This window comes from Bradyrhizobium sp. LA6.1 (genome assembly GCF_040547805.1).
Classification (GTDB): Bacteria; Pseudomonadota; Alphaproteobacteria; order Rhizobiales; family Xanthobacteraceae; genus Bradyrhizobium; species Bradyrhizobium barranii.
The window spans coordinates 1-112,526 of sequence record NZ_JBEPQK010000019.1 but is presented as its reverse complement, the minus strand read 5'-3'; the positions used below and the strand labels follow the sequence as shown (position 1 = coordinate 112,526).

The window sequence follows — 112,526 nt, the reverse complement described above, 5'->3', positions numbered from 1 at the left end:
TTCGACATCCGTGATCAGCCAGCCTTCGGGTCCGTTGACCAGGACGAAGTTCAGCGTGACCTTTCGCCCGCGATTGTCGAAATTCGCCGCGACATAGGTCTTGTCGTATTGCCTGCGAACGACCGCGATCGCGACCGGGCCGAGCTTCCAGCTCGGGCTCTGCACCAGGAAGTCGTAGGGCTCGACCCTCGGCGCGCTCCAGGCCTTGCGCAGGCTGGGGTCAAAGAATTGCCGGGCGGAGGCGGCATCGCGCGGCAGGCCATTTGACAGTTCCGGCGCGCCATCGCCGTAATGCGCGTAGACATTGCGGACCAGCGATTCCGGGGTGCGGAAACCGGCGTCCGCCGCGGCCGGCCAGAGCCCGGCGAGAAGGGCCGCAATGCCCGCAAGTTCCCTCATGCCTTGCCGCTCGCTTTATCAGCCGCCGGTCTTGGCTTACAAGCCTAGCATTCAGAGACCGAAGGCCGAAACGAGATGCGCGAATTGTTCGATGAGGTTGCGGGGCGATCCCCGCTCGATCCGCAGGAGGCGGTGCGTCAGGCCGCGCGTACGCCGCAGCGCAAGCGCTTCTACAAGGAGGCGGGCGTGGCCGAGGCCGAGGGCGGTCTCGCCATCACGCTGGACGGCAGGCCGATCCGGACGCCATCGGCCCGGCAGGTGGTGATCCCGTCGCGCGCGCTGGCCGATGCCGTGGCCGCGGAATGGGCGGCCCAGGGCGAGACGATTAATCCCGTGACCATGCCGCTGACGCGGATCGCCAACAGCGTCGTCGAGGGTGTCATCGATCGCGTCGAGCTCGTCAGCGCCGACCTTGCAAAATACTTCGAGACCGACCTGCTGTTCTATCGCGCCGGCCACCCCGAAGGGCTGGTCGCCCGCGAGGCCACGCATTGGGATCCCGTGCTGTTCTGGGCCGCGGAGACGCTTGGCGCGCATTTCATCCTGTCCGAGGGCATCATGCACGTGAAGCAGCCGGACGAGGCCGTTCAGGCCGCCCGCGCCGCGCTCCCCGGTGATCCCTGGTCGATCGCGGCGCTCCATGTGGTCACGACCCTGACCGGTTCGGCGCTGCTGGCGCTGGCGCTCGCCCATGGCGTGCGCGATGCCGGCCAGGTCTGGGCCGCCGCCCATGTCGACGAGGACTGGAACGCCGAGAAATGGGGCGTGGACGAGGAGGCGGCTGCCCGCCGCGCCGCCCGCCTGAAGGATTTTCAGGCCGCAGTGGCGGTTTTGGCGGCCGTGAAGCCGCAAGCGGACAAAGGTCCTTAACGAGAGGTTTACGACGGGGCCTTAGGGTGGGGCCAGCGTTCCCAGGGCCCCTTCAGATGCCGACGCCGATAAGCTCGATCGTTCCGGTCAGTGCCGCCAGCCCCGTGGCTGATGCGGCGACGCCCGATCTTGTGCTCCAGGCCGGCAGCGTCGTGGACGCAAGGGTCGTCAGCGTGATGGCCGACAATCTGGTGCGGATCGCAATCGCCAATCTGTCGATGGATGTGATGTCCGAGGTGTCGCTGACACCGGGGCAAAATCTCCAGCTCGCAGTGTCGCAGAACGACGGCACCATCAGGCTCGCCATCATGAACGGGGCAGGCGAGGCGACTGCCGACCAGATCACGCTGACGCCGCGGGCGGCGTCGCTCCTGGACAGCCCGCCGCTCGCGCCATCTGCGACCACCGCACGCAACACGCTGACGTCGTTGGAGCAGGTCGCCGTCACCGTGGCTTCGGCCGAGGCGGTCACAAAACAGGGCAGCCAGGCCCCGTTGTTCGCCAATCTCGCCTCCGTCGTCACCGGTAGCGATCTGCCGGCGGGACTGAAGCAGGCGGTGCTGGCCGTGCTGGCGCAGCAGACGCCGCTCAACACCGGTCTCGATGGCGGCGATATCGAATCCGCCTTCCAGAAGTCCGGTCTGTTTCTCGAGGCGTCATTGGCCGCAGGCGCAACGCCGTCCTCCGGCGCGATGCCGGACCTGAAGGCCGCGCTGCTGGTGCTGCGCCAGACATTGGCCACGCTCGAGACCGCCGCGCCACAGGCGCAAGGCGCCGCGATCGCTACGGCGGGGACATCGCAGGTCGCCGCCGTGCCGGGTCAGGCTGCATCGCCGTCGACCGAGCTCGATATGGCCCAACAGCCGCAGATGCCGCGCAGCGCCAATCTCGCAGCCGCTGTGCTCGCCGACATCGCCGGCGGCGCTCCGCAGGCCGCGATGCCAAGAACCATGTCCGCCGGCCTTGCCGCGACCCTCCTGCAGGAGGTCACGCAAAACCTGCCGCGCCTGATCGGCAATGTGCCCGGCTCGAACAAGGCCGTGCCCGACGGCCATCTCTTCGAGGCCGCCGCGCGCGCGACACCGCCGCCGTTCCGCGGCGCGCTGCCGGCGCCGCAGGCGATCGCTTTGCCATCGCTCGCGCTGGATACGCCGCTCTCCGCAACGGTGCACCGCCTGCTCGACGACACCGATGCCGCGATCGCGCGTCAAACGCTGCTCCAGGTCGCCTCGCTGCCCGATCGCACTGATGCCTCCGGCCATCGCATCGACCCGGCTGTGCCGCAATGGAATTTCGAGATTCCCTTTGCGACCCCGCAGGGCACCGCGATGGCACAATTCGAGATCTCGCGCGACGGCGGCAATGAGTCCTCTGATCCCGCCAAGCGCGCCTGGCGCGCGCGCTTCACGCTCAATGTCGAGCCGGCCGGCCCCGTGCATGCGCTGATCACGCTCAACGGCGACAAGACTTTTGTGCGGATGTGGGCGGAGCGGCCCGCGACCGCGCAGCAGCTCCGCGCCGGCATCGGCGAGCTGAATCAAGCCCTGACGCGCGCCGAGCTCAAGCCCGGCGACATCTTGGTCCGCGACGGCGCGCCGCCGCAGCCGGCACCGGCCCGCGCCGGCCACTTCCTGGATCGCGCCACATGAGCGATCCATCCAAGCTCGCAATTGCGCTGCACTACGAGAAGGGCAGCAACGCGCCCGTCGTCGTCGCCAAGGGCAAGGGCACGATCGGCGAAAAGATCGTCGAGATCGCCAAGGCCAACGATATCCCGATCGAAGAGAACGAGATCTTGGCCGGCGCGCTGTCCAAGGTTGAGCTCGGCGAGGAGATCCCGCCCGACCTCTACAAGGCCGTCGCCGAAGTGCTGGTGTTCGTGCTGCGGCTGTCGGGCCGGGGGCGGTAGAGCATGATCCGGAAAAGTGTGCAGCGGTTTTCCGACAGGATCGTGCTCAAGAAATAACCTGTCATCGTTTCACCACGATAGCGGCCGCATGGTCGCGGCCATCTTCATTGCTCAACGGATACCGCTCTTGCCGACCCGCCGTTCCACTCTGGGCCTTCTTGCCGCAGCTGCCACCATGCCGTCACGTGCGTTCGCCCACGTCGCGCCGCCGCGCAACGAGATCCGCGACAGCCTGGCAAAGCGCTTCGCCGATCTCGGTACCGCCGGCACCTTCGTCGGCTACAAGGTCGAGGACTATCTGATCGTCGCCAGCGACAAGGACCGTTCCGGCGAAGCAAAGCTGCCGGCCTCGACCTTCAAGATCCCGAACTCGCTGATTGCGCTGGAGACCGGCGTGGTCACCGATCCCGACAAGGACGTGTTCCCCTGGGACGGCGTGAAGCGGCCGATCGAGGCCTGGAACAAGGACCACACGATGCGCAGCGCCATCGCGGTCAGCGCCGTGCCGGTCTATCAGGAGATCGCGCGCCGGATCGGGCAAGAGCGGATGCAAAAGTACGTCGATCTGTTCGACTACGGCAATCGCGATATCGGCGGCGGCATCGACCAGTTCTGGCTCACCGGCAATTTGCGCATCGACCCGGTCGAGCAGATCGATTTCGTCGATCGGCTGCGCCGCCGCGCGCTGCCGATCAGCAAGCGCAGCCAGGACCTCGTCGCCGACATCCTGCCGGTGACCAAGGTCGGCGACAGCGTCATCCGCGCCAAATCCGGCTTGCTCGGCGCCGAGCGCGGCGAGCCGTCGCTCGGCTGGATGGTCGGCTGGGCCGAGAAGGGCGAGGCGCATACCGTGTTCGCGCTCAACATGGACTGCAAGGAGCCGCGTCTCGTCGGCGAGCGCATGCCGTTGACGCAAGCCTGCCTTGCCGAGATCGGCGCGATCTAGCTGGCGCGTACGAACCTGCTAGCATCCTTCCGACCAAACAAAAGAAAAGGTCGGGAGGATAAAATGAATTCAACGCCACTCTGGCTGTCGTCGATCACGTTGGCCGCCGCCGGCGGCTGGCTCGCAGCCACGATGTTTGCCGCACCCGCCACCAGCAAGGAGCCGCGCTTTCCGCAGCTCACCATGGACCAGCTCGACGCCAAGCAGAAGCCGCTCGGCGAGCAGATCATGAAGGTGTCGAGCGTCGGCATCGGCGGGCCCTACAATCCGATGATCCGCAGCCCGGTGCTCGGCCAGCGACTGTTCGACCTGTTCTACTATCTGCGCTGGGAGACCTCGGTCCCGACCAGGCTGAATGAGTTCGCGATCCTGATCATCGGGCGGCAGTGGCGCTCGCAGGTGGAATGGTTCGCGCATGCGCCGCTGGCGGCCAAGGCCGGCCTGTCGGCGGATATCATCGCGGAGCTGAAGGCCAACAAGCGGCCGTCGAAAATGGCCGATGACGAGGCCGTGGTCTACGACTTCGTCACCGAGATCACCACGACCAAGAAAGTTTCCGACGAGACCTACGCGCGGGCGAAGAAGGTGTTTAGCGATCAGCAGATCGTCGATCTCACCGCGGTTGCCGGCAATTACGTGATGGTCGCGATGCTGCTGGCGATGGCCGAAGAGACGGTGCCGCCGGAGAAGCAGGAGCCGTTTAGGCCCGGTGAGCCGTAGGAGGCGCGAGGAACCCGCGACAAAATTGCGATGCCGTAGGGTGGGCAAAGGCGCATAGCGCCGTGCCCACCATCATCTAGTTGGTGGGCACGCTTTCGCTTTGCCCACCCTACGGCAGCGCGTGCGGGGCGGACAGTCTCACCCCAGCTTGAACAGCGCCTGCAAAAATTCCTCCACCGCCTTCCGCGACTCCACAGCGGTCGCGGGGTTGCCGCCGACATGCGGGTTGAGCTCGACGCAGGAATCCTTGTAGGTGAACGGCGCGTTGGTATCGCCGTTCATCAGCACGCCGCCGTCGCCCTCCTTGATATGGCAGTTGCGCACGGTCTGCGCGTTGGCCGACACCGCAACGGCGCTGACGCCGAGCAGGCCACTATCGAAGCCGTGCGCGCTGTCGGGGTATTCGGTCAGCACCACATCGCGCCCGGCCGTCTTGAGCCGTCCGACGAACGCCTTGCAGCTCGTCACGGGATTGTAGTCGTCGGGCGTGCCATGGAAGATGCGGATCGGGCGTGCGGCGACGTCGCCGTCGCTTTGATACGTCGTCGAGCAATCCGGATAGAAGGGAATGTAAGCCGCGAACTGCACGCCGGACTTGTTCCAGAGCTTGTTGAAGCGATCGAGGCTCGCATAGAGCGTCGCCTGTCCGCCGCGCGAGAAGCCCATCAGCACGATACGGTCGGGGTCGACGCGGGGATGCTTCGCAAGAATCTCCAGTGAGCGGTAGATGTCGACGATCAGGTTGAGCCGGCCGAGCAGGGCCTGGTTCGGCCCCACCACCGTCAGCCCGCGGCCGGTAAAACCGTCGATCACGAAGGTCGAGATGCCCATGGCGTTGAAAGCGTGCACCCAGGCCTCGGTCGTGGCGCCGACGCCGCTCGAGCCGTGCATCAGCACCACGACGGGAAGCTTGCCGGTGCCCTGGGCGACGCGGAATTCGCCAGCGACCGTCACCGGCTTGCCGGCCGCCGCATCGCCGCTGAGGAATTGCTGGTCGGAGAGGGTGAGCGAGGGGATCGGATAGATCTCGGCGCGGGTGGCGACTTCCTTCGGCAGGGATTGCGCGTTGGCGCCAATGCCGGCGAGCAGTGTTGAAATGCAGAGCGCCATAGCGACGCGGAATGCCGTCGGCATCGTGATCGTCCCCCATGATTTTCATGGAGTAGAACAACGGACCTGCGCACTGTCAATTTGATGCGCGACGACCTCAGGCCTTATCCGCCTTCTTCGCCATCAGCGCCTGGTCGATCGCAAAGCCGCCGATCTCGCTCATCGCTTCCGAGATCACGTCGCCCTTGCGGGCAAAACCCGCGGAGAGGACATCGAACTGCGTCCGTGCCAGACGCAGCACCTCGAGCGGCACCGAGACCACGGTCTCGTTGAAGCTGTCGACGGAGGCGCGCAAGCCGTCGAGCTCGGTGGTGAGCTTGCCGATATGGCTTTCCGCATCCTGCATCAGGCCGAGCAGCTTGCCGCGCTCGGCGTCGAACGCCGCGCGCTCGGCCGCCGCGGCCGCGGTCACCTCGGCGAGCTGGGTCCCCAGCGCCGCGATCTGGCTGACCATGGCTTCGGAGGCGAGCGCGGTCGCCTCGCGCAGGTCTACAAGGCGCTTGTTCTCTTCCTGTTGCTCGTGAAACAGCCGTTCGGCCGACATCGCCCGTTGCTTCAGCGATTCGATCAGCGCGGCCGCGCGCAGCAGCATCTCGCCGTTGCGCCCCGACACCATGCTGGCCATCCGCCGCAGGAAGTCGGTGGTTTCGGACGGGCTGTTCGGCGGCAGGGGGACGACCGTGGCGGACATGGGTGATGCTTGCAGCCAGACGTGGTGACCGCCGCCGTACCGACTGAGCTCACGCAACATTCGGCGCTTGATCGTGAAGGGAGCAAGCCTGAATCGGCCGGCCCGGTCAACCGGTGGGGGCCGACAAAACGACGGCAATCCCCTCAGGCGTCTTTCTGGCGGCCGATCCGCCCGAGATGGGTGAAGCCGAACCCGGCCGAATATTTCAGGCCGTAGCCGAGCGCCCGGTCGATGCCGATATGGGCGAGCCAGATCATGGCGATGGACAGCGTGAGCGGCGAGGCGAAGCCGAAGCCCAGCGTCAGCAGCGCCACCGGCGCCATGTAGCTGTGGGCGGCATTGTAGACCAGCGCCCCGAATCTGGCGTCGGCGAGGTACGCCAGGAAGCTCAGATCGGGGACGAAGAAGAGCAGGGCGAACACCAGCCACGAGCCGCCCCAGGAGGCGTAGAGCATCACCATCCCCGTGAACAGGGTCAGGCCTTCCAGCCGCAGCAGGATCTTGACGCCGCCGGTCGCCGCGCCCCTCTCGGCCGTTACCTCATCCATTGTCGTCTCCCAGGCAAAACTCTGTAATTCCTTGCGCTTTCCCGCTGCGGCAAGGCAGCCCTGCGGCGCCGAAAGCGGCTTCCCGGCCCGCAAAATGCCGTGTTAGAACCCCCGGCAATCGCATTTAGGCTAAGAACTGGCGGGAGCAAATGAAGAATATCCTGGACGCCCTTGAAGATCGTCGCGCCGGCGCAAAGCTCGGTGGCGGGGAGAAGCGCATCGAGGCGCAGCACGCCCGCGGCAAGCTGACCGCGCGTGAGCGCATCGAGCTCCTGCTCGACAAGGGATCGTTCGAGGAGTTCGACATGTTCGTCGAGCACCGCTCCACCGAGTTCGGCATGGAGAAGAACAAGGTGCCCGGCGACGGCGTCGTCACCGGCTGGGGCACCGTCAACGGCCGCAAGACGTTTGTGTTCGCCAAGGATTTTACGGTGTTCGGCGGCTCGCTGTCGGAGACCCACGCGCTGAAGATCACCAAGTTGCAGGACATGGCGATGAAGGCGCGGGCGCCCATCATCGGCCTCTATGATGCGGGCGGCGCCCGCATCCAGGAGGGCGTCGCGGCGCTCGCCGGCTATTCCTACGTGTTCCGCCGCAACGTGCTCGCCTCGGGCGTGATCCCGCAGATCTCCGTCATCATGGGCCCCTGCGCCGGCGGCGACGTCTATTCGCCGGCGATGACCGACTTCATCTTCATGGTGAAGAACACCAGCTACATGTTCGTCACCGGCCCCGACGTGGTGAAGACCGTGACCAACGAGGTCGTCACCGCCGAAGAGCTCGGCGGTGCCTCGGTGCACGCCACGCGCTCCTCGATCGCGGACGGCGCTTTCGAGAACGACGTCGAGACGCTCTTGCAGATGCGGCGCCTGATCGACTTCCTGCCGTCCAACAACACCGATGGCGTGCCGGAATGGCCGAGCTTTGACGACATCGGCCGGGTCGACATGTCTTTGGACACGCTGATCCCCGACAATCCGAACAAGCCCTACGACATGAAGGAGTTGATCCTGAAGGTCGTGGACGAGGGCGATTTCTTCGAGATCGCGGACGCCTTCGCCAAGAACATCGTCACCGGTTTTGGCCGCATCGCCGGCCGCACCGTCGGTTTCGTCGCCAACCAGCCGATGGTGCTGGCCGGCGTGCTCGACAGCGACGCCTCGCGCAAGGCCGCGCGCTTCGTCCGTTTTTGCGATGCCTTCAACATCCCGATCGTCACCTTCGTCGACGTGCCGGGCTTCCTGCCGGGCACCGCGCAGGAATATGGCGGCCTGATCAAGCACGGCGCGAAACTGCTGTTCGCCTATTCGCAGTGCACCGTGCCGCTGGTCACGATCATCACCCGCAAGGCCTATGGCGGTGCCTTCGACGTCATGGCCTCCAAGGAAATCGGCGCCGATATGAACTACGCCTGGCCGACCGCCCAGATCGCGGTGATGGGCGCCAAGGGCGCGGTCGAGATCATCTTCCGCAGCGACATCGGCGACCCCGACAAGATCACCGCGCGCACCAAGGAATACGAGGACCGCTTCCTGTCCCCCTTCATCGCGGCCGAGCGCGGCTACATCGACGACGTCATCATGCCGCACTCGACGCGCAAGCGGATCGCAAGGGCGCTGGCGATGCTGAAGGACAAGAAGGTGGAAACGCCGGCGAAGAAGCACGACAATTTGCCGTTGTGACGACAAGTAGCCCGGATGGAGCGTAGCGAAATCCGGGTTTTTAACCCAAGTGCCGCATGTCGCTGATGACCGAAGACGATCCGACCGACGAGATTTCAGACATTGAGGCGCGGATCGAGCGGCTGGCCGAGATCGCCGAACGATGCCGGAAGTACATTCTGGCATCCAAAATCGCGATTGGCGGCGGCGGCGCGCTGTTGTTGATCACGATCCTTGGGTTGTTCGGGACAGGTCTGACCGCGGCGCTCGGATCGATCGCCCTGGTGCTGGGCGGGATCGTGTCGCTCGGTTCGAACATCAGCACGTTGCAGCAAACCGAGAGCGCCATCGGTGCTGCCGAGGCGCTTCGCGCGCAACTGATCGGCAGGATCGATCTTCGCGTGGTTAAGGACACGCCGCTGAAGTTGGTGTGAGGCGAAATTCGTAGGGTGGGTTAGCCCCGCGACTGCGCACAGCGCAGTTCGCGCGGCGTAACCCATCATCTTTGTTGAGGCATGCGTTGGTGGATTACGCTTGCGCTAATCCGCCCTACGTTTGGCATCCGCCGCAGCGAAATGCGTCATCTGATCGGCGTGGGCTTTTGCGAACGCCGGACGGCCCGTGGCGCGCGCAACGTAGTCGCGGCAGGCGGGGCTGTCCGCCAACCCATCGAAGCGATCGACGACGCGCAGCACGTCCGACATCAGGATGTCGGCGACGGAAAAGGAGCTTGCCAGCCATTCGCGCACCGCAAGCACCGTCTCCATGTGCTTGAGCCGGAGTTTTAGGAAATCGTCGACGAATTTTACGGCGGGTGAGCCATCGTCGCTGCCGGTGAACTTGAACATCGTCCAGGGCAGGGCCGGCATCTCCACCGAATTGAGCGCCGCGAACACCCATTCGACCGTGTCGCTGCGGCCGCGCGGATCGGTGGGCATCAACTTGGCGCTGAGCTCACCCAGATGCAGCAGAATCGCGCCGCTCTCGAAGATCGAGAGGTCGCCGTCGGTCAGCCACGGCACCTGGCCGAACGGCTGGTGCGCGAAATGCGTAGCGTCCCGCGGGCCGAACGGCACGCTCGCGACGCGATAGGGCAATGCGGCCTCTTCGAGCGCCCAGCGCACGCGAAGGTCGCGCACGAAACCGCGCGGCATCTCGGGAACCCAGTCGAAGGTGGTGAGGGTGAGGTTGGCCATGCGGTGTCTCCGTGCTGTCTGGGCATAGGACGGATGAGGGGCGGGCGTTCCGACAGCGTGAGACTTTTTTTCTCCGCGGGCAGCGACCGTAGGGTGGGCAAAGGCGCGCTTGCGCCGTGCCCACCATCTTTTGGCCGAGAAGTGGTGGGCATGCTCCGCTTTGCCCACCCTACGGGGCCACTGGGCTTCGCTCACTGCCCAAGCTTCGCCAACTTGCCTTGCTTCGCGGCGTCGACCGCGCGCTCTGCATCTTCCGGCAGCAGGGTCCGCTCCGCCACCTGCCGCGCCGCCTCACGGCGGACCGCCGCCACATACGCCCCGTCATCCGCATATCGCTCCGCAATCGACAGCCGGGGATCATGCACTTCCTTCCGCGCGGCCTCGGTCGGTGCGAACGGCACCACTGCGCCTTGCAGCGGATAGAGCGCCGTCGGGCCAAATCCTTGCGCGCGCGGATTCCATGCGGTGTAGGTCGCGCGTGGCACCGCGAGCGCAAGCTGGCGGATGCCTGCGATGGCCATGCCGTCATTGTCCGCCTTCGGCACGAACACGGGATAGCGGCCGATCTCCTTGGGCGGCAGCACGCTCTGGTCGGAGAAGGCGGCGAGCGTGTGGATGCCGGCATAGGGCAGGCCGGGAATATCCATCGGCACCGCGCCTTGCGCCGCTACCAGCGTGCCGTGGGCACGCATGGGGACGCGGCTTGCGGGCGGCTTGATGCCGTCGCTGATCCAGGCGTTGAGGTCGGTGAGCAGCGCGCGCATAGGCCCGCCCGCATGCATCGGGTTCTGCGGCAGCGACATCGCCGGCACGCCCTTCCGCATCACGTCGGAAGCTTCGGCGAAATGCGGCGTGCCTGCGATCATATAGGTGCGGACGTTGTCGGGGAGGTCGAGGTGGTTGCCGGCGAGGTCGGTGACCAGCAACGAGGCGTGCGAGGCCCACCATTCGTGCTCGCTGTCGGTCTGCATCACCTTCGGGCACGTCGCCGAGAGCGCGCAGCGGCGGAGCAGGCCGTCGGTCTTGCCGGAATAGGGATCGCTGAGGCTCGCATAGGTGAAGGGGAAGAGATCGGCTTGCCACGCCGGATCCTGCGGATGCCGCGGGTTGCGGCCGGGCTGGCCGAAGCGGACGTTCGTCGCCATCCGCCGCGTGCCCGCGACATGCGGCATCAATCCGTCGAACACGGTGCGGCCCTGGAGATCCTCGTTGAAGCCGAGATAGAGGAAGTCGCGCAGGAAGCGGCCGGATTGCGACACGCCGAAGCCGATGGCGCGGCTGACGGAGGGATGCGGGCCGTTCAGCAGCGGGTTCGCCTGGGTCTCATCGTGGCGGAGAAAGCTGACGACGTCGCGCACGGCGGCATAGCCCATGCCGAGTGGCACAGGATCGCGCGCGGTGTAGGTGATCTCGTAGAGCGCGCCGGCATCAAAACCATCGGGCCGGGTGATCTCCACCGTCACGGGATCGACGAGCTTTGCGAGGAGGCCGGAAGGCGACTGCCGCGGATCGGCCCAGGCGGCGCGCACGGAGACCTTGAGGTCGGCGGCATCAGTCGCCGGCCAGGTCAGCGTCGCACGCGCGGGATTGGTCGTGTTGTCGAAGACGATCTCTTCGCGCGCGGGCCCGGTGACGGTCTTCAGCACCGGTGCCGTCATCGCCATCTGGCCGGGCTTGGAGGGGATGTCGCCCTGCCAGCCGACCCAGACCATCGTAAAGCCCTGGCGATGCAGGAAGCCGATGCCAGCGTCTTCGGCCTTGTCGGCATTGTTGGCGCCGGGCTGGGCGGCATCGTCGAACAATTGCGGCGCCAGCTTGCGGCCGCGATTGGGCACCTCGAGCAGCAGCGTGCCGTTGCCGTGGGTGGGATCGGTGGGCCGCAGGATGACGACGTCGGCGGTGGCTGCCACCTTGCCGTCGGAGCTACGCGGCGCGAGCGCGAGGTCGGTGATGACGGCGTTGCGATCGTCGGACGGGTTGAGCGCGAAGGTCGCGCGCGCGGTGATGCGCTCATAGGTGCCGACATCGCCAAAGCTGCGCCCGGCAAAGGCGGGCTCGCGCGCGAGGATGTCGAAGCGGACGATTTCGGCGAGCGAGGCCGTGGGCCACAGGCAGCTGATCGCAACGAGGCCCGTGATGATCCTGCGCATGGCCATTCCTTCCCCCATCGGCGCGATCCGAATGTTCCGTCGCGCGGGCTTTTTGTTGCCGCGACTATAACCGTCTATGCTGCGGCCAAACAACGGGAGGAAACACATGCCTGCTGCCTACTTCGTCGTTCGCGCGACCGTCACCGACGCCAGCAAGCGCGCCGCCTTCGACACATGGTACGAGACCGCGCATGTGCCCGACGCGGTGAAGGCGTTCGGCGTAGCTAAGGCCTGGCGGTTCTGGAGCCTGGACGATCCCTCGCTGCATCAGGCCATGTATCAGTTCGATGACGAGGCCAAGCTGGCTGCGATGCTGAGGGGCGATACGTTGAAGCAGCTCGTCGCCGATTTCAATCGCGACTGGCCCGACGTGAAGCGCACGCGCGAGACGCTGGTGCTGGCGCAGGAGTTTGCGAAGCAGGACGCTGGAGCGTAGCTCGCGCCGAGTCCCGTAGCTCGCTTGTCCCTGACACCCATGTCATGAACCTGAAGATGCGATTCAGCTTTCGTTCATGTCGTGACCGCGACACTCCCTCTGCATCACTTGCTCGATAGCCTAGAGGACATGTCATGGAGCGTCGGAACTTTTTGAAACTTGCATTCGGCGTCGCGGCTGGAGCCGCGACGTTGACCGCGAGCGCACAAGCTGCGCCGTTGGCGCCGCAGCCGCTCGGCGATCCCGCGCGCGCGCCGCAAGGCAATCCCGACGCTCGTCCCGCCGTCACCACCAGTGAGGAAGCCGCCAAGCTGGCGCCCGAACAGGTGCATTGGCATGGCCGCCACCACGGCTGGGGGCACCGTCATTGGGGCTGGCACCGTCGGCGCTGGCACCGCCGCCATCACTGGTAAGCTCGCATCGGCCGAGTCTCGACGGGGACCGCAATTGCGGTCCCCGTTTTGATTCGGCGCGGTTCCTTCACCATGAGACCTCAGGCGTTCAAACGAAAATGGCCGCGCAGGCTTTCGCCGCGCGGCCACTTCGTAACGCGAAGAGACGAGATCAGATCGGGCGGCAGCGGCCACCCCACCAACGGAAGCCGTACGGGCAGACGCGGGCGCGGGGCACGACGACGACCGGCGGTGCAACCACCACCGGGCCGGGCCGCACAACGACCGCACCGCGCATCGGGCGGCAGCCGCCATAGGCGCCGCGGTACCAGCCGGGGCCGCAGCCACCGGCGGCGCTGGCCGCTTCGCTGAAACCGACGACCGCGCTGGCGAGCATGACGGCGGCAAACAGGTATTTCATGTGATCTTCCTCTTGTCCTTGGGCAGGTTTTTGGGGCGCTTGCGGCGCACAATGAATCAAAAGACACGATTCGACACGTTAAATTTGGGCACGTGCCGACACGTCGCGATCCAAACCTGCCAATCATGACCTGAATGCGGCATGAACATTCTCTGCATGCGGCTTCCGGCGACAGCAATGGCGCTGGAGCGCCGTCCCGATGGAATCGGAACGGGGCTCCATGTTTTTTGTTTTGTCGCGTTTTCTTGACGCGAACCGGTATCCACTTCGCTCGAAAACGCTCTAGCGACCGAGAAAGCCCAGCACCAATTCCTTGTACTTCTCCGGCGCCTCCAGGAAGACGAGGTGGCCTGTGTCCGGGATCACTTCGGCCCGCGCGTTCGGCATTTTGGCCGCAAGCGCTTTCGCGAGCTCCGCGTTCTGGCCCATTTTCGCGCGCAATGCCTCCGGCGCGTTCGGACGGCCCGGCGCGTTGTGATCGTCGGCGCCCATGATGAACAGCGTCGGCTCTGTGATCAACGCGACCTCGTGCGCGACCGGCTCGCGATAGATCATCTGGCCGGAGCTGACGTAGGCGCGCAGCCAGCGCGGATAATCGGGGCTGCCCTTGATGTTGAAGCGGGCGTCGACGAACGGCGTGATCGCGTCCGGCGGCAGCTTGATCGCGTAATTGGTCTGGAGCTGCTTGCGGTAGCCGTCGGGTGTGAGCTTGTCCTCGCTCTCGATGATCTTCTCGGTCGGCGTCGGCGGCACATAGAGACGGTAGTCTTCCAGCCCGATCGGCGCGGTCAGCACGAGATGGGCGACGCGATCCGGATAGGCGCGGGCGATGCGCACGCCCAGCATGCCGCCGAGCGAATGCGCGACGACCTCAGCTTTGTCGATCTTGAGATGATCGAGCAGCGCAATGGTGTTGCGCGCCAGCGTGTCGAAGTGCAGTTCGCCTTGCGGCTTCGAAGATTTGCCGAAGCCGATCTGGTCCGGCACGATCACGCGAAAACCGGCGTCACTGAGCATCTTGATGACAGGCGCCCAGTAGCTCGACGGAAAATTGCGCCCGTGCAGCAGCACGACGGTGCGGCCGTTCGGCCGCTCGGGCGCGACGTCCATATAGGCCATGCTGAGCTGCTCGCCGTCATTGATGACAGGCAGCAGATGCACGGGATACGGATAGGCAAAGCCTTCGAGCGCGATGCCATAGGGCTCACGCGGGGCGGTGTCGGCGGCGTGGGCGGACGTGAACGGGGAAGCGAGGAGGGCTGCGGCAAGCGCGACCGGGAGGAGGCGGTTCATGAAGATCTCGTAATTGGAGCCGTCATTCCGGGGGCACGTCGAACACGCGAACCCGGAATCTTGAAGTTCCAGGTTCGATGCTTCGCATCGCCTCAGAACGATACTGCGCTTAAAGCGATGGATGGCCCGGTCAAGCCCGGCCATGACGGAAGCCGTGGTTCACACGCAAACGTGCGATCTCACGCACCTGGCGTGATCAATCCTTCCCGGTCCCGAACAGCGTCGCAAACTGCTTCTCGCCGGTGCGGGTGAAGTTCACCACGCGGCTGCCGGGCGTGGCGTCGCGCGCGGCCCATTTCAGCTCGGCGAACCGCTGCATCATGGCGGCGCCCAGCGTGCCGGCGAGATGATGGCGCCGCTCGCTCCAGTCCAGGCACGCCTTGCACACCGGACGGCGCGGATGGGTGAGCATGTCGGGCGAGATCTGCAAATGCTTTGCGAGAAAGCGCTCGCCCTCGGCCGTCAGCTCGATGTCCTGCTTCTTCTGCCTGACCAGGTTTCGCGTGCGTAGACTGTCGAGCATCTGCACGCCGAGATCGCCGGCGAGGTGGTCGTAGCAGATCCGCGCGCGCCGCAGCGCCGGATCCTTCGGCCCGGTGCGCACGCGCATGTGGCCGGTGCGCGCGGCAAGTCCCGCAAGGCCTTCGAGCACGCCGGCGACGTCATCGTCGGTGAGGCGGTAGTAGCGGTGGCGGCCTTGCTTCTCCGGCTCGATCAGCCCGCCGGCCTCGAGCTTGGCCAGATGCGAGCTTGCGGTCTGTGGCGTGATGCCGGCCTCCTGCGCGAGCTCGCTCGCCGTCAGCGCGCGGCCGTTCATCAGCGCGGTGAGCATGTTGGCGCGGGCGGGGTCGCCGACCAGCGAGGCAATCATGGCGATGTCAGGACCTGATTTCATGCTTCGATGGTAGCCGAAGCATTGCGGTGGGGCAAGGACGTAGTCTGTTTCTGCGAACACGTCATTGCGAGCGAAGCGAAGCAATCCAGTTGCTTCAGCGGCGACGGTGTTGCTCGCGCTTGCCGCAATGAAAAATCAGGGAGCCAACCATGTCCGTCACCGTCTTCATCCGCTACCAGCTCGATCCCTTCAAGCGCGCGCAGTTCGAGGAATATTCGAAGCGCTGGCTCACCATCATCCCGAAATGCGGCGGCGACCTGATCGGCTATTTCGTGCCGCATGAGGGCACCAACAACATCGCGTTTGCGCTGATCACCTTCGAGAGTCTGGCCGCCTATGAGGCCTATCGCGCCCGGCTGCGGCAGGACGCAGACGGCATGGCCAATTTCCATTTCGCCGAGGAGAACAAATTCATCCTCGCGGAAGAGCGCACCTTCCTGCGCAAGGTGGTATTGTAGACCGCCAACGCAAAGGAGACGCCCATGATTGCCGTGATTTTCGAAGTCTGGCCCAAGCCGGAACATCGCCAGGACTACTTCGACCTCGCGGCCGACCTGAAGCCGATCCTGCAAACCATCGATGGCTTCATCTCGGTCGAGCGCTTTGAAAGCCTGACCGAGAAGGGCAAGATCCTGTCGGTGTCGTTCTGGCGCGACGAGGCGGCGGTTCAGGCCTGGCGCAATACGATGGAACACCGGCGCACGCAGGCGAAGGGCAGGGCGAAGATCTTTGCCGATTATCACCTGCGCATCGCCAGCGTCATCCGCGACTACGGCATGAATGATCGCGAGCAGGCGCCGAAGGACAGCCGCGCCGTGCACGACGCGCACTAGCTTTTGCGGGCGCGCACTGGCGCTGCCCAGTGCGCGCGCTTATCTCTGCGCGGCCAACAAGGGAGAGAAACATGCATGTGACAACCGCTGACAAGCGCGCGACGTTCAAGACGATGCACGAGAGCGGCTGCTTCATCCTGCCCAATCCGGTCGACGTCGGCAGCGCCAAGGCGTTGCAGCATCTCGGGTTCAAGGCACTGGCCTCATCGAGCGCGGGCTTTGCCTGGACCATCGGCAAGGCCGACAACCACGTCACGGTCGACGACGTCTGTCAGCATCTGGCAGCATTGTGCTCGGCCGTCGACATCCCCGTGAATGCGGATTTCGAGGGCGGCTTTGCCGTCGAGCCGGACAAAGTCGCTGACAATGTCGAGCGCGGTGTGCGCACCGGCGTCGCCGGCCTCTCGATCGAGGATTCCACCGGCGACAAGGACAAGCCGCTCTACGAGCGCGCGCTCGCGGTCGAGCGCATCAGGGCCTCGCGCAAGGCGATCGGCGACAGCGGCACGCTGCTGGTCGGTCGCTGCGAGGCGTATTTGTGGGGCGTGACCGACCTCAAGCTCGTCATTGACCGGCTCACGGCCTATGCGGACGCAGGCGCCGATTGCCTCTATGCGCCGGGCCTGAAGACGCGCGAGGACATCGCCGCCGTGGTGAAGGCTGTCGCCCCAAAGCCGTTCAACCTGCTGATCGGCGCGTCCGGCCTGTCCTTGCAGGAGGCCGCCGACCTCGGCGTGCGCCGCATCAGCGTCGGCGGCTCGCTCGCCCGCGCCGCCTGGGGCGGCTTCATGCGCGCCGCGAAGGAGATGGCGGAGAAGGGGACCTTTACGGAGCTCGGCACCGGCTATTCCGGCGGCGAACTCAACAAGATGTTCAGCTAAACGAAAAGCGGCGGGATGTGAGGTCCCGCCGCTCTCTCATCCTCTCGCTGTCATGCCCCGCGAAAGCGGGGCATCCAGTACGCCGCGGCCTCTCGATTTAATCTCGGCCGCTGGTGGAATACTGGGTCGCCCGGTCAAGCCGGGCGACGACAGCTGTTGTCGTTACTTCGCGCCCTCGGACGGGGCGGCCGGATCAGGCGCCGCCGGCTTGCTCGGGGCAGCACCCGTGGTCACGCCGGGTCCCGCGTTGTTGCGCGGCGTCACGTCACGCATGCCGGGAGGCGCGGCGGGATTCGCAGGCGGAGCCTGCTGGGCGGTCTGCGTTGCCGGCGTGTTGCTGGCCTGGTTGCCGGTGCTGGTGTTGTTCAGTCCGTAGAACACGGCACCCAGTACCAGGGCGATCGCCACTGCGAACAAGGCTACCTTGCCGCTGGAGGCGGGGCCTTCGCCAAGCTCGGGATCGACCTGAAGCTCGGCATCCCGTCGCGCCGCACGGACATACTCATCATCGGCGAGATTCGGGCGATACGGATCGTTGGGAAAACGGTCGTCAGCCATCGATTTTGTCTCCTCGATTATTGCGGCTGGACAACCCCTAGATGCGAGATTCTGTTCCGCCCTCCTTAGTGCTTTCGTCGCATGTTGCCCTTGCGCGAGGAATCGGGAACCTGTTCATTTTGGAACAGTTGCGCGTCGGTTCCATCGATGGGGAAGGGAACAAGGCGATGTGGAGCTTGCCGCCGAGCGATAGCGTGCTGCATCTGTTGTCGCTGGTCGCGGTCGCAGCGCAAGGCATGACCGCCGCGCTCGCGGCCGGCCGCCGGAGCATGGACTGGCTCGGCGTCTGCTTCCTCGGCTGTATCACCGCGCTCGGCGGCGGCACCTTGCGCGATCTCTTCCTCGGGCATTATCCGCTGGCCTGGGTCGCTCATCCCATCTACCTCGCGCTGGCCGGCGGCGCCGCCTTCCTCACCATCCTGATCGCGCGACTCGTGCACCGGCTGAAGGTGGCCTTCATCGTGCTCGATGCCATCGGTCTCGTCGTCTTCACCATGGCCGGCTGCGACATCGCCTGGCAGACGAATGCCGCGCTACCGATCGTCATCGTCTCCGGCATGGTGACCGGCTGCGCGGGCGGGGTGCTGCGCGATGTGCTCTGCAACGACGTGCCGCTGCTGTTCCGCTCCGAGCTCTACGCGACCGTTTCGGTGGCGACCGGCCTGTTCTACGCCACCGCCTTCGGCCTCAATCTCAACGCCGAGCTCTGGACCATTTTGACGTTTGTCCTCGGCATCAGCTTCCGCCTGCTCGCGGTGCGCTACAAATGGGAGATGCCGAAATTCGTGTTCACGGAAGGTGAGGAGCGGTAGGGCTCTTTCTTACCTCGCCTCGCTTGCGGGGAGAGGGGACTAATCACCCTTCCGCGCCTTCGCCACCTGCGCCGTGGTCACCAGCGGCGCGGCGTTGCCCCAGGAATTGCGGATGTAGTTCGTCACGGCGGCGATCTCTTCGTCGGACAATTGCTTGGCGTAGCCCGGCATCTCGCCGCTGTTGGGCGCGCGTGGCGTCGTCACGGTGTGGGCGCCGTCGAGGATGATGCGCAAGCTGGAGGACGGATTGACCGATTGCAGAAGCGCGTTGCCGGGCAGCGGCGGATAGATGCGCGGCGCGCCGGAGCCGTCGGCTTCATGGCAGGCGATGCAGAGTTTTGCGTAGACGGCCTGGCCGGCCTTCATCTCGGCCTCGTCGGGCGGCGTCACGATCGTCTCGCGCCGCGACGGCGGCAGACTCTTCAGATATTCCGCGATGGCGCGCACATCGGCATCGCTCATCTTCGAGGTCGAGCCGACGACCACCTCGGCCATCAGCCCGCCGGCATGGCTTTTGACGTTTCGCCCGCTTTGCAGATATTCGGTGATGTCTTCGACGCTCCATGACTTCAGCCCGGTGCGCGCGGCGCCATCGAGCCTTGGTGCGTACCAGCCGCCGACCTCGTTGCCCGACAGCGCCTGCGCAGTTTTGTCCGCGCCGAAATAGTTCTTCGGCGTGTGGCAGGCGCCGCAATGGCCGAGCCCGGTGACGAGATAGCCGCCTCTGTTCCACGCCGCGCTCTGGCTCTGGGCCGGCTCGAACAGGCCGGGCTTGAAATACATGGCGTTCCAGACCCGCATCAGGCCGCGATAACCGAACGGCCAGCGCAGCTCTGGCGGCTTGTTGCGGCTCGCCACGGGCGCCAGCGTTCCGAGATAGGCCCGGATCGCCAACGTGTCGTCCTTCGTCACCTTCGTGAAATAGGGATAGGGGAAGGCCGGGTAATAGTTCGAGCCGTCGGGCGCGATGCCGGTGCGCACCGCGCGGGTGAAATCGGCGTCGGTCCAGGCGCCGATCCCGGTGTCACGATCCGGCGTCAGGTTCGGCGCGTAGATCGCGCCGAAGGGCGTATCGATGCGCTTTCCGCCCGCGAATGGCTTTGCCGGATCGGTGGTGTGGCAGCCCGCGCAGTCGCCGGCCTCGACCAGGGCCTTGCCGTAGGCGATCAGCTCCGGCGATGGCTCGGCGGCGCGGGCCGCGCTCGCAACTGCACTGCACAATGCGACAACAGCCAGAATCATTCGCATCGAAAGCTTCCCCTGCGACCAATCGCCCGGATAGGAGCCTCACGTCGTTTCGCGTCGGTGGGGGTATGGTGACACAAATTGAAAATGCTTGATGCCTTTGCAGCCACGAAATTGCGATTATTACCCGGCGCTTCCTTTGGTCCAGATTTGTGATGCGGAGCGTTAAATATCCGACATAGAGTGGCGGAGTTGGTCGGCGCGCCCTAGCTAAAAACAACGGGCAGGCAACGGCTTAAGTGGCCAAACGCTCAAACGGGCGGAAGAGGACAAGAATGGGTATCAACCAGGGTCCGATCAGTCTCGACCAGAAATACACCCAGGAAACCGGACACGTCTTCACCACGGGCATCCAGGCCCTGGTCCGGTTGCCGATGGCCCAGATCCGGCGCGACCGCGCCAACGGCCTCAACACCGCGGGCTTCATCTCCGGCTATCGCGGCTCGCCGCTCGGCGGCTACGATCAGCAGCTCTTTGCAGCGCGAAAACATCTCGAGCAGTACAACATCAAGTTCCAGCCCGGCGTGAACGAGGATTTGGCGGCGACCGCGGTGTGGGGCTCGCAGCAGCTCAACCTCTCGCCCGGCGCCAAATATGATGGCGTCGTCGGCATCTGGTACGGCAAGGGCCCCGGCGTCGATCGCTGCGGCGACGTGTTCCGCCACGGCAATGCCGCCGGTTCGGCCAAGAACGGCGGCGTGCTGTGTCTGGCCGGCGACGACCACGGTGCAAAATCCTCCACCGTTCCGCATCAGTCCGACCACGCATTCATGTCGGCACTGATGCCGTATCTCTATCCGTCCAGCATCCACGAGATGATCGAGATGGGCCTGCTCGGCATTGCGATGTCGCGCTATTCGGGCTGCTGGGTGGGCATGAAGGTGATCACGGAGACGGTGGAGACCACCGCCGAGATCGACCTCACCGACGAGATGAAGCCGTTCATCATCCCGCCCGATTTCGAGCTGCCGCCCGGTGGCCTCAATCTGCGCTGGCCCGACGACCGCTTCGAGCAGGACCGCCGCCTCCAGGACTACAAGGGCTTTGCCGCGATCGCCTTTGCGCGCGCCAACAAGGTCAACCGCGTCACCATGGATTCACCGAACGCCCGTTTCGGCATCATGGCGTCGGGCAAGAGCTACGAGGACGTCCGCCAGGCGTTGCGCGAGCTCGGGATCACCGAGGAGGTCGCCGCCAAGATCGGGCTTCGCCTCTACAAGATCGGCATGCCCTGGCCGCTGGAGCCGGAAGGCGTACGCCAGTTCGCGGTCGGCCTCGAAGAGATCTTCATCATCGAGGAGCGGCGCGAAATCGTCGAGAACCAGGTCAAGCAGGAGCTGTTCAACTGGCGCGACGACGTCCGTCCGCGCATCGTCGGCAAGATGGACGAGCACGACAAGCGCTTCCTGACCTTCGCCGCCGAGCTCAGCGTCGCCTCGCTTGCGACCTCGCTCACCGAGCGGCTTCTCCGCCTCAATCTCAACCCCGAGATCGCGGAGATGCTCCGCGCCAAGGCCGACTGGTTCAACGGCCGCCAGGCCACGCAAATGCAGGCGACGGCGCCTGTCTCTCGCGTACCGTATTTCTGCTCCGGCTGTCCCCACAACACGTCCACCAAGGTCCCCGAAGGCAGCCGCGCGCTCGCCGGCATCGGCTGCCACTTCATGGCGCTGTGGATGGATCGCTCGACCGAGACGTTCACTCATATGGGCGGCGAGGGCGTGCCGTGGGTCGGCATCGCGCCCTTCACCAACGAGAACCACATCTTCGCCAATCTCGGCGACGGCACCTACTTCCACTCCGGCCTTCTCGCCATCCGGCAGGCGGTCGCCTCCAAGACCAACATCACCTACAAGATCCTTTATAACGACGCGGTGGCCATGACGGGCGGCCAGCGCCATGACGGCGATCTCTCGCCGCAGCAGATCACGTTCCAGCTCCACGCCGAAGGCATCCGCGAGATCTACCTGGTCTCGGAGGCGCCCGATACCTATCCGGCCGACACCATCGCGCCCGGCGTGAAGCTGTATCACCGCGACGAACTCGACAACGTCATGAAGATGTGCCGCGAGTACAAGGGCACCTCGGCGATCGTCTTCGTGCAGACCTGCGCGGCCGAAAAGCGGCGCCGCCGCAAGCGCGGCCTGATGGAGGATCCGGCGCGCCGCGTCATGATCAACCCGGCGGTCTGCGAAGGCTGCGGCGACTGCTCGGTGCAGTCGAACTGCATCTCTGTCGAGCCCTTGGAGACCGAGTTCGGCCGCAAGCGCGCCATCAACCAGTCGTCCTGCAACAAGGACTATTCCTGCGTGAAGGGCTTCTGCCCGTCCTTCGTCACCGTCGACGGCGGCAAGCCGCGCCATCGTGCGCCGGCCGATCTCGGTGACATCGGCGAGCTGCCGGAGCCCACGTCTCGGCCGACGGTGGACAAGCCCTATAACATCGCAGTCGGCGGTGTCGGCGGCACCGGTGTCCTCACGATCGGTGCGCTGCTCGGCATGGCCGCTCATATCGAGGGCAAGGCCTCGATGATCCTCGACATGTCGGGCCTGGCGCAGAAGGGCGGGGCGGTGCTCAGCCACGTCCGCCTGTCCGATCATCCGGCCGAGGTGACCTGCTCGCGCATCGTCACTGGTACGGCAGATCTCGTGCTCGCCGCCGACGAGGTGGTCGCGGTCGCCAAGGACACGATCTCGCTCTGCGACACCAGCCGCACGCGCGGCATCATCAACAGCCACGTCATTCCCACCGCCGACTTCGTCCTCAACCGCGACTTCAACTTCCAGACCCGCAAGTTGAACGGGCTGCTGGAAACGGCCCTGCACAAGGACTCGGTGTTCTTCGATTTCACCAAGCCGGCCGAGCAGCTGCTCGGCGACAGCATCGCCACCAACATGATGATGATGGGCTACGCCTATCAGAAAGGCCTGTTCCCGCTGTCGGCTGAATCGATCGAGCAGGCGATCGAGGTCAACGGCGTCGCGATCAAGATGAACAAGGAGGCCTTCCGCCTCGGCCGCCTCGCGGTCGCCGATCCCCAGCGCCTCGCCGACATGCTGAAGGGGACGGACGAGGTGGTTGCGCCGAAGACGCTGGATGCAATGACGCTGGATGAGGTCGTCGCGCATCGCGCCAAGCACCTGACCGCCTACCAGAGCGGCCGCCTCGCAAAACGCTATCGCAAGCTGGTCGATCAGGTTCGCGAAGCCGCCAAGCAGGGCGGTTATGACGATGCGCTGCCGCGCGCGGTCGCGGTGAACTATGCCAAGCTTCTGGCCTACAAGGACGAATACGAAGTTGCGCGCCTCTACACCGACGGCGCCTTCGAGCAGCAGCTCCGCGACCAGTTCGAGGGCGACTTCAAGTTCAACTTCAACCTTGCCCCGCCGATCCTCAGCAGTGGTGTCGACGCGCTGGGACGCCCGAAGAAGCGCGCCTTCGGCCCGTGGATGCTGAAGGTCTTCCGCGTGCTGGCGAAATTCAAGTTCCTGCGCGGCACGCCGCTCGACATCTTCGGCCACAGCGCCGACCGCAAGCTCGAGCGCGATCTGATCGTGGGCTACGAGAAGGACGTCGCCACCGTGCTCGGCCTGCTCTCGCCGGTCACCGTCGACACCGCCGTCGAGCTCTTGTCACTGCCCGATCGCATCCGCGGCTACGGCCCGGTCAAGGAGAAGGCCGTCGCGGACGCGAAAGCCCGCTACGCCCAGCTCGCGGCCGACCTCGCGAGCCCGCCGCCGGCGCCGAGGCAGATCGCGGCGGAGTAGGGGCGAGCCACGATCTCGTAGGGTGGGCAAAGGCGCAAAGCGCCGTGCCCACCATCTCACCACGATTGAGCCGCAAGAGGTGGGCACGCTTCCGCCTTCGCTCTTCGAGCTACGGCGGACAAGTCGCTTTGCCCACCCTACGATTTCGTCTTTGAAATCAACCACCGTCCTACTGTGCATGGGGTTGTTTTCGCAAAAAAGAAAATCGCTTGTGCCGTCGGGCAAAACACCTTTAGGACTCTGGCCGTCATTGCGAGCGCAGCGAAGCAATCCAGAAATGCCTCCGCGGATAGACTCTGGATTGCTTCGCTGCGCTCGCAATGACGACGCGGTGGCAGAGTGGCCTTCCCGCCGCACTTCGAGATTGCGGTAGCCGGGAGTTGCGCCAACGCGCTGCCCTCTCGCCCGACGGAATATTTCCGCGCTTGCCAAGCTGGCCCCCGCGGTTCAGAAAAACGGAGCAAGAAGAAACGCGAGCGCGGAGACCTGACGTTTTGACCATCAAGGGCAAGGCCTACATTGCCGGGATCTACGAACACCCGACCCGGCATGCGCCGGACAAATCCACCGCCCAGCTCCATGCCGAGGTCGCCAAGGGCGCGATCGAGGATGCCGGGATCAGCAAGGACGACGTCGACGGCTATTTCTGCGCGGGCGACGCCCCCGGCGGCGCATGGCCGATGGTCGATTATCTCGGCCTGAACACCAAAAAACTCCGCCACGTCGATTCCACCGAGACCGGCGGCTGTTCCTACATCATCCATCTCGGCCATGCCGCTGAAGCCATCGCGGCCGGCAAGTGCTCGATCGCGCTGATCACGCTCGCCGGCAAGCCGCGCACCGGCGTGATGCCGCCGCGCGCAGCCGGCGCGGAGGCCGATTTCGAGACGGCCTATGGCGCGACCACGCACAATGCCTATGGCATGTGTGCCATGCGCCACATGCACGACTATGGCACCACCAGCGAGCAGCTCGCCTGGATCAAGGTCGCGGCATCGCATCACGCGCAATACAATCCGCATGCGATGCTCAAGGACGTCGTCACCGTCGAGGACGTGCTGAACTCGCCGATGATCTCCGATCCGCTGCACCGCATGGATTGCTGCGTCGTCACCGATGGCGGCGGTGCGCTGATCGTGACCACCCCCGAGATCGCCAAGAGTCTGAAGAAGCCGCTGGTGCGGCTGATCGGCCACGGCGAGGCAATGAAGGGCCCGCGCGGCGGCAAGGATCTCGATCTCACTTACTCCGCCGGCATCTGGTCCGGCCCGCGCGCGTTCGAGGAAGCCGGCATCACGCCGAAGGACATCAAATACGCCTCGATCTACGACAGCTTCACCATCACGGTGCTGATGCAGCTCGAAGACCTCGGCTTCTGCAAGAAGGGCGAGGGCGGCAAGTTCGTCGCCGACGGCAATCTGATCTCGGGCGTCGGCAAGCTGCCGTTCAACACCGACGGCGGCGGTCTCTGCAGCAACCATCCCGTCAACCGCGGCGGCATGACCAAGATCATTGAGGCTGTGCGGCAGCTGCGCGGCGAGGCGCATCCGAAGGTGCAGGTCAAGAATTGCGATCTCGCCATCGCCCACGGCACCGGCGGCCTTCTGGGCGTTCGCCACGCCGCTTCGACTGCCATTCTGGAGCGCGTGTGATGAGCGAAGCGAAAAAGTATCCGGCACCGGTCACGAACCCCGAGACCGCGGCGTTCTGGGACGCGGCCAAGCAGGGCAAGTTCATGATCAAGCGCTGCACGGCGTGCGGCGAGGCGCATTACTTCCCGCGCTCGATCTGCCCGTTCTGCTACTCCGACAAGACGGTGTGGGAGGAGGCTTCGGGCGAGGGCACGATCTACACCTGGAGCCTGATGCGCAAATCGCCGACCGGTCCCTACGCCATCGGCTACGTCAGGCTGAAGGAAGGTCCGTCGGTGCAGACCAACATCGTCGACTGCGATCTCGAGAAGCTCAAGATCGGCCAAAAGGTGAAGGTGGTGTTCAAGCCGACCGATGGCGCGCCGCTGCCGTTCTTCACGCCGGCGTAATTTCTTCCTTCCCCCCTTGTGGGGGAAGGTGGCATAGGCCGCCTCCGGCGGCCGTTCTAAAAATGGACGCCGAAGCGAAGCTTCGGCTACGGCGCCGGATGAGGGGTATCGCTCCGCAGAGGGACTCTCTGTGCGGAAGCAACCCCTCACCCAAACGAGTTTGCCGCACGGCTCTCGCGGCCCTCTCCCACAAGGGGAGAGGGCACATTAGCGAGCGCCGTTGCTCGCTGAGACGAATGCCGGGAGGAAACCAGAAAAATGTCCGCCAGATACGAAGAACTCAAAGGCCTGAAAAACATCGGCCAGAAATACGCCTATGGCGATCGCGAGGTCATGCTCTACGCCTATGGCATTGGCCTCGGCGCCGATCCGATGGATGAGAAGGAGCTCGCCTTCGTCAATGAGGGCACGCTGACGCCGCGGCCGCTGAAGGTGGTGCCGACCTTTGCGTCCGTCGCCGCATGGGGCTCGGGGCCCGGCGAGATGAACCTCAACCGCGTCATGGTGGTCGACGGCGAGCGCGACATCACCTTCCACCAGCCGCTGCCGGTGGCAGCCCACATCACCGCCGACTCCTCCGTGGTCGAGGTCTACGACAAGGGCAAGGACAAGGGCGTGGTGATCAGCCACCAGACCGTGCTGAAAAACGAGAAGGGCGAGAAGCTTGCAACACTGGTCGCCTCGCGCTTCGCCCGCGGTGACGGTGGCTTCGGCGGGCCGAGCCTGACCCAGCCCGATCCGCACCAGATCCCGTCGCGCTCGCCCGACAAGACCATCGACATTGTCACGCGCCCCGACCAGGCGCTGGTCTATCGCCTCTGCGGCGACCGCAACCCGCTGCACAGCGATCCCGAGTTCGCCAAGAAGGCCGGCTTCCCTCGTCCGATCCTGCACGGCATGTGCACTTACGGCATCACCTGCCGCGGCGTGCTCCAGACCTATGCCGACTACGACGCCTCCGCCTTCCGCCAGCACGTCGCGCGGTTCTCATCACCCGTCTATCCCGGCGAGACCGTGACCATGGACCTCTGGAAGGACGGCAACACGATCTCGTTCGAAGCCAAGGTGAAGTCGCGCGGCGTCACCGTGATCAAGAACGGCAAGACGGTGCTGGGTTAGGGCGGTCTCGTGCCCCGGACGCAGCGCAGCGCTCCTTAGCGGTGCGCTGCAGAGCCGAGGCCCAGAGAATGTCGAACGAAGAATGGGTCCCGGCTCTGCGACGCAGCGTTTCACGCTGCATCGCGTCCGGGACACGAAAAACAAAAACAGGGAGAGGCCACCATGGGACTACTCGACGGCAAGGTTGCGCTGATCACCGGCGCGGGTGGAGGGCTCGGTGAGGCCTACGCAAAGCTGTTCGCGCGGGAAGGGGCGTCCGTCGTCGTCAACGATCTCGGCGGGCCCCGTGACGGCTCCGGCGCCGACAAGTCTATGGCGCAGCTCGTGGTGGACGCGATCAAGGCCGAGGGCGGCAAGGCGGTCGCCAACGGCGCCGACATCTCCACCATGGAGGGCGGCCAGTCGGTGTTCGACGATGCCATCAAGCATTTCGGCCGCGCCGATATCCTCGTCAACAATGCCGGCATCCTCCGTGACCAGACCTTTTCCAAGGCGTCCGAGTCCGACTGGGACAAGGTGATCAAGGTGCATCTGAAGGGCACCTTTTGTTGCACCATGCCGGTGTTTCGCTGGATGCGGGAAAACGGCGGCGGCGTCATCGTCAACACGTCCTCGACCTCCGGCCTGATCGGCAATTTCGGTCAGACCAATTACGGCGCGGCCAAGGGCGGCATCTGGGGCCTGTCCAACGTGCTGGCGATCGAGGGCCGTAAATACAACATCCGGATCTGGACGCTCGCCCCCGGCGCGCTGACCCGCATGACCGCAGACCTGCCCCGCTATAAGGAGAACCCCGGTGCGGCGCTGGGGCCGGACGGCATCGCGCCGGCCGTGCTATACATGGTCAGCGACTTGTCGGGCGACCAGACCGGCAAAGTGCTGGGCGTATCCGGGCCCCGCGGCGTGCGCGAAATGCGGATGATGGAAATGGACGGCTGGAAGCCGCCGCACACGGGCTGGAAGGCCCAGGACATCGCCGATCACGCCAAGGAGATCTTCTTCTCCGAGGAGCAGATCAAGATGGGTGCGCGGCGGTTTTAGCCACACAGTCATTCCGGGCGCGACGAGGTCGCGATCCCGGAATGACGACAGACGATAGGACAAGAGACCCGATGAAACTCACCGCCGACGCCAAGGGCACCTTCGCAATCGCGCCGACACCGTTCCACGATGACGGCCGGATCGACGAGCGCTCGATCGACCGCCTGACCGATTTCTACGAGGAGGTCGGCTGCGACGGCGTCACGGTGCTGGGCATCCTCGGCGAGGCGCCGAAGCTCGATGCCGCGGAGGCCGAGCAGGTGGCGGTGCGCTTCGTCAAGCGCGCCAAGAAGATGCAGGTGATCGTCGGCGTCTCCGCGCCGGGCTTTGCCACCATGCGCTCGCTGGCGAAGGCCTCGATGGATGCCGGCGCGGCCGGCGTGATGATCGCGCCGCCGCCGTCGCTCCGTACCGACGACCAGATCGTCGGCTACTATAAGCAGGCGGCGGAGGCGATCGGGCCCGATGTGCCCTGGGTATTGCAGGACTATCCGCTGACGCTCTCGGTGATCTTCACGCCTGCGGTGATCCGCAAGATCGTCACCGACAATCCGAATTGCGTGATGCTCAAGCACGAGGACTGGCCGGGTCTGGAAAAGATCTCGACGCTGCGCAACTTCCAGAAGGACGGCTCGCTCCGTCCGCTCTCGATCCTCTGCGGCAATGGCGGACTCTTTTTGGACTTCGAGATGGAGCGCGGCGCCGACGGCGCCATGACCGGCTATGCTTTCCCGGAGCTCCTGATCGACGTCGTGCGCCTCTCGAAGGAGGGCAAGCGCGACGCTGCGCATGATCTGTTCGACGCGCATCTGCCGCTGATCCGCTACGAGCAGCAGCCGGGCGCAGGTCTGGCGGTGCGCAAGCACGTGCTGCAGAAGCGCGGCATCATCTCGTCCAGCGCCCAGCGCAAGCCGGGCGCGACCATCACGCCGGCGGCCAAGGCGGAGGTCGATTACCTCCTGTCGCGCGTCGCCCGCGTCGACAAGCGCGCCAATCTTGGCCCGCAATCCAGCGCCGCAGGTTAGTTGAATGCCAGAGACATCAGCATCACGCCCGGCTTCGACCATCCTTCTGCTCCGTGACGGCGCAAAGGTCGACGGCAAGAGCCGCGACGAAATCGAAGTGTTCATGATGGTTCGCCATCATCAGATCGAGTTCAACTCGGGCGCGCTGGTGTTTCCCGGCGGCAGCGTCGATGCCGGCGACAACGAGATCGTCGCCCGTGCTGACCTCTATTCAGGCGGCGAGGGCCTGAGTGAATCGGATCGCGGTTTTCGGATCGCCGCGATCCGCGAGACCTTTGAGGAGAGCGGCATCCTGCTGGCGCGGGCGAAGGGCGCGGGTACGCCGATCGATGCCAGGCGCGCCGGCGAGATCGCCGACAAGCATCGCGTCGCCCTCAACGAACACAAGATCAGCTTCCTGAGCATCTTGGCCGACAACGGCCTCCAGCTCGCGCTCGACACGCTCGTGCCCTACGCGCATTGGATCACGCCGGAGGGCATGCCGAAGCGGTTCGACACCTGGTTCTTCCTCGCGGCCGCACCGCCCGATCAGCTCGGCGCCCATGACGGCCGGGAGTCGACCGACTCGATCTGGGTGTCGCCGCGCGAGGCGGTGGAGGGCGGCGAGAGCGGCCGCTTCAAGCTGCCGTTCCCGACCACGCGCAACCTGATCCGGCTCGCCAAGCAGGGCAGCGTGGGCGCCGCGCTGGAGCACGCCCGCGGCATGTCGATCGTCACGGTGATGCCTGTCATGACCAAGACCGAAGGCGGCCGCCAGCTCCGCATTCCCCGTGAAGCCGGCTATGACGGCGAGGTGTTCGAGGTCGGGGCGGTCGGCTAGGATACTTCGATATCAAACGAAGTATTGACGGCCGCGGACGCGCTAGGTTCCGTCCATCGCGAATGGACGGGACGAGCAAAATGGATCAGGGACGGGACCCCAACATCGCCGTCGAGCTGGCGCTGCTGGTCGCGCTCGCAACGCTCTGGGGCGGCTCCTACACCTTCATCAAGCTCGGCGTCGCCACCATTCCGCCGATCACGCTGATCGCGGCGCGCACCACGATCGCCGGTCTGCTGCTGCTCGTCGTCATGTGGGCACGCGGCATCAGGATGCCCATGGATGCCGCGACCTGGCAGCGCTTCGCGTTCCAGGCCGTACTCAACAGCGTCATCCCCTGGACGCTGATCGCCTGGGGCGAGCGTTATGTCGACGCGTCGCTCGCGACCATCCTCAACTCGGCCGGGCCGATCTTCACCTTCTTGCTCACGGCCGTCGTCACGCGCCACGAGGTGACGACGCCGCGAAAACTGTTCGGCGTGGTCGCCGGTATGGCGGGCATCCTGCTGATCGTCGGCGTCGACGCTTTCCATGACGTCGGCAGTGGCCTCGTCGCGGAGGCCGCCATCGTCGCCGCCACCATCTGCTACGCCTGCGCCGCGATCTTCGGCCGCAGTTTTAAGGGTCTCGATCCGATGGCACCGGCCGCGGGCTCGCTGCTGGCGGGCGCGGCGGCGCTGATCCCGGCCTCGCTGATCGTCGAACAGCCCTGGACGCTGTCGCCCTCGCTGAGTTCCGTGCTGGCGCTGCTCGCGCTGGCGACTTTCTCGACCGCGGCGGCGTTCGCGATCTACTTCCGCCTGATCCAGACGCTGGGCTCGGTCGGCACCACCGCGCAGGCCTATCTGCGCGTGCCCATCGGGGTCGCCATCAGCGTCGGCTTCCTCGGCGAAACCCTGAGCCGGACCGCCTGGATCGGGCTTGCCTGCGTCGTCCTCGGCGTCGCCGCCATGACGATCCCGGCCCGGCGGCCGGCCAGCGTCAAAACGTCATAATCGGGAGGGGAGAAGGGCGGCGGGCTCGCGATATTAAGGATATTCGGCAGCTCGAGGCATGTTCCCCCGGGGCCGCAAACCATCGTATATTGGGCCTCCAATAGCCCGGTCCTCAAAAGCCCCAATGTCCGCCGAATTGACGCCGACCCCTGAGAAAAAGCGAACATTCTCGCTCTCCATCGGCCAGCTCACCTTCGGCAGCTTCCTCCTGGTGCTGGCGGTGATGATCGTCACCTCGACCGCGAGCGTGATCGCGATCCGGCACATCGATACGACCTTCGCCGAGTTGCAGCGGCTCCAGAGCGTCGGCGACCTCGCCGAGGACATCGACCGCCGCATGAACGAGCTGCGGCTCGCCGCGCGCGACTTCGTCACCGATCCTGGCGCCGGCACGCAGTTCAAGCAGGTCGGCGAGGCGGCCTCGACGCTGAACGACATCCTGAGGAAGACCCGCATCGAGCTCGCGCCCGAGCAGCAGGACATGATCGACGGGGTCACGGAGCGCCTTGCGACCTATCGCAATGGCCTCGAGCGGATCTCGACCCTGATCGACCGCCGCGCCCAGCTGCTCGCCGGGCTGCCGCCGCTGCGCGACCGGTTCGACGTGGCCGTCGGAGCCGCGGCGGACCGCGAGCTCGCCTCCCGCCTGTCGGAATCGCAGAGCCGGATCGCACTCGGGCTGCTCGCGCGCAACCCGTCCGCCGCCGAGCAGGCCGCACAGGGGATGCGGGCGATGGACATCGCGGACGCCAGGCTGAAGACGGCCGTGAACGACTATGCCGAGGCCATCATCGCGGTGGCGGTCCGGGAGCGGCAGATCGCCGATATCGACCGCGAGGTGCTGGGCACCGAGGGCCGCCTGATCGGCCGCGTCACGGAACTCCTGCGCGAGGTCAGCGCCCGGCGCGGCCACGTGCTGTCGCGCGATTTCGCCCGCACGCTGACGGAGGCGCGGTGGCAGAGCATCGTGTTCGGCACCATCGGCGTCTTGATCGGCATTCTCGCGGCCGGCTTCGTGGTGCGGCGGACCGTCCGGCCGCTTGCGAAGATCGCGAGATCCATCCGCGCCCTCGCAGCGGGCGAGAAGGATACCTCGATCCCGTCGGCCGACCTCGACAACGAGATCGGCGACATCGCGCGCGCGGCCGAAGTGTTCCGCCGCGCGCTGGAGGAAGCCGACACGGCGCGCGAGGCGGCGGTGCGGGCGCTCACCGAGCAGCGCCTCGCCGAAGAGAGCTACCGCAAGCTGTTCGAGGGCTCGGTCGACGGCATCTATGTCACGACGCCGGCCGGCGATCTCCTCAACGCCAATCCGGCGCTGGCGCGGATGATGGGCTATGACAGCCCGCAGCAGCTCATCGACAGCATCAACGACATCGCCCACACCATCTACGTCCACCCCGAGGCGCGCGCCGAATATCAGCGGCTGATGGCGCGCGACGGCATCGTGCGCGAGTTCGAGTACCAGGTGCGCCAGCGCAGCGGCAACATCCTGTGGCTTTCCGACAGCGCCACGGGCGTGCGGGACGAGGCGGGCAACATCGTCCGCTACGAGGGCACGCTGCGCGACATCACCGACCAGAAGCGGGCGGAAGACGCCATCGCCGAAGGACGGCGCCTGCTCCAGCAGGTCATCGACACCGTGCCCGCGGTCATCAACGTCAAGGACCGCGAGCTGCGCTACGTGCTGATGAACCGCTACATGGCCGGCATCTTCGGCATCGAGCCCGCCGATGCGCTCGGCCGCACCACCGCGGATCTGATGTCGCGCTACGGCGCAGCCAAGACCGACGAGAACGACAAGCGGGTGCTCAGGCTTCGAAAAGGTCTCGGCTTCTACGAGGAGGAGTACAAGGACGCCTCCGGCAATATGCGGCAATGGCTGGTCAACAAGCTGCCGCTGCTCGATGCCGACGGCGAGATCGAGCGGATCGTCACCGTGGCGCTCGACATCGGCGAGCGCAAGCGCGGCGAGCAGGAGATGCGCAAAGCCAAGGAATCCGCCGAGACCGCGTTGCGAAACCTGCGCGAGACCCAGGCCTCGCTGATCGAGGCGGAGAAGCTCGCCGCGCTCGGACGGCTCGTCGCCGGCGTCGCCCACGAGGTCAACAATCCCGTCGGTATCAGCCTCACGGTCGCATCCGCGCTGGAGCGCAAGACCGCGATGTTCACCTCCGAAGTCGAGCGCGGCGAGCTCCGTCGCTCCACGCTCAACGACTTCCTCAACACCAGCCGCGATGCGTCCTCGCAGCTCGTCTCCAATCTGAACCGCGCGGCCGAGCTGATCCAGTCGTTCAAGCAGGTCGCGGCCGACCGCAACTACTCGGACCAGCGCAGCTTCGATCTCGGCGACCTCACCGAGCAGGTGGTGATGAGCCTGCGGCCGGGCTTGCGCAAACATAATCTGACGCTCAACGTCGAGTGCCAGCCGAGCCTGACCATGAACAGCTATCCCGGCCCGTATGGCCAGGTGCTGACCAATCTGTTTCTCAATTCGGTGGCGCACGCCTTCCCGGACGGCCGGCCGGGGATCATCGACATCCAGGTGCGCGAGTCCGGCAAGGACAATGTCGAGATCATCTTCTCGGACAATGGCTGCGGCATGTCGCTCGACGTCCGCCGCCGCGCCTTCGATCCGTTCTTCACCACGCGGCGCGACCAGGGCGGCACCGGCCTCGGACTGCATATCGTCTACAGCATCGTCACCAATCGCCTCGGCGGGCGGCTCGATCTCGATTCCGAGCCGGGCGAGGGCACGCGCATCCAGATCATCCTGCCGCGCACCGCGCCGCTCGAGCAGGCTGCGGAATAGTCCCGCGCCTAATCAGCTTCCGCGAGCTTGTGCAGCGTGGCGCCGAAAATCAGGCTGGCCTTGCCGACCAGCGCTGTGCCCGTCATCTCCGCGCGGGTGTCCGTGTAGGTCCCGCTCACGCCGATGCCGACCGGGGCGGGGCCGCCGAACAGCGGATTGTCATCGCCCCGCGGCGAGGTGTGCCGTTGCACCAGCACCTCGCCTTTGAAGGTGTGGTCGTCCTTCACGACGTAGCTGCCGGTGTAATAGAGGTACGCATCGCCGCCAAGGATCTTGCCGTCGCGAAAAAGAATCACGCCGCTGCCCTTGCCGACTCGACCATCGAGCAGGTTCACGTGAATCGAGTAGAGGCCGTTCTTCATCACGTCCCACAGGCCGGCCGCCATCGCCCAACGGCGTAACCGGTAGAGCTTTTATGCCAAAGCGCGTTCCCGCGCGCAACGCGGCAGTTTGCCGGGCGGCGGTGCGATCTTGCCGCCGCCAGCCGTAGTTGTCCCGGCTTGTCTATGACACCACCATGACTGTCTGATCATGACGCGAGGCCAGTCGTTGCGAATCAAGTTGGCCCGCGAAATGCATAACCATTGTTGCACTGGCCGGGGGGTGCTGGAGCAAGACAAACGTGAGCAACTGGATCGATTCCGGCGGCGATGAGCCGCGTCTGTACAGTGTGCGTCCCACGATTTGCGAAACACAACGGCCGACCGGTGGTGCGCCACGCTGGCGAAGCATGGTGAGCCTCACTTGCGCCTTGGCTCTGATCGCGCTCGCAGCCCCCTCGGGGCATGCGCGCGACCGCGGCCAGTTCGTCAACACCAATGCCGAATTGAAGGCGTGGTTCGACGGCCTGCGCAGCGGCAAGGGGCCTTGCTGTTCCGATGCCGACGGCTCGGCGCTCTCGGACACTGACTGGGAGAGCAAGGACGGACACTATCGTGTCCGCATCCCGCGCCTGGGTCATGTGCTCGACGGCCAGCAGCAGGAGCTCGTCTGGGTTGACGTGCCCGAGGAGGCCGTCATCTCGGAGCCGAACCGGGTCGGGCGCACCATGGTGTGGCCGATCTACGGCTACATGGGCGTCGCCATCCGCTGCTTTATGCCCGGCAGCATGAGTTAGCCGGGCGACAGCACGCCCGACCGTTCGTCGACCTCAGATGCGGCGCCGCGTCAGGTGTATTTCTTGTCGCGCTCGAGCAGCTCGATGGAGATGCCTTCCGGGCCGCGGATGAAGCAGATGCGCACGCCGGGCCGGATCGTGGTCGGCTCGCGCGTGAAGGTGACGCCCTTGGCCTTGATCTCGGCCGCGACGGCGTCGATGTCCTTCACGGTGAGACCGAGATGGTCGAGGCCCTGATGCGGGTGCGGCGGCGGCGGGTTGACGGCGTTGTCGCCCTCGAGCGATGCGATGAAGATCTTTGCGCCGCCGAGATTCACGTCGATCCGTCCCGGTGCGCGCACGATCTCGCCACCGAGGATGTCCCGCAGCCAGGCCGCTGTGGCCTCCGGATCGGGACTGCGCAGATGGACGTGATCCCAAGTGACGACGACTGGCATTTCATGTTCTCCCAACGGGGTCTTCGATGTTGCAGCGTATGTTAGCGGCCCCGGCTGGTGATCGCCACCGTCCTTGCCGACTCGGCCTGCGCGCGGGAACCTTAGTTCGTCTCCCGGATTAAGGTAAACAGTGGCCGAGTCCGTCGTCGAACGAACTCCGGCCGCGGTCGGTGATGCAGCCATGAACGCCAAGTTTAACCGGATCGGGTGGGGACGTTTCGCCGGGAGCGGCGAGCACCTGGCGCGAGCCGTGACGATCGCGAGCGTCTCGTTCGGGCGAAGCCTGCTCTGGCTACTGGCGGCGATCATCGTCGGCTGCGGGGTGTGGATGCTGCTGCCGCTCTCCAGGGGCAACAGCACCGAGCCGGTGAAGTCTGACGTGGCAACGGTCGAACCGGCACCTCCGGGCAGTACGGCGGCGGCGGTCTCGCCGATTGTCGAAGCTCAGGCTCCAGCCGCGGCAGAACTCGATCGCCTCAAAATCTCATCGCAGACCTGGCGCCGTGGCGGGCTCGGCTCGAAGGCGCTGGTGACGTTCACGCTGCGAAACGACAATGACTATGCCGTTAAGGATCTTGAGATCGTCTGCGCGTTCACGCGGCGCGATGGAAGTCATCTCACCGACCGCAGCCGCGTGCTTGCCGACACGGTAACGATGAAGAGCCGCAAGACCTTTGCCCGTATCTCTGTCGGCTTCATCAACGTTAATGCCGATCAGGCGAAGTGTTCGCTGGTCGCAGCACGTCGTGCGTAACGCCCGGCAGTTCCCGGTAGCGGAAAAGTTACTGTCCGCAGGCCTTGGCCAAAAAACTTGGCGTTGCCATTTGAACCAAGGGCCGGGTGCAGGAACAAATTAGAGTATCGCCGGTTTAAGGCGAAGAGCCCACGCGGGGATGCGGGGGGCGGAGCGTGGCCGATGCCCATTTTCAGGTACTTCGTTTTCGTCGGTGGAGCGTTGCTCGCACTGTTGTTCGCGGCGGATTACGTTCTGCCGTCGCAACCGGTCGCACGGGCCATTGTCACCGCAAGCAACGATCAGCCCTTGATCCGGATTCGGTCGGATCGCCATTTGCCTGAGCGTGTCGTGCTCGACACCAGCCAGCCGACGATTGCCGCACCCGCAGTGAAGACCGCCGCGGTCGTTGCGCCTCAGGCGCCGGTGCAGGAGGCTGCTTCGCCGGAGCTGGCCGAGATGTCGGCCAAGGCGCGGGTGCGCGAGACCTTCGCCCAGTTTACGCCGGCCCCGAAGGCCAACGCCGCTGCGGCCAAGAAGACCGAGGCCAAGCCGCAAGTTCAGGCGCAGGCTCAGCTTCCCCTGGGGCAGACGCCTCAGATCCAGGCTCAGCCCAAGCGCAAGGTCGCCAGGGCACATCCGGCTCCACAGCAGGGCCGGTCGATGATGCTGGTCGCGCAGCAGCCCCATTTCGGTCTCTTCAACACGACCTGGTAAGGGCGCCTCCGACCGTCTCGAAACGAGACGGGGAGGGCTTTTTATTGGTCAATCTCTCTGCTAATTCGAACCGATCCGAACGCCGTCCGGTGCGCTGGCTTGCCAGCAGCGGTCCGGCGCTTCTCGGTTGCGGCCCAATACCCGGGCCGGAGCGCTCGTAGCTCAGCTGGATAGAGCATCGGATTTCGATTCCGAGGGTCGGAGGTTCGAATCCTTCCGAGCGCGCCACTTGCCAGGCCGGAGCCTTGAGGCCCGGCCGACCCAATTCGCGGGTCCCCTTACTTGCCCTGGATCTTCAGCCCGTTGGGCCCGACATTGATCTGCAGGCCGTCGGGCTGCTTTTTCGCCTGGTAGAGATTGAAGCCGAGCACGGCTGCCGCGACGACCAGAGCGCCGATGATCAGAAACAGGACGTTACGGTTGATAGACATTCTCTTCCCTGAACCACTTGATTGACGGCGAGAAAAACCCCGCGCGTAGGGCGCGCGGGGTTTCTCAGCGCGCCCCCGGGGCTGGCTGGCGGCGCACTGCTCGGACCTGACAACCTCGTTCGAGGGAACCTGTTCCATAGCCCCCCGACGCGTGGTCAAGGCAAGCCATCGGCGTCGCGCCTGTGATGTCAGCTTGCGGAACGGCAGGTGTGCCTGGCCCGTGCCAGCGTGTCGGAGGGCGCCTCGTGGAAGGTCGCGCGGTAGGCCGCGGCAAACTCGCCGAGGTGATGAAATCCCTGGGCGCGTGCGCATGTGGCGACCGTCGCGCCGCCGCCCTTCAGGAGCCGCGAGCGTGTGGCCCACAGCCGCTTCAGGCGGATGTATTGATGCAGGCTCATGCCGCGCACCTTGCTCACCGCGCCGCCGAGCGTTCGGACCGAAACGCCCAACTCGCCGGCGAGATTGGCCGTATAGATCGGAGCGGTCGGATAGGCCGAGACGTAATCGTCGATCTGCTGCACGAGCCGGGCCGATCGCGCGCCTGCATTCGGGGCGGTGCGATCAGACGACGGGTCGATTTGAAACAGATCGTCGAAGGCGAGCAGCAGACCCTCCTGGAGATGCGCGGCGACCTCTGTGGTTTCGAACATGTGCGGCTCTACGGACGCGGTCCGCAGGATGTCGAGAACAAGCTGACGCGCGTAGAGATGCGCCACGGGGTCCGCGATGCGAACCCACAATGCATCGGCGCGATCGAACCAGCCGCGATCCCTGAGCGCGGGGGAGAACATGATCAGCGCGTGGTAATTGGTCTGATGCTCGACGAAATGACAATGATGATTGCCGCGCAAGGCGATGAAAACGCGCGAGTCGAGTTCGATCCCGCTCGAGCTGGCCCGCAGATCGTCGGTCATCGGCAGGATCACCATGCCGCCCGGTGCGCGATAGGCGGTATCGAGGATCCGCGCAAACGACCTCGCCACGATGATCCGGCACCCCGGGAGGTTCACGATCGCACGCGCCGCAGCGAAGTTGGCGACGTCGAGCGGAATGCTGCGGGCGTCTTCCATCGACTCGGCCGGCCGAAACGCGTCGACGTCGGAAAACCGGATCAACTGGAGGGCGGAGGAGGGGGCGAGAGCGTCGAAGAACATGCTTCTGGCCGGATGCTGCAATGTGACAATTAAATGAAAATCAATACATCGCAATCAATGGCGAAACAGGATGATTCAGCAAACCGGATTCCAGGCCGTAGTATTGCGGACATCATGCCACGCGGCGCGGCGGGTCGATGTCACCGTCAACGGTCCCGGTTCATCGGTTGGCCTGAGGCAAGGTCGATGAAATGGAGACGCGTGCAGGCGGGACAGGCGAAGGACTCGAAGCTCCGCCCCTCGAGCCGCCGCCCCTCAAGCCTCCGCTCGTCAAGGCTCCGCTCGTCAGGCCTTGGCTGCCTCTCGAGATGCGTCTGCACATTCATGCCCGTCTGGGGGCATCGGAAAACAATGAAATCCGCCATCGACGCAGAATGACGGCACATCGAATTTCATCTTTGATCTAGATCAGTTTTGGAATCGCTCCACGCAAGCCGCGCGCACGCGAATGGACGCAAGGCGCGATCTCGCAAAAGCGAAGGGGCCCGAGAGGGCCCCTTTGGAAATCACCAGCGGCGATAGCGTGGTCCGTAATAGCGAGGCCCATAGGCGCGTGGCCCATACCCATAATATCGGGGCCCGTAATACGGCCGGGGGCCGTAATACCCATCATAGTTCGGGCGCCAGAAACAGCGTCCCCAGGCGTCGCAGACCATGCGGACCTGCTCGACGTCGGAGACCTGCGGCGTCGCAGGTGCGGGCGCGATGGGCATGGCGGACGCCGCCGGTGATGCCATGATGGCACCGAACAGGGATGCGGCGACGAGGCCAGTCTTGAGATTCATGATGTCTTCCTCTGCTTACGCAATACAGGATATCGAAGTTGTTCTGATCAAATTGTGGCGGAACCGAAATGTAATGCTGATGAACAAATCTTCAGCAAAGCTCGCCGCAGACCTGACCTTTCGCTTCGCAAGACTATCCCAGGTTCGCGCGCGTGACCAATGCTGCGCTTGCACTGGCGCTGCCTGGCAGGACATTGCGTTCATCTTTGATCCTGCGCAATTCGCCGGCACGACTTCATCCCTAGTCTTGCCGTAGCCAGCGCTTCGAGGAATTCGAAGAGCAGGCTCGCGAGATTGCCTGGAGCTGTGCAATGGACAAGATGAGAATAGACAAGGGTGACTGGCTGATCGTGTGCGACGGGCGCAAGGCGCTCATTCTGGAAAACCTCGGCGACGAGATGTTTCCGAACCTCCACACCCGGGAGGTGCACGAGCAGCCCAATCCCTCGACCAGTGCGCAAGGGACCGATGCGCCGGGCCGGCTGAACGCCGCCGTCGGCGGCGCGCGCAGCTCGGTCGAGCAGACCGATTGGCACGATGAGGCCGAGCGTGCCTTCCTGCGGAACCTGGCCGGCCGGCTCGATGCCGCCGTCAGCGCGGGCGAGACCTCGGCCCTGACCATGGTGGCCTCACCACGCGCGCTCGGGATGATCCGCGCCGATTATTCGGTCGTGGTGCGCAAGGCGCTTCAGGGCGAGGTCGGCAAGGACCTCGTCAAGCTGCCGGTCTACGAGATCGAGAAGCAATTGCTGCTGTCGGGCGCCGCCAAATAGCGGCACCCGCAGAGGACGCGCCAGCGCGCCTCAGAAGCAGGGGTGCCGGCGGCCGTCCTGGCCGATATAGGTGGCCGAGCTCTGGTAGCAGCGGTTGTTCGACGGGCCGTCGTAGAAGGCGAAGGTGCCGGGGGTGATGCCGGGCCCGTAATTGTGCAGATAGCTGATCGGGTAGGGCAGCGGGTTGGCGTAGTGGCGGTGGTACCGGTGGTGTCCCCGCGCCTCCGCAAGGCTGGGGGCGAGGATTGCGGCCGACAGGGCAGCCACCGCGGCTACAAGCTTCAACGTGCTCATCTCGATTCTCCGGAACCCGCGCGAATAGGTCAGGTGTTTATAGCCATTTCGAGCCGCTGGGACACCCGTCCGGCACCCCGAAATCGGGGCCAAACCCGCAGATTCCCGGGTGGGTGTGACAGAATTGCCGGAAGCGGGTCCAAGGCTGCCCATTTTTGGCCTTTCGGGATGCTTAACGAATTCCCCACACAAGTATGGCCAAAGAGAATTCGCTTAAGAATCCTGTCGCCGGCCCTTTGGGGGTCCTTCGAGGCCGGTTCATTCCTGAAGGCTTTCGCCGTCACGCACCATGCGCATCACGCTTTTGAGCCTGCTGTTGCTCTCCGTCGCCGCCGCCACGCCGGCGCGCGCCGAGCTGCACATCACCCGTGACCACGGCGGCTACGTCGAGGAGTACAAGGCCAAGTACAAGCGCGTCCGCGAGAAGGGTGAGCGCGTCATCATCGACGGCATCTGCAACTCGGCCTGCACCCTGGTGCTCGGCATGGTGCCGATGAACAAGATCTGCGTGACGCCGCGCGCCAGCCTCGGCTTCCATCAGGCCTATTACGACAAGGCCTTCACCTTCGGCATCAAGGTCACCAGCGCGGAGGGGACGTCCGACCTGATGTCCTACTACCCCAACACGGTGAAGGACTGGATCCGCCGCAATGGCGGGCTCACCACCGACATGAAGAAGATCAAGAACGGTGTCGAGCTCTGGAAGATCATCGACCCCTGTCCGGAAGAATGGTGAGCGGCTGAGCTGCGCGCCCGCTGTCCGTCGCAGCGCAGCATCGCTCGTTTGGAAATTCGCGTTGCCGCATAGGCCCCGGTCGGGCAATGAGGGCGGCAATGAACCATAATCAAGAAGCCCTGACCGCCCGCGCCGCGCCGATCCTGTTCGTCGTGCTCTGGAGCACCGGATTCATCGGCACCAAATACATCATCAACAACGCCGATCCCTTGACCTATCTCGCCATTCGCATGGCGATCGTGGTCGGCCTGATGGCGATCATCGCAGCGATTGCGCGACCGAAATGGCCGGACCGTGTCGACGTCGCGCATAGCGCCGTTGCCGGCATTCTCGTCCACGGCTTCTATCTCGGCGGCACGGCGATTGCGATCGCGCATTCGATCCCGGCCGGACTCTCGGCGTTGATTCCGGGCCTTCAGCCGATCCTGACCTCGACCATCGCCAATCGCTGGCTCGGCGAACGCGTGACGCCGGTGCAATGGGCGGGGCTGGTGCTTGGCCTCGGCGGTGTAGCGCTGATCCTGCACGGCCGCCCGATGACCGGCGAGGCGGGGCTCGGCTGGCTCGCCTCGGTGGTGTCGCTGATCAGCATCACGCTCGGCACGCTCTATCAGCGCCGCTACTGCAACCACATCGACTGGCGCGCCGGCAATCTCGTCCAATATATCGCCGTCACCGTCTTCTTCACGGTCGGCGCCTTCCTGTTCGAGGACCGCGTGGTGCACTGGACGCGGGAGTTCGTGCTCGCACTTGCCTGGCTTGCCGTGGCGCTCTCGATCGGATCGATCGGGCTGTTGTACTGGCTGATCCGCCACGCTGCCGCGACCTCGGTTGCGAGCCTGTTCTACCTGGTGCCCGCCGTCACGGCGCTGATGGCCTATCTGCTGTTCGGGGAGAAGCTCGATGCGCTGGCGATTGCCGGCATGGCGATGTGCGCGGCGGCGGTGTTCGTCGTCAATCGGCGTTTCTAGGCAGGCAGGCCAGTACGTCGGAATACATCCCTGACGTGCGGCGCGCGCTCGTGCTAGGCTGGACTGATTTCAGCTTCCCCTTGGCAAGGTGATTTCCATGAAAAAAGCACGGCGTGCACTGCTCGGCAGGTCCTTGAGGCCGGTCCGGATTGCCTGCATCAACTACGCCGAGGAGATGATGAGCGAGCGGATGATGGGGAGGCTCACGGCGGCGCTCCAGAAATGCTACGACGAGCATTTCCTGCCGGTCTGGGGCTATCCCATCGATCTCGACGTCACCCGCAACCCGAAGCCGACGGACTGGCAGCTGCTCTATTTTGACGACGCCACCCACAAGAACTTCCTCGGGCGGCACGAGCTGACGCACCGCGGCCAGCCGATCTCAAAGATCTTTCTGAAGGCACTCGGCGAGGACGATCCGGTCAGCCTGGCGGCCTCGCACGAACTGTTCGAGATGGTGCTCGATCCCATGGCCAATCTGTGGGCCGACAAGACTCGGCACACCCAATATGCCTACGAGGTCTGCGACGCCGTGGAAGAGGAGTCTTTTCTCGTCAACGGCTTTCCGATGTCGAACTTCGTCTATCCGTCCTGGTTCGAACCGTTCGAGCATCCCCGCGGCACCAAGTTCGACCATATGGGGTCGCTCAAGGCGCCGTTCTCGATGACGGAAGGCGGCTATGTCATCAAGAAGGTCAACGGCCGGAAGGTGATCAAGCAGTTCGGCTCATCCGAGAAGCGGAGGCGCTTCGCCAAGGAGGACCGGCGCGGCCATCGCAGCGAATTTCGTGATCCGCAAGGCGAGCATCACCCGGGCCGGCGCGCAGCCAAGCGGCGAGGGTAGGGGCGGGAGAAGTCTCCGGGCGCGCCCGTACCCGGAGACCTGCTCGAGCGCTGCGATCAGCGCTTGGCCTTCTTTTTCGACTTGGCTGCCTTCTTCGCAGACTTCCTGGTGGCCTTCTTTGCAGTCTTCTTGGCCGCTTTCTTCGACGACTTCTTTGCAGCCTTCTTCGAAGCTTTCTTCGCAGATTTCTTGGATGCCTTCTTGGTCGCCTTCTTGGCTTTCTTCTTGGAAGCCTTCTTCGGCGCTACTTTCTTCGCGACCTTCTTGGCGGCTTTCCTGACCTTCTTGACGGCGGTGACTGCGGCTTCGCTGGTTGCTTCCACGGCGGCGGTGATCGTGTCCAGCGCCTGTTCGGTGATCGGCTTCTCGTCGTCCATATCGTCCCCCACGGTTTGTATGGAGCGATGACGATAGCGGGTTTCAAAATCGAGTCAAAGCAGCGCTCAACCTTTGCGGATCTTTGCGTAGGCGGCGAGCGCGCGCTCGCGCCCCTTCGCGTGATCGACGATCGGCTGCGGATAGGTCTTGCCGAGCGTGACGCCCGCGCTCGCAAGCTCGATCGGTGATGCCTGCCAGGGTTGGTGGATCAGCTTGGCCGGCACGTCTTTCAGCTCGGGCACCCAGCGCCGGACATAGGCGCCATCAGGATCGAACTTCTCGCCCTGGAGAGTTGGATTGAACACGCGGAAATAGGGTGCGGCGTCGGCGCCGCAGCCGGCGACCCATTGCCAGTTGGCGGGATTGCTGCCGGCATCAGCATCGACCAGCGTGTCCCAGAACCAGCTCTCGCCGTCGCGCCAGTCGATCAGGAGATGCTTGACCAGGAAGGACGCCACCACCATCCGCACCCGGTTGTGCATCACGCCGGTGTGCCAGAGCTCGCGCAGGCCGGCATCGACGATGGGATAGCCGGTGCGTCCGCGCTGCCAGGCGGCGAGCGCTTTCTTGTCGCCCTTCCAGGGGAAGCCATCGAAATTCGTTTGCAGGTTTTCGGTGGCAAGGCTCGGGTGATCGTGGAGGAGGTGGCGGCAGAATTCGCGCCAGCCGAGCTCGCTCAGGAACTTTTCGACGCCGGGCCCGATCGCGGGATTCTCCGCTGCTGCAAAGCGCGCGGCGTGCCAGATCTGCCGCGGGCTGAGCTCGCCGAACCTCAAATGAGGCGACAGGCTTGAAGTCCCCTCGCGATCCGGACGGTCGCGATCGCCGACATAGACGCGCGCGGTGTGCTTGAGGAAGTCGCGGAGGCGTACGCGGGCCGAGGCTTCACCCGGCGTCCAGGTCTGGCGCAGGCCGCCAGCCCAGTCGGGCTTTGTCGGCTCGAGCGTCCAGCTCTCCAGCGCGTCGCTGGCGAGCTGCGGCGCGGGGCGTAGCTCCCGCGGTGCGGGCAGAGGCTTGGGCGGATTGCCCAGCGACAGCACCCGTCGCCAGAACGGCGTGAAGACGCGAAGGCCGCGGCCCTCCTTGTTGCGGATCGCCGAGGGTGGCACCAGCAAGTCGCCAGGGAAGCTCTGCGAGTCCACGCCGCGCTTTGCCAGCGCCGCTTCGAGCTCTTTCTCGACGGCCTGATGTGGCGCCTGCGCGACCCCGTTCCAGTAGACCATTGCGGCTCCGCTCTCGCGCGCTACTTCGGGGATCACCTTGGCCGCCGGCCCCTTGCGCAGGATCAGCGATCCGCCGCGCGTGGCGATCTCGGCGCCGAGCGCCCGCAGCGACTGCGCCAGCCACCAGCGCGTCGCACCGCCCGGCGCCCGTCCGGCCACCTCATCCATCACATAGAGGCAGATCACCGGCGCGCCTGTCTTCGCGGCAGCATGGAGGGCGGGATGGTCGGACAGGCGGAGGTCATCGCGGAACCAGACGATGACAGGCGGCGCGCTTGGCGTGGTCAGGGCAGGCCTCGTTTACAATTTGGCAAGCATGCCGCGTGCGGCGGTGTGAACCGTCGTTAATTCGGTCGTAAGCCGATTGCATGAATATGCAGGAATTCCGGGGGTAGTTCCATTCATGTCCAACCGTGCGACGGCAAAGTTCTTGCCGCAATTCAAGCTGGGTACCAAGGCCGTCCTGTGCGCCGTGCTGCTGATCGCCGTGAACACGGCGCTCGTGGTCGGCGCCGGCTACTGGTCGCTGACCTCCGCCTTCAACGATCGTGCGCTGCGCGACATCGAGGTCAATTTGCGCACGCTGGCCCTGGCTTTTGCCGAGGTCGTTCCCGACGCGAAGATCACGATGCGGGATGGCGGGGTGGCGCGCGCCGAGATTCCCAAAATGCCGGAGTTCAAGGATCACGCCATCGTCGATCGCGCGGTGTCCTATGTCGGCGGCAACGCGACCCTGTTCGTGTTCGATGATGCGAGCGGGCAGTTCGTCCGCCGCTCGACCAATGTGAAGAAGGAGAACGGCGACCGCGCTGTCGGGACCCAGCTTGCCGCCGATCATCCCGGGCAGGCCGTCCTGCGCCGCGGCGAGGCGTACAAGGGCCCGGCCACGCTGTTCGGCAAAACCTTTATGACCGCCTATTTCCCGGTCGCGGATGCCACCGGCAAGGTCGTCGGCATTCTCTATGTCGGCATCCCCATGGCGCAGTTCGAGAGCATGCTGACCCAGGCCATCGAGAGCATGGCGATTGCGGCCGGCATTGCCGCGCTCCTGGTCCTGGTCCTCACCTTGCTGGTCGTCCGCCGTATCACCAGGCCGCTCACCTCGGTCACGCGCTCGCTGACGGCGCTCGCCGAAGGCCAGAGCGACGTCGAGATCGATTGCGAGGATCGCGCCGACGAGATCGGCGAGATCGCCCGCACGGTCGCGGTGTTCAAGAGCAACTCGCTGGAGCGGGCGCGCCTGCGCAGCGAGCAGACCGCGGCCACGGCTGCCGCGGCGGAGCAGCGCAAGGCGGAGCTGCGCAATTTCGTCGAGCAGTTCCGCGGCAGCGTCGGCGGCATCCTCGACAAGGTGCTGAGCTCCTCCGGTGAGTTCGAGCGGGTGGCGCGGCAACTCACCGACACCGCACGCTCCACCGCCGATCTATCGGCGCAGTCGGCCGGCGCATCCGAGAACGCCTCCGAGCACGTGCGCACGGCGGCCTCGGCCTCCGACGAACTGTCTCAGTCGATCTCCGAGATCACCCGCCGGGTGCAGGAATCGAATGAGATCTCCGCCGAGGCGGTACGGCAGGCCGAAGCCACCGACCAGCGCATGGCGCAGCTCTCGGAAGCGGGGGCGCGCATCGGCGACGTCGTCAAGCTGATCACCTCGATCGCCGAGCAGACCAATCTTCTGGCGCTGAACGCCACCATCGAGGCCGCGCGTGCCGGGGACGCCGGTCGCGGCTTCGCGGTGGTGGCCCAGGAGGTCAAGACGCTCGCCGGCCAGACCGCCAAGGCGACAGACGAGATCTCGAACCAGATCGCCAGCATGCAGCTTGCAACGGAGGAATCGGTCACCGCCATCAAGGCGATCGGCCAGACCATCGAGCGCATCAGCGGCATCGCGGGCTCGATCTCGGCCGCCGTCGAGCAGCAGAGGAGTGCCACCCACAACATCGCGGCCAGCGTTCGCGCTGCGGCCTCGGGCACCGCCGATGTCGCGGTCAATGTCCGTCATGCAGCCAAGGGCGCGAGCGAGACGGGGGAGACCTCGAGCCGGATGTTTGCCTCTGCCCAGGCACTGTCAGGCGAGAGCCTGCATCTGAAAGCCGAGGTCGACAGCTTCCTCGACCGCGTGCACGCGGCCTGATCCAACTCGGTCATTTCCGGGGCGGTCCGAAGGACCGAACCCTGGTGCGCATTGCGCACCAGGGAATCTCTAGATCCCGGGTTCTGACGCATCGCCCGGGATGACTTTTTGCGGTCGCTATCCGCGATCGCCAAAAGTCACTTCGGCTGCGGCACGATGCGGATGTAGGGCTTCGGTTCCTTCCAGCCCTGCGGATAGATCGTCTTCGCCTCGTCGTTGGAAACCGAGCCGGCGATGATGACGTCCTCGCCCTGCGTCCAGTCGGCCGGCGTGGCGACGCGATGCTTCGCCGTCAGCTGAAGCGAGTCGATGACGCGCAGGATCTCCTGAAAATTCCGGCCTGTGGTCATCGGATAGACCAGCACCAGCTTGATCTTCTTGTCCGGCCCGATGATGAAGACGTTGCGGACGGTCTGGTTGTCGGCCGGCGTGCGGGTGAGGGGATCGCCCGAGGTCGAGGCCGGCAACATCTCGTAGAGCTTCGACACGTTGAAGTCGGTGTCGCCGATCATCGGGTAGTTGGGGGCGGCACCTTGCGTCTCCTTGATGTCCTCCGACCATTTGGAATGGCGGTCGACCGGATCGACCGAAAGGCCCATCAGCTTGACGCCACGCTTGTCGAATTCCGGCTTCAGCTTGGCAAGCGCGCCGAGCTCGGTCGTACAAACCGGCGTGAAGTCCTTGGGGTGAGAGAACAGGAGAGCCCAGCTATTGCCAATCCAGTCATGGAACTTGATCTTCCCTTCGGTGGTCTCGGCTTCGAAGTCGGGCGCGGTGGTGCCGATCGGGAGTGTCATGGTTCTACCTCATCTCATTGAATTTACTTGGTAATTTATCTTCGGCCGTCGCGGTCAGTATAGGGTCTTCGCGGCCCTAAGTGAACCGCTTCAAGTAAAATGTGAATTTCTTCTCTGAAGGGCCGATTTCCTAGCACCTTTCTGTTACAGCCGCGCCTGCGACGAAACATCTCGACCGGAGCCGTACGGTCTCGATTGCCCCCATAAAGCCTTTTATGACCCGCATCACGCTCGCCCCGACGCCTCCGGAACCGAAATGGTCCTCGTAGCGACTAATCGGCAACCATTGAGAAAAGTCGCGATCCCCATATCGAATCATTAACCACCCCTTTACGCCCGCATGAAAATGCTGGTCGATCAGAAGAAATCTGGAAGTGAACTATGTCTGCCGCTGCGCATAAGTCTGTTGAGTCGCCGTCCCTCGAACCGTCCTGCCGCGATACCGCGGCTCATGCATTGACCGTCGTGCGCGACGGCGTGATCACGGGCGAAGGCCCGACCACCAAGGGCCGGGTCCACTTTTCCCGCTCGCTCGATGCCGATGACACCGCCTGGTGCGCGCGCATCCTGACCGCCACGGCCGTCAACGACCAGCCGGTCAGCCGCGCCGAAGCCGAGGCGCTGTTCGAGATCAATGAAGCCGCAACCGAGCGCACCGATGGCGGCCGGTTCGACGACCTGCTCGCCAAGGCCGTTGCCCATTACGCCGCGAGCGCCTCGGGCCTGAAGGTGCCGCCGCGCAGCGTCGCGCTGTCGGCAGAGTCCGAGATCGAGAGCTGGGCGCCGTCCTACGCCGCCAAGGTCAACAGCGAGATGCTGGAGTGGATCGCCGGACAGATGCGCGGCAAGCGCCAGAACAACCGTCGCCTGATGGCGATGGTGGCGACCTTCCTGGGCGCCACTGCGCTGCCTTTGGCGGGCCAATTGCCGAACGTATTCGACATCGGCATGTAAAAGATCTGGGAATGTAAGAGTTAGACAAGACTGTCGCGCCCCTTGCGAGGCGCGACAGACAACGGCGGGGTTATTTCCCCGCCGTTTTTTGTTTGCCGGCGTCCGGCTCGAGCCCGAGCGTGCGGCCCGGGAAACCGGCGGCGTCGAAATAGCGCTGGCTGCCGACGCGCTGGAAGTTCAGCACGGTCGCCAGGCCGCCCTCTGCGGGCTTGGACTTCAGCGTGCCGGTATAGGCCTTCGGCACGATGCCGTTGGGCAGGGCCTCCGACATCACGCGGCCGACAAGGCCGCCGTTCTGCGGGCCGCGCAGGCCCATGAGCTGGGCGGCCGTCATGCCGACGTCGGCATTGCTGACCGGGATCTGGCTGACATAGCCGGCTTTGAAGTCCGGACCGATCGCGGCCATGAAGTTCATGGTGTCGCCGCGGCTGAAGCTGCCATGCATGCCCTGGCCCTGGCGCAGCACGGTGTCGGCGACCTGCACCGAGCAGTTGGTCGGCGCCTCACCGCAATCGCTGGCATAGGAGCGGAAATTGACGACGATCGCCGGCGTTGGCGTCGCCGACTTGCCGCGCAGATTGATGCTCGACAGCGGCAGGGTACCGGGGATGCGGCCGAGCGAGTCGTCCACGAACAGGCCGGAGACGTAATCCTGCTCGAGCAACGCCTTGACGGTCTTGACCGCCAGCTTCTTGTCCTTGTTCGGCAGGTAGATCAGGTCCGAGCCGCCATTGGTGGCGACGACGAGGTCAGGCTTGGTCGGATCCTTGCCGAGCACGCCGTTGCCGGCCTTCGGATGGGCGTTGCCGGTGACGGCGGCGTTCTTGTCGTTGGGGTCGAACAGCGGCAGGTCGAGCGCCTTGGCGAGGTCGATCGCCAAAAAGCCCATCGGCAAAAAGTCCTTCGGCGTGTCGTCATAGCTGACCTTGGCCGAGGGGCTGGTCTTGCTCTCCTTGGAGATGGTCGAGAAGCCGTGGTCGGCCTGGATCATGATGTTGGTATTCGCGGCCAGCCCGAGGTCGTCGAGCGCCTTGCGGAGCTGGGCGAGGTTGTTGTCGGCGTTCTTGATGCTCGCCATCGTGCTCGGGCCGTTGATGCCCGGCTTGATCTGGTTGAGGCTGTCGCCCTGGTTGTGCTGGGTGCCGTCAGGGTCGCGCGACCAGAACACCAGCACGAACGGCTTGTTGCGCGCCTTGAACATCGGCAGCACGGCCTTGGCGGCGACGTCGGCGAAATAAGCCTGCTGCGCGACGTTGGCGACGACGGTGCCGGGCGTCTTGGCATCGCCCGCCTTGGAATTGTCGCCGCGCGGTGGCGTGGCGAGGGGCAGGCCGGCCTTGGTCAGCGCGTCCTTCACCTCGTCCGACAGCGCCACGCCGTTCTTGCCGCCGGTGGAGTCGTCGAACACGACCGAATGCAGGCCGGCCTTTTCGGGCTTGTCAGTGTGGTCGAACTGGTAGGTTGGACCGACCTTGCCGATCGCCGCGGTGCTGAAGCCCTTGTCGCGGGCCATCTTCAGAATCGTCTCTTCGTTGAGATAGTCGCCCTTGAAATGCTCGTCGATGTCGCCGAGCACGGCGTCGTTCTCGATGAAGGGGACGACGGTGTCGCCGGCGGGGACGGACGTGTAGTTGGTCCAGATCGTGTTGGAGAACACGCCGGTGTCGCCGAGATAGTGACCGGTCGACATCGCCGAGCCGTTGGCCATGGTGAAGGTCGGGAAGAGCGAATGCGGGTTCTTGAAATTGACGCCCTTGTCACGGACCTCGGCCATCGCCGGCGCGGTCTCAGGCGTCACCTTCAGCGCGCGCAGACCATCGGGGATGAAGAGGATCAGGTTGCGGGGCGTGTTGTTCTGGGCGGAGGCTAGTCCGGTGGACAAGACTGTCAGTCCGGCGGACAGCAACACCAGTGAACGGCGCATCGAAATCTCCTGCGGTGAGGCGGCAATGGCCGCGACCGCGGCCCCCGGCCATCGTTTAGTTTTGCTGCATGACAGTTTTGTTACAAGGCCCAAGGAGCAAGCAGAAGTGACGGGGAGGTGACCAGGCACCCACGGATGGGGCGTTGTCGGGCACGAGATCGCAGTTGTTGCGCTCAGCCGCCTCGACGCCGTCACTGCGAGGGCACCGAAGCAATCCGGAATTCCTCCGCGGCATGACCCTGGATTGCTTCGCTGCGCTCGGGGAGGAGGCGACTTCAAGCAAAATTGCCGCCGCCAAATTCGGCGAGCGCGATCAACTCCGATCAACGGGTCATGAGGACTACCCCGGAACGAAGTGTCTGAAATCAGCACAGAATCCCGGGCGACTTGCCGCACCAAGCTCCCTGTTAATCCCGTGCCTTAACCAACAATTAATTATACGTTTGCGGGTGGGTGACGGCCCGGCCTAGCGTGCGGTGGGGAGCCGCCGAAGCCAAACGAGTTGGTGCGTATCATGATGTCCAGATCATATGGGGCGCTCTTCGCCTCGCTCAGCGCAGCCGCGCTGCTCCTGTCTGCCAATGACGGTTTTGCCAGGCCCGGCGCCACCGCCACCGCCGCGCACGGGATGGCCGCCGCGCCTTCCGGCGCGATCGCGCGTCCGCAGATCGGTCCTGGCGCCCGGTTCCGCGGCCGCAACACGCCTTGGGTCTATTGGCCAGGCGGCGGCGGGTTCTACGACAACGCAGGCTATAACCAGCCTTTCGTCGATGCCGGGCAGCCGGCCTCCACCGACGTGCGTTACACCTATACGTACGACGTTCCCTGGGACTGGACCCATCGCTTCCCGCCGAATGTGGTGCCGTCCGACCGGCCCTATGTGCCGAGCTGCCCGACGGAGCAGGTGACGGTGCCCGGCCGCGGCGGCGCCGAGCACACGGTCAACATCATGCGCTGCTACTGAGCGGCGTCGTCCCGCCCAGCTAGCCCAGTTCAAAACTGGTCACGCCGAAGACGCGGTCGATCCGCAGCGGCGGGATCGGCCCTGTGTACATCCGCGCCGTCTCGAACACCGGCTTGAGCCCGAGCGATTCCGCGAGCGCAATGGCCTCGCGATTGATCGCGGGGACGTCGAGGAAGACTTCGCCGCCGCCTGCGCTCGCCAGCAGCGCCTGCACGATCGCTTCCGCCGCTCCGCGGTCGTCGGCGACGAGCGGGCCGATCTTGTGGCCGGTCCGGCAGGGCCGGATCACCCCCCATGCCGCGAGCTTGCCGTCGCGCAGCAGCGCGCCGCCGAGATGGCCTGATGTGTTGATCCAGGCGCGCAGGAAGGTGCTGCGCGCGGCCGGGAAGACGGTCGCGTCGTCGGCTTCAACGAGCGCGAACGGGACATTGTCGAGCGCGACGATTTCGGCGGGCGGATTCGGCAGCGCGGCGACGATGCCGCCGTAGCGGATATTGGCGTAGGCAAGCTGGAAGCCGGACTTCTTGTAATTATCCTGCTGCGCGACGACGCCGTCGAGCCCGATCACGCGGGCGCCCGCATGTGCGATCGCGGCGTTCCAGATGCGCAGGCCGTGGCCCGCGCCGCGAAAGCCTGAGCGCACGATGTAGAAGCCGAGGAAGGCGAAGCGATCATCGTAATTGACGCAGGAGATTGTTGCGACCGGCTCGCCGTCGATCTCGCCGACGAAGAAGCCTTTCGCGTCCGGGATGGCGAAACAGGCGGCGTCGCCGAGGCCCGGATTCCAGCCCTCGGCCGCGGCCCAGTCGACGGCGATGGCGATCTCCTCGGGGCGCAAATTGCGGATCTGCAGATCGCTCATGATGGATGCCTTCGGCGGTGGACCTGACGGTAGGTCCGGCGGTAGAAGGCCTCATGATAGGCCGGGCCCGGGGCTCGCCTCAACACAGGGATGATCGGTCATGGCAGCAGAGAAGGTCGCACTTGTCACGGCTGGCGGCAGCGGCATGGGGGCAGGGGCTGCGCGGCGGCTCGCGGCCGACGGCTTTCGCGTCGCGATCCTGTCGTCCTCCGGCAAGGGCGAGGCGCTGGCAGTCGAGCTCGGCGGCCTCGGCGTCACCGGCTCCAACAAGTCGAACGATGATCTGAAGCGGCTCGTCGACGGAGCGATGGCCAAATGGGGACGCATCGACGTGCTCGTCAACAGCGCCGGCCACGGGCCGCGCGCGGCGATCACGGAGATCACCGACGAGCAGTGGCACACCGGCCTCGACACGTATCTCCTCAACGTGATCCGTCCGACCCGGCTGGTGACGCCGGTGATGCAGGCGCAGAAGAGCGGCGCCATCATCAACATCTCGACCGCCTGGGCGTTCGAGCCGAGCGCGATGTTCCCGACCTCCGCGGTGTTCCGCGCGGGCCTCGCCGCCTTCACGAAGATCTTCACCGACACCCATGCCGCCGACAACATCCGCATGAACAACGTGCTGCCGGGCTGGATCGACAGCCTGCCGCAGCTGGATGCGCGGCGCGACAGTGTGCCGATGAAGCGCTACGGCAAGGTCGAAGAGGTTGCGGCGACGGTGTCGTTCCTGGCGTCCGAGGGTGCCGCCTACATCACCGGCCAGAATATCCGCGTCGATGGTGGACTGACGCGCTCGGTGTGAGTCGGCGCGCGGCTTCGCCCATTCTGCACTTGTCGTAACGCGACGCGCGGCTTGCGTAGTGCGCCGCTGCGGCGGGGCGACGCGTGGCGTTCGGGTCACACTCGTCGCTGGTCTTGCGCGATAAGTCACTGACTACGTCACAGTCCATACGAACTGCGCCGCAGACCGAGACGAACACACATGCTCCGCCTATTCCCGATCTGCGCCGGATGGCTCCCATCTGCGCGCATCGAAAACGCGATCGTCAATCGCGTGGGGCATGGAGACTCGGAATGAACAAGTTTTTGCTGGCGGTCGCTTCAATTGTGCTCGGCACCGCATCCGCGCAGGCCGCCGATCTCGCCGCGCAATATACCAAGGCGCCGGTGATGGCGCCGGCCTACAATTGGACCGGCTTTTACGTCGGCGGCAATGTCGGCGGGCAGTGGGGCAGCGCCGATCTGAACACCTCGACCATCTGGACGCCGGCCGGCTATTTCGGCGCCAGCAGCGTTCCCGCTATCAATGCGGTCGGCGCCCAGGGCGTCAACAGCTCCAGCGTGACCGGCGGCTTCACCGCAGGCTATAACTGGCAGGTGAACCACGCCGTGCTCGGCCTCGAAGGCGACATCAACTATTTCGGCTTCAAGGGCAGCGCGACCGGCACGGCCTTGTATCCCTGCTGCGCGCCGGACACCTTCACTGTCAATTCATCGGTCTCAGCCGACTGGCTTGCCACCATTCGCGGTCGCATCGGTTTCCTCGCGGCTCCGACCTGGCTGATCTACGGCACAGGCGGTGCAGCGATTGCCGAGGTGAAGGGTAATTTCAACTTCACCGACACGTTCATCGGTGGCGCGACCGAATCCGGAACGATCCGCGATACCCGCGTCGGCTGGACCGCAGGCGTCGGCACCGAATATGCGTTCGGCGGCGGCTGGTCGCTCAAGGCCGAATATCTCTATGTCGATCTCGGCAGCGTGTCGGCAACCAGCACCAATCTCGTGACTTTCGCAGGCACCACGCCGTCTCCGAGCAACGTCTACACCCACTCGGTCGATCTCAAGTCGAACATCGTGCGCGTCGGCGTGAACTACAAGTTCGGCGGACCGGTCGTCGCCAGGTACTGAGCATCCCGTTCCTGATCTGGCGCGGAAAGCCCCGGCTCTGCCGGGGCTTTCTGTTGCGAGGGGACGGTTCAGTGCGAGGCGACGAGCTTCGCCAGCGCGGGCAGGATCTTGTAGCGAACGATCTCGTGCGGATATTCGCCGCGATTGGCGAGCAGGACGAAGCCGATCTGCCTGATAGGGACGAGGCCGAGATAGCCGGAGGCATTGTTGAGGCCGCCGGGCTTGTCGACGATGGTGGCGTCGGGGAGGTGGACCGTCTCCCATGCCATGCCTTGTCCGAACTTGTCGTCGACGCGGAAGGTCTCGCGCTGCGTCATCTGCAGCGCCTCGCGCAAATGTGGATCGACCGAGCGGCCGTCGACGCAGGCCGCAACGAAGGTCGCGAGATCCCGCGCGGACGAAAACATCTGGCCGGCGCCGGGAAAGTCGAAATAGCTCTGCTGGTTGCCGGGTGGGCCGATCGCCATGCCCTGATCCGAATAGCCTTGCACGACGCGCTGCATCCACGCCGTGTCCATGACGGCGCGGTTGTCCTCGCCGCGCTCCGGCAGAGAGGTCGCATTCATGCCGATCGGCCCAAGGATGCGCTCTTCGAACAGGGGTGCGATCGGAGCGCCGTAGCAGCGCTCGAGCAGGAGCTGAAGCAGCACGTAACAGGCATGGCTGTAGATGCGCTGCTTGCCGGGCGCCTCGCCCGCCTGCGGCTCGAAGGCGTTGAACATGTCGATGAACTGCGCCCGCGAGAACGAGTCGTTCGGCCAGGGTGGATGGTCGGTCGACAGCAGCATGCCCGACGTGTGCGTGGCGAGCTGGCCGACGGTGACGCGGCGGACATAGTCTCCGGTGAGCTCGGGCAGATATTTCGGCAGGCGGTCGTCGAGCCGCAATTCACTCCGGAGCGAGCCCAGCGCCACCAGCGTCGCCTCGAACGGTTTGCGCAGCGAACCAAGGTTGAACAGCGTGTCCGGTGTGACCGGTCGTCGCGTGGCGTCGTCGGCGAAGCCGTAGTTGAAGAACTCGACATGGCGGCCGGCATAGAGCGCGGCGGCGAGGCCGCCCGGCTGGTCCGGCGTCGCGGTCGGCGCCAGCTCGTTGGCGACGATGTCGCGCATCTGCGCGATCATGTCGGAATCCGCGGATGCGCGGCGCGGCCAGGCCAACACGAGGGGAACCAGCGCAGCCCGCGCGAGGGCCCGCCGGGTGAGGTGTGATGAGGTGACAACAGACGGCACGGCTCTGACGCATGATGCGATGCGCCCCCTCTCTCTTCTAACGGCGAGGGCTGCGTGTCCCAATTCACGATTGCGCGTTGTGGGTTCCGTCGGTGGGGGCCTTGCGGAAAATTACTTAGCTTGTGAGCTAACAATTATTGACGCAGGGCGGTGGCGGGCCTATAGTTAGCTTCATGGCTAACCAATTATCCCAGCTCGACCAGATCTTCGCAGCCCTCGCTGATCCCACAAGGCGGGCGATCGTGATGCGGCTCTGTGCCGGCGAGGCGTCGGTCGGCGAGCTCGCCGATCCGTTCGAGATGGCGCTGCCGAGCTTCATGAAACACATCCATGTGCTGGAGACGAGCGGGCTCGTTCAGTCGGAGAAATCCGGCCGCGTGCGCACCTGCCGTCTCAGCCCGGACGCGCTCGTCGGCGCGGAGGACTGGTTCCAGCAGCAGCGCGCGATCTGGGAGGCGCGGCTCGACCGGTTCGAGGCTTACGTCTTGCAACTGAAGAAAGAGAAGGAGAGGGCGGCCGCCAAGCGACCGTCCCGCACAACCAAACGGAAAGGTTCTGAGTGATGACGAATTCTGCCAATCCCGCTCTGTCGCAATGGTCGATCGACCGCGAGATCGTGATGTCGCGCGTGATCGACGCGCCGCGCGATCTGGTGTTCGAGGCGTGGTCCGATCCAAAACATCTCCCGCAATGGTTCGGGCCGAAGGGTTTCAAGATCGAGACCTTCGAGATCGACGTGCGCGTCGGCGGCGTCTGGCGCTTCAACATGATCGGTCCTGACGGCACCGTCTATCCGAACCGCATGCGCTTCCGCCGCATCGAGCGGCCGTCGCTGATGGAGATGGATCACGGCGTCGACCAGGATGATGATCCCGGCATGTTCCGCTTCACCCTCACCTTTGCCGAGCAGAGCAACGGCAAGACCGTGCTGATGATGCGGCAACTGGCCTCGAGCACCGAGCAGCGCGACGGCATGATCGGCTTCGGTGCCGTCGAATACGGCTACCAGACGCTGGACAAGCTCGCGGCGTATGTTGGTGGGATGAAGAAATAGAATCCCCAGCGTTATTCCGGGGGCCTCGAAGAGGCGCCCCGGAATAAGCTCGGAAACGCATGGGGAGAGCAGTCGCCTTCGCGAATATGACAGCGCGCCGGTCAATTATGACAGCGCCATAACGTAGATTTTTGTCGCGTCGTGCCGCCGATTTATGACAGAATTGCTACCACTAAATGTCATATCGGTTACGGCGGAGCGATTCATGTTGCAGTGGCAGGCGCGGTCAAATCCCCTCGCGTGGTGGTGGGGGTCCCTGACGCTTGTCAGCAGTGCCAACATTCTCGTCTGGTTCATGCTGTACCGCGAGTTCTATCCGACGGTTGCCGGCAGCGCCGGCGGCGGTTCGGATATCGGGCTGATGTTCCTGCTCTGCGCCGGCTATGTATTCGGTTGCGCGTTCCGATCGTTCCTGCCGCGCGCCGACGTGCAGCGCATCTGCCTGTTCGACACCTGGCTCTCCAGCGTCTTCGTCGGCCGCACCGTCGCGACCGTGGCCGAACTGTGCTTCGTCGCGCAATGGGCGATCATCCTGCATCAGCTAGGTCACATGACGGGGGCGGAGACCGCGGTCAACATCGCGCTGGTGATCGTGCCTATCATCATCATCGCGGAGTGCTTCTCCTGGTACGCGGTCGTCACCACGAACTTCCTCTACAACGCGATCGAGAATTCGCTGTGGGCGGTGACGTTTTTCCTCGCCGGCATCGCGCTGTGCCGCCTCATGCCGGAATTCCAGGGACCGGTGCGCTGGGCGCTGATCGCCGGCATCGTCGGCATCGCCTGCTTCCTCGCCTTCCTCGTCACCGTCGACGTGCCGATGTATCTCAGCCGCTGGCGGGCAGGGCATCAAGAGGGCAACAAGCTCCTCGGCTTCCTCGAAGGCCTGCATGACGTCGCGACGCGCTGGGTGGTGACCCACGACATCGCGCACTGGAAGGGCGAGCTGACCTGGATGTTCCTGTATTTCACCGCTGCGGTGTGGTCGAGCCTCGCGCTCTGCGCGCTCTACGCCATGGAAGGCTATCTCACGCGTTATCTGGCCTGAGCGACCGGGCTTCGCCGAGATCGGCCTGCGTCAGCAGGCCTTGCCGCAGCGCCAGCCGGACCAGCTCGATGTCGGAGCCGACGCCGAGCTTGTCCTTGATCAGCGAATGCAGGTTCGCCACCGTCTTCGGGCTGACGTGGAGCGTCTCGGCGATCTCCTCCGTCGTGTTCTCGGCGAGCAGCAGCCGCAGCACCTCGAACTCGCGCGGCGTGAGGACGTCGGCGGCCGAGCTCTCGCCGCTGATGCGGCTGAGCGCGAGCTCGTGGTCGATGTCGGGGCTGATGGCGATCTTGCCGGCGAGCACGTCCATCACGGCGCGCACCAGCGTCTCGGGCGGGCTGGTCTTGGTGACATAGCCCCGCGCGCCGGCGCGGATCGCCTGCACGGCGAAGCCGGCATTCTCGTGCATGGTGAAGACGAGGATCCGTGCCGCCTTGTCCCATTGCCTGATGCGCCTGACGGCCTCGATGCCGCCGATGCCGGGCATGCTCAGATCCATGATGACAAGGTCGGGCGCCTCGGATTTGAAGAGACGGTAGGCCTCGGCGCCGTCGGCGGCTTCGGCGACGACGCGAAGCCCGGGCTGCTTCTGGAGCACGGAGCGATAGCCCTCGCGGACGACGGAATGGTCGTCGACCAGCAGAATGGTCGCATCGGCCGCGCTCATGCCGCGCGCTCCAGTGGCTGCCGATCGAGGCCTGCAAGCGGAATGACCACGCGCAGCGCGGAGCCGCCGTTCGGCGCGGCCTCGAAGCTCAACTGGCCGCGCAAGGCCGCGACGCGCTCGCGCATGCCGAGCAGGCCCATTCCGGATTTTGCGACGGGATCGTTCGACCGTCCGTCGTCGTCGATCGCAAGTGCGATCTCGTCGGCACGCATCGCAAGCTCCAGGCTTACCCGCGTGGCGCCGGCATGCTTGGCGGCATTGGTGAGTGCCTCCTGCACGATACGGTACAGGCTCGCGCTGATCGTAGCGGGCAGGGTCGCGAACGCACCGTCGAAACGGATCGAAAAGCGTGTCTGGCCGCGGCTACGCCCGTTCCAGCCCGCGACCAGGCCTTCGAGGCTCGCCACGAGCCCGAGCTCCTCGACATCAGGCGGGCGCAGCCGGAACAGCGCGCCGCGCAGCGTCTCCATCATGCCGGCTGCGGTCCGCGCGATGCCGTCGCACTCGCTAAGCAGGGAGGGGCAGTCCTGTACGGCAGTCTGGCGGGCGGAGGAGGCGAGCGCGCGGATGGCGGCCAGCGACTGGCCGAACTCGTCATGCAGCTCGCGCGCGAGATGGCGGCGCTCCTCGTCCTGGAGTGCGATCAGTTTCCGCGTCAGCTCGCTGCGCTCGGCCAGCGCGGTGTCGAGGCTTTCGGCGAGATGGTTGAAGACGTCGCGGATCGCCGACAGCTCGGCGAGATCGAACGGCGGCAGCCGCGTCGACAGGTCATTGGCGGCGATCCGTTCGAGGCCGGAGCGAATCATGCGGGTTGGGCGCAGCGCACGCGCCAGTGCGGCGTAGACCAGGACGCACAACAGTGGCAGTGCGATCGCAAGCGCGAGCATCAGCCGGCCGGCCTCGTGCCAGGCGTCGGCCGTCTGCACGGCCGGGTCGACCGAGACCACGGTCTCGCCGAGCTTCGTTCCGCGCACGATCACGGGCCGTGCCGCCTCGCGGCCGGGGTCGAACAGGCTGCGATAGAAAGCCACGAAGACTTGCGGCGGCGGGTTCGCCGGGATCGGCGCGCCACTGCAGAATCGCTGGATGATGTCGCCGCTCACACCGCGGAACGCCAGGCACAGGCCGGGCGTCATCACATAGGCCGAAACGGGGTCGAGGTTGGGAAAGTCCGACCGCGGGCTAGCCACCCACTGGATCTTGCCCTGTTGCAGCTCCAGCGTCTTGGCCACGATGGCGGCGATGTCGTCGAGGCGCGCATGGGCCGCGCGGTCGGCGGTGATGAGGAAATAGGCGGAGATCGCGGCGAAGCACGCGGCCGATATGGCGGCCACGCGCAACGTCAGACGGACCTTGAGATCGAACCTCGGGCGGTTCCACATCGGCGGGCACCTGGCGCGAACGGAATTGTCGCCCCGGCATTAAACGGCAGAACGCAAGCGGCGGAAAGCGCCGCGCTTACCGCGGTGCAACGTCGTGAAATTTTCCCGGCCTTGGTCGGGACCAGCGCAGCTGCATGACCTGAGGCTGCCGTCCAGATTGCGCCGCCGCTCCATCACACGAGGCCCGCATGCGCCGTATCAGCTTGATCCTCTCTGCTTTCCTCCTCTTCGTCCTCCCGGCGGCCTCTTCGCCTGCCGGCGCCGAGGATGCCATCGGCGTTGCCATGGACGATTTCAGCTACACCGATACGTCGGCCGAGCCGGCCAACCAGACCGCCGCCCACGAGCGGCGGCTGTCGGCGTTCATGGCCGCGCTCAGGCGGGATATCAGTGCGGACGGCCGCTACCGGCCAGTGCCGTCTGCCCAGGACGGCGCGGCATTCAAGGTCATCGGCGGCATCCAGAAGACGAGCACGCTGGTGCAATGGGCCAAGGTCGCCGTCATCGACGTCGGCGCCAAGAAGCTCGTGATGGACAAGCTCTACACCTTCCGCGGCGACAACGATGAATCATGGGAGCGTGCCGAGATTTTCGTGTCTCGCGAGGTCATGGCCGCGCTCGCCACGCCCGCGCCGGTCGCGCTGGCCGTGTTCGATTTCGAGCTCGAGGACACGACCGCCGCCTCGACTGGCACTTCAGCCACGTCGGATGCGTCATATCTGGCCGAGGTCACCGGCAGCGTGCGCGAGGCACTGGGCCAATCCGGCCGTTACCGCATCGTTGATGCCGGCGGCGAGGCGGTCAAGGCGCGCGCCTTGCGGGATTGCGACGGCTGCGAGGCGGCGATCGCGCAAAAGCTCGGCGCGGATCAGTCGTTGATCGGCGTGGTGCGGCGGGTCAGCCGCACCGAATACACGCTCGGCTTCCAGGTCCGCGATGCCAGGACCGGTGCGGTGCTGTCGCGTGGCGACAGCGGCCTGCGGATGGGCGCGGACTATTCGTGGAAACGGGGCGCGGTCCGGCTGGTCAGCGATAAGCTGATCGGGAGCCAGTAACCGCGATACTCGCCCTAGAACGTCAGCTGCACCTTCATCGACTGCGAGCGGTCACTGGCGAGTTCGAACGCGGCGACCGCGTTTTCGAACGGCATGGTGGCCGTGATCAGCGGTTTCACGTCGATCAGCCCTTCGCCCATCAGCCGCACCGCGAGCTCGAATTCGGGGTCGAAGCGGAAGGTGCCGCGGAGCTGCAATTCCTTGGCGACGATGGAGTTGATCGGCAGCGTCATCTCGCCGCCGAGACCGAGCTGCACCAGCGTCGCGCCGGGCCGAAGCACGTCGAGCGCGGTGCGAAGCGCGGCCTGGTTGCCGGAGGCCTCGAACAGGGTGTCGAACACGCCCTTGCCGGCGCGCCAGGGATCGAGCGCTGTGGCAGCGGTCGCGACATTGATGGCGTGGGTGGCGCCGAGCTTCTTTGCGACCGCGAGCGGCGCGTCGGCGACATCGGTCACCACGATCTCGGACGCGCCGCCGAAGCGCGAGACCAGGATCATCAGTGCACCGATCGGCCCGCAACCCGTGATCAGCACGCGCTTGCCGAGGAGGGGGCCGGCCTGCTTGCCGGCATGCAGGCACACCGCGAGCGGCTCGGCCACCGCAGCTTCCGCCAGCGACAGCTTGTCAGCAATCGGCACGGCTTGCGTGGCATCTACTGTGATGAACTCGCGAAAGCCGCCTTGGACATGGGGAAAGCGCATCGCGCTGCCGAGGAAGCGCATGTCGAGGCACTGGTTGCGCATGCCTTCCTGGCAATGCAGGCACTGGCCGCACGGTCTGCTCGGATTGACGGCGACGCGCGTGCCCGGCTTCACATTGGTGACGCCGTCACCGACGGCCGCGACCACGCCCGCGATCTCGTGGCCCAGCGCCATCGGCTGCTGGATGCGCACGACGCCGAAACCGCCGTGATGGTAGTAGTGCAGATCGGAGCCGCAGATGCCGCCGTTCGCAATCTTGATGCGGACTTCGCCCGGGGCGGGGGCTGGATCGGGATAGCTGTCGATCCGCAGGTCTTTCGGGGCGTGGATGACGACGGCGCGCATGGTCTCGTTCCCTTGGCTTTCGCGATTACATCGCGGCGATCATGCCGCCATCGACATAGATGATCTGTCCGTTGACGTAGGTCGAAGCATCCGACGCCAGGAAGATCGCCGCGCCCACCAGCTCGTCCGGCCTGCCCCAGCGCTTGGAGGGGATGCGGCCCATCAGCCAGTTGTTGAAGTCGGTGTTGTTGACCAGCGCCTCGTTCATGTCGGTCAGCATGTAGCCGGGGCCGATCGCGTTGGCCTGGATGCCGTGCTGGGCCCATTCCACCGCCATCGAGCGGGTCAGGTTCTTGATGCCGCCCTTGGCCGCGGTGTAGGGCGCGATGGTGGGGCGTGCGAGCTCGCTGCCGAGCGAGCCGATATTGATGATCTTGCCGTGCTTGCGCGGGATCATGCGCTTGCCGGCCTCGCGGCCGATCACGAAGGCGCTGGTGAGGTCAGTCTCGATCACCTTGCGCCATTCGTCGGTGGTGAACTCGACCAGCGGCTTGCGGTGCTGGATGCCGGCATTGTTGACGAGAATGTCGACGGCGAGCCCTTCGCGGTCGAAGCGCTCGAAGGCGGCGACGATCGCCGGCTCGTCGGTGACGTTGAACGCGGCGCCCTCGGCTTGATGACCGGCGGCGCGAAATTCGGCCACGGCCTGCTCGACGCGCTTGGAGTCGACGCCGTTGATGATGATCTTGGCGCCGGCCTTGGCCATGCCCTCGGCAATGGCGCGGCCGAGCCCGCGGGAGGAGCCGGTCACGAGCGCGGTGCGGCCGGAAAGGTCGAAGAGGGCGGTGCTCATCTCAAGAAATCCTCAGACGTTGGAGCGGCGCACGGTCAGATCGGAGCGGTCGAATACGGCGGGCAGAAGGTCGACGCCGAGGCCGGGTCCTTCCATCGGATAGACAAAGCCGTCCTTGATCGTGGGCATCGTGGTGACGAGCTCATTGTACCAGCCCCTGTAGAAGGCGCGTACCGATTCCTGGATCAGCGTGTTGGGCTGGCTGAACGACATGTGGATGGCGGCGATGAAGCCGATCGGGCCGATGCAGTCATGCGGCGCAAACGGGCGGTGATAGGTCTCGGCCATCGCCGCGATCTTGCGGCCTTCGGTCAAGCCACCGGTCCAGCACAGATCCGCCATCACCACATGCATGGCGTCGCGGTCGAGCATGTCCTTGTAGGGAAAGCGCGAGCCCAGCGTCTCGCTGGCGCAGACCCAGACGTCGGTCGAGCGGGCATATTCGGCCAGGGCCTGCGGCGAGTTCATCCGGATCGGGTCTTCGTACCAGGTCGGCTTGTAGGGCTCGAGCGCGCGCGCGATCTGCTTTGCGGTCGGCAGGTTCCAGAGCGAATGGAGCTCGACCATGATCTCCATCTTGTCGCCGACGGCCTTGCGGATCTTCTCGAACGGTTCGATCGCCCGCTTCATCTGGGCTGCGGTGATGTAGAGGCCCTTGTTCTCCTGTGCCGCCGGGTCGAACGGCCAGATCTTCATCGCGGAGATGCCGCTCTCCAGCAGGCTTTCGGCCAGCGCGTCGGCGTGGTGCATGAAGCCGTCGAGGTCTTCGTAGGGGCCTTTGGAGGCGCCGAGATTCCAGTTGGCGACGGGGCTGATATTAGTGGAGCGGACATATTGGGTGCCGGCGCAGGTGTTGTAGATGCGCTGCTTGTCGCGGCAGAGGCCGCCGAGCATCTGGTGCACAGGCTGATTGCAGACCTTGCCGAACAGATCCCATAGCGCGATGTCGATTGCGGAAGCTGCGCGATACTCGACGCCGGTCGAGGACTGCGCCATCGGCAGGTTCAGCATGTCGCGGTGGATCGCCTCGATGTGTAGCGGATTGCGGCCGAGCAGGCGGCCGGCGAAGGTGTCGTGGATCTGCGCTTCGACCGCGCCCGCGCCATAGAAGGTTTCGCCGAGACCGATCATGCCCGTGTCGGTGTGAACGCGCACCCAGATGACGTTGGAAAATTCCTCGGTGCGCAGCGTCTCGATTGACGTGATCTTCACGGCAACAATCCTCCCATCACAGGCGCCTCGCGCCTGACGTCTCATTTCGCACTGCAACATGTTGCAGGTCGCGCGAACGTCTTACGCCTGCTTGTAATATATCACAACATGTTTTAAGGGTCCCACAACTAAGGCGCCACCCAGCAATGAGAGCGCGGTTGACAGGAGGACGACATGGCACGGCGCAAGCGCGCGCTCGAGGTGGTGAGAAACGAGGACGACGGCGAGGGCAAGCCCTCCCGGCGCAACCGGCTCAACTTCTTCGAGCTGGCTTACCAGAGGATCGAAGAGCTGCTCGTCCATTGCGAGCTCAAGCCCGGACAATTCATGACGATGCTGGAATTGCAGCACATCACCGGCTTCGGGCGCACACCGGTGCATCACGCCGTCAATCGTCTCTCCGCCGACACGCTCATCATCATCCGTCCGCGCCACGGCCTGCACATCGCGCCGATCGATCTTGCGCGCGAGCGGATGCTGCTGGCGTTGCGCCGCGACATGGAGCGCTTTGTCGTGCGGCTCGCGGCCGATCGCGCCAGCCTGTCGCATCGCAATCAGGCGCTGCACATCGAGCGCCTGCTGCGCGAACGCCGCGCCACCCTGACCCTCGACGAATTCAACAGCATCGATCGCCGCATCGACGCGCTGGTGCTGGAAGCAGCCGGCGAGCCCTTCCTGGTGCACACGCTGCGGCCGTTGCACACGCTGTACCGCCGCATCGGCTACATCCACCATCGCTTCATGCCGGGACAGGCCGAACTGTCAGGCACGATCGATCGCCACCTCGCCATTCTCGTTGCGGTCGCCGGTCGCCATGTCGAGGACGCCGTGAAGGCGAGCGATGCGTTGATCGACTACATGGACCACATGTTCACGGGCATGGAGGCGGGGATCGATCCGCGCCTGCTCGATTGCAGCATCGAGCCGCTGCTCGGCACGTAAGAAAGTTTTGAAGAGAGGACCAAAGATGTTAACGACGGCGATGCCACAACCGACCGCGAGCGAAGCCGCGGTCCGCTACCTCATCACGAACTACAGTCCCAAGGGCAACAAGGTCGGCTGGCTGATGATGGCCTCGATCCTGGTCGAAGCCTGGGATCTCTATTCGATCGCCTTCGTGCTGATCTTCATCAAGGAGCAGTACAATCCCGATCCGCTGATGCTCGGTCTCGCTGCAGCCGGCACGCAGGGCGGCGCCCTGATCGGCGCGCTGCTCGGCGGCTGGCTCTCCGACAAGATCGGCCGCCGCGTCATGTTCCTGGTGACGATGGTGCTGTTCATCGTGCTCGCGCTGGCGCAGGCCTTCGTGCCGAACGTGACCTGGCTCATCGTGATCCGCTTCCTGCTCGGCATTCCGCTCGGCTCGGATATTTCGACCGGCTACACCTACATCATGGAATCCATGGCCAAGGGTGAGCGCGAGGTCATGGGCAATCGCTGGCAATTCATGTTCGCCGTCGGTGAAGTTCTCACCATCGGTGTCATCGTGATCTTCCTGCTGATCGACATGCAGCACGAGATGCTGTGGCGCGTGACGCTCGGTCTCGGCGCGGTGCCGGCGCTGATCATCCTGATCATGCGTCACGACGTGCCGGAGACGGCGGTGTGGCTGGTGCAGAAGGGACGTTACCGCGAGGCCAAGAAGGTCGCGCGCGAGATGTTCAACGACAATCTCGACATGTTGCCGGATCAGGACGTGAAGGTGCCGAAGGTCAGCACACGTGCCTTCATCGCCGACCTCAGGAAGGACCCGATCCGCTGGCGCGCCACGATCTACGGCTGGATCGCCTGTTTCGCGCAAGGCAGCGAGTTCTCGACCTTCGCATTCTATCTGCCGGTGCTGTTCGTGATGGTCGGCGTGTCGAGCGTGCTCGGCATCAACCTGGTGACGATGGCGCTGTTCTCCTTCGCGGCCCTGTCCGGCTGGGTCGGTCCGCTGCTGACGCCGAAGATCGGCCACCGCGGCATCTCGATCGCCGGCTTCAGCATCGTGCTGGCTTCGCTGCTGGTTGCTGCCTTCGCGCTCTACACCGACAACAAGATCCTGCTGCCGTTCGCGGCGGCCGCCATGTTGTGGGGCCACTACTGGGACGCGTCGAACTGCATGACGATCCCGACCATGGTTGCGAAGCCCAAGTATCGCGGCACGGCCAGCGGCTTCGCCTACATGTTCGTGAAGTTGCCGTCGTTCCTGGCGATCTTCCTGTTCCCGACGGTGTTCGCAGCGATCGGCCAGGCGAATGCCACGCTGATGGTCGCGATCTTCCCGCTGATCGGATTGCTCGCCGCAATCTTCATCCTGCCGGAAGTCTACGGCTACGAAAACGACTAACGCGTTGCCCGGTCGCGGCCTTGTGGCCGCGATCGGGCTTTTCCCGCTACGGGCTCAGGAAGACGGGATTGATCCCGGACCCATGGCCGAGCAGGCCGATCGCCTGAAGCTGGGCGCTGTGGAGGTCGATCTCCACGATCGCGAACAGGGTCAGCAGCACCACGACCGAGACGACGAGCAGGGGGTGGAATGTCCCGCCACCTTGTTCCGGCGCGGTGAAGCTCCGAAACGACCGACGCAGGGAAAAACTCTGCGGCAATGCCTTTGACTGAATCTGCATGATGGACCTCCGTGCCGCGCCGTATGAGACTGCGCGACGCGAAGAAGCATAGGTCCGGCTTTGGCGGCGACCTTGATGCGCCGCAAATTGCGCGAGATTACCAGATCGCGGCCGCAAGCGCTGCGATCAAGGCGGGGGGCGTCACCAGCAGGCCCAGCTTGAGGAACGGCCAGGCGCCGACCTCGATTTTTTCGCGGCGGAGCGCGACCAGCCACAGGATGGTCGCGAGCGAACCGGTGATCGAGAAATTCGGTCCCAGGTCGACGCCGATCAGGATGGCGCTGACGACCGAGGTGGGCAGGTGATCGGCGGCCACGATCGACCCGGCGACGAGGCCGACCGGCAGGTTATTGGCAATATTGGTGGCGATGGCGGTGGCGATCCCAACGCTCCAGCCGGCCCCGGGTACGGACTGCGCGACGGCCTGGTGCAGAAGTGCGCTGAGATGGCCGATCACGCCAGTCTTCACCAGTGCTTCCACCATCACGAAAAGCCCGCCGACCAGCGGCAGCACGCTCCAGGACACGTGCTTGAGCACCGGCATGGGCGACTGACGGCTGAGCAGCAGGACGAGGCCGGTCGTCACGGCGCCGCAGATGAAGGTCGGCAGGCCAAGCTGCTTGTCGAGCGCGGAGGCCGTGATCAGCACGACGCCGATCGCAGCAATGCCGATCGCGGTCAGCTTGCCGCCGCGGCTAAGCACCTTGTGCGGCACGCGGCGCTCGATGATCTCCTGTTTCAGCGCGCGATGCTGGGTGATGCGCAGTACGACATAGGTCAGCACGATCGAGGCGAGCGAGGGCAGGGCGAACTGACGCAGCCATTCGGTCAGATGCGGCATGCGCGCGCCGAACACCACGAGATTGGCGGGGTTCGAGATCGGCAGCACGAAGCTTGCGGCGTTCGCGATGAAGGCGCAGACGAACAGATAGGGCAGCGGCTTGGCGCCGGCCGCGCGCGTCGCGGCGTAGACGGCGGGCGTCAGCACGATCGCGGTGGCGTCATTGGAGAGCAGCACGGTGACGACGGTGCCGACGAGATAGATCAGCAGAAACAGCCGCTGTGGCGAGCCGGCTGCATATTCGACCGCGAGGGCGGCGAGATAGTCGAACAGGCCTTCGAGCCGGGCGAGCTCGGCGATCAGCATCATGCCGATCAGGAAGAGATAGACGTCGACGCCTTTCTCGATGCCTGTGAGCGCGTCCTGCCACGGCAGGAGGCCGAGCAGCACCAGGGCGCCGGCGCCGATCACGGCCCAGATCGCCTCGGGCAGGCGAAAAGGCCGGATGATGACGCCTGCGGTCGCGGCGACGATGATGCTCCAAGCCCAGATGGCGTCAGACGGCACGTTCAGTCCTTGATGTTGGGTCGATTCATTCGGCAGCGATAACCGATGCTGGAGCCGCTGTCTTCCCCTGTGCCTGCAAGGTGCCACGCCGGGTCTCGGGCAAGGCGAGGAGGCAGACGACGGCGCCGATCGCGGCGACCGCGCCGAGCGTGATGAACGCCGCGCTGTAGCCGGCGCCGACCACGACGAGGCCCGCAAGCGTCGTCGATAGCGCCGCGCCGATGCTCTGGGCGGTGATGATGGCGCCCTGCGCGACGTTGAAGCGGCCGGTGTTGCGCATGAGGTCGGCGACGATGACGGGGAAGATCGCGCCAAAGATGCCGGCGCCTACGCCATCCAGAAGCTGCACGCCGACCAGCCAGAACGGATTGTCGGAGAGCGTATAGAGCGCGCCGCGAATGGGCAGGATCAACAATGCGGCGAGGAAGAAGCGCTTGTGGCCCCAGCGGTCGGCCTTCGCGCCGACCAACATCGCGAACGGCACCATCACAATTTGAGCTGCGACGATGCAGGCCGACATCAGGCTGGTGCCCATGTTCTTGTCCTGCAGCGCGAGTTTCTGCCCGACCAGCGGCAGCATGGCGGCGTTGGACAGGTGAAACAGCACGACGCAGACTGCGAAGACGAGGAGGGGGCGGCAGGTCAGGAGCACCGCGAGACCTGAGGGCTGTTCCGGCCGGTCACCGGTATCGGCGTCGTGCAGCCCGCGCGCGAGGTCGTGGTCGATGCGTGAGCGGGGATCGCGAGAATGCTCACGAGGCTCGCGACCGCCATGGCAGCGAGAAGGTAGAACACGACGGTCGGGCCGAACCAATAGGCGGAAAGTCCCGCCAGCCCGGCGGCGACTGCATTGCCGGCGTGATTAAAGGTCTCGTTGCGGCCGATCCGCCGGGTGAAGGCGGCATGACCGAAGATGCCCAGCGAGACGGCGGCGATCGCCGGCGGAAAGATCACTGCGGCGGCCTGCGCGATGCCTTGCGAGACCGCGACCGGCAGGAAGGCGGGAAACAGCGGCAGCGACAGTGACGCCAGCGTCACCATGATGGCGGCGATGACCATCGCCAGCCGCTTCGCCCGCGTCGCATCGATCAGCGCGCCGGCCGGCGTCTGCGCCACGATGCCGGCAATGGTCGCAATCGACATCACGAGGCCGATGCGTGCCTCGTCCCAGTGCTGCTCGGTGAGGAGATAGACGGCGAGATAGGGCCCAAGCCCGTCGCGGACGTCGGCGAGGAAGAAGTTGGCCGCATCCAGCGCGCGGCCGGCGCGTCCCGTCTGGTCGGTGGGGTGATGGGGGGCTTGGCTCGACATCGGTCTCTCGATCGAGGCTGGGAAGCGACCGGCCAGAAACCGATCTCACGCCACCTTTGTTCCGCCCTTCAAAACTTCACGGCCAGCAGCACCGCGCCGGCGCCGATCATGGCGATGCCAAGCCAGCCCTGTCCAGTCGGACGCTCGCCGAGAAAGGTGAAGGCGAAAAGGGCTACCAGCACGACGCTGAGCTTGTCGATCGGCGCCACCAGCGTCGCGGGGCCAAGCTTCAGAGCACGGAAATAGCACAGCCAGGACGCGCCGGTCGCGAGCCCGGACAACACCAGGAACAGCCAGGTCTTCGACGAGACCGCCGACGGCACCGCGAATTGTCCGGTGAAGAACAGCAGCACCGAGAACGCGAGCAGCACCACGATCGTGCGAATGAACGTCGCCAGATCCGGATTGATGTTCTCGACGCCGACCTTGGCGAAGATCGCAGTCAGCGCCGCAAAGCAGGCCGAGAGCAACGCCCAGGTCTGCCAGGCTGAGAAGAGGGCGGGTTTCATCGATTATTACTCACCTTGCCGCCGCCAACTTCTCCGTGATCGCCTTGCGCAGGATACGCGACAGCGATTCCACGGAGTACGGTTTCTGGATCAGCTCGAACCCGCGATGGGCGTTCTCGGCGAGGACGTTGCTGTAGCCGCTGGTGAGCACGACGGGCAGGCCCGGATAGCGCTCGCGGATGACGCCGGCGAGCTCGACCCCGTTCATGCCGGGCATGATGACGTCGGAGAAAACGAGGTCGACGGCGAATTCGTTCTCGCCGAGAATGCCGAGCGCCGCATTGGCGTTGGCGACCCGGCGGACGACATAGCCGAGATCTTCCAGCAGCTCGGTCGAGAACTGGCCGACGTCGTCATTGTCCTCGACCACGAGCACGCGATAGCCGCGCCCGGTGGTGGCGGCCTCGCTGGTCAGTGCCGCAGCGTCCTTCTCCGCGGCGGGACTGTGCGCCTGCGGCAGGTAGATGGTGAAGGTCGCACCTTCGCCGCGCGTGCTCGTCACCGCGATGTCGCCCTCGGACTGCTTTGCGAAGCCGAAGGCCTGGCTGAGGCCGAGGCCGGTGCCCTTGCCGACCTCCTTGGTGGTGAAGAACGGCTCGAAGATGGCGTCGATGTTTTCAGGGGCGATGCCGCTGCCGGTGTCCGCAACCGAGATCGCGACATAGTCGCCGCCGCGCGCCGACTGCGCACGCAGGCTCGGGATGCCCGCGACCTTGCGCACGGCGATGGTGAGGCGGCCTTCGCCCTCCATGGCGTCGCGGGCGTTGATGGCGAGGTTGATCAGCGCGGTCTCGAACTGCGCGATGTCGGCCACCGTGAAGCAGTCGGCATCGTTCACCTCGACGGCGATCGCGATGCGGCCGCCGACCAGTGGCCGGACCAGTTGCGCCACGGCCTCGACCTGGCTGCCGACGTTGAAGATCTGCGGCTTCAGCGGCTGCCTGCGCGCAAAGGCCAAAAGCTGCGCGGTGAGCTTGGAGGCGCGCTCCACGGTGTCGGAGATGGCGTCGACATAGCGGCGGCGGCGTTCTTCCGGCAGCTCGCGGCGGCGCAGGAAGTCGGTCGCGGAGCGGATGATGGTGAGGAGGTTGTTGAAGTCGTGGGCGACGCCGCCGGTGAGCTGGCCGATCGCCTCCATCTTCTGCGACTGGCGCAGCGCTTCCTCGCCGCGACGGCGCTCGGTGATGTCGACGGCCTCGGGCACCGCACCGGTGATATTGCCGTGGCGGTCGAGCACCGGGCGCATGCCGAAGTCGAAATCGCGCTCCCCGATGGGCAGGCGCAGGCGCATCTCCAGCCGCACCGCTTCGCCTCTGAGCACGGTGTCGAAGGCCTTGCGCACGGTTGCGCTCATGCCGTGGGTGCCGGTGAACCACGGCGTGTCCCAGAACGGCTTGCCGATCACGTCCGCGGCGCTCGCCTCGATGCCGTCGAGCGCGGTCTTGTTGGCATAGAGCAATTCGCCCTCGAGGTTGACCAGGCCCTGATACTGGTTGCTGGTCTCCAGGATGGCGCGCAGCCGCGCCTCGTTGGATTCGAGCTGGGCGGTGCGTTCCACGATACGCTCTTCCAGCGTCTCGTTGAGTTGCCGCAGCTCGATCTCGGCCTGCTTGGCGACGGTGATGTCGTGGGCGACGCCGATGAAGCCGATATGCTTGCCGGTCGGGTCCCAGCGCGGCTGCGATTCCGAGCGCAGCCAGCGCCATTCGCCGGATGCGTCCCTGTAGCGTGCCTCCAGCACGAACGGTTTCAGCGATGCTTCGCCCTGGACCGATTGCTGCAGCACATGCGGCAGGTCGTCGGGATGCAGCACCTTGCGCCAGTCGAAGGCGATCGCCTGGTCGTAAGGCAGGCCGACGAAGTCGACATAGGCCTGGTTGGCGAAGGAGCGCGTGCGGTCGAGCTTCGTGACCCAGATCGGCACCGGCGCGCTGTCGGCGATCAGCCGGAAGCGCTCCTCGCTCTCGCGCAGCGTCTCGCGCGCGAGTGCCTGGGCGGTGATGTCGATATGGGCGCCGACGAGGCGAATGGCGCGGCCGTCACTGTCGCGCTCGAACTTGGCGACGACGCGGATCCAGCGGGTCTCGCCGTCGTTGGGGCGGATGATGCGGTATTCGGCGGTGTAGTCTTCGTTCGTCCCGGCCAGCGCATCGAGGAAGTGCTTGACCGCGGCGTCGCGATCCTCGGGATGGATGCGGTTGACCCAATCCTCATGCGACTCGTCGGTGGCATCCGCCGGCAGCCCGTGGAGCATCAGATATTCCGGCGAGCGGCGGTTCTTGAAGCCTTCGCGGAAGTCGACCTCGAGGCCGCCGACCTTGCCGATGCGCTGGATACGCGCCAGCTCTGCCTCGCGCTCCTGGAGCGCGTGATAGGCGTTGTCGCGCTCGCGCGCGATCTCTTCGAGGTGCTGGCGCAGCCTTTCGGCGGCGGTGGTATCGGGCAAGGGATCGTTCAAGGTGTCGGCCGTTGTGATGCAAGAGCGCACGTGCCGGGCCGATATTCCCACAGACAAAGCGTGATAGCCATTACTCAAAAGGGGATAAGGACGGAAAGGCGCCACCGATCGCAGGGGCGGGTATGAACGAACGCCCGGTCTGGCTATTTGTTCCCGAATGTTGGAACGATGAGCCCCCGGGCGCGTATTTGCGAGGCGCCGCAACTCTTAATCATAAGACTCCCTTCCCGAAGAGGCTAAATCTTGAAGCTCTTTGTCTGCCAGGACTGCGGCAACGTTCTCTATTTCGAGAACCGCGCCTGCGAACGCTGCGGCCACCGCGTCGCGTTCCTGCCGGAGAAGGAGACGATGTCGGCGATCGAGCCCGACGGCGAGGCCTGGATGACGCTCGCCGACAAGGGCAAGGGGCGGATGCTCTGCCGCAACGCCGAGTACGATGCGTGCAACTGGCTGACGGATGCGGGCGATACCACCGGCTATTGCCGCGCCTGCCGCCACAACGGCATCGTGCCCGATCTGTCCGATCCGGTTCAGCTTGCCGGCTGGCGCGAGTTGGAGGTGGCGAAACACCGGCTGTTCTATTCCCTGATCCGCTGGAAGCTGCCGCTCCAGACGAGGCAGGAAAATCCCGAACATGGGCTGATCTTCAATTTCCTCGCCGACGATCCGAACAGCGGGCAGAGGATCATGACCGGCCACGATAACGGCCTGATCACGATCGCGCTGACCGAGACCGACGAGATCGAGCGCGAGCGGCGCAGGCTCGAGATGGGCGAGCCCTACCGCACGCTGCTCGGGCATTTCCGCCACGAGGTCGGCCATTACTTCTGGGACGTGTTGGTGCGCGAGGGCGGCAGGCTGGAGCAATGCCGCGCCGTGTTCGGCGACGATTCCGCCGATTACGGCCAGGCCTTGCAGCTCCATTATGCCGAAGGCGCGCCGCCGGACTGGCAGCAGACCTACGTCTCGGCCTACGCCACCACGCATCCCTGGGAGGATTTCGCCGAGACCTGGGCGCACTACCTCCACATCGTCGATACCCTGGAGATGGCCTCGGAGTTCGGCATGGAGGTGCGCCCCCGGGTCGATCGCGACGGGGAGTTGACGGCGCGCATCCGTTTCAACCCCTATGAGACGAGGGACGTCGAGGCGCTCGTCAATGCATGGCTGCCCTTCACCTTCGCCATCAACAGCGTCAACCGCGCCATGGGGCTGCGCGATCTCTATCCGTTCATCCTGTCGCCGGCGGTGGTCGGCAAGCTGGGCTTCATTCACGGCTTGGTCAGGGACGTGGCCAAGGCCGCGAAGCCGTAGGTCCGCTCATGGGCTTACCGGGCCCATTTCGGTCTTGCGCTGGTACGCCAGAGGGCGCGGATTTAGACCGTTGCCTCCGGCCGATTTTGATGTACCACGGGGGTCACACGGCCCGTCCCCGCAGGCCCCAACGGCCAGGGAAGGGTCCCGCCCAAGGTCGAGACTCAAGAAAAGCATGTTCAAACGCATTCTGATCGCCAATCGCGGCGAAATCGCCTGCCGGGTCATCAAGACCGCTCGCCGCATGGGAATTCAGACGGTTGCGGTCTATTCCGAGGCTGACCGCGATGCCCTCCATGTCGAGATGGCCGACGAGGCCGTGCTGATCGGCCCGCCCGCAGCCGCCGAGAGCTATCTGGTGATCGAGAAGATCGTGGAGGCCTGCCGCAAGACGGGCGCCGAGGCCGTGCATCCCGGCTACGGCTTCCTGTCCGAGCGCGAGGCGTTTCCGCGCGCGCTGGAGGCCGCCGGCATCGTCTTCATCGGCCCGAACCCGGGCGCGATCGCCGCGATGGGCGACAAGATCGAATCCAAGAAGGCCGCCGCGAAGGCCAAGGTCTCGACCGTGCCGGGCTATCTCGGCGTCATCGAGGACGACAAGCACGCGGTGAAGATCGCCGACGAGATCGGCTATCCCGTGATGATCAAGGCCTCCGCCGGCGGTGGCGGCAAGGGCATGCGCATCGCGCATTCGAAGAGCGAGGTTGCCGAGGGCTTCAACCTTGCCAAGGCCGAGGCGAAAGCCTCGTTCGGCGACGACCGCGTCTTCGTCGAAAAGTTCATCGTCGATCCCCGCCACATCGAGATCCAGGTGCTGGGCGACAAGCACGGCAACGTCATCTATCTCGGCGAGCGCGAATGCTCGATCCAGCGCCGCAACCAGAAGGTCATCGAGGAGGCGCCGTCGCCGCTGCTCGATGAGGCCACCCGCCGCAAGATGGGCGAGCAGGCCGTCGCGCTGGCCAAGGCGGTGAATTACGACTCCGCCGGCACCGTCGAATTCGTCGCAGGGCAGGACAAGAGCTTTTTCTTCCTGGAGATGAACACGCGCCTTCAGGTCGAGCATCCCGTCACCGAGCTCGTCACCGGCATCGACCTCGTCGAGCAGATGCTCCGCGTCGCCGCCGGCGAGAAGCTCGCGATCAGCCAGAAGGACGTTACGCTCACCGGCTGGGCGGTGGAATCCCGCCTCTACGCCGAGGACCCGTTCCGTAACTTCCTGCCCTCGATCGGGCGCCTCGTGAAGTATCGGCCGCCGGCCGAAGCCAGCCAGGATGGCATCACCGTGCGCAACGACACCGGCGTGCAGGAGGGCGGCGAGATTTCGATCTATTACGATCCGATGATCGCCAAGCTCGTCACGCATGCGCCGTCGCGCGCGGCCGCGATCGAGGCGCAGGCCACCGCGCTGGATTCGTTCTATGTCGAGGGTATCAGGCACAACATCCCGTTCCTGTCGGCGCTGATGCACCATCCGCGCTGGCGCGAGGGACGGCTCTCGACCGGTTTCATCGCCGAGGAATTCCCCAAGGGCTTTGCTGTGCGCGTGCCCGAAGGCGAGGTCGCGCGTCGGATCGCGGCGGTCGGCGCCGCCATCGACCACGTGCTCGGCGAGCGCAAGCGACAGATATCGGGCCAGATGGGCGGCCGCATCGTGCAGCGCGAGCGTCGCCGCGCGGTCTGGCTCGACCGCCAGGAGATTCTGCTCGAGGTCGGACGCGAGGGCGAGGCGATCGCGATCCGGTTCGTCGATGCCGAAGGCAAGGCCGGCAACGCGCATCTGCTGCAGTCGCCGTGGAAGCCGGGCGATCCGGTCTGGCAGGGCACCATCGACGGCCATTTCGTCGCGGTGCAGGCGCGCCCGATCGCCAACGGCATCCGCCTTGCGCACCAGGGCGTCGAGGTGCCGGTCTATGTCTGGACCGAGGCGGAAGCAGCCTCGGCACGGCTGATGCCGGTGACCACGGCCTCCGACACCGGCAAGAAGCTGCTCTGCCCGATGCCCGGCCTTGTGGTCTCGATCGCGGTGACCGAAGGGCAGGAGATCAAGGCCGGCGAGACGCTCGCGGTGATCGAAGCCATGAAGATGCAGAATGTGCTCCGCGCCGAGCAGGACGGTACGGTGAAGAAGATCCACGCCAGCGCGGGCGCGACGCTCGCGGTGGACGCGCTGATTCTGGAATTTGCGTAAAGCAAGTGAGTGGGGCCCTCACTGGCCCCACCAACACCGTCATTGCGAGCGCAGCGAAGCAATCCAGACTGCCTCTGCGGAAAGATTCTGGATTGCTTCGCTGCGCTCGCAATGACGGAGTATGTTGCGGCTGCGTCGCAACAGTTGAGAGGGCACCATGGCCTTTCGTTCCCGCCGCGAAAAACTGCGTTCGATCCTGACGGGCTCGGCCTGCGTTCATCCCGGCTCGGTCTATGACGCGATCTCCATCCGCATCACCGAGGATCTCGGCTTTCCGCTCGGCATGTTCGGCGGCTCGGTGGCCTCGCTCGCGGTGCTCGGCGACCCCGATGTCACGCTGATCACGCTCACCGAGCTTGCCGAGCAGATGCGGCGGATGTCGCGCGCGGCGACGCTGCCGGTGCTGGTCGATGCCGATCACGGCTATGGCAATGCGCTCAACGTGCGCCGCACGGTGCAGGAGCTGGAGACCGCGGGCGCCGCCGGCCTCACCATCGAGGACACGCTGTTGCCGGCCGCCTTTGGCGAGGCGAAGACGCAGCTGATCTCGCTGGAAGAAGGCGTCGGCAAGATGAAGGCGGCGCTGGATGGCCGCAGCGATCCCTCGCTCGTCATCATGGGCCGCACGGGAGCTGCCTCGGTCACCTCGATCGAGGATGCGATCCGCCGCGCCAGGGCCTATGAGGCGACCGGCGTCGACGCGCTGTTCTTCACCGGCATCAAGTCGCGCGCCGAGCTCGAAGCCATCGTAGCCGCGACGCATCTCCCCATCGTGCTCGGCGGCGCGCCGGACGAGTTGAACGCGATTGACTATCTCGCCAGCCAGCGCGTCCGCATCGCGCTTCAGGGCCACGCGCCGATTGCGGCTGCCACGCAGGCTGTCTACGAGACGCAGAAAGCGTTGCGCGAGGGCACGCCGCCGAAGAACCTCAAGGGCCTCCCGTCGCCGGACCTGACCAGCCGCGTCATGCGCGAGGCCGACGTCAAGGCGCGCAGCGCCGATCTTCTCGGGCTGAAGAAATGAGCCGGGCGATCCTCCAGGTCATGATCCGCGGCCGCGTGCAGGGCGTCGGCTACAGGGCCTGGGTCGAGTACCAGGCGACAACAAGTGGCCTCGAAGGCTGGGTTCGCAACCGCCGCGACGGCAGCGTGGAAGCACTGTTCGCAGGCACACCGAAGCATGTCGCCGACATGGTCGCGCTGTGCCGCCACGGCCCGCCGTCATCGCGTGTGGATAGCGTGACGAGCGAGACGGCCGGTGCCGATGAGTTGAACCTGCGGAGGGCAGGGGAAGCGTTTTCGGTGTTGCCGACGGTGTGAGAGCGGATTCTCTTTCCGCGCGGGCGGTGCGCTCCCTCGCCCCGTTCTTACGGAGAGAGGTGAAAAATCACCGCGGCAGCTTCGAGATCGCCTCGCTCAGTTCGTGAATCTCGTAGGGCTTGCGTAGGATCGGGAAGTCGCCGCGGACATCGGCGGCGGCTTCGCTGTAGCCGGTGGCGAGCAGGATCGGCAGGCCAGGGTGGATCTGGCGCAGATGATGGGCGAGGCCGAGCCCGTCCATCTTGCCGGGCATCACGATGTCGGTGAACACGAAGTCGACGCCGTTCTTCTCGAGCTCGCGCAAGGCGGACTCGGCGTCGGCAACCCGGTGCACGCGATAGCCGAGCTGCTCCAGCAATCCGATGCTGACGAGCGCGACGTCGGGATTGTCCTCGACCAGCAGCACGGTGCCGCTACCGGGAACCGGCACTGCTTCAGGGATATCGATTGGTGCGGTCGCGGTTTCGCGCGGCAGCAGGATGGTGAAGGTCGTGCCCTTGCCGAGCTCGCTTGCGACCCTGACCGTGCCGCCCGCCTGATGAGCGAAGCCGTGCACCTGCGACAGGCCGAGGCCGGTGCCTTTTCCGACGGGTTTGGTCGTGAAGAACGGTTCGAAGATCTTGTTGACGACGTCGGAGGGGATGCCAAGCCCGGTATCAGCGACGGTGATGGCGACGTACTCGCCGCTGTGGAGCGGATCGTTCAGGACGACGTTGCGTGCGCCGACCGTCACGGTACCGCCGTCGGGCATGGCGTCGCGAGCGTTGATGACGAGATTGAGCAGCGCCGTCTCGAGCTCGGAGACATCGGCCTTGACCGACCAGACCTCGCGGTCGATGTCGAAGGCGAGACGAACGGCGCTCCCGACGCCGGCGTGAAGCACTTCGCGGATCGCCTCGATGCGGTCGCCGAAGCGGATCGCCTGGGGATTGACGCTCTGCCGCCGCGCGAAGGTCAGGAGCTGGGCGGTCAGTGCGGCGCCGCGCTTGGTTGCGGTCTCGATCGCGGACATCGCGCGCTGAATCTTGGCGTCGTCCTCATCGCGCTTCTTGAGGATGTGAAGGCTGCCGCTGATGATCATCAGGAGGTTGTTGAAGTCGTGCGCGACGCCGCCGGTGAGCTGTCCGAGCGCATCGAACTTCTGCGACTCGGCAAGCTGCCTCTGCATTGCTTCGAGCTTGAGCTGCGAATTGCGCCGCTCGGTGATGTCGCGGGTGATCTTGGCGAAGCCGACCAGGCTGCCGTGCTCGTAGATCGGATCGATGATGACGCTCGCCCAGAAGAACGTGCCATCCTTGCGGACGCGCCAGCCTTCCTCCTCGTAGCGGCCGTGGTCCCGCGCGATGCCGAGGGCGCGCGCGGGCTTACCGTTGGCGCGGTCGGTCTCGGTGTAGAAGCGCGAGAAATGCTGGCCGACGATCTCTTCGGGCGAATAGCCCTTGATCCGCTCGCCGCCGATGTTCCAGCTCGTGATGATCCCAGTGGGATCGAGCATGTAGAGCGCGTAGTCCGCGACTCCTTCCACCAACAGCCGAAAACTGCGCTCGCTTTCGAACAAGTCTCTCTGTTGACTGGACTTTGTCGTCATTCTCAACCCGCCTGGAACCGGGGCAAACGCCCCGAAGGGCGTTTGGTTCCCGTTCTCTGGGCCGTTTTTAGGCAAATACGACGGACGGTATGCAGGACGCAAGCCGCCGAGCGCCCTTGACAATCAGTCGCGCTCGTCAGATATTTCTGTCATGACAGAAATAACCGGAAAGAAGAAACTGCCTGCCGCCGTCGAGCGCTTCATCCTGCATTGGGGCGACATGGGGGACGGGTGGGGCGTCAACCGCTCGGTCAGCCAGATCCACGGGCTGCTCTATCTCGCCGAGGCGCCGATGACGGCCGAGGACATCGCCGACACGCTCGGCATGGCACGCTCCAACGTCTCCAACTCGCTGAAGGAGCTGCTCGCCTGGAACCTGATCCGGCGGGTGCCGATCCTCGGTGACCGCCGCGACCATTACGAGGCCGAGACGGACATCTGGGAGGTCGCCGCGAGAATCGCGGCGCGGCGCAAGGAGCGGGAGCTCGATCCGGCGATCACGGCGCTCCGGGCCTGCGTGTCCGATGCCGCCGACGATCCGACCATCAATCCGGTCGCAGCCAAACGGCTGAAGGAGATGCTCGCCTTCACCGAGCTCGCCGACCACTGGTTCATGCAGATGCTGAAGGTGCCGCGGCCGCGGCTGGTCGCCCTGATGCGGCTTGGCGAGAAGATCGCCAACCTGCTGCCGCTGGGCAAGGCCAAATAGCGTTGAGGAGGGTGCGATGACGTCGGCTCGATTATCAGGCTCCAGCGCATCTCCCTCCGCTCACGTCAAACTACTCGACGACCGCCGCTTCCGATCGTTGCTGTCGGACGAGGATTGGGGCCGGCTGCCGCTCGCGACCTGGCGGCGCTTTTCAAAACGTGTCGCTGATGGCGACAGCGTCGTCTATGTCGGCGTGGTCGACGAGGTCTCCTTCAGCGAGATCGGCTGGTGGTTCGCGCAAGCCGCCCGCCTGATCGGCGGACCGCTGCCAACCGGCCGCGACACCGGCGTCCCCATGATCGTCACCGTCACCGAGGACGGCGCGACCGGCGGCCAGACCTGGACCCGCATTTGCGCGCGCAAGCGCGGCTTTCCGCAGGTGATCCATTCCGCCAAGCGTTTCGCCGGTCCGACCGGGCTCGAGGAATATGTCGGCTTCGGCGTCTCGATGGCGCTCCGCATCGCGGTCGAGGGACAGGCGCTGACCTTCCGTAGTGCCGGTTACGGACTCCAGCTCGGACGCTTGTGGATCCCGCTGCCGCAATGGCTCACGCCCGGCGATCTCACGGTGACGCACAGCGATCTCGGCGAGGGCGCCTTTCGTTTCACCCTCGATGTCACTCACCCGCGTTACGGCGCGCTGATCCACCAGTCCGCCGTGTTCAGGGAGGCCGTATCATGACGCCGCTGTTGTGGACCCTCATCGCCATCCAGATCGTGATGGGCGTGTTCGACACCTTCTATCACCACGAATTCACCGAGCGCCTGGCGTGGCGCCCGTCGCAGCGTTTCGAGCTGAAGCTGCACGGCATCCGCAACATGCTCTATGCGCTGCTGTTCCTGCTGCTCGGCTGGTTGGAGGTTTACGGCGTGCTGGCGATCCTGATCGTGGCAGTCCTGGTCGCCGAGATCGTGATCACGCTGATGGATTTCGTCGAGGAGGATCTGAGCCGCAAACTGCCGCCGAGCGAGCGGATTAACCACACGCTGCTCGCGATCAATTACGGCGCCATCCTGGTGCTGCTGCTGCCGGTGCTGATCGAATGGGCGATGCAGCCGTTCGGCGTGACGATCGTGTATCAGGGCCTGCTCAGCATCGCCGCCACTGCCTGCGCAGTCGGTGCAGCGCTCTGCGGCGTCAGGGATTTTGCGGCGATGCGCCGGCTCGGGCGCATGAAAAGCGTGCCTGCGCACGGGCTCGTCGAGAAGGTCCCCGGCCGCAAGACCGTGCTGATAACAGGCGCCACCGGCTTCATCGGCAGCCGCCTTGCCGCGAGCCTCAGCGGGGCGGGGCACGACGTCATCGCATTGATCCGCAATCCCGCGAAGGCCGAGATGCTGCCGCCGCCGGTCACGCTGATCGCCAGCCTCGATCAGCTCGCATCGGACACGCCAATCGACGCCATCGTCAATCTCGCTGGCGAGCCGATCGGCAACGGCCTCTGGACCGAGGCAAAGCGCGCGAAAATTCTCGGCTCCCGCATCGACATGACCGGCGAGGTCGTAAAACTGATCGCGCGGCTCGAGCGCAAGCCGGAGGTCCTCGTCAGCGGCTCTGCGATCGGCTGGTACGGCCTGTGGGCCGATCAGGTGCTGACGGAGTCGGCGAAGTCACATGCCTGCTTCAGCCACGAGCTGTGCGCGGCGTGGGAAAAGGCGGCGCGGCCGGCCGAGGAGCTCGGCGTCCGCGTGGTCTGTTTGCGCATCGGCCTCGTGCTGGGCACCGAAGGCGGCTTCATCACGCGCATGCTGACGCCGTTCGAGTTCGGCCTCGGCGGTCCGCTCGGCACCGGGCGGCAGTGGATGTCCTGGATCGAGCGCGACGATCTGATCCGGCTGATTGCCTATGTGATGGCGACGCCTGATCTCACTGGGCCCGTCAACGCCACCGCGCCGATCCCGGTCACCAACGCAAAGTTCACCGAAGAGCTCGGCCGCCGTCTGCACCGGCCCGCGGTGTTTCGTATCCCCGGCGGCCTGTTGCGCCGGATCGGCGGCGGCTTTGCCGACGAGCTTCTGCTCGGCGGCCAGCGCGTGCTGCCGAACAAGGCGCTGAGCCGCGGCTTTGTCTTTCGGCACGAAACGCTGCGCAGCGCGTTCGAGGCGATCCTGTGAGGTGATGTCATGGCTTGCGAGACCTGCGCCCGGACGACGCGAGGCTGGTTGGGCGGATGCCTGACGGCGACGGCCGTTATCGAGCTGTTCTCCCTGTTCCTCCTGGCGTTGGCTGGCGTCAATCGCGTCACCCCGCTATCCCCGTGGAATTTTGTCTACGCGATCTTGATCGGCGTGCCACTGATCTTGTTCTTCGTTTGCGTGCTCAGTGGCATTCCGTCGATTGCGGCTATCTGGCTGAGCGAACGGTTTTGTATCCGATCGCTCGCATTCTTTGTTCCTGCGGGCGGCTTGATCGGAGCCGCGAGCCAGATGGCGCTCTACCGGTCTTTCGCTTCATTCGCCGAACTGGGTTGGCTGTTCGTGGTCGCCGGCTGCTTCGCCGGGTTGGGTTATTGGTATGTCGCAGGCAGATTTGCCGGCACGGAAAAGGGGTGACTTGCGAGCTAAGCCGCGACGCTCCGAAACGTCGCCGCCACCGCACGCAGCGCCGCGAGCTTGGCGGGATCGCTGACCTGCGAATGCAGCATTACCTTCGAGCTGCCGAGCTTCGGCAGCTTGTGCGCAGGCCCGATGTCGATCAGGCCTGCCGGCGCGATCCGCCGCGCCAGCGGCGCGATTGCGAGCCCGGCAAGCGCGGCCGCGACCACCGCCGTAACGCCGCCGCCGACAAAGCGTTCGCGCCAGGCGAGGCCGGCCTTGTCCAGCGCGCGGATGGCGACGGCGCGGACGCCGCAGGGCGGGGCGAGGGTTGCGAGCGGCATCGGCTCACCCTTCGGCAGGGTGAAGCGTCGCGCGGCGAACCAGCCGAACTCGTCTTCGGCCAGCTTCTCGCCGCCGCGGCGGCTGCCTTCCTGGCGGACGATCACGGCATCGAGCTGACCTGCGTCGTAAGCGTCCTGCATCTCGCGCGAGAAGCCGATGGTGACGGCGAGGGTGAGGTTCGATGACATCGCGTGCAGGCGTTCGAGCAGCGGCACCAGTTCAGGGCCTGCGGCGTGATCGGAGATGCCGAGCGAGAGTGACTGCGCAGTCGATATTTCGCCCGACAACGCGCGGTCGTGCGCCTCCATCAGCGCGCGGGCGCGATCGAGGAACGCTGCGCCGTCGGCGGTGAGCCGGACCGCCCGCGGCGAGCGCTCGACGAGGCGTTTTCCCAGCAGCGCCTCCAGCCGCTGAAGCTTGAGGCTGACGGCGGCCTGCGTCGTGCCGAGCGCTTCGGCGGCACGCGTAAAACTCTGGAGGTCGGCGACCAGCAGGAAGGCCTTGATGGTGGCGATGTCGAGTGTGGCTGTCATTATGAATGGTTATCACTGGTATCAATAGAGATAAGATACCAAAATGACGGGGCAAGGTCTAGCTTCTCACCAACGCCGCGCAAACTCCGCGCAGCATCTTGAGGAGAGCCACCATGCCGCTGATCACCGTGTCCTACACCACCTCCCGCCAGTCGCCGTCGCTGAAGGCCGATATCGCCAACGCCGTGTCCGAGCTGACCGCAAAGATCCTGCACAAGGATCCCAGGGTGACCGCCATCATCGTGAAATCGGTCGACGCAGGCGACTGGTTCGCCGGCGGCAAGTCGCTCGCCGAGCAGAAACTGGCCAGCTACTGGATCGACATCCATGTCAGCGAAGGCACCAACACCAAGGACGAGAAGGCGGCCTATCTCGCCACAATGTTCAAGCGCATGGCCGAGATTTTGGGCCCGCTGCATCCCGAGACGTATCTGCATGTCGACGAGGTCAAGGGCGACGCCTACGGCTTTGGCGGCCTGACCCAGGAGCGGCGCTACATTGCCGGCAAGCTCGAAGTTGCGTTGCAGGCAGCTTGAGGTCGCAAGCCGCGGGTGAAGAAACTCACCCGCGGCCTGAAGCCATCAGCTCGCCGCGCGGAACTGGACTTCGGCGTTGTTGATGAAGCACGTCTTGTCGAACAGCTTGAGGTCCAGCGGGTTCGGCAGCCTGATATCGTCGAGGTCTGGGCACGGCTTGACCGACGGATCATAGGATCGATCGATCTGCGAGATGAAGACGACGATCAGCCCCGCGTCGCGCGCGAAGGATTTCAGTGCGCGCACCTGAACAGCGAGATCTGGATTTTCCCGCCTCTGGTCGAGCAATTGCAGATAGTCGATCACCACGACCGTGCCACGAGGCGCCGCGGCCATCTGCTTGACGACGTAGTCGGCGCTGATGGCGTCGGAGCAGTCGATCTCGAACATGTCAGCGAATTGCGCGGGGTCCACGCCAATCGCGCGCAAGCGGTCGAAGACGTCTTTCTCGGTGTATTCGAGCGAGAAGAACGCAGCGCGATGGCCCGACTTCATGGCCTCCACGGCGAGTTCGAGGCTCAACAGGGTCTTGCCCTGACCGGGGCGCGCGCCCACCAGCACCAGATCACCCGGCCGGAATTGCGGGAACAGGCGATTGGCGGGCGTCAGTGCGGCGGCCTTTGCCGCGAGCATGCTCCAGGCGGAAAACCCTTCCGTCGCAGCGATGCGGTCAAGCGCGTCGTGGAGCGGAATGCCTTCCTCGCGCGACAGGCGCTTGGCTCGTCGCTTCAGATGATAGATCGGCGCAGAGAGTCTCATCGTCAAAACCTCCCATTGCGAGCAGAAAGCGCAATCCCTCCTTATGCCTGGCGCTCGAATAGTCGGTCCGATGATCATTCGCCCGGCATGATGTCTGCTTTCCCGGCGGAGGGGGGAGGCGTGGGCGGCACCGGAAGCAAGCGTAACCGATTCCGCGACTGGCCGAGAACAGGCGCGGTGGGGCTCAAACAGAAAAAGTGCTAGACCGCCGCTTCCGCCACCAGTGCGCGGGTTGGTCCGAACAGCTCCTCGAACGCCTGGCGCAGCGCGACGTCGACATCGGCCATGGTCACGAGCTGGCTGAGGTCGACCAGCGAGGTGACGCCGTAACGCGGGTCGGCGACGCCGCAGGGTACGATGCCGGCGAAATGCGACAGCTCCGGCTCGACATTGATGGCGATGCCGTGGAACGAGACCCAGCGCTTCAGCCGCACGCCGATCGCCGCGATCTTGTCCTCGTGCTCGGGCCCCTTGTCCGGGCGCTTCACCCAGACGCCGACCCGGTCCTCGCGCCGTTCGCCGCGGATGTTGAAGGCGGCGAGCGTCCGCAGGATCAATTCCTCCAGGCTCGCGACATAGGCCCGGACGTCCGGCCTGCGCCGCTTGAGGTCGAGCATGACATAGGCCACCCGCTGGCCGGGCCCGTGATAGGTCAGCTGCCCGCCGCGCCCGGTGGCAAAGGTCGGGAAGCGGGGATCGAGCAGGTCGGTTTCCTTGCCCGAGGTGCCGGAGGTGTAGAGCGGGGGGTGCTCGAGCAGCCAGACCAGCTCGGGCGCCTCGCCGGCGGCGATCTGAGCGACTCGCGCCTCCATGGCGGCCACGGCCTCCGGATAGGGCACCGGCGCGTCCGAGATCCGCCACTCCACGGGCTCGCCGGTGGAGGCGGAAAACGACGTCAAATCGAGGTCTTGGCGGGGGTTTTGAGGCGAATTAACCATTGGCTAACCATAACGTGGTGATCATCTGGGGAGCAAATGCCAAGTCCTTTGGCTTAAGTCCCAAGTTGCGGCGGTCCTGACAGTGCCCACTCTCGATAAAGTCACCGTGGATCTCATGGTCGTCCTCGGGACGACCACCATGCCGATCCATCAAGTATTACGTCTTTCCCGCGGCGCCATCATCGAACTGGACGCAACCGAGGCCGACGAGGTCAAGGTTCTCGCCAACAATCTGCCGGTCGCCTCCGGCGTCGTGCTGGTCGACCGCAACCGGATCGCGGTCGAGGTCAAGCAGATGCTGCCGCGCACGACGGGCACGCGGTAGCGGCCCGGGCACGCAATAGCGGCCTGGGCACGCGGGAGCGCCCGGGGTAGCCGGCAGGGCCGGGGCCCTCGATAGGGCCGATCCGGGCAGGGGTCCGGATTTTTCCTGCCAAGCTTGTGGAATTCTGGGCCTTTGCAGGCTTGTACCCCTCTGATGGATTTGTTAGATCGGCGCCGTTGATCCGGCAGGCCTCAAGCCCTAAGCCGGCATCCCCAAAGCGCTCGTGGCGGAATTGGTAGACGCGCTGCCTTGAGGTGGCAGTGAGTAAAATCGTGGGGGTTCGAGTCCCTCCGAGCGCACCATAAACCCACATTTCATATTGAAATGATTAGGCTTTTTTCTGGGTTTTACCCGGGAAAGTTACCACTCCGTTCCGGCTTTGCGTTCGCTTGCTGTTCTTAGCCGCTGGTGCCCCTAGCCAGTCATCGAGCGACTGGTTCTGATCGAACGTCACGATCTTCTCCATCCCGCTGATTCCGAGCCGTTCTCGATTAGCTTGCGCGATGTAGTGGGCGGGCATTTTGGGGTCGGTCCAGCCGAACATGGCCATCATCTGGCTCTCCGTGCAGTCGGCATAAGCCGCCACTTCGGCCCGGGCCTTGCGGACGCCATGACAGCTTTTCTTCGGCTCGTTCACACCGGCCAGGACCGCGTATTTCTTCAGTTTGGCAGCCCATGCCTTCTTGTTCATCGGAAGAACCCGACCGCGGACGAGCTTGCCGGTGAATACCTCGGCCCCGGTGATGTTTGTCGCACGGGCAGCCCTCAGGCTCTCGGCGAACTCCGGATGGACGGGCACCGTGACGGTGGTATTGCCCCGGCTCTTCTCGGTGGCGATCTGCACGGCCATTTTCCGAACGATCTGCCGCAAGTGAGGTGGCCCGAAACGATGGGCATCTCCAAGCCGAAGGAACGTGTAGTGCAGGATGTCGAACATCAGCCGCGCTTCGGTGCCCAGCGGCCACTTCGCCCGATAGCGGGCCATGTCGTCCTCGGTCCAGGGTAGAAAGCCGCCACTCTCGCGGCTCGCTCTTGCCTTGCCGGACTTCAGGCCGATGGTCGGATCGTCGTCCTCGTCGAGATGTCCTTCGTCGATCATCCAGCGCATCATGCCGCGAACCGCAGATAGCAGATTGCCCGCCTGCGACGGGGTACGCGCCTTCATCTCCGCCCTGATGACTTTGCGCGTCAGCACCGCAAACGGCTTCTCGCCATTCTCAGGCAGCAGCGACTCGATCAGTCCGGTACGCTGGAGCCGGGTCGATTCCGCAAGGCCCTCGTGACCGACACTGAGGTCGCCGAGCCAATGATCACTTTGCTTGTAACCGTTCCAGTACCAGCGCAGCGTACCAGGGCGTGCCGGGGTGTTCGGTAGAGCAGGGCGCTGCTCGTTGCGCTGCTTCTGTGCGTTGATGTAGTCGCTCTTGTCGCCGTACAGCGCGATCTGTGCGGCAACCGCAGCATCAACCTCTGCACCGAACTCCGTTGTGCCGTATTCACCCTTGATCCGGATCTTCGGAAGCTTGTTGCGCAGCTGCACATAGTACCTGACTTGACCACGCTGGCTTACGTCGACGTGTAGGTATCGGCGCTCCGGTTGATCCGGCTTCGCGATGTCCTTGACGCGACGCATGCGCAGAACTCCCCCCAGCGCTGTAACGCCGGCTTCATAGGCGGCGTCGAACGCTGTCGTTCCGTATTCCTCGGCGATCCCGATCCTTCGGCCTTTGCTGCTAACCTTCACGTACCAGCGCAGCGAACCGGACTCGGAATAGTTGAAGTAGAGATACATCCGGCGATCCCCGGGCGCGCGGGGGTCGCGTCTTTCCGTCCCAAGCATTGGCGTCTCCGTGGACCAATGCTTGGAGTCTAGCGATGCAGTGACTCCGCATCAATTGCATAAGGTGCGTTTCACCCGCTTTCGGTGCTTTTCAGATGACGCCGTAGTACCTCGGAGGGCGTCCATATCTCGTTGTTGTTGCCTGTGGGGTCAGTCGGTGCGGGAACGGTCGTCAGAACGATCCGAATAGTGCCGTCTCCATCGACCATGACGGCGCTCGCACCGGCCGTTTTGGCGGCGCGGATCGCGCGAGTAATATCTGCTTGCGTAACTTTGGCTGGACGACGAGGCACAATCGCTCTCCGGCACATGATGTGAATCGGCTTGTCGCCATCCGATGACGTGACCGTGAGGTCGAGAACGGAAGGCCTGTGCGCCGCTTGAGTCCATTTAACTGCGCGTTCAGCCGTCACTCTAGTGAAGCCAAGGAAAGCTTGGAGAACGATGAGGCAACGCAGAGAGCAAAATCGTCATCGTGAGGCAGCGAAGTCGAAGAAGAAGATAGGGATCATTTTCTCTTGATCGACTTTGCGTCGGCACGTCGCGCAACCAATGCTTGATCTCGCTCCGCGTGCTTCGAGCTCTCCGTTTTCAATCGCGGGCACTGTCGCGGTTGAGGCAGCCTTCACCAGATTGAGCATATCCCGCCCGCACGATGCTCCTACTCCCACGGCCTCATGCCGGCCCGATCCTTGACACGCGAAAAATTTTCTTCGTGCCTCAGTTGACTTACGCTGCGGGATGTCTGCACACTGCAGCACAACTTAAAGTCATTTTGTGCTTTCTTATTGTTTGAGGCAGAGGGGTTAGCCTGTACGGCGCCAGATTGCGTCGAACGAACTCACATTCATAAACTCAGCACCAGCGGCAGCGACTGTCATTGGCTGGAGTAATAAGTTATGCGCCTAAAGGCGACGTCGAAGTCAGGAAAGCTTCAGGTAGCGGCCTTCGCCGGCACGCGGGCCATTCTGATCGCTCTTAACATGTCGGACAGCGACCGGAAGGGCTTGCTAGGCTTTGCTTTCAAGCGATCGATCGAGAATGGGCCCGGACAGTGGCTCAAAGGCATGAAGACCTTCCCGAGCCTCGCGCCCGTGCAGCCGACTGGTCACGCCACGCATTTCCCGACGAACGAGAGCCCTGTGCAGAGCTTCCTTTGGTCAGACTACGAGGCGCAGCCGGCGACAAAGTACAGTTTCGAAGTTACAGCGATGTACGGCAAGCCGGGTGAGCTTGAACCACGCGAGGCGGTCACTTTCGAGGTTCAGACCGAGGCCGCGGATGATGGGCAGCACGGAATCTGGTTCAATCGCGGCGCGATTGCCAGCCAGGCCTTCGCGGATCAATTCGGCAACAAGTCCCTCACCGACGAAGATTACAACGATCCGGCCAACAAAGAGGTCGCGTGGCTCTCGCGCGGCCTGCTCGAGGCCTGCCTCGAATACATCCGAAAGACACCTAGTGGTGACGGTCTGCGGGTCTGCGCCTACGAGTTCACCTACGAGCGCGTCCATGAAGAGTTGATCGCGGCCCTCAAGCGCGGGGTTGATGTCCAGATCATTTATCACGCGACCAGCGCAAACAAGAAAGCGATCAAGACATCTGGACTTCCGACCAGGAGAGGCAGCAAGCGGATTCTGTTTGAACGGACGCGGCCTAAAACACCGCACAACAAATTCATTGTCCGGCTGGAGAAAAACAAGACGGCCATTGCGGTCTGGACGGGCTCGACGAATTTCACGCCGTCCGGCTTCCTCGGCCAGACCAACGTCGGGCATCTCGTTACCGAGAAGACCGTAGCAGCAACGTACCTTAAGCTTTGGACCGAGTTGTCGACGAACCCCGAGTCAAAGGAGCAGCATGCCAAGTCCTTTGGGCTCTCGCCCAACCCGAAGAATGTCATCGACAAGGGAATAACGCTGGTCTTTTCGCCGCGTCCTAGCGATCGCATGCTGAACTGGTACGGGGCGCGCGCCGGTGATGCCGCAACGAGTGCGATGTTTACCGGGGCCTTCACTGTCGATCCCGACATTCTGGGGCCGATGGCGAAGCAGGGACCCGCTATGCGCTTCATCCTCATGGAGCGCCCGCCGACCCACGAAGTTATTCAGGCCCAGGCCAACAATCCGGCCGATCTGATGTTTTCGTATGGGGCAATTCTCGGCAAGATGCAGTTGCAGCAGGCCGTAGGCCATGACGAGGACGGTAAGAATACCAAGAAGTGGGTGCCGATCCCCCACTCCAAGATTGAGGAGTGGTTTCTGACAGAGGAGTTGGAGCGCAAGAATGGGCAAGGCTTCGTCTTCTTCATCCACACCAAGTTCTTGCTGGTGGACCCGTTGTCGAACGATCCGCTCGTCTTTACGGGCTCAGCCAATTTCTCCGGCGAATCCCTCAAGTCCAATGACGAGAACATGCTGCTCATCCGCGGCAATACGCGGGTGGCCGACATCTACTTGACCGAGTTCGATCGCATTTTCCGGCATTTCTACTCGCGAGATGCCGCGAACAACATCGCCAAGCATGGTGGTCAGACCAAGTTCGGCCTGCTTGATGACACCGATCGATGGACGAACGACTATTTCGACAAGACCAATGCGAAGAACCATCGGCGCGAGATGTTCTTTGCCGATCCGAAAAGGAGCTGGCAGGCGGATGCTGCCAAGGACCCAGACGTCTTTGTGGGTGAAGGCGTGCGGGGTGGCAAGGGCACAAAGGGCGCAAAGGACGGTGGTGAGCCGGTTGCGCGTGCAGCCGCCCGAAAGACGGCCGCGCCAAAAAAGAAGGGCTCCAAGGCGGGCAAGAAGGCCGCCGCGAAGAAAAAAGCACAAAAAAAGGCTAGGAAGGCCGCCCCGAAGAAGGTCAGGCAAAAGAGACACAGAGGCTAGCGGCCGGAAGGGCTGATATGTGGGGACAAGCTATGCGAGTGATCGTTGTTCTGTTCATCGCACTGGTCTCGTTAACAGGCCGCGCTTTCGCGTGGGGAGACGAAGGACATCAAATCGTTTGCGAGGTCGCTTATCGGCTGGCGACGGTCGATACCCGGGCGGCCATCCGCAAGCTGGTTCGCAATGATCAGGAATATGACAGGTTTAGCGAATCATGCGTCTACCCGGATCACCCGCGCAAGCGGGCCTCTGAGCATTTCATCAATCTGCCGCGCACGGCGCATGAGTTGCCGCCGGAAGGATGCCCGGGCGAGACCCCGTGCGCCTTGAGCGCCATCGCGAATGATTCGACAATACTTGGCTCCAAGGGCAAACCTGCGGACCGGCTGATTGCCCTCAAATTTCTTGGACACTGGGTGGGCGACATTCATCAGCCGCTGCACGTATCTTTCGCGGACGACAAGGGCGGGAATGGGATTGACGTAAGCGGCCAATGCTCTGGCGTGCTGCACGCGACCTGGGACACTTGTCTGGTTATGAAGGCCGTTGGCAAGGATGTTGACGCTGCCGCGTCCGACCTAATCGACACTCTCACCCCCGCCATGAAGGAGGAATGGGTTCAGTCCGATCCGCGCGACTGGGCCAATGAATCCTTTGCTATTACGGAGGACGTCAAGACACACTACTGCGCCATGCAAGCCGGGGCGTGCACTAAAGCCGAAGACGCGCATGTCGAGATAGATGACGCCTATATCGCCGCCAACACCGCGGTGGTGCGCGAGCGTCTTCTTAAAGCTGGCGTACGATTGGCGCATCTCTTGGACAAGCTATTTGCCGACTAGCGGGGCGCAGTAGAACCGTTTTGCTTTTTCGACCGTTGTTGTTTGGCCTGGCTACATCGCGGACGAGGCTTTTTATGAAGCGGAGTTCCTTAAGTTAAATTAGCGCGTTCGTGCGTCGAAAGATGTTCCGTCAATCGCAGGAGGGGAGCGGTGCGCAACGTTTGTCTGCTTGCCGTCAGTGGTGCTTTCGTAATTATCAAATTGCTCAGTTCGCCTGTGCTAGCCCAGGCTCCAGCAGGCGCTTCATCCGATCCTGCCGATAAGGCCAATCCACCGGTTTCGAACTGCAATGTGACGCCGGATACCGATCGGTCGAAGACACCGGCCGTGGCCACTCCGATCACACGCGACCTCCTCACATCGGGGCAGCCGTGCCAGCAGAACGTAAACTCAAAGGGGCTGGTCACGAGTGGACCCGGGCCCGAGATGGCCAACCTGCAGCGCGGCTTCGATTTCTATTCCTGGCTCACTTTCATCGCGATGAATTCTCCAGCGGACGGCGAAGTCATCGGCCAGGGCCCGCGGCCCGGCGGCGACGCGCGCACCAAATGGGAAGACCTGCAGAACTATCGGCCGCTCGCCGACGTGATGCTGGGCGATGGCAGTAAACCCGTTTGGGGCAAGCGCGACGTGCCGGACGAATGCAAGCCGATGGATGGTGCGGGCAAGATCATCTTCCGGCTCGGCGAAGAAGCCTTCAACCAGCCGTTCAAGACCGGCCCGCTGATCGACCAGGACGGCAATTACGCGCTGTTCGACATTTTGATGAACAAGCCGATGTTCGACTACATCGTCGACAACGGGCTCTACAGCAAGCAGGGCCAGGAAGCGTTCGGCCAGACCGTTGAATTCCCGACCGGCAGCAATCCGGGGAAAGATAAGACCACTGGGGCCGATCTTCCGGGCCGCATGGGCGCCATCATGGTCAAGGTCTCCTATCGCATTCTCGATCCGCTCAAGAGCGCGAACCTGATCAACCAGTTTCATACCGTGGATGCACTGATTTATTTTCCGGGCGGCAAAGCCACCAAGGCCGGCCCGGCCTGCGTTGAAAAGAAGCTGGGACTGATCGGCTTCCATGTTGGCCACAAGACGGCCTTCGCGCCGCAATGGGTGTGGACCTCGTTCGAACACGTCAGCAACGCACCCACCGTCGACGACGTCGCCAACGGCAATCTGCTGCCGCGGTACAATTTCTTCAGTGCCGCGTGCAAGACGAATTGCCCGGCGAAGAACGATACGCCGCCGCAGCCCTGGGATCCTGACACCAGTCTGAAGTTCAAGGCCAACTACCGAAGCCAGGTGGTCAGGGATAAGATGATTCCGGGCTTCGTCCAGCAGGAAGTGACGGACCTAAACAGGCCGTTCCGTGCCACCCTGAAGGGCACGGTCTGGGCAAACTACATGCTGCTCGCGACGCAATGGCCGAGCGCTCATGAAAGCAAGACCGATCCGCTCGGCGCGCCGGCGCCGACTTATCTCGCGAACACGACGCTTGAGACCTACGGCCAGGGGCGGGTGCCGCTGGCATCGTCCAGCTGCATGGCGTGCCACGGCAACGCCACCACGCAGCACGTGCCGGCGACGGCGTCCGACTTCACATTCATCTTGGAGAAAGCGCAGAAGGCGCAGTGAAAAAGCAGAGCGTGCGGGCCGGTTGCCGCAACAGTGAAGACCGGATGATCGCTCGCTCCATGTTCAACCGACCCGCCGCAGGCAAGCCCCGGAGGATATCGTGACGGATCTAACTCGACGAAAAATGCTCGGTGTTGCCGCGGCGGGAGCGGTAACTTCGCTGTCGACGTCAGCCGAAGCCGCCGCACCTCCTGTGCCAACGCCGCTGCCCAATGAGGACGACCTGCGTGCGTTCGTTGCGCTGTCCTCGGTGTTGACCGGAGTCGCGGCCCTCAAGCTGGCGCCGACGGTCGATCCCATTCAGGTTAAGAACCAGTATTTCGACGCGGCAAAGGCCGACCCGGCTCTCCCGACCTTGCTGCAGATGGTTCGTAGTGATCCGGACCCTAAGAATCCGGTCGCGGCGGCGAGCAAGGTGATGAACGATCCGAAGCTCAAATTTCTCGGACGGAGCATCATCCTCGCCTGGTATTTGGGCGTCTGGTACGACCCGAAGAAACTTGAGGCCTACAACACGCCGGGTGACCACCCATTTCCGCTGAATCCTGTGAAGGTCATTTCGCCCGCTGCCTATACGCAGGGTTGGACCTGGCGGGTCGCGCAGGCGCATCCCATGGGCTACAGCGAAATGCGCTACGGTTACTGGGCGGATGATCCGCTGAAGCTCGAGATTTACATTGCTTGATAGGGAGCTCCGACCATGTGTGCCGCAAGAATGCCGGACCCCGATGTCGTGATTGTTGGCTCGGGCATAGCAGGAGCGCTCATCGCCAAGGTGCTGGCGACCGCCGGCAAGAAAGTTCTGATTCTCGAGGCGGGCGAGCAACTGCCGCCCGATATCAACGGCTACATGAATCGCTTCCTCAACGCGACCGCGAAAGTGCCCGAGAGCCCGTATCCGCCGGAGCTGTTCGACGCCAACGGCCTGGTCGATCCCAGTACCGTGAATGTCGGTCGTCCGACCGTGCTCAGCCTGGGAGCAAGATACAGATTTGGCGATTGGCAGGATCCCAAGCAGTCCTATTTGATCCAGCAGGGACCGCTCCCGTTTGCCAGTACCTATGAGCGCATCAATGGCGGCACGTCTCGGCATTGGCTCGGAACCAGCCTGCGCTTCCTGCCAAGCGACTTCGAGATGAAGACGCGGTACAACCGCTTCGTCGACTGGCCGATCAAATACAGTCATCTGGAAGAGTGGTACGGCAAGGCCGAGCGGGAGATCGGCGTCTCTGCCGATGTCGCGGATCAGTCCTATCTCGATATCAGCTTCAGCTCGGGTTACTCCTATCCGATGCCGAAGATTGTGATGTCGAAGGTCGACGCTGCGGTCGAAGCCGGGTTGTCCGGCCTGAAGATCTCCGGTCACGGACTCGACGACGTCAAATGGGCGGTGGCGAGCACGCCGGCTGCCCGCAACTCGCAGCCCTATCAGAACCGCCGGGTTTGCGCCGGCAATACCAACTGCATTCCTATCTGCCCGATCCAGGCCAAATACGATCCCAGCGTCACGCTGGCCGACGCGCTGCGCACCGGCCGTGTCGATATCATGTACAAGACCGTCGCCTCAAAGGTCCAGGTCGATGAGAGCCGTCGCGTCAGTGGCATCGAATGGATCCGCTATCAGGACGAAAAGGGACCTCCAGTGGAGCGCGGCAGCGTGACCGGAAACAAGAAGGTCTATATCCTGGCCGGCAATGCCATTGAGACGCCGCGACTGCTCCTGATGTCGAAGAGCGAGCGTTCCCCCGACGGCGTGGCGAACCGCAAGGACGGCAAGGGCTTCGTCGGCAAATATCTGATGGACCATCCGCTCTATCTGGCCTGGGCGCTTGCGCCGAAGCCGGTGTGGGGATATCGCGGACCGCTGTCGACGGCGGGCATCGAGATCTGTCGCGACGGCGCGTTCCGCCGCGACCGCGGCGCGTTCCGTGTCGAAATCGGGAACGAAGGGTGGAACTTCGCGCTCGGCGACCCCAACACGACCACCGTCGATTTCGTTAACGGGATCAATTTCAGCGGTCTCAATGGGGGCAAGTCCGACGACCCCAAGAAGGGCGAACCGAAAGCGTTGTTCGGCAGTGAGCTGACAGCCGCCCTCAACGACAAACTTTCGCGTCAATTCCGTCTCGGCTTCCTGATCGAGCAATCGCCTGATGCCGGCAACAAGGTGACCGTATCGGACCAGTTCATGGACCATCTCGGCCTGCAGCGTCCGCAGATCAGCTACAACCTGTCCGAATACACCAAGCAGGGGCTGGCCGCGGCGAAGGACACCGCATCAGCAATTTTCAAGAACATGGGAGCCGACGAGTTCACCACGAAGCCCAACGCCGACGATCCCAGTACTTTCGAATGGCCGCAAGGCAGCACGGAGCGCATCAAATATTACGGCGCCGGACATTTGGTCGGCACCCACCGCATGGGCACCAGCGCGAACGATTCGGTGGTGGATGACATGCAGCGCTCATGGGATCACAAGAATCTCTATCTGGTCGGCAGCGGCAGTTTCCCGACGGTTGCGACCGCAAATCCAACCTTGACGCTCGCGGCACTGTGCCTGCGAACGGCCGACGATATCGTCAAGAACTTCCCGGCCCAATGACGCGGCAGCAAGACGGCTTAGTAGCATGCATGATTTAGATGTGAATGCCGTACGACGTAGCGCCGGAGCGCATTCCGGCCGGCTCAGAGCCGCGCTTGCCGTGACTGCTCTCATAGCAGCGCTTACGACGTTCGGCCCGGCGGCCGTTCGTGCCGCCGATTGCCCAGCGCCACGCGAGCCGCGGCTTCCGGAGCCGGCACAGCCGATCACCAATATCGACAAGCACAAGAAGCAGTTGCTGGCCTATCAGGCCGGCAATTATGTCGACGACGTCGCGCTGGTCATCGCTGACGCGCGCGCCTATGTCGAGCGCCGCGCCGACCAGGTCAAGATGCCCGCCGTGGTGCTCGATATCGACGAGACGTCGCTCACCAACTGGGAGAACATCAAGGAGAACAATTTCGGCTTCATCAAGAGCGGTCCCTGCACGCAGGAGCCGAACATGGCGTGCGGCTTCGACGAATGGATCCACATGGCGGTGGCACCGGCCATCGAACCGACGCGAACCCTGTTCAACGCGATGCGCGCGCGCAACATCTCGGTCTTCTTCATCACCGGCCGCACCACCGGCCAGCGTGACGCGACCCTGATCAATCTGGATCGCGCCGGCTACGAGGGCTGGACCAGGCTCGTCACCCGTCCCGACACTGACCGTGGCTCAATCGTGCCGTTCAAGAGCGGCGCACGTGCCAGGATCGCCACCGAAGGCTACACCATCATCGCCACGATCGGCGATCAGCAAAGCGACATCGATGGCGGCTTTGCCGAATGCGGCTTCAAGCTGCCGAACCCGTTCTATTTCATCGATTGAGACGGCAGGGTGCCGCGCTGGGGCAAGCACGGTCTGCTTCGCGGTCTCGAATGCAGGGAGCCTCGCGATGAACGATGACAACAAAGTCAACCGGCGCGATTTCATCGCGACCACGACGGCGGTCGCGGGCGCGCTCGGCGCAGCAGCCGTGTCGGCGCCGGCGTCGGCGCAGTCGCTGCTGGCGCCTCCGCCCGGGTTCGACACGCAACAGCCCCTCGTCGACAACTGGAACCGGCAACTCGGCGACCTCGTCGATGTCACCACCGGACTACGGCACGATGCGCCAGAGCTCGGCGATCCCGCGATGAGGGACCGGCACAAGATCTTCTGCTACCTCCTGATGAAGCTGATCGTGCGGTTCTGGAACGGCAACAAGAAGGGCCCGCTCGGCACCTATCCGCTGCGTCAGGCGCAGCTTGATCGTCCCCAGTTGCCGGAAAAGCCGCAGCGCTATCGCGGCGAGATGATGGCCAATCCCGGCGGGCTTCGCGTCAACTGGGATCGCTATCTCGGCCACAACATCGCCTGCATCGCGGTCGACGGCAATGGCGAGATCATCGACTTCGACTTCAACCACAACGACTTCTTCCGAAGCTCGGCCGAACATGCGGAGTCGCGCATGGTGCGTCGGCTGTTCAGCCTCACCGATGTGTTCGACGGCTGGAAGACCGGAAAGAAGCTCAGCGACAAGCCACACCTCGCCTCGCTTAACGACGTCACGCTCTATACGTCGCTGGAATCCTGCGCGCAGTGCTCAGGCGTGATGTCGCTCGCCGGCGTCAGGCAAATCGTCTATCTGCAAAACGACTTCACCGCCTACAAGATCGGTAACCTGATGTACAATCTGGCCAACCGCACACCAGGGGTGGACTCGCGCGGCAACGCCATCATGGATTGGCAAGGCAAGCCCGTACCGAGCCTGCCGGGAGCACCGATTCCCATCGCGGGATCTGAAATTCAGCTCGATGAATTCGAGAAGCTAAATGATGCCAACCTTGCCTTCAGCAAGAATATCATTGCTGCAAAGGCAACCAACGATAAGGATCCGACCATCGTGAGTGGCGCGTTCTTTATTCCGGACAATGGCAAGCCCGATTTTTCTCCGTCCATCACGTCATTTCTATGCACCGATCCTGCACTGAAGATCTTTCAAGATGGTGCCGCCAAGTTCGATGTCATGAACCTTGATCCCGTTTCTCGTGACTGGAAGTTTCCCAACAGGCCGGATAACAAGGACATTTTGACGAACCAGGAATGCCTTGACAAAGCGAGAGCGTTTTTCATTTACGCCGATACCGAGGGTTATCGAGGCTCACCGCACAAGCTGTAGCGTTGTCTACGCGATTGCTTCAAATCGTTCTATCCAATGGGAGACTCTTGACGAAGCTGATATTCGCTCTCGCGACCTTTGTATGTGGCGCGATCCTGAGCTGCTTCCAGATTGACGGTGCGAAGGCGAGAGGTGACGAATGGCATCAGGTGGTTGCCGGGGTTGCCCAGTCGTTGCTCGAGCCAGATGTGCGCAAGCGGGTTAATGCGTTGCTTGCGGCAGATACCGATTCATTGGCAAGCCATAATATGCTGCGGCGGCGACCTGGGCGGGCAAATATCGCCAATATTGGCAATTCCCGCGAGCGAACGCAGCAGTGGCACTTTGTAGATATCGAGATCAGTGCACCTGGACCAAGCCTGTTTCAATCACCCCACAGTACCCGCCGGGAGGCCCGCATCGGACGGACAAAAGGATGAGCGGCGGAGCTCGCTGAACCGAGTAACGGCAGCCTCATCGAGAAACTGGCGTCGCGGCACGGCATGGCCCGCGCGATCATCCATAATAGCAACTATCAGTCGGCGGACGAGGTGAAGGCAGCAATCGACCGGTACTTCGAGGAAAGGAATGAGCATTTCAGGGCCAATCCGCGTAGAGCCGGCAACAAGATATGGGGCAAAGAGCGGGTGCCTGCGGAATTCTCCCCGTCGAACAACTGCAAGGACCCGCGCCTCGGCTAGCGACGGAGAAGAATGCATGCGCGCAAAGCGCCGTGTCCGGCCGGAAGACGCCGTTTCATGCTACATCCTTGAAATCAAGAATTGGGACTGGAGCTATAGCTTCGGTTTGAACGATCCCCGTTACGACGATCGCCCCTTCGGCGACTTTCGCTATATGCAGATTCGAGCTGAGGTACTGCTACCCACGAAAGTCAAAGCCAAGGCGGCAATGGCAGAGCTGACCTTCATGCCCGATGTGCCGCCATCCCGGGTCGAAGCGAAGGCTGAGCAGCGTCCGCTCGGTGTTGGGTACCTGGATCTCCATGGAGGCACGCTCACCGGAGGTTTTTCCATGACGGCGGATGCCCTCGGGCCGGTCATGCAGATGCTGCTCGCGGGGCGTTTCCGGTTTCTCGTTCTTGAGGGGGTCACAATGCGTTACGGCAAATTTCGCATCCGGCACTACCGGTTTGAGGAAAAGCTCGATCTGGATGCTGCCCCCGGTCTCGCCGATGGGCAGGGGTGCAGGCGTGGAGTGCGCGCTGCACCGATGGAAGCAAAAGGAAGAATGATCATGTCGGCCAAATCAATCGAAATCATTCCCGCGAAAGGGACGGAGGTTTTCATTCTGCTCCAAAAGCTCAAAAAGTCCCCGAACAGTGCGCGCAAGACGCCGCACAGCCAGGCGGCGATCGAGGGCTATGCGACGAGTATTGCCGCCAAGGGAATCTTGCAGAATCTGGTGGTTGAGCCCGAATTGGACGAACAAGGCACGGCCACGAGGTTTTATTTGGTGACCATCGGCCACGCCTGTAAGCTTTGGCATGGCTTCCGCGTTGGCGATCCGCGTCGCTCATACCGACGGAAGCGGCGGCACTTACCTCTTCGTCGCGGCGCCGAACGTCTTCGCCTCCTCTCTCAGCAAGCGTCAGAACGCGTTCGGCAGGGCCGCCTCCATGAGTTCGACTTGGGCGGCGGCCGCTCCTTTGCCGAGGCACTGACGTTGCCGCCGGGCAAGGCGAGCGCTTGAGGTTCGCCTGTCCGGTGAGATCGGTTTCTCAGTCGGGCGTCGAAATCCCTCCGAAATATCGAGGCCTAGCCCTTTCCCTACGGTTGTGTGTCGTGCGAATGTCGCCCCATTAGACGGGCCGGGACCGGCGATATTATCTCACGGATTTTCATGGCTAGGCGACGGGGCAATTCGTCGGGTGGAACGATCCCATTGATTTTGTTCGGCGCTTTGGCCGCCGTGGTGTCGGCCGCCTACCGCTTTGCGGTCGAGAATGCGGAGGCGATAGGCGTCATAGCCCTGATTTGCGCACTGATCGCCATCGCGTTCCTCATCGCCCGCGCCAGGTCGACGAAACGAATTGATCCGACCGGTGTCAGGCCACCGCTTCTGGATACCGTTTGGCGGACCCGCGCTCCAGGGGCTCCTTCCACACGGGTCGAACGCTCCCCTCCGGCCAGGTGGATCCGAAGCGGTGAAACTGTGAAGTTCGGCACTGCCGCGCTTTCAGGCGGCATGTTCTACTACGGGGATTGGCTCGCGCTCGCGGGGAGCGCCACGCGCCAATACGCCATCAACCCGAAACTCTCGGCCTCTGGCGCGGCCGACGTGGAGGGCCGCTCGATGCCGTACTGGCCGTCCTACGCTGACATCTCTCCTGAGGCCCGTCGCGCCTTCCTCGATTGGATGGCCGGAGGCAGGCGGGATCCTTCCTACGGCATCGGGCTGGTCTTTATCTTCCTGTATGGCCTCGAACATCGGCTGTTCCTTGAGGGAGGAGACGATGCACCCCTGCTCATCCGAGAGGTCGAGAGACTTCTGGCGATCTACGGCGCCAACAACTCGTTCCACGGCTACGCGAGCAATTTCCTCGACTTCGCCCGACTGGCCCGGGGCGAACGCCTTGAGGTGGGCGCACTCTCTCCGGAGCGGCGCGGTGGACCCGAGATGTACTTACCGACCCGTCTCTACCTCGGAAGCCGCCTCGACGAAGCGCCGGCGTTGTCGGCCGAAGACGCCCTACGCTGGGTTCTTGCGATGCCGGACACGTATCTTAGGACGCCTGCGGTCCGTTGCTTCGACGAGTTCGTCTCGTTGTGGCGGTTGCGGTTCGAGCGGATCTATCCCGCGGGCCTTCCGGTGAGCGGCAAAGATCGGATCTCCCTGCGCTACCGGGCGGCGAGCGGCGCGTTCGACGTGGCGGTCAGTGGATCGCACGAGCAGCACATCGACGTGGCCCGGGTGACGAAACCGTTGTCCGGACTGCAGAAGCTGGTGACCGATTGCACCGACGAGTTGGACTCATTCAGCCGCTTCGTCGGCCGAAAACCTTCGGCCAGGAATTCGATGGCCGCAGCGAAATTGCTGCCCGCCGATCTGCAACAAAGCACGACCACGGGCGCGATCGTCGATTTCCGGCACCGGATCGAAGCCGTTGTGGGGAATCACGGACGCGGAAGCAGCACGGCACAGGTGCTGTTGGAAATGGCGGGCATCGAAGTGCCCGCGGACGGAAAGATTTCGGCCGCGGCCGCCGACGAACTCGGCTGCGCGCTGGATTCGATCGGGGTCGCCATCGAGCCCGACCGCCGATACGGAAGCAGCGTCCCACGCGCCGATGAGCAGGTGTTCGTGTTCAGAGCTCCGAACGGCGGCCCTGTCGATCCCGCCAGGGCATCTTTCCGAGCCGTAAGGGCGCAAGTCGAGGTCGCGGTGCTGGCGGCTGCGGCGGATGGAGATGCATCCTACGAGGAGCTCCAGCGCACGATCGCGCGGATTCGCTCCGCCACCGATCTGTCCGGAGTCGAGCAGGCGCGGCTGATCGCTTTCGCGGTGACAACGTTCAACAACCCGCCGAAGCAGGCGAGGGTGATGCGGAAGCTCGCCGATACCACCGAAGGCGAACGCCAGGCCATCGCGGACGCGGCCATAGCAGTGATCGGCGGAAGCGGAAACGTTGACGCCGGCGAAGTGAAATTCCTGGAACGCCTTCACAAGTCGCTCGGGCTGCCGAAGGAGCGTGTGTACTCTGGACTCCATAGCGCTGCCGCAAGACAGGCCGACGATCCCGTACCCATTAGCGGCGAGGACCGGGCCGTAGGGGTACCGCTACCGAAGGAAGCGCCGTCGTCGATTCCTCCTGCCGTTGCCGCTAGGGGAATGTCCATCGATACCGCGCGACTGGAACGAACGCGGAGGGAAACGGAGGCGGTGTCGGCTCTCCTTTCGGATATCTTCGCCGAAGACGTCGTCCAGCCGCAACAAGCTCCTCCCGAACAGGCCGCTCTGGACGGACTCGACGGGCCGCACACCGAACTGGTGGAGCTCCTGGAGCTTCGCGGGTCGATGACGCGGACCGAATTCGACCGACACGCAAAGGAGATGCGCCTGTTGCCGGATGGCGCCATCGAACGGATCAACGACTGGTCGTTCGATCGCTTCGATGATGCGCTGATCGAGGACGGCTATGAAGTCGTCGTCACGCCGCATCTTCGAGGGAAAATCGCCGAGATGAAGGACAAGGCCGCATGAGCAAATCCGCCAAGACGATCCGGCCCAAGGAGCGCGATACGATCATTCAGGCCCTATCGGCCGGCGTGGTGCCTCGCCTGGGTCTGGCGCACATCCAGGTGGGGCGCGCCGGAGAGATCGCAGCCCTGCTGCGCGACATCGACCGGATAGCAGACTCCGGAGCCGCGGTGAGATTCATTATCGGCGAATACGGTGCGGGAAAGACGTTCTTCGCGAGCATCGTGCGTCTTATCGCGCTCGAGCGAAAATGCGTGACCATGCACGCCGATCTGTCGCCCAACAGGCGTATCCACGCGAGCGGCGGCCAGGCACGTGCGCTCTATTCCGAAGCCGTGAACAACATGGCCACGCGGAACAAGCCCGAAGGTGGCGCGCTCCAGAACGTGATCGAAAGGCTGGTGACCGACGCCGCTAAGGAAGGCGGCGAGAAGGGCATACCGATCGAGAAGGTCATCGACGAGAAGCTCGCGCCGATCACCGGTTTCGCCGGCGGGTACGACTTCGCCACCGTCCTGAAGGCGTACTGGCGGGGCAGCGAGGAATCGAACGATGCTCTCAAGCAATGTGCGATCCGATGGCTACGCGGCGAATATACGACCAAGACGGATGCGAAGAAGGATCTCGGAGTTCGGACGATCATCGACGACGAGAACGTCTACGACTCGCTGAAATCACTGGCATGCCTCGTGAAGGTCGCGGGCTACGCGGGTCTGGTTGTGATGTTCGACGAAATGGCCAACATCTACAAGCTACAGAACTCCCAGGCACGGAAGCAGAACTACGAGCAGATCCTGGACATCGTGAACGACTCGCTGCAGGGCACCACGTCCGGCATCGGATTCGTCATGTGCGGGACACCCGAATTTCTGTTCGATACCCGCCGCGGCTTGTTCAGCTACGAAGCGCTTCAATCGCGGTTGGCGGAGAATACCTTCGCCCACGGCGGTCTCGTCGATCTTTCGGGACCGGTCATCCGGCTCCAGAGTCTGACGCCCGAGGATTTGCTGGTGCTGCTAGGCAACATCAGGATGGTGTTCGCAAGCGGAGACCCGTCGAAATATCTGATACCCGACGAGGCCCTTACCGGTTTCATGGAACACTGCGATCGAAAGATCGGAGAGGCATATTTTAGGACCCCGCGTTCGACAGTGAAGGCGTTCGTTCACATGCTGTCGGTGCTCGAACAGAATCCGGGTGCGCGCTGGGAAGATCTTCTGGATCGCATGCCGATCGCACCGGACGCACCGGAAGTTTCGGCGGACGCCGATGTTAGCGGAGACGGCGATGAGCTCACCAGCCTCCGACTCAACCCTTGAAGAAGCCTACGACAAGCTTCATCCGACGATCCGTCGCTGGATCAGAGATCAAGGTTGGGACGAACTGAGGGAGATCCAAGCTCGCACCGTGAATGCGGTGCTGGACGGCGATCGTGACATCCTGATCGCGGCGACGACCGCGGCCGGAAAGACGGAAGCGGCTTTCCTGCCTATCCTCACCAAGGTGGCGGAGCGCAAAGAACCGGGCTTTTCCGTCCTCTACGTCAGCCCTCTAAAGGCGCTGATCAATGACCAGTTCAAGCGCCTGGACGAATTGTGCGAAAACATGGGCATTCCTGTCGTGAAATGGCACGGGGATGCGCCGCAGGCCGACAAGAAGCGGGCCTTGGTCAGGCCGCAGGGCATCGCCCTGATCACGCCCGAGTCGATCGAAGCCATGTTCACCCGCCGACCGGCCGACGCCGCGCGGTTGCTGTCGACGGCCGCGTTCATCGTGATCGACGAGCTCCATTCCTTCCTCCAGGGGCCGAGGGGACTTCATGTGGCGAGCCTGCTGCGCCGCATCGATGCGATGTCGAAAAAAGCCGCGCGGCGCGTCGGGCTGTCCGCGACCATCGGCGATCTTCCGCAGGCCGCCGCTTGGCTGCGTCCTGCTGTACCGCACTCGGTCGAGATCCTCGAGGCGAAATCCGATTCGCCGGAGCTCAGGCTTCAGATACGCGGATATGTCGAGCCGCCCGAGCTCGACGATCCCGATCATGCCGAAGGTGCCTCCGGTGCGGAAGAGACGCCGAGAAGGATCGCGCTGGACGACATCGCAGATCATCTGTTCGCCACGCTCCGCGGGACGAACAATCTCGTCTTCGGTGGATCGCGCCGCACGGTTGAGTCCGCAGCGGACAGATTGAGGAGGCGTTGCGAAACGGCGAAGGTCCCGAACGAATTCTTCCCCCATCACGGCAGCCTCTCGAAGACCTTGCGCGAGGATCTCGAAGACCGCTTGAAGGACGCGAGGCTTCCGACGACCGCGATCTGCACGTCGACCTTGGAACTCGGCGTCGACATTGGATCCGTGAAGTCGGTCGCCCAGATCGGGTCGCCCAGATCGCTATCGTCGCTGAAGCAGAGGCTCGGACGCACGGGGCGCCGGCGCGGCACGCCTTCTATCCTGCGGGTCTACGTGCGCGAACCCAACATCGATCAGGACTCCGGCATGTTGGATAAGCTTCGGTCCAACACGATACGGTCGGTCGCCGTCGTGCGGCTGCTCCTGGAGAGGTTCGTCGAACCGGCCGGCGAGGTGCCCGAAACGGCGTCGACGCTCATACACCAGATCCTGTCGGTTATCGCGGAACGCGGCGGCATAAGGGCTCGACCGATGTACGATTTATTGTGCGGCCCGGGTCCCTTCGCCTCGATCTCGGTGACCGAGTTCGCCGATCTGCTCCGGCACCTGTCTTCGGAGGCGGTCAAGTTCGTCGAGCAAGCGAGCGACGGCACCATCATGCTCGGGAAGGAGGGCGAACGGATCGTCCAATCGCGCAATTTCTTCGCCGTCTTCGAGTCTCCTGACGAATGGCGCCTCACGGTCGGAGGGCGGACGCTCGGGACTCTCCCGATTTCATTTCCCGTCCATAAGGACAGCCTGGTCGTCTTCGCCGGCCAACGCTGGATCGTGCAGGATCTCGACGAGAAGACGAACACTCTGTTCGTGGCGCCGCATCCAGGAGGTGTAGTGCCCCGGTTCGAGCGGGCCAACGGAGAGCGCCTCCACGATCGATTGGCGGCGGAGATGCGGCAGGTCTACCTGGCGTCGGACATGCCGCCTTATCTCGACGACAAGGGGCGTTCGCTGCTGGCCGAAGGAAGAGAGATGTTCCGGTCTCTCGGTCTTGAGACGACGACCTGCGTACAGGAGGAGAAGAACCTTCACGTCTTTCTGTGGCGGGGGTCCCAGGCGACCGCCGTCTTCGGAGCCGCCGCCGCGATGGTTGGAATTCCGGGTGAAGTCCACGACCTGGGTCTTACACTTTCTGAGACCAACGTGTTCGATGCTTCGGCGAAGTTGAAGCTCCTGGCAGATGCGGAGGACGTGGATCCCATCGGGCTAGCGGCGTTCGTTGAGAACGTGGCGGCCGGCAAGTTCCGGGATCAGGTCCCGCAATCCTTGGCCAAGGCCTTGTGGGCCAGACAGAACGCCGCAGCGATAGCCTGCATCATCGGCATGGCGCGGACCGTGTGCCAGGCACACGGTCCGGGAAGCGACAGCGGACTCCAGTGACGCGCTCCAACGAGCGGGGGAAAAATGTACAAAGTCGCGGGAACGCTTAACCTCAGTGCCGGCGATCTGGTGGGGCATCTGAACTGTCGCTATCTGACATCGCTCGACCTCATGGTCGTCGACGGCGAGTTGGATAAGCCCAAGATCTGGGATCCGGTGCTCGAAGTGCTGGCCGAGCGGGGGAGGCTGCACGAACGTGAATTCGTCGAGCACCTCAAGGCCGACGGTCGAGCCGCGACGGTCGTGGAAGGCGTCGGCGTCGACGCCAATTCGCTCGCGGCCACCAGCGCGGCCATGGCCCGCGGAGACGCGATTATCGTCCAGGGCGCGTTGCAGGCAGGACGCTGGAACGGCCGCGCGGACATCCTCACGAGAGTCGAAACGCCGAGCCGCTTCGGCGCCTGGTCGTACGAAGTCATCGACACCAAGCTCGCGCGACAGACGAAGGGCAGCACGATCCTTCAGATATCGCTCTATTCGGACCTGTTGTCCGAAATCCAACAGGCTGAGCCGACGTCCGCGCTGGTCGTCACGCCCGGTACCAATTTCATGCCGGAGACGTACCGGGTCGCCGATTATGCCGCCTACTACCGGCATGTCCGCCGCAGCCTGGAGGAGGCCGTGTCGGGACCGCTCTCGAGCTCCGTCTATCCCGAGCCCATCGACCACTGCGAGATATGCCGGTGGCGGCGGCACTGCGACGAGCGAAGGAGGGCGGACGATCACATGTCGCTCATCGCCGGCATCAGCAAATCGCAGATGGGCGAACTGGAGAGGAATGGGGTGGAGACAATGGCTGCGCTCGCCGCCCTGCCATTACCGCTGCAGTGGAGACCCGAACGAGGAAACGTCAAAAGCTTCGAGAAGGTCCGCGAGCAGGCCCGCATACAGGTGGAAGGACGCGAGAGCGGCACGGTCCTCTACGAAACCTTGCCGCCGATCGCGGGCTTCGGCCTATCACGGCTGCCCGAACCCTCCCAAGGCGACATATTCTTCGACTTCGAGGGTGATCCCTTCGTAAGCGACGGCGGATTGGAATTCCTCTTCGGATACACATACTCCGACGAAGGCGGCCAGCCGCGGTACGTTGGCGATTGGGCTTCGAACCGTCAGGAAGAAAGGATCGCGTTCGAGCGTTTCGTCGATTTCGTGACCGATCGCCTCAAAACCCATCCGGACCTACACATCTACCATTTCGCGCCCTACGAACCGGCGGCGATGAAGCGGCTCATGGGCCGATATGCGACGCGCGAGAACGAGGTCGACAGCCTGCTGCGCGCCGAAACTTTCGTGGACCTCTATTCCGTCGTCCGCCATGCCATTAGAGCCAGCGTCGAGAGCTACTCTATCAAGAAGCTCGAACCGCTGTATTCGTTCATCAGAACCGTTCCGCTCGACGACGTCGGCGCGGTGATGGCGCGGACGCAGGCGCGACTGGAGTTGTCGGATGCCGCGGGCATACCCGAAAGCGACAAGGAAACGATCAGGGGCTACAATCGGGACGACTGCTCCTCGACGGATGCTTTGCGACATTGGCTCGAGTCGGTTCGGGCCGACGTCATCGCCGGCGGGGCGATAGTCGACCGGCCGGCGCCGGGGACGTCGGAGGTCAGCGCCGAACTCGACGAATGGCACAAGAAGGTTGCCGCGCTCGTCGAACGTCTAATCGCAGGCGTGCCGGACGACGTCGCGGAACGAACCTCCGAGCAGCAGGCGCTCTGGCTTTTGGCGTCCATGCTGGATTGGCACGGGCGGGAGAACAAGGCCGTCTGGTGGGAATACTTCCGGCTTCGAGACCTGTCCGCCGAAGATCTGCTTCACGAGCGCGACGGGATCGCGGAACTGGCGTTCCTGCAGCAAGTCGGCGGGACTGCCAAGGCCCCGGTCCATCGGTATCGCTTTGCGCTGCAAGACACTGACATCCGCGTAGGAGACAAATTGCACAGCATCGGCGGCGACGATTTCGGACGGGTCGTCGCGATGTCGCTCGACGACCGCACGATCGACGTCAAGAAGCGCGGAGACACGGCCGCGTTGCATCCCGAGGCGGTCTTCACACACAGTTTCGTCGGCACTCAGGTTCTCGCCGACTCGCTGATGCGGATCGGCGAGTACGTGGCCGACCATGGAATGGTCGGGGAGGGCCAACATCGCGCCGCCCGCGATCTGTTGAGGGCGGCGGCTCCGCGACTGATGGGGCAGCAATTCCAGGTGGACGGCGAGACGACCATGCAGGCGGCGATCCGCGTAGCGCTCAATCTCGACAACAGCATCTTTCCGGTACAGGGACCCCCGGGGGCAGGAAAGACTTATACCGGTGCTCGGATGATCTGTGCCCTCGCCAAGGAGGGAAAAAAAGTCGGGATCACGGCGAACAGCCATAAGGTCATCCGCAACCTTCTGGACGAGGTCGTCTCCACTGCCCGCGAACAGGGTCTTCCGATCAAATGCATCCAGAAGCCGTCCGACAAGGAGGACGATCTGCCGGGTTTGCGCTTCACGACTGACAACGCCGCGTTTCTCGATGCGCTGGATTCCGACTGCATGGTCGGAGGTGCGACCGCATGGTTCTGGGCCCGACCCGACGCGGCGGGGATCGTCGACGTTCTGTTCATCGACGAAGCCGCCCAGATGTCACTCGCGAACGTCCTTGCTGTTTCGCAGACCGCGCGGAGCATCGTGCTATTGGGCGATCCGCGGCAACTCGAGCAGCCGATCAAGGGGAGCCATCCCGACGGTGTCGACGTCTCCTCTCTGGACCACATCCTCGGTCCCCACGCCACCGTGCCTCCCGACCGAGGGCTCTTTCTTCCCGAGACCTGGCGCCTGCATCCGCAAATCTGCTCGTTCAACTCCGAAATGTTTTACGACGGTCGTCTGCATCCCCATCCTGGCCTGGAGAACCAGGAGATCCTCTCGAGCGGCAGAATTAGCGGAGCCGGTCTGCGCTATCTACCCGTGGCGCATGAAGGCAATCAGAGTTCGTCGCGGGAGGAGGCCGACGCGATCCGCGACCTCGTTTTTGAAGTCCTAGATGCAGGAACGGCCTGGACCAATCGCGACGGCGCCGAGGCGCAGATCGGATTGGATGAAATCTTGATCATCGCTCCCTACAACGCGCAGGTGTTCGAGCTTCAGGAACGCATCCCCGGCGCCCGCATCGGGACGGTGGACAAGTTCCAGGGACGCGAAGCCCCCATCGTGATTTATTCGATGACGACGTCCAGCTACCTGGACGCTCCCCGCGGAATGGAGTTTCTTTACAGCGCTAATCGATTGAACGTGGCTACATCGCGGACGAAATGCATCTGCGTCGTCGTGGCATCTCCTCGACTTTTCGAGGTGGAATGCAGAACGCCCCGACAGATGCAACTCGCGAATGCATTTTGTCGATATCTGGAGTTGGCAACTCATCTCTAGTCGGCGGAACCCGCATCGAGTATCGGCTAATTACAAGGGGTTTCATTTTTCCCGGCGCAAGTGACAGGTGGGGCTCCATTTTTGTTGGGATTGGGCGCGTGCGGCTATTGCCGCACCGGGCTCTCGTGAAGCGAGCCGCGTTGCGTCTCGGCCTTCGGCTTCGATCCCTCGCGCAAGTGCATGTAATGTGTCGCTCGCCGGAGGCACTCGCGCGAAGGGCTGCCGCTTCGTGGTACCGCTATCACTGCCCGTCGCGCGGGTGCCTTGTTAACCGGGCTCGCGACTGCACTCGGTCCCGGGTCCCGCCGCTGCGCGACGGCGCTATGCTGCCCCTCCTTCGGGTGCCTCTTTTGATTTGCTCACTCTTGCTCTTGTTTTCGATACTCTCTCGCGGCTTCCGTTACTTCTGGTAGATCTGGTTCAAAGTCCCAATGACGCGCGGCAACACGCGTTAGGTTGGCGCTTTTGACGAAGCATCGTCGGATGCTCGAGGACCATGATACGCCTTATACGGATCGGCCTTCTCCAGCAGGAAGCGATCCCGGATCATCTGGCCATGCGCGTCCACTAGTTGCGCGGCGATCGGCGGCAACAGCTCCTGCGCACGATCGTAGTCGTCGAGGCCAATGGGATTGTCCGGCATCGGAGGAGCATTTAGGCGCACCAGTTGATCTCGCCCAATGAGCAGCCCTGCTCGCCCAGTCGCATTTTGGCTCTGGAGGTGCATCGCCGAGGAAATGATCTCATACCAGTCGATAAGACCGCCGTGTAAAATCTGGTTCTCGGAGAAGCGGATTTCGCTGTCGCCTGTCCCCAGCGATAGGATGTGCACTTGGCGGCGTTCAAGCTGATAACAGATCAGAGCATCGACGAGCCCGATCATCACGGGATTGTTGGCCCAGACGCCGCCATCTGCAAAGAAACGTCCGCCATTTTTGTAGACCGGGAAGTAGGCGGGTGCTGCGGCGGTGGCCATCGCAATGGTGAGGAGCTGTTCCTTCCAGTCCATTCGGTAATCGAGATGATGTGGGGTCTTGAAGACGTTCACCTCGGTAAATCCATCGAACGATGGAACGCATAAACGCCGCTCTGCCTCACCCAGCGTCTTTTCTTCAAAGACCGATTTGAGAAGGCCTTCAAGGATCTCCGGCTCGTATCTATAGTGCTGGAGCGCCTGCAGAAACCGCCAACGCTGTCGCATCTTGAAGATGTCCCAACGTACTGGCGGGAAGACTTTGTCTCCATGGTCGACGTATAAATCGAGAATGGATTGAGCAGTCTTTCCGATCGAAAGACCCAAGGCGATAATGCCGCCGGTCGAGGTCCCGGTTATCAAATCAAAGTAGCTGCCGGCTGACTGGCCACCAAGATAACGCTTCTCCAGTTCTGTTAGAATGGCAGCGGGCAAGATGCCACGAATGCCGCCGCCATCAATCGATAAGATTCGGAATGGCTTTCCATCAGGCCAAGGCAGTTGCTCTCGTAAGCCCTGAAGAGTGCCACTAGATCGCTTCAAGTTCTTTGGCTCCATCGACGGTCGGAGTCAGGTGACGGCCGCCACCTCGCCATTTCTTCGTGACGAGCCAGCCTTCGTAGAAATAGAGCCACTCATTGGCCCAAAAAATCGTCGTTTCAGCGATGAGGTCGTCCATGCTCCATTCACGAAGCGAGGGACTGAACAGGCACAGATAAGGAAGCGATGGGTCGATCTCGCTTCGATAGACGTGCGGGATCGGCCCTTCTTCGTAATCCAGATGACGCTCCAGCTTCGGTTTGATCACCTGAACCTTTGGTTGAACGTCTCGAAGGCTATAGTCTTCCAGCACCATCGGTATGCGGTAGCGCACGCGAACAAGATGCTCGCGTTTGTCTGGCGCCAGAATTCCTTCCCACGTGGCACTCTGGTCGTATTGCTCAGTCAGCTTGAAATCGGGCCACTGGAAGGTCATGGCCTCAATTTGCTGCTGGATCGATTTGGTCATTCTTTCAGCGTACCTCTGCCTTCGCGAGTGGCCGCGCGGACGGGCGAGGTTCGGAGGCCGGCCGCCACCGCAGGCGCTGCGACGGTTGCCGCGATTTTGCCGCGCGGTCCAGCTTGGAGCCGGCCAGCCTCCATCTCGTGACGTTGTGCATCGAGGTGGCTCTCGATGGCGTAAGCGGCGGCTGACTCGCCAAACAACTTTTTTAGAAGCTCGCTTTTCTCAGCCATGCTTAGCACATCGTTCCGCAGGCGATAGAGCTCGGTAATGAGGCGCCGAAGATCAGCATCATACATGTCCTGCGCTTGTTCATTCTCCGGCCAGCGGTCGGTGAAGACATCGGGATGATAAGCTGGATTTCGAACCTCGACTGTTCGACGAGCGCCAAATTTCTGCTGCAACCGAACGCGGATGGCGTTAGCGACGTTGATCACCTCGTCAATGAGGCTGGTCTTTACGGGACCCGCATCCAGGGAGATCGCTGCCAACACGACCGAAGGCGGCTTGCGCATTCCGCCGCGAGCGCTCGACCGAAAGGCGATATCGCGATTGCGCTTGATCAATTGCAGCGCGACAATGCGCGGCGACTTCTCTTCGATGGGGACGTGTTCGGGCATCGGCTGCGTCTCAGCCTTGATTTCGAGTGTTCCCTCGACCAGAAGGCGCCGGCCCCTAAATGAGTCATAGAAGGCCTGATCGAATTCGACGCGCTTGTTGAAGTCGTCCGCGAATGCCCACGGATTGACGGCTTTATGAAAGCTCTCGTCCGACTCCTTCCTGAAGTGGAAAAGGTTGCCTGCGCGATCCGGCTCTCCCGCGAGGCGAGCGACCGGCATGAGATCAACAGTCGTACCGTCCTCGTACTTGACCGTGACGCAGCGACTGTTCTGCGTCACCATGCCATGATAGCGGCTGCCGGGCTGGCCATTGATGGCTTCGAACAACAACCCGAGCATGGTCTTGGGCTCGGAGTGTGGATGGACGTCCAACTCGATGACGACGTCGACATCATTGATTTTTCGCAACCCTTGATGCGATAGCAGTTCCGGTGGCGAAGCTGCCGCTCGGATAGCATTCGAGCACCTTCTTATGGAGCGGACTGCCCTCCCGGTCGACATGGCCACAGAGGGCGCGGAAGTTGGTTTTCGCGATTTCGTGTTTAGTCGGGCTCAATTGAATTCGGCGCGCGACGTCCATCAAGAGGGCGTCGGCTTGAGAGAGCTGGGCCCACGGCCCAGGAAAGGGAGCGTTCATGACCAATCCTCGTGAGTTCCCCAGTTCGGGGTTTGTTCCCACGTAGTCAGGCCGTAATGTTTGAACAAGACTGCGCCAATTTGTTTCTTTTTCTTGGGTTGCCTTGACTTTAAGCGCTTTCCGATTCTCTAGGTTGCACCGAGTCGTTCCGCAACTATCAGGACTATGCCGGCGCGGGCTATAAGCGCGGAGGAGTTAGATTGACTTTTTGCATGAAGTTAGTCATTTTGCATAACATTATTCAAAATGACTGGATTGCTCATGCCTGTTGATACCATCTCCGGAACTCAGTGCGCGGCCGCGCGGGCGCTGCTTGGTTGGAGCCAAGATGACTTGGCCCGCAATGCCCAGGTCGCCCGCGCCACCATCGCCAGCTTTGAGGGCAACGGCCGTATCGAGCCCATGCGCAAGAACTTGCTGGCCATCATCGCCGCCCTCGAAGCCGCCGGTGTCGCCTTCATTCCGGAGGACATCGAGCACGGGCTGGGCGCTGGCGTTCGCCGCCGCAAGCTGGAGCTTCAATACTCCAACACGGTCCGGCCCGTCGGCTGGGACGTTATCTTTCCTGTTCGATACAAGGGCCAGCCATGCTCGGTCACTATCCCGCGCGCGATCATCGACGACATCGACAACAACAATGACCGCACCGACGAGGGCAGGGTCAAAGTGGTGCAAAATGCTCTGCCTCGATTTCTGATCGCGGTCGAGCAGTTGCTTGGCAATCTCGGTGAGGTACCGCCAGAGATTACGCTCGATCATGGTGCTTTCACGCGCGGCACCTTCTGAGCCTCCGTCATGTACGAATCCCCGACCAAGTCCGACCTCGATCGCAATCTCTCATTCATCATGCATGACGCACGCAAGCGCGCCATGGCCGAGCGTGACCGGATTATCAGCGAAGCAGCCGCGCAAGGTGGGCTGAACAGCCGAGTGCCGATCACGATCGCGACAGTTGTCGATCCCGTTCACCGTGACGCCATCGCGGAGGCCGTCAGGGTTATCCAGAATTTCGTCGAGCGTTTGGAGATGCCGCCGAACGAGATCACGGCGTGGGCGCGGCCGCATCTCGAAAATCTTGGCAATGTCGTTCTCAGCGCCATTCATCCAGCGGGATATCCAGGCGAGCACCAGCAGGCGATCCGACAATATCAAGCGGTGTTCCAGCAGCGGCTCGACGGCGCGCTTCGTGACGTCGAGATTGGATTTATCAGGGGCGCCGGCTTTTCTGCCAAGACCTCAGCGCAGCCGAAAGAGCTGGTCTCGCTCAAACCGACCTGGCTCGGCATGAGCATTGATCTTAAAGAAATGGGGCGCCGATTTCGGTCACGCTGGCTCAAGCATCTCCACTAGAGCGAGCCGCCGCTGGGCGCCGGAACCGAGCGGTTCGTCTGACTGCTGCGCCCTGCGATTTTGCCGCAGGCCAATTATGTTGTTCATGAATCGGAAACTGACCATCCTCTCCGCGCACTGATCGTGGTGATCTGCGATCCGGTTACCGCCCTCCGCGCGTGCGATATGCGCCGCATCGGGCTCTCGTGTTGGGGTGGACGGCCCCCTTCCGCCGGTTTGCGTGGCAAGATGGGTCATCGATGACCTGAAACGAGGGAGCCGCCCGTGGA

Annotated in this window: 107 protein-coding genes, 2 tRNA genes and 3 pseudogenes (1 of these 112 running past the window's edge); 69 read left to right on the top strand and 43 right to left on the bottom strand. The window is 64.0% G+C overall.

Annotated features, from left to right (window positions below):
- Positions 1-399 carry the 5' portion of a hypothetical protein gene (locus ABIB99_RS35060; protein ID WP_283016846.1) on the bottom strand. The gene continues 48 nt to the left of window position 1, outside the view, so 399 of the gene's 447 nt are visible here — the first part of the coding sequence; it begins with the start codon at positions 397-399; its stop codon lies off the left edge, out of view.
- Between the two features lie 75 nt (positions 400-474).
- On the opposite strand from ABIB99_RS35060, the gene ABIB99_RS35055 reads away from it, so the two are divergent.
- The 5 genes from ABIB99_RS35055 (at position 475) to ABIB99_RS35035 (ending at position 4,844) form a co-directional block, all read left to right on the top strand.
- Complete coding sequence (locus tag ABIB99_RS35055; protein ID WP_354099942.1) at positions 475-1,269, top strand: ATP12 family chaperone protein; 795 nt, start codon at positions 475-477, stop codon at positions 1,267-1,269.
- A 56-nt stretch (positions 1,270-1,325) separates the two neighbouring features.
- The gene (fliK, locus tag ABIB99_RS35050) at positions 1,326-2,918 is read left to right on the top strand and encodes a flagellar hook-length control protein FliK (protein ID WP_354180063.1); all 1,593 of its coding nucleotides are present in this window, start codon (positions 1,326-1,328) and stop codon (positions 2,916-2,918) included.
- Positions 2,915-3,178: an EscU/YscU/HrcU family type III secretion system export apparatus switch protein gene (locus ABIB99_RS35045; protein ID WP_028151179.1), complete on the top strand. Its 264-nt coding sequence runs from the start codon at positions 2,915-2,917 to the stop codon at positions 3,176-3,178. The genes fliK and ABIB99_RS35045 overlap by 4 nt, the downstream gene beginning before the upstream one ends.
- Before the next feature lie 88 nt (positions 3,179-3,266).
- Positions 3,267-4,124 (top strand): penicillin-binding transpeptidase domain-containing protein, encoded by an 858-nt coding sequence (locus tag ABIB99_RS35040; protein WP_502917534.1) that lies wholly within the window; start codon positions 3,267-3,269, stop codon positions 4,122-4,124.
- 63 nt (positions 4,125-4,187) lie between these two features.
- Positions 4,188-4,844 carry a carboxymuconolactone decarboxylase family protein gene (locus ABIB99_RS35035; RefSeq protein ID WP_354180059.1) on the top strand — a complete coding sequence of 219 codons (657 nt, stop codon included), beginning with the start codon at positions 4,188-4,190 and terminating at the stop codon, positions 4,842-4,844.
- 138 nt (positions 4,845-4,982) lie between these two features.
- Here the strand turns inward: ABIB99_RS35035 and ABIB99_RS35030 are convergent, their stop codons facing one another.
- The 3 genes from ABIB99_RS35030 to ABIB99_RS35020 all read right to left on the bottom strand — a co-directional run bounded on the left by ABIB99_RS35030 (position 4,983) and on the right by ABIB99_RS35020 (position 7,193).
- On the bottom strand, positions 4,983-5,978 hold the full coding sequence (locus tag ABIB99_RS35030) for a dienelactone hydrolase family protein (RefSeq protein ID WP_354180057.1): 996 nt from the start codon (positions 5,976-5,978) through the stop codon (positions 4,983-4,985).
- Between the two features lie 73 nt (positions 5,979-6,051).
- Positions 6,052-6,645: a hypothetical protein gene (locus tag ABIB99_RS35025; RefSeq protein ID WP_354180055.1), complete on the bottom strand. Its 594-nt coding sequence runs from the start codon at positions 6,643-6,645 to the stop codon at positions 6,052-6,054.
- A gap of 143 nt (positions 6,646-6,788) precedes the next feature.
- Positions 6,789-7,193 (bottom strand): DUF4260 domain-containing protein, encoded by a 405-nt coding sequence (locus tag ABIB99_RS35020; RefSeq protein ID WP_354180053.1) that lies wholly within the window; start codon positions 7,191-7,193, stop codon positions 6,789-6,791.
- Positions 7,194-7,342: 149 nt separating this feature from the next.
- Here ABIB99_RS35020 and ABIB99_RS35015 point away from each other — a divergent pair, with 149 nt between their 5' ends.
- Positions 7,343-8,875 carry an acyl-CoA carboxylase subunit beta gene (locus tag ABIB99_RS35015; RefSeq protein ID WP_354180051.1) on the top strand — a complete coding sequence of 511 codons (1,533 nt, stop codon included), beginning with the start codon at positions 7,343-7,345 and terminating at the stop codon, positions 8,873-8,875.
- 65 nt (positions 8,876-8,940) lie between these two features.
- A complete protein-coding gene (locus ABIB99_RS35010) occupies positions 8,941-9,288 on the top strand; it encodes a hypothetical protein (protein WP_354180139.1) in 348 nt (115 codons plus the stop codon).
- 105 nt (positions 9,289-9,393) lie between these two features.
- Here the strand turns inward: ABIB99_RS35010 and ABIB99_RS35005 are convergent, their stop codons facing one another.
- Complete coding sequence (locus tag ABIB99_RS35005; RefSeq protein WP_354180049.1) at positions 9,394-10,050, bottom strand: glutathione S-transferase family protein; 657 nt, start codon at positions 10,048-10,050, stop codon at positions 9,394-9,396.
- A gap of 191 nt (positions 10,051-10,241) precedes the next feature.
- A complete protein-coding gene (locus tag ABIB99_RS35000; RefSeq protein ID WP_354180047.1) occupies positions 10,242-12,206 on the bottom strand; it encodes an alpha/beta hydrolase domain-containing protein in 1,965 nt (654 codons plus the stop codon).
- 100 nt (positions 12,207-12,306) lie between these two features.
- On the opposite strand from ABIB99_RS35000, the gene ABIB99_RS34995 reads away from it, so the two are divergent.
- Together ABIB99_RS34995 and ABIB99_RS34990 are read left to right on the top strand one after the other, a co-directional pair.
- On the top strand, positions 12,307-12,636 hold the full coding sequence (locus tag ABIB99_RS34995; RefSeq protein WP_354180045.1) for a hypothetical protein: 330 nt from the start codon (positions 12,307-12,309) through the stop codon (positions 12,634-12,636).
- Positions 12,637-12,770: 134 nt separating this feature from the next.
- Positions 12,771-13,049, top strand: a complete 279-nt coding sequence (locus tag ABIB99_RS34990) for a twin-arginine translocation signal domain-containing protein (RefSeq protein WP_354180043.1) — start codon at positions 12,771-12,773, stop codon at positions 13,047-13,049.
- A gap of 151 nt (positions 13,050-13,200) precedes the next feature.
- Here ABIB99_RS34990 and ABIB99_RS34985 read toward each other — a convergent pair whose 3' ends face one another.
- The 3 genes from ABIB99_RS34985 to ABIB99_RS34975 all read right to left on the bottom strand — a co-directional run bounded on the left by ABIB99_RS34985 (position 13,201) and on the right by ABIB99_RS34975 (position 15,637).
- Positions 13,201-13,449 carry a GCG_CRPN prefix-to-repeats domain-containing protein gene (locus ABIB99_RS34985; RefSeq protein WP_063982626.1) on the bottom strand — a complete coding sequence of 83 codons (249 nt, stop codon included), beginning with the start codon at positions 13,447-13,449 and terminating at the stop codon, positions 13,201-13,203.
- A 282-nt stretch (positions 13,450-13,731) separates the two neighbouring features.
- The gene (locus ABIB99_RS34980) at positions 13,732-14,742 is read right to left on the bottom strand and encodes an alpha/beta fold hydrolase (protein WP_354180040.1); all 1,011 of its coding nucleotides are present in this window, start codon (positions 14,740-14,742) and stop codon (positions 13,732-13,734) included.
- 196 nt (positions 14,743-14,938) lie between these two features.
- Positions 14,939-15,637 (bottom strand): winged helix-turn-helix domain-containing protein, encoded by a 699-nt coding sequence (locus ABIB99_RS34975; RefSeq protein WP_028154913.1) that lies wholly within the window; start codon positions 15,635-15,637, stop codon positions 14,939-14,941.
- Positions 15,638-15,786: 149 nt separating this feature from the next.
- Between ABIB99_RS34975 and ABIB99_RS34970 the strand changes: the two genes are divergently transcribed.
- The 3 genes from ABIB99_RS34970 (at position 15,787) to ABIB99_RS34960 (ending at position 17,351) form a co-directional block, all read left to right on the top strand.
- Complete coding sequence (locus ABIB99_RS34970) at positions 15,787-16,095, top strand: NIPSNAP family protein (protein WP_135214956.1); 309 nt, start codon at positions 15,787-15,789, stop codon at positions 16,093-16,095.
- Between the two features lie 24 nt (positions 16,096-16,119).
- Positions 16,120-16,470, top strand: a complete 351-nt coding sequence (locus ABIB99_RS34965) for an antibiotic biosynthesis monooxygenase family protein (protein ID WP_028151163.1) — start codon at positions 16,120-16,122, stop codon at positions 16,468-16,470.
- A 71-nt stretch (positions 16,471-16,541) separates the two neighbouring features.
- Entirely contained in the window at positions 16,542-17,351 is an 810-nt protein-coding gene (locus ABIB99_RS34960; protein WP_354180037.1) for an isocitrate lyase/PEP mutase family protein, read from the top strand.
- A 162-nt stretch (positions 17,352-17,513) separates the two neighbouring features.
- On the opposite strand, the gene ABIB99_RS34955 is transcribed toward ABIB99_RS34960, so the two are convergent.
- A complete protein-coding gene (locus ABIB99_RS34955; protein ID WP_354180035.1) occupies positions 17,514-17,909 on the bottom strand; it encodes a hypothetical protein in 396 nt (131 codons plus the stop codon).
- A 167-nt stretch (positions 17,910-18,076) separates the two neighbouring features.
- Here ABIB99_RS34955 and ABIB99_RS34950 point away from each other — a divergent pair, with 167 nt between their 5' ends.
- Positions 18,077-18,721, top strand: coding sequence for a trimeric intracellular cation channel family protein (locus ABIB99_RS34950; protein ID WP_354180033.1), 645 nt, complete (start codon positions 18,077-18,079; stop codon positions 18,719-18,721).
- Positions 18,722-18,760: 39 nt separating this feature from the next.
- Here the strand turns inward: ABIB99_RS34950 and ABIB99_RS34945 are convergent, their stop codons facing one another.
- Positions 18,761-19,969, bottom strand: coding sequence for a c-type cytochrome (locus tag ABIB99_RS34945; RefSeq protein WP_354180031.1), 1,209 nt, complete (start codon positions 19,967-19,969; stop codon positions 18,761-18,763).
- Positions 19,970-20,241: 272 nt separating this feature from the next.
- On the opposite strand from ABIB99_RS34945, the gene ABIB99_RS34940 reads away from it, so the two are divergent.
- From ABIB99_RS34940 to ABIB99_RS34900, 9 genes are all read left to right on the top strand, one after another.
- Positions 20,242-23,733, top strand: coding sequence for an indolepyruvate ferredoxin oxidoreductase family protein (locus ABIB99_RS34940; RefSeq protein ID WP_354180029.1), 3,492 nt, complete (start codon positions 20,242-20,244; stop codon positions 23,731-23,733).
- 494 nt (positions 23,734-24,227) lie between these two features.
- On the top strand, positions 24,228-25,385 hold the full coding sequence (locus tag ABIB99_RS34935; protein ID WP_354180027.1) for a thiolase family protein: 1,158 nt from the start codon (positions 24,228-24,230) through the stop codon (positions 25,383-25,385).
- On the top strand, positions 25,385-25,774 hold the full coding sequence (locus tag ABIB99_RS34930) for a Zn-ribbon domain-containing OB-fold protein (protein WP_354180025.1): 390 nt from the start codon (positions 25,385-25,387) through the stop codon (positions 25,772-25,774). The genes ABIB99_RS34935 and ABIB99_RS34930 overlap by 1 nt, the downstream gene beginning before the upstream one ends.
- Before the next feature lie 258 nt (positions 25,775-26,032).
- Entirely contained in the window at positions 26,033-26,893 is an 861-nt protein-coding gene (locus ABIB99_RS34925; protein WP_354180023.1) for a MaoC family dehydratase, read from the top strand.
- Between the two features lie 162 nt (positions 26,894-27,055).
- Positions 27,056-27,934 (top strand): SDR family oxidoreductase, encoded by an 879-nt coding sequence (locus tag ABIB99_RS34920; protein WP_354117821.1) that lies wholly within the window; start codon positions 27,056-27,058, stop codon positions 27,932-27,934.
- 71 nt (positions 27,935-28,005) lie between these two features.
- Positions 28,006-28,959: a dihydrodipicolinate synthase family protein gene (locus tag ABIB99_RS34915; RefSeq protein WP_354180021.1), complete on the top strand. Its 954-nt coding sequence runs from the start codon at positions 28,006-28,008 to the stop codon at positions 28,957-28,959.
- A 4-nt stretch (positions 28,960-28,963) separates the two neighbouring features.
- Positions 28,964-29,779 carry an NUDIX hydrolase gene (locus ABIB99_RS34910; RefSeq protein ID WP_247301767.1) on the top strand — a complete coding sequence of 272 codons (816 nt, stop codon included), beginning with the start codon at positions 28,964-28,966 and terminating at the stop codon, positions 29,777-29,779.
- Between the two features lie 80 nt (positions 29,780-29,859).
- On the top strand, positions 29,860-30,774 hold the full coding sequence (locus ABIB99_RS34905) for a DMT family transporter (protein ID WP_354180019.1): 915 nt from the start codon (positions 29,860-29,862) through the stop codon (positions 30,772-30,774).
- 124 nt (positions 30,775-30,898) lie between these two features.
- Positions 30,899-33,586: a PAS domain S-box protein gene (locus ABIB99_RS34900; RefSeq protein WP_354180017.1), complete on the top strand. Its 2,688-nt coding sequence runs from the start codon at positions 30,899-30,901 to the stop codon at positions 33,584-33,586.
- An 8-nt stretch (positions 33,587-33,594) separates the two neighbouring features.
- On the opposite strand, the gene ABIB99_RS34895 is transcribed toward ABIB99_RS34900, so the two are convergent.
- Positions 33,595-33,948, bottom strand: a complete 354-nt coding sequence (locus ABIB99_RS34895) for a GrlR family regulatory protein (RefSeq protein ID WP_063986297.1) — start codon at positions 33,946-33,948, stop codon at positions 33,595-33,597.
- A gap of 260 nt (positions 33,949-34,208) precedes the next feature.
- Here ABIB99_RS34895 and ABIB99_RS34890 point away from each other — a divergent pair, with 260 nt between their 5' ends.
- On the top strand, positions 34,209-34,703 hold the full coding sequence (locus ABIB99_RS34890; protein ID WP_085405488.1) for a hypothetical protein: 495 nt from the start codon (positions 34,209-34,211) through the stop codon (positions 34,701-34,703).
- Between the two features lie 50 nt (positions 34,704-34,753).
- Here the strand turns inward: ABIB99_RS34890 and ABIB99_RS34885 are convergent, their stop codons facing one another.
- A complete protein-coding gene (locus ABIB99_RS34885) occupies positions 34,754-35,140 on the bottom strand; it encodes a VOC family protein (protein ID WP_085405489.1) in 387 nt (128 codons plus the stop codon).
- A gap of 181 nt (positions 35,141-35,321) precedes the next feature.
- On the opposite strand from ABIB99_RS34885, the gene ABIB99_RS34880 reads away from it, so the two are divergent.
- The 3 genes from ABIB99_RS34880 (at position 35,322) to ABIB99_RS34870 (ending at position 36,818) form a co-directional block, all read left to right on the top strand.
- On the top strand, positions 35,322-35,894 hold the full coding sequence (locus ABIB99_RS34880; protein ID WP_354180137.1) for a hypothetical protein: 573 nt from the start codon (positions 35,322-35,324) through the stop codon (positions 35,892-35,894).
- A 162-nt stretch (positions 35,895-36,056) separates the two neighbouring features.
- Positions 36,057-36,590: a hypothetical protein gene (locus tag ABIB99_RS34875; protein ID WP_354180014.1), complete on the top strand. Its 534-nt coding sequence runs from the start codon at positions 36,057-36,059 to the stop codon at positions 36,588-36,590.
- 151 nt (positions 36,591-36,741) lie between these two features.
- Positions 36,742-36,818: transfer RNA gene (locus ABIB99_RS34870), tRNA-Arg, on the top strand.
- 50 nt (positions 36,819-36,868) lie between these two features.
- On the opposite strand, the gene ABIB99_RS34865 is transcribed toward ABIB99_RS34870, so the two are convergent.
- From ABIB99_RS34865 to ABIB99_RS34850, 4 genes are all read right to left on the bottom strand, one after another.
- Complete coding sequence (locus tag ABIB99_RS34865; RefSeq protein WP_354117827.1) at positions 36,869-37,021, bottom strand: hypothetical protein; 153 nt, start codon at positions 37,019-37,021, stop codon at positions 36,869-36,871.
- Between the two features lie 188 nt (positions 37,022-37,209).
- The gene (locus tag ABIB99_RS34860) at positions 37,210-38,175 is read right to left on the bottom strand and encodes an AraC family transcriptional regulator (protein WP_247301779.1); all 966 of its coding nucleotides are present in this window, start codon (positions 38,173-38,175) and stop codon (positions 37,210-37,212) included.
- A 146-nt stretch (positions 38,176-38,321) separates the two neighbouring features.
- A complete protein-coding gene (locus tag ABIB99_RS34855) occupies positions 38,322-38,540 on the bottom strand; it encodes a hypothetical protein (protein WP_225048974.1) in 219 nt (72 codons plus the stop codon).
- Between the two features lie 141 nt (positions 38,541-38,681).
- The gene (locus tag ABIB99_RS34850) at positions 38,682-38,960 is read right to left on the bottom strand and encodes a hypothetical protein (protein WP_071912916.1); all 279 of its coding nucleotides are present in this window, start codon (positions 38,958-38,960) and stop codon (positions 38,682-38,684) included.
- A 311-nt stretch (positions 38,961-39,271) separates the two neighbouring features.
- Here ABIB99_RS34850 and ABIB99_RS34845 point away from each other — a divergent pair, with 311 nt between their 5' ends.
- Positions 39,272-39,733 carry a host attachment protein gene (locus ABIB99_RS34845; protein ID WP_071912919.1) on the top strand — a complete coding sequence of 154 codons (462 nt, stop codon included), beginning with the start codon at positions 39,272-39,274 and terminating at the stop codon, positions 39,731-39,733.
- Between the two features lie 30 nt (positions 39,734-39,763).
- Here the strand turns inward: ABIB99_RS34845 and ABIB99_RS34840 are convergent, their stop codons facing one another.
- On the bottom strand, positions 39,764-40,027 hold the full coding sequence (locus ABIB99_RS34840) for a hypothetical protein (protein ID WP_354180009.1): 264 nt from the start codon (positions 40,025-40,027) through the stop codon (positions 39,764-39,766).
- 289 nt (positions 40,028-40,316) lie between these two features.
- Here ABIB99_RS34840 and ABIB99_RS34835 point away from each other — a divergent pair, with 289 nt between their 5' ends.
- From ABIB99_RS34835 to ABIB99_RS34825, 3 genes are all read left to right on the top strand, one after another.
- Entirely contained in the window at positions 40,317-40,763 is a 447-nt protein-coding gene (locus ABIB99_RS34835; RefSeq protein ID WP_063982650.1) for a hypothetical protein, read from the top strand.
- A 98-nt stretch (positions 40,764-40,861) separates the two neighbouring features.
- The gene (locus ABIB99_RS34830) at positions 40,862-41,734 is read left to right on the top strand and encodes a DMT family transporter (protein WP_028153619.1); all 873 of its coding nucleotides are present in this window, start codon (positions 40,862-40,864) and stop codon (positions 41,732-41,734) included.
- A gap of 97 nt (positions 41,735-41,831) precedes the next feature.
- Positions 41,832-42,578 (top strand): hypothetical protein, encoded by a 747-nt coding sequence (locus ABIB99_RS34825; RefSeq protein WP_063982651.1) that lies wholly within the window; start codon positions 41,832-41,834, stop codon positions 42,576-42,578.
- A 56-nt stretch (positions 42,579-42,634) separates the two neighbouring features.
- On the opposite strand, the gene ABIB99_RS34820 is transcribed toward ABIB99_RS34825, so the two are convergent.
- Positions 42,635-42,955 (bottom strand): histone, encoded by a 321-nt coding sequence (locus ABIB99_RS34820; protein ID WP_354180006.1) that lies wholly within the window; start codon positions 42,953-42,955, stop codon positions 42,635-42,637.
- A gap of 66 nt (positions 42,956-43,021) precedes the next feature.
- Positions 43,022-44,413: a cryptochrome/photolyase family protein gene (locus ABIB99_RS34815; protein ID WP_354180135.1), complete on the bottom strand. Its 1,392-nt coding sequence runs from the start codon at positions 44,411-44,413 to the stop codon at positions 43,022-43,024.
- Positions 44,414-44,582: 169 nt separating this feature from the next.
- Here ABIB99_RS34815 and ABIB99_RS34810 point away from each other — a divergent pair, with 169 nt between their 5' ends.
- A complete protein-coding gene (locus ABIB99_RS34810) occupies positions 44,583-46,313 on the top strand; it encodes a methyl-accepting chemotaxis protein (RefSeq protein ID WP_354180004.1) in 1,731 nt (576 codons plus the stop codon).
- Positions 46,314-46,450: 137 nt separating this feature from the next.
- Here ABIB99_RS34810 and ABIB99_RS34805 read toward each other — a convergent pair whose 3' ends face one another.
- Entirely contained in the window at positions 46,451-47,110 is a 660-nt protein-coding gene (locus tag ABIB99_RS34805) for a peroxiredoxin (RefSeq protein ID WP_014494579.1), read from the bottom strand.
- A 381-nt stretch (positions 47,111-47,491) separates the two neighbouring features.
- Between ABIB99_RS34805 and ABIB99_RS34800 the strand changes: the two genes are divergently transcribed.
- Entirely contained in the window at positions 47,492-48,064 is a 573-nt protein-coding gene (locus tag ABIB99_RS34800) for a hypothetical protein (RefSeq protein ID WP_028154483.1), read from the top strand.
- A gap of 70 nt (positions 48,065-48,134) precedes the next feature.
- Here the strand turns inward: ABIB99_RS34800 and ABIB99_RS34795 are convergent, their stop codons facing one another.
- A complete protein-coding gene (locus tag ABIB99_RS34795) occupies positions 48,135-49,988 on the bottom strand; it encodes an alkaline phosphatase family protein (RefSeq protein ID WP_354180001.1) in 1,854 nt (617 codons plus the stop codon).
- A 514-nt stretch (positions 49,989-50,502) separates the two neighbouring features.
- Here ABIB99_RS34795 and ABIB99_RS34790 point away from each other — a divergent pair.
- Positions 50,503-50,952 carry a hypothetical protein gene (locus ABIB99_RS34790; RefSeq protein ID WP_071912938.1) on the top strand — a complete coding sequence of 150 codons (450 nt, stop codon included), beginning with the start codon at positions 50,503-50,505 and terminating at the stop codon, positions 50,950-50,952.
- Between the two features lie 19 nt (positions 50,953-50,971).
- On the opposite strand, the gene ABIB99_RS34785 is transcribed toward ABIB99_RS34790, so the two are convergent.
- Positions 50,972-51,814, bottom strand: a complete 843-nt coding sequence (locus ABIB99_RS34785; protein WP_354179999.1) for a GNAT family N-acetyltransferase — start codon at positions 51,812-51,814, stop codon at positions 50,972-50,974.
- A 100-nt stretch (positions 51,815-51,914) separates the two neighbouring features.
- On the opposite strand from ABIB99_RS34785, the gene ABIB99_RS34780 reads away from it, so the two are divergent.
- Complete coding sequence (locus tag ABIB99_RS34780; RefSeq protein ID WP_014494589.1) at positions 51,915-52,619, top strand: SDR family oxidoreductase; 705 nt, start codon at positions 51,915-51,917, stop codon at positions 52,617-52,619.
- 272 nt (positions 52,620-52,891) lie between these two features.
- Positions 52,892-53,728, top strand: coding sequence for an outer membrane protein (locus ABIB99_RS34775; protein WP_354179997.1), 837 nt, complete (start codon positions 52,892-52,894; stop codon positions 53,726-53,728).
- A gap of 68 nt (positions 53,729-53,796) precedes the next feature.
- Here ABIB99_RS34775 and ABIB99_RS34770 read toward each other — a convergent pair whose 3' ends face one another.
- The gene (locus tag ABIB99_RS34770) at positions 53,797-54,852 is read right to left on the bottom strand and encodes a serine hydrolase (RefSeq protein ID WP_354179995.1); all 1,056 of its coding nucleotides are present in this window, start codon (positions 54,850-54,852) and stop codon (positions 53,797-53,799) included.
- 281 nt (positions 54,853-55,133) lie between these two features.
- Here ABIB99_RS34770 and ABIB99_RS34765 point away from each other — a divergent pair, with 281 nt between their 5' ends.
- The 3 genes from ABIB99_RS34765 to ABIB99_RS34755 all read left to right on the top strand — a co-directional run bounded on the left by ABIB99_RS34765 (position 55,134) and on the right by ABIB99_RS34755 (position 57,062).
- Complete coding sequence (locus ABIB99_RS34765; protein WP_028152276.1) at positions 55,134-55,523, top strand: ArsR/SmtB family transcription factor; 390 nt, start codon at positions 55,134-55,136, stop codon at positions 55,521-55,523.
- Entirely contained in the window at positions 55,523-56,014 is a 492-nt protein-coding gene (locus ABIB99_RS34760) for an SRPBCC family protein (RefSeq protein WP_071912944.1), read from the top strand. The genes ABIB99_RS34765 and ABIB99_RS34760 overlap by 1 nt, the downstream gene beginning before the upstream one ends.
- 205 nt (positions 56,015-56,219) lie before the next feature.
- Positions 56,220-57,062, top strand: a complete 843-nt coding sequence (locus ABIB99_RS34755) for a hypothetical protein (protein ID WP_071912945.1) — start codon at positions 56,220-56,222, stop codon at positions 57,060-57,062.
- Here ABIB99_RS34755 and ABIB99_RS34750 read toward each other — a convergent pair.
- Together ABIB99_RS34750 and ABIB99_RS34745 are read right to left on the bottom strand one after the other, a co-directional pair.
- Positions 57,043-57,729 carry a response regulator gene (locus ABIB99_RS34750; RefSeq protein WP_063982664.1) on the bottom strand — a complete coding sequence of 229 codons (687 nt, stop codon included), beginning with the start codon at positions 57,727-57,729 and terminating at the stop codon, positions 57,043-57,045. The genes ABIB99_RS34755 and ABIB99_RS34750 overlap by 20 nt on opposite strands.
- Positions 57,726-59,111, bottom strand: a complete 1,386-nt coding sequence (locus ABIB99_RS34745) for a HAMP domain-containing sensor histidine kinase (protein WP_354179991.1) — start codon at positions 59,109-59,111, stop codon at positions 57,726-57,728. The genes ABIB99_RS34750 and ABIB99_RS34745 overlap by 4 nt, the downstream gene beginning before the upstream one ends.
- Before the next feature lie 188 nt (positions 59,112-59,299).
- Between ABIB99_RS34745 and ABIB99_RS34740 the strand changes: the two genes are divergently transcribed.
- Positions 59,300-60,166, top strand: a complete 867-nt coding sequence (locus tag ABIB99_RS34740; RefSeq protein WP_354124202.1) for a DUF3280 domain-containing protein — start codon at positions 59,300-59,302, stop codon at positions 60,164-60,166.
- Positions 60,167-60,180: 14 nt separating this feature from the next.
- Here ABIB99_RS34740 and ABIB99_RS34735 read toward each other — a convergent pair whose 3' ends face one another.
- From ABIB99_RS34735 to ABIB99_RS34725, 3 genes are read right to left on the bottom strand one after another with little or no spacing between them, the layout of a single operon-like run.
- Complete coding sequence (locus tag ABIB99_RS34735) at positions 60,181-61,212, bottom strand: L-idonate 5-dehydrogenase (RefSeq protein ID WP_354179989.1); 1,032 nt, start codon at positions 61,210-61,212, stop codon at positions 60,181-60,183.
- A 25-nt stretch (positions 61,213-61,237) separates the two neighbouring features.
- A complete protein-coding gene (locus ABIB99_RS34730) occupies positions 61,238-62,005 on the bottom strand; it encodes an SDR family oxidoreductase (protein WP_354179987.1) in 768 nt (255 codons plus the stop codon).
- 12 nt (positions 62,006-62,017) lie between these two features.
- Positions 62,018-63,217 (bottom strand): mandelate racemase/muconate lactonizing enzyme family protein, encoded by a 1,200-nt coding sequence (locus ABIB99_RS34725; protein WP_167768060.1) that lies wholly within the window; start codon positions 63,215-63,217, stop codon positions 62,018-62,020.
- A gap of 174 nt (positions 63,218-63,391) precedes the next feature.
- Between ABIB99_RS34725 and ABIB99_RS34720 the strand changes: the two genes are divergently transcribed.
- Positions 63,392-64,159, top strand: a complete 768-nt coding sequence (locus ABIB99_RS34720; RefSeq protein WP_028152288.1) for a GntR family transcriptional regulator — start codon at positions 63,392-63,394, stop codon at positions 64,157-64,159.
- 25 nt (positions 64,160-64,184) lie between these two features.
- Positions 64,185-65,549, top strand: coding sequence for an MFS transporter (locus ABIB99_RS34715; RefSeq protein ID WP_063982669.1), 1,365 nt, complete (start codon positions 64,185-64,187; stop codon positions 65,547-65,549).
- A 46-nt stretch (positions 65,550-65,595) separates the two neighbouring features.
- Here ABIB99_RS34715 and ABIB99_RS34710 read toward each other — a convergent pair whose 3' ends face one another.
- The 5 genes and pseudogenes from ABIB99_RS34710 to ABIB99_RS34690 form a co-directional block, all read right to left on the bottom strand.
- Positions 65,596-65,829: a hypothetical protein gene (locus ABIB99_RS34710; protein WP_071912960.1), complete on the bottom strand. Its 234-nt coding sequence runs from the start codon at positions 65,827-65,829 to the stop codon at positions 65,596-65,598.
- Positions 65,830-65,926: 97 nt separating this feature from the next.
- Complete coding sequence (locus ABIB99_RS34705) at positions 65,927-67,177, bottom strand: arsenic transporter (RefSeq protein WP_354179983.1); 1,251 nt, start codon at positions 67,175-67,177, stop codon at positions 65,927-65,929.
- Positions 67,178-67,202: 25 nt separating this feature from the next.
- Positions 67,203-68,488 (bottom strand): annotated as a pseudogene (locus ABIB99_RS34700) (MFS transporter).
- 68 nt (positions 68,489-68,556) lie between these two features.
- Entirely contained in the window at positions 68,557-68,997 is a 441-nt protein-coding gene (locus ABIB99_RS34695; protein WP_063982673.1) for an EamA family transporter, read from the bottom strand.
- A gap of 10 nt (positions 68,998-69,007) precedes the next feature.
- Positions 69,008-71,485: a PAS domain S-box protein gene (locus ABIB99_RS34690; protein WP_354179980.1), complete on the bottom strand. Its 2,478-nt coding sequence runs from the start codon at positions 71,483-71,485 to the stop codon at positions 69,008-69,010.
- A gap of 213 nt (positions 71,486-71,698) precedes the next feature.
- Between ABIB99_RS34690 and ABIB99_RS34685 the strand changes: the two genes are divergently transcribed.
- From ABIB99_RS34685 to ABIB99_RS34670, 4 genes are all read left to right on the top strand, one after another.
- A complete protein-coding gene (locus ABIB99_RS34685; RefSeq protein WP_135214916.1) occupies positions 71,699-72,769 on the top strand; it encodes a zinc-binding metallopeptidase family protein in 1,071 nt (356 codons plus the stop codon).
- Between the two features lie 175 nt (positions 72,770-72,944).
- The gene (locus ABIB99_RS34680; RefSeq protein ID WP_354179978.1) at positions 72,945-74,960 is read left to right on the top strand and encodes an acetyl-CoA carboxylase biotin carboxylase subunit; all 2,016 of its coding nucleotides are present in this window, start codon (positions 72,945-72,947) and stop codon (positions 74,958-74,960) included.
- 157 nt (positions 74,961-75,117) lie between these two features.
- Complete coding sequence (locus tag ABIB99_RS34675) at positions 75,118-75,984, top strand: isocitrate lyase/PEP mutase family protein (protein WP_354179976.1); 867 nt, start codon at positions 75,118-75,120, stop codon at positions 75,982-75,984.
- Complete coding sequence (locus ABIB99_RS34670; RefSeq protein ID WP_014494616.1) at positions 75,981-76,280, top strand: acylphosphatase; 300 nt, start codon at positions 75,981-75,983, stop codon at positions 76,278-76,280. The genes ABIB99_RS34675 and ABIB99_RS34670 overlap by 4 nt, the downstream gene beginning before the upstream one ends.
- A gap of 67 nt (positions 76,281-76,347) precedes the next feature.
- On the opposite strand, the gene ABIB99_RS34665 is transcribed toward ABIB99_RS34670, so the two are convergent.
- Entirely contained in the window at positions 76,348-77,868 is a 1,521-nt protein-coding gene (locus tag ABIB99_RS34665) for a PAS domain-containing hybrid sensor histidine kinase/response regulator family protein (RefSeq protein ID WP_354179973.1), read from the bottom strand.
- A gap of 151 nt (positions 77,869-78,019) precedes the next feature.
- Here ABIB99_RS34665 and ABIB99_RS34660 point away from each other — a divergent pair, with 151 nt between their 5' ends.
- Genes ABIB99_RS34660 through ABIB99_RS34645 form a run of 4 tightly spaced genes read left to right on the top strand, consistent with a single transcriptional unit; the run spans position 78,020 to position 81,130 of the window.
- Positions 78,020-78,577, top strand: coding sequence for a GbsR/MarR family transcriptional regulator (locus ABIB99_RS34660; RefSeq protein WP_028153219.1), 558 nt, complete (start codon positions 78,020-78,022; stop codon positions 78,575-78,577).
- Between the two features lie 16 nt (positions 78,578-78,593).
- A complete protein-coding gene (locus ABIB99_RS34655) occupies positions 78,594-79,259 on the top strand; it encodes a DUF4166 domain-containing protein (protein WP_354179971.1) in 666 nt (221 codons plus the stop codon).
- The gene (locus ABIB99_RS34650) at positions 79,256-80,692 is read left to right on the top strand and encodes a TIGR01777 family oxidoreductase (protein ID WP_354179969.1); all 1,437 of its coding nucleotides are present in this window, start codon (positions 79,256-79,258) and stop codon (positions 80,690-80,692) included. The genes ABIB99_RS34655 and ABIB99_RS34650 overlap by 4 nt, the downstream gene beginning before the upstream one ends.
- Before the next feature lie 9 nt (positions 80,693-80,701).
- Complete coding sequence (locus ABIB99_RS34645) at positions 80,702-81,130, top strand: hypothetical protein (RefSeq protein WP_144030874.1); 429 nt, start codon at positions 80,702-80,704, stop codon at positions 81,128-81,130.
- Between the two features lie 8 nt (positions 81,131-81,138).
- Here ABIB99_RS34645 and ABIB99_RS34640 read toward each other — a convergent pair whose 3' ends face one another.
- Positions 81,139-81,990 carry a LysR family transcriptional regulator gene (locus ABIB99_RS34640; protein WP_354179966.1) on the bottom strand — a complete coding sequence of 284 codons (852 nt, stop codon included), beginning with the start codon at positions 81,988-81,990 and terminating at the stop codon, positions 81,139-81,141.
- 113 nt (positions 81,991-82,103) lie between these two features.
- Here ABIB99_RS34640 and ABIB99_RS34635 point away from each other — a divergent pair, with 113 nt between their 5' ends.
- On the top strand, positions 82,104-82,526 hold the full coding sequence (locus ABIB99_RS34635) for a tautomerase family protein (RefSeq protein WP_063982683.1): 423 nt from the start codon (positions 82,104-82,106) through the stop codon (positions 82,524-82,526).
- Positions 82,527-82,571: 45 nt separating this feature from the next.
- Here the strand turns inward: ABIB99_RS34635 and ABIB99_RS34630 are convergent, their stop codons facing one another.
- Together ABIB99_RS34630 and lipB are read right to left on the bottom strand one after the other, a co-directional pair.
- Positions 82,572-83,285, bottom strand: a complete 714-nt coding sequence (locus ABIB99_RS34630) for a DNA helicase (RefSeq protein WP_354179964.1) — start codon at positions 83,283-83,285, stop codon at positions 82,572-82,574.
- Positions 83,286-83,485: 200 nt separating this feature from the next.
- Positions 83,486-84,223, bottom strand: coding sequence for a lipoyl(octanoyl) transferase LipB (gene lipB, locus ABIB99_RS34625; protein WP_354179962.1), 738 nt, complete (start codon positions 84,221-84,223; stop codon positions 83,486-83,488).
- An 82-nt stretch (positions 84,224-84,305) separates the two neighbouring features.
- Between lipB and ABIB99_RS34620 the strand changes: the two genes are divergently transcribed.
- Both ABIB99_RS34620 and ABIB99_RS34615 read left to right on the top strand, forming a co-directional pair.
- Positions 84,306-84,548, top strand: coding sequence for a FliM/FliN family flagellar motor switch protein (locus ABIB99_RS34620; RefSeq protein WP_015685538.1), 243 nt, complete (start codon positions 84,306-84,308; stop codon positions 84,546-84,548).
- Between the two features lie 217 nt (positions 84,549-84,765).
- Positions 84,766-84,850, top strand: a tRNA-Leu gene (locus ABIB99_RS34615).
- Positions 84,851-84,876: 26 nt separating this feature from the next.
- On the opposite strand, the gene ABIB99_RS34610 is transcribed toward ABIB99_RS34615, so the two are convergent.
- Complete coding sequence (locus ABIB99_RS34610; RefSeq protein WP_354179959.1) at positions 84,877-86,340, bottom strand: site-specific integrase; 1,464 nt, start codon at positions 86,338-86,340, stop codon at positions 84,877-84,879.
- 947 nt (positions 86,341-87,287) lie between these two features.
- On the opposite strand from ABIB99_RS34610, the gene ABIB99_RS34605 reads away from it, so the two are divergent.
- The 15 genes and pseudogenes from ABIB99_RS34605 to ABIB99_RS34535 all read left to right on the top strand — a co-directional run bounded on the left by ABIB99_RS34605 (position 87,288) and on the right by ABIB99_RS34535 (position 107,674).
- Entirely contained in the window at positions 87,288-89,276 is a 1,989-nt protein-coding gene (locus tag ABIB99_RS34605; protein WP_354179957.1) for a phospholipase D-like domain-containing protein, read from the top strand.
- Positions 89,277-89,308: 32 nt separating this feature from the next.
- Entirely contained in the window at positions 89,309-90,118 is an 810-nt protein-coding gene (locus ABIB99_RS34600; RefSeq protein WP_354179955.1) for a S1/P1 nuclease, read from the top strand.
- Positions 90,119-90,544: 426 nt separating this feature from the next.
- A complete protein-coding gene (locus tag ABIB99_RS34595) occupies positions 90,545-91,753 on the top strand; it encodes a hypothetical protein (protein ID WP_354179953.1) in 1,209 nt (402 codons plus the stop codon).
- Between the two features lie 100 nt (positions 91,754-91,853).
- Positions 91,854-92,438: a sugar dehydrogenase complex small subunit gene (locus tag ABIB99_RS34590; RefSeq protein WP_354179951.1), complete on the top strand. Its 585-nt coding sequence runs from the start codon at positions 91,854-91,856 to the stop codon at positions 92,436-92,438.
- Positions 92,439-92,453: 15 nt separating this feature from the next.
- Positions 92,454-94,355, top strand: coding sequence for a GMC family oxidoreductase (locus tag ABIB99_RS34585; RefSeq protein WP_354179949.1), 1,902 nt, complete (start codon positions 92,454-92,456; stop codon positions 94,353-94,355).
- A 100-nt stretch (positions 94,356-94,455) separates the two neighbouring features.
- A complete protein-coding gene (locus ABIB99_RS34580; RefSeq protein ID WP_354179947.1) occupies positions 94,456-95,166 on the top strand; it encodes an HAD family acid phosphatase in 711 nt (236 codons plus the stop codon).
- Positions 95,108-95,308 (top strand): annotated as a pseudogene (locus ABIB99_RS34575) (twin-arginine translocation signal domain-containing protein); the annotation flags it as partial. The gene ABIB99_RS34580 and the pseudogene ABIB99_RS34575, both read left to right, overlap by 59 nt.
- 198 nt (positions 95,309-95,506) lie before the next feature.
- Positions 95,507-96,496: a cytidine/deoxycytidylate deaminase family protein gene (locus ABIB99_RS34570; RefSeq protein ID WP_354180133.1), complete on the top strand. Its 990-nt coding sequence runs from the start codon at positions 95,507-95,509 to the stop codon at positions 96,494-96,496.
- A 47-nt stretch (positions 96,497-96,543) separates the two neighbouring features.
- Positions 96,544-96,915 carry a phospholipase C/P1 nuclease family protein gene (locus ABIB99_RS34565; protein WP_354179945.1) on the top strand — a complete coding sequence of 124 codons (372 nt, stop codon included), beginning with the start codon at positions 96,544-96,546 and terminating at the stop codon, positions 96,913-96,915.
- A 63-nt stretch (positions 96,916-96,978) separates the two neighbouring features.
- On the top strand, positions 96,979-97,176 hold the full coding sequence (locus ABIB99_RS34560) for a hypothetical protein (RefSeq protein WP_354179943.1): 198 nt from the start codon (positions 96,979-96,981) through the stop codon (positions 97,174-97,176).
- Between the two features lie 553 nt (positions 97,177-97,729).
- Positions 97,730-97,993 (top strand): annotated as a pseudogene (locus tag ABIB99_RS34555) (ParB N-terminal domain-containing protein); the annotation flags it as partial.
- Positions 97,994-98,377: 384 nt separating this feature from the next.
- Positions 98,378-100,696, top strand: a complete 2,319-nt coding sequence (locus ABIB99_RS34550) for a tellurite resistance TerB family protein (protein WP_354179941.1) — start codon at positions 98,378-98,380, stop codon at positions 100,694-100,696.
- Positions 100,693-102,012 (top strand): ATP-binding protein, encoded by a 1,320-nt coding sequence (locus ABIB99_RS34545; RefSeq protein ID WP_354179939.1) that lies wholly within the window; start codon positions 100,693-100,695, stop codon positions 102,010-102,012. Before ABIB99_RS34550 ends, ABIB99_RS34545 begins: the two co-directional genes overlap by 4 nt.
- Positions 101,981-104,254 carry a DEAD/DEAH box helicase gene (locus ABIB99_RS34540; RefSeq protein ID WP_354179937.1) on the top strand — a complete coding sequence of 758 codons (2,274 nt, stop codon included), beginning with the start codon at positions 101,981-101,983 and terminating at the stop codon, positions 104,252-104,254. Before ABIB99_RS34545 ends, ABIB99_RS34540 begins: the two co-directional genes overlap by 32 nt.
- A 24-nt stretch (positions 104,255-104,278) precedes the next feature.
- Positions 104,279-107,674: a TM0106 family RecB-like putative nuclease gene (locus ABIB99_RS34535; RefSeq protein ID WP_354179935.1), complete on the top strand. Its 3,396-nt coding sequence runs from the start codon at positions 104,279-104,281 to the stop codon at positions 107,672-107,674.
- Between the two features lie 451 nt (positions 107,675-108,125).
- Here ABIB99_RS34535 and ABIB99_RS34530 read toward each other — a convergent pair whose 3' ends face one another.
- From ABIB99_RS34530 to ABIB99_RS34515, 4 genes are read right to left on the bottom strand one after another with little or no spacing between them, the layout of a single operon-like run.
- On the bottom strand, positions 108,126-109,190 hold the full coding sequence (locus ABIB99_RS34530; RefSeq protein WP_354179932.1) for a CBASS cGAMP-activated phospholipase: 1,065 nt from the start codon (positions 109,188-109,190) through the stop codon (positions 108,126-108,128).
- Positions 109,177-109,656, bottom strand: a complete 480-nt coding sequence (locus tag ABIB99_RS34525; protein ID WP_354179930.1) for a type II CBASS E2 protein — start codon at positions 109,654-109,656, stop codon at positions 109,177-109,179. The genes ABIB99_RS34530 and ABIB99_RS34525 overlap by 14 nt, the downstream gene beginning before the upstream one ends.
- Positions 109,653-110,678: a nucleotidyltransferase family protein gene (locus ABIB99_RS34520; RefSeq protein WP_354179928.1), complete on the bottom strand. Its 1,026-nt coding sequence runs from the start codon at positions 110,676-110,678 to the stop codon at positions 109,653-109,655. Before ABIB99_RS34520 ends, ABIB99_RS34525 begins: the two co-directional genes overlap by 4 nt.
- Positions 110,662-110,907: a hypothetical protein gene (locus tag ABIB99_RS34515; RefSeq protein ID WP_354179926.1), complete on the bottom strand. Its 246-nt coding sequence runs from the start codon at positions 110,905-110,907 to the stop codon at positions 110,662-110,664. The genes ABIB99_RS34520 and ABIB99_RS34515 overlap by 17 nt, the downstream gene beginning before the upstream one ends.
- Positions 110,908-111,168: 261 nt before the next feature.
- Here ABIB99_RS34515 and ABIB99_RS34510 point away from each other — a divergent pair, with 261 nt between their 5' ends.
- Both ABIB99_RS34510 and ABIB99_RS34505 read left to right on the top strand, forming a co-directional pair.
- On the top strand, positions 111,169-111,693 hold the full coding sequence (locus ABIB99_RS34510; RefSeq protein ID WP_354179924.1) for a helix-turn-helix domain-containing protein: 525 nt from the start codon (positions 111,169-111,171) through the stop codon (positions 111,691-111,693).
- Positions 111,694-111,777: 84 nt separating this feature from the next.
- Positions 111,778-112,257 (top strand): hypothetical protein, encoded by a 480-nt coding sequence (locus ABIB99_RS34505; RefSeq protein WP_354179922.1) that lies wholly within the window; start codon positions 111,778-111,780, stop codon positions 112,255-112,257.
- Positions 112,258-112,526 lie beyond the last annotated feature (269 nt).

Coding starts and splice junctions, on each gene's coding strand:
- ABIB99_RS34780 (WP_014494589.1), top strand. CDS start 51,915: ATGGCAGCAGAGAAGGTCGCACTTGTCACGGCTGGCGGCAGCGGCATG.
- ABIB99_RS34660 (WP_028153219.1), top strand. CDS start 78,020: ATGACAGAAATAACCGGAAAGAAGAAACTGCCTGCCGCCGTCGAGCGC.
- ABIB99_RS35035 (WP_354180059.1), top strand. CDS start 4,188: ATGAATTCAACGCCACTCTGGCTGTCGTCGATCACGTTGGCCGCCGCC.
- ABIB99_RS34950 (WP_354180033.1), top strand. CDS start 18,077: ATGTGGAGCTTGCCGCCGAGCGATAGCGTGCTGCATCTGTTGTCGCTG.
- ABIB99_RS34995 (WP_354180045.1), top strand. CDS start 12,307: ATGCCTGCTGCCTACTTCGTCGTTCGCGCGACCGTCACCGACGCCAGC.
- ABIB99_RS34795 (WP_354180001.1), bottom strand. CDS start 49,988: ATGCGCCGTTCACTGGTGTTGCTGTCCGCCGGACTGACAGTCTTGTCC.
- ABIB99_RS34910 (WP_247301767.1), top strand. CDS start 28,964: ATGCCAGAGACATCAGCATCACGCCCGGCTTCGACCATCCTTCTGCTC.
- ABIB99_RS35015 (WP_354180051.1), top strand. CDS start 7,343: ATGAAGAATATCCTGGACGCCCTTGAAGATCGTCGCGCCGGCGCAAAG.
- ABIB99_RS34850 (WP_071912916.1), bottom strand. CDS start 38,960: ATGAATCTCAAGACTGGCCTCGTCGCCGCATCCCTGTTCGGTGCCATC.
- ABIB99_RS34960 (WP_354180037.1), top strand. CDS start 16,542: ATGCATGTGACAACCGCTGACAAGCGCGCGACGTTCAAGACGATGCAC.
- ABIB99_RS34595 (WP_354179953.1), top strand. CDS start 90,545: ATGGCCAACCTGCAGCGCGGCTTCGATTTCTATTCCTGGCTCACTTTC.
- ABIB99_RS34985 (WP_063982626.1), bottom strand. CDS start 13,449: ATGAAATACCTGTTTGCCGCCGTCATGCTCGCCAGCGCGGTCGTCGGT.
- ABIB99_RS34765 (WP_028152276.1), top strand. CDS start 55,134: ATGGCTAACCAATTATCCCAGCTCGACCAGATCTTCGCAGCCCTCGCT.
- ABIB99_RS34605 (WP_354179957.1), top strand. CDS start 87,288: ATGCGCCTAAAGGCGACGTCGAAGTCAGGAAAGCTTCAGGTAGCGGCC.
- ABIB99_RS34670 (WP_014494616.1), top strand. CDS start 75,981: ATGAGCCGGGCGATCCTCCAGGTCATGATCCGCGGCCGCGTGCAGGGC.
- ABIB99_RS34980 (WP_354180040.1), bottom strand. CDS start 14,742: ATGAACCGCCTCCTCCCGGTCGCGCTTGCCGCAGCCCTCCTCGCTTCC.
- ABIB99_RS35020 (WP_354180053.1), bottom strand. CDS start 7,193: ATGGATGAGGTAACGGCCGAGAGGGGCGCGGCGACCGGCGGCGTCAAG.
- ABIB99_RS34610 (WP_354179959.1), bottom strand. CDS start 86,340: ATGTATCTCTACTTCAACTATTCCGAGTCCGGTTCGCTGCGCTGGTAC.
- ABIB99_RS34930 (WP_354180025.1), top strand. CDS start 25,385: ATGAGCGAAGCGAAAAAGTATCCGGCACCGGTCACGAACCCCGAGACC.
- ABIB99_RS34650 (WP_354179969.1), top strand. CDS start 79,256: ATGACGCCGCTGTTGTGGACCCTCATCGCCATCCAGATCGTGATGGGC.
- ABIB99_RS34675 (WP_354179976.1), top strand. CDS start 75,118: ATGGCCTTTCGTTCCCGCCGCGAAAAACTGCGTTCGATCCTGACGGGC.
- ABIB99_RS34730 (WP_354179987.1), bottom strand. CDS start 62,005: ATGAGCACCGCCCTCTTCGACCTTTCCGGCCGCACCGCGCTCGTGACC.
- ABIB99_RS34905 (WP_354180019.1), top strand. CDS start 29,860: ATGGATCAGGGACGGGACCCCAACATCGCCGTCGAGCTGGCGCTGCTG.
- ABIB99_RS34940 (WP_354180029.1), top strand. CDS start 20,242: ATGGGTATCAACCAGGGTCCGATCAGTCTCGACCAGAAATACACCCAG.
- ABIB99_RS34990 (WP_354180043.1), top strand. CDS start 12,771: ATGGAGCGTCGGAACTTTTTGAAACTTGCATTCGGCGTCGCGGCTGGA.
- ABIB99_RS34680 (WP_354179978.1), top strand. CDS start 72,945: ATGTTCAAACGCATTCTGATCGCCAATCGCGGCGAAATCGCCTGCCGG.
- ABIB99_RS34715 (WP_063982669.1), top strand. CDS start 64,185: ATGTTAACGACGGCGATGCCACAACCGACCGCGAGCGAAGCCGCGGTC.
- ABIB99_RS35000 (WP_354180047.1), bottom strand. CDS start 12,206: ATGGCCATGCGCAGGATCATCACGGGCCTCGTTGCGATCAGCTGCCTG.
- ABIB99_RS34770 (WP_354179995.1), bottom strand. CDS start 54,852: ATGATCGCGCAGATGCGCGACATCGTCGCCAACGAGCTGGCGCCGACC.
- ABIB99_RS34920 (WP_354117821.1), top strand. CDS start 27,056: ATGGGACTACTCGACGGCAAGGTTGCGCTGATCACCGGCGCGGGTGGA.
- ABIB99_RS35010 (WP_354180139.1), top strand. CDS start 8,941: ATGACCGAAGACGATCCGACCGACGAGATTTCAGACATTGAGGCGCGG.
- ABIB99_RS34720 (WP_028152288.1), top strand. CDS start 63,392: ATGGCACGGCGCAAGCGCGCGCTCGAGGTGGTGAGAAACGAGGACGAC.
- ABIB99_RS34510 (WP_354179924.1), top strand. CDS start 111,169: ATGCCTGTTGATACCATCTCCGGAACTCAGTGCGCGGCCGCGCGGGCG.
- ABIB99_RS34875 (WP_354180014.1), top strand. CDS start 36,057: ATGCCCATTTTCAGGTACTTCGTTTTCGTCGGTGGAGCGTTGCTCGCA.
- ABIB99_RS34865 (WP_354117827.1), bottom strand. CDS start 37,021: ATGTCTATCAACCGTAACGTCCTGTTTCTGATCATCGGCGCTCTGGTC.
- ABIB99_RS34745 (WP_354179991.1), bottom strand. CDS start 59,111: ATGTGGAACCGCCCGAGGTTCGATCTCAAGGTCCGTCTGACGTTGCGC.
- ABIB99_RS35025 (WP_354180055.1), bottom strand. CDS start 6,645: ATGTCCGCCACGGTCGTCCCCCTGCCGCCGAACAGCCCGTCCGAAACC.
- ABIB99_RS34655 (WP_354179971.1), top strand. CDS start 78,594: ATGACGTCGGCTCGATTATCAGGCTCCAGCGCATCTCCCTCCGCTCAC.
- ABIB99_RS34585 (WP_354179949.1), top strand. CDS start 92,454: ATGTGTGCCGCAAGAATGCCGGACCCCGATGTCGTGATTGTTGGCTCG.
- ABIB99_RS34760 (WP_071912944.1), top strand. CDS start 55,523: ATGACGAATTCTGCCAATCCCGCTCTGTCGCAATGGTCGATCGACCGC.
- ABIB99_RS34965 (WP_028151163.1), top strand. CDS start 16,120: ATGATTGCCGTGATTTTCGAAGTCTGGCCCAAGCCGGAACATCGCCAG.
- ABIB99_RS34635 (WP_063982683.1), top strand. CDS start 82,104: ATGCCGCTGATCACCGTGTCCTACACCACCTCCCGCCAGTCGCCGTCG.
- ABIB99_RS34750 (WP_063982664.1), bottom strand. CDS start 57,729: ATGAGCGCGGCCGATGCGACCATTCTGCTGGTCGACGACCATTCCGTC.
- ABIB99_RS34895 (WP_063986297.1), bottom strand. CDS start 33,948: ATGAAGAACGGCCTCTACTCGATTCACGTGAACCTGCTCGATGGTCGA.
- lipB (WP_354179962.1), bottom strand. CDS start 84,223: ATGGTTAATTCGCCTCAAAACCCCCGCCAAGACCTCGATTTGACGTCG.
- ABIB99_RS35030 (WP_354180057.1), bottom strand. CDS start 5,978: ATGCCGACGGCATTCCGCGTCGCTATGGCGCTCTGCATTTCAACACTG.
- ABIB99_RS34835 (WP_063982650.1), top strand. CDS start 40,317: ATGCGCATCACGCTTTTGAGCCTGCTGTTGCTCTCCGTCGCCGCCGCC.
- ABIB99_RS34885 (WP_085405489.1), bottom strand. CDS start 35,140: ATGCCAGTCGTCGTCACTTGGGATCACGTCCATCTGCGCAGTCCCGAT.
- ABIB99_RS34775 (WP_354179997.1), top strand. CDS start 52,892: ATGAACAAGTTTTTGCTGGCGGTCGCTTCAATTGTGCTCGGCACCGCA.
- ABIB99_RS34855 (WP_225048974.1), bottom strand. CDS start 38,540: ATGGCGGATTTCATTGTTTTCCGATGCCCCCAGACGGGCATGAATGTG.
- ABIB99_RS34900 (WP_354180017.1), top strand. CDS start 30,899: ATGTCCGCCGAATTGACGCCGACCCCTGAGAAAAAGCGAACATTCTCG.
- ABIB99_RS34915 (WP_354180021.1), top strand. CDS start 28,006: ATGAAACTCACCGCCGACGCCAAGGGCACCTTCGCAATCGCGCCGACA.
- ABIB99_RS34945 (WP_354180031.1), bottom strand. CDS start 19,969: ATGCGAATGATTCTGGCTGTTGTCGCATTGTGCAGTGCAGTTGCGAGC.
- ABIB99_RS34785 (WP_354179999.1), bottom strand. CDS start 51,814: ATGAGCGATCTGCAGATCCGCAATTTGCGCCCCGAGGAGATCGCCATC.
- ABIB99_RS34790 (WP_071912938.1), top strand. CDS start 50,503: ATGATGTCCAGATCATATGGGGCGCTCTTCGCCTCGCTCAGCGCAGCC.
- ABIB99_RS34630 (WP_354179964.1), bottom strand. CDS start 83,285: ATGAGACTCTCTGCGCCGATCTATCATCTGAAGCGACGAGCCAAGCGC.
- ABIB99_RS34710 (WP_071912960.1), bottom strand. CDS start 65,829: ATGCAGATTCAGTCAAAGGCATTGCCGCAGAGTTTTTCCCTGCGTCGG.
- ABIB99_RS34840 (WP_354180009.1), bottom strand. CDS start 40,027: ATGAGCACGTTGAAGCTTGTAGCCGCGGTGGCTGCCCTGTCGGCCGCA.
- ABIB99_RS34540 (WP_354179937.1), top strand. CDS start 101,981: ATGAGCTCACCAGCCTCCGACTCAACCCTTGAAGAAGCCTACGACAAG.
- ABIB99_RS34665 (WP_354179973.1), bottom strand. CDS start 77,868: ATGACGACAAAGTCCAGTCAACAGAGAGACTTGTTCGAAAGCGAGCGC.
- ABIB99_RS34845 (WP_071912919.1), top strand. CDS start 39,272: ATGGACAAGATGAGAATAGACAAGGGTGACTGGCTGATCGTGTGCGAC.
- ABIB99_RS34645 (WP_144030874.1), top strand. CDS start 80,702: ATGGCTTGCGAGACCTGCGCCCGGACGACGCGAGGCTGGTTGGGCGGA.
- ABIB99_RS34805 (WP_014494579.1), bottom strand. CDS start 47,110: ATGACACTCCCGATCGGCACCACCGCGCCCGACTTCGAAGCCGAGACC.
- ABIB99_RS34880 (WP_354180137.1), top strand. CDS start 35,322: ATGAACGCCAAGTTTAACCGGATCGGGTGGGGACGTTTCGCCGGGAGC.
- ABIB99_RS34820 (WP_354180006.1), bottom strand. CDS start 42,955: ATGGACGACGAGAAGCCGATCACCGAACAGGCGCTGGACACGATCACC.
- ABIB99_RS34755 (WP_071912945.1), top strand. CDS start 56,220: ATGTTGCAGTGGCAGGCGCGGTCAAATCCCCTCGCGTGGTGGTGGGGG.
- ABIB99_RS34975 (WP_028154913.1), bottom strand. CDS start 15,637: ATGAAATCAGGTCCTGACATCGCCATGATTGCCTCGCTGGTCGGCGAC.
- ABIB99_RS34955 (WP_354180035.1), bottom strand. CDS start 17,909: ATGGCTGACGACCGTTTTCCCAACGATCCGTATCGCCCGAATCTCGCC.
- ABIB99_RS35005 (WP_354180049.1), bottom strand. CDS start 10,050: ATGGCCAACCTCACCCTCACCACCTTCGACTGGGTTCCCGAGATGCCG.
- ABIB99_RS34535 (WP_354179935.1), top strand. CDS start 104,279: ATGTACAAAGTCGCGGGAACGCTTAACCTCAGTGCCGGCGATCTGGTG.
- ABIB99_RS34800 (WP_028154483.1), top strand. CDS start 47,492: ATGTCTGCCGCTGCGCATAAGTCTGTTGAGTCGCCGTCCCTCGAACCG.
- ABIB99_RS34740 (WP_354124202.1), top strand. CDS start 59,300: ATGCGCCGTATCAGCTTGATCCTCTCTGCTTTCCTCCTCTTCGTCCTC.
- ABIB99_RS34525 (WP_354179930.1), bottom strand. CDS start 109,656: ATGACCAAATCGATCCAGCAGCAAATTGAGGCCATGACCTTCCAGTGG.
- ABIB99_RS34505 (WP_354179922.1), top strand. CDS start 111,778: ATGGCCGAGCGTGACCGGATTATCAGCGAAGCAGCCGCGCAAGGTGGG.
- ABIB99_RS34640 (WP_354179966.1), bottom strand. CDS start 81,990: ATGACAGCCACACTCGACATCGCCACCATCAAGGCCTTCCTGCTGGTC.
- ABIB99_RS34830 (WP_028153619.1), top strand. CDS start 40,862: ATGAACCATAATCAAGAAGCCCTGACCGCCCGCGCCGCGCCGATCCTG.
- ABIB99_RS34825 (WP_063982651.1), top strand. CDS start 41,832: ATGAAAAAAGCACGGCGTGCACTGCTCGGCAGGTCCTTGAGGCCGGTC.
- ABIB99_RS34515 (WP_354179926.1), bottom strand. CDS start 110,907: ATGAACGCTCCCTTTCCTGGGCCGTGGGCCCAGCTCTCTCAAGCCGAC.
- ABIB99_RS34600 (WP_354179955.1), top strand. CDS start 89,309: ATGCGAGTGATCGTTGTTCTGTTCATCGCACTGGTCTCGTTAACAGGC.
- ABIB99_RS34925 (WP_354180023.1), top strand. CDS start 26,033: ATGTCCGCCAGATACGAAGAACTCAAAGGCCTGAAAAACATCGGCCAG.
- ABIB99_RS34560 (WP_354179943.1), top strand. CDS start 96,979: ATGGCCCGCGCGATCATCCATAATAGCAACTATCAGTCGGCGGACGAG.
- ABIB99_RS34810 (WP_354180004.1), top strand. CDS start 44,583: ATGTCCAACCGTGCGACGGCAAAGTTCTTGCCGCAATTCAAGCTGGGT.
- ABIB99_RS34545 (WP_354179939.1), top strand. CDS start 100,693: ATGAGCAAATCCGCCAAGACGATCCGGCCCAAGGAGCGCGATACGATC.
- ABIB99_RS34695 (WP_063982673.1), bottom strand. CDS start 68,997: ATGAAACCCGCCCTCTTCTCAGCCTGGCAGACCTGGGCGTTGCTCTCG.
- ABIB99_RS35040 (WP_502917534.1), top strand. CDS start 3,267: ATGGTCGCGGCCATCTTCATTGCTCAACGGATACCGCTCTTGCCGACC.
- ABIB99_RS34570 (WP_354180133.1), top strand. CDS start 95,507: ATGAAGCTGATCGTGCGGTTCTGGAACGGCAACAAGAAGGGCCCGCTC.
- ABIB99_RS34970 (WP_135214956.1), top strand. CDS start 15,787: ATGTCCGTCACCGTCTTCATCCGCTACCAGCTCGATCCCTTCAAGCGC.
- ABIB99_RS34735 (WP_354179989.1), bottom strand. CDS start 61,212: ATGCGCGCCGTCGTCATCCACGCCCCGAAAGACCTGCGGATCGACAGC.
- ABIB99_RS35055 (WP_354099942.1), top strand. CDS start 475: ATGCGCGAATTGTTCGATGAGGTTGCGGGGCGATCCCCGCTCGATCCG.
- fliK (WP_354180063.1), top strand. CDS start 1,326: ATGCCGACGCCGATAAGCTCGATCGTTCCGGTCAGTGCCGCCAGCCCC.
- ABIB99_RS34860 (WP_247301779.1), bottom strand. CDS start 38,175: ATGTTCTTCGACGCTCTCGCCCCCTCCTCCGCCCTCCAGTTGATCCGG.
- ABIB99_RS35045 (WP_028151179.1), top strand. CDS start 2,915: ATGAGCGATCCATCCAAGCTCGCAATTGCGCTGCACTACGAGAAGGGC.